95 protein-coding genes and 1 pseudogene (1 of these 96 only partly in view) are annotated in these 114,477 nt (G+C 64.7%); 41 read left to right on the top strand and 55 right to left on the bottom strand.

The window, feature by feature from the left end:
- The 3 genes in view from AC07ZH_RS09075 to AC07ZH_RS09065 are tightly spaced (at most 43 nt apart) and all read left to right on the top strand, a layout consistent with a single transcriptional unit that may run on beyond the window.
- Positions 1-193, top strand: partial view of a Rossmann-like domain-containing protein gene (locus tag AC07ZH_RS09075; protein ID WP_495199453.1) — the end only. 683 nt of this gene lie to the left of the window's left edge; 193 of the gene's 876 nt are visible here — the last part of the coding sequence; its start codon lies beyond the left edge, outside the window; it ends in the stop codon at positions 191-193.
- On the top strand, positions 190-1,062 hold the full coding sequence (modD, locus tag AC07ZH_RS09070; RefSeq protein WP_495199452.1) for a ModD protein: 873 nt from the start codon (positions 190-192) through the stop codon (positions 1,060-1,062). The genes AC07ZH_RS09075 and modD overlap by 4 nt, the downstream gene beginning before the upstream one ends.
- Before the next feature lie 43 nt (positions 1,063-1,105).
- Entirely contained in the window at positions 1,106-1,921 is an 816-nt protein-coding gene (locus tag AC07ZH_RS09065) for a TOBE domain-containing protein (RefSeq protein ID WP_495199451.1), read from the top strand.
- Between the two features lie 27 nt (positions 1,922-1,948).
- Here the strand turns inward: AC07ZH_RS09065 and AC07ZH_RS09060 are convergent, their stop codons facing one another.
- The 5 genes from AC07ZH_RS09060 to AC07ZH_RS09040 form a co-directional block, all read right to left on the bottom strand.
- On the bottom strand, positions 1,949-2,812 hold the full coding sequence (locus AC07ZH_RS09060) for an isocitrate lyase/PEP mutase family protein (protein ID WP_495199450.1): 864 nt from the start codon (positions 2,810-2,812) through the stop codon (positions 1,949-1,951).
- A gap of 377 nt (positions 2,813-3,189) precedes the next feature.
- Complete coding sequence (prpF, locus tag AC07ZH_RS09055) at positions 3,190-4,422, bottom strand: 2-methylaconitate cis-trans isomerase PrpF (protein WP_495199449.1); 1,233 nt, start codon at positions 4,420-4,422, stop codon at positions 3,190-3,192.
- A 288-nt stretch (positions 4,423-4,710) separates the two neighbouring features.
- Entirely contained in the window at positions 4,711-7,323 is a 2,613-nt protein-coding gene (acnD, locus tag AC07ZH_RS09050; protein WP_495199448.1) for a Fe/S-dependent 2-methylisocitrate dehydratase AcnD, read from the bottom strand.
- Between the two features lie 25 nt (positions 7,324-7,348).
- Entirely contained in the window at positions 7,349-8,506 is a 1,158-nt protein-coding gene (prpC, locus tag AC07ZH_RS09045) for a bifunctional 2-methylcitrate synthase/citrate synthase (protein WP_495199447.1), read from the bottom strand.
- On the bottom strand, positions 8,503-8,634 hold the full coding sequence (locus AC07ZH_RS09040) for a hypothetical protein (protein ID WP_495199446.1): 132 nt from the start codon (positions 8,632-8,634) through the stop codon (positions 8,503-8,505). Before AC07ZH_RS09040 ends, prpC begins: the two co-directional genes overlap by 4 nt.
- 107 nt (positions 8,635-8,741) lie before the next feature.
- Here AC07ZH_RS09040 and AC07ZH_RS09035 point away from each other — a divergent pair, with 107 nt between their 5' ends.
- Positions 8,742-10,223 carry a short-chain fatty acyl-CoA regulator family protein gene (locus AC07ZH_RS09035; RefSeq protein ID WP_495199445.1) on the top strand — a complete coding sequence of 494 codons (1,482 nt, stop codon included), beginning with the start codon at positions 8,742-8,744 and terminating at the stop codon, positions 10,221-10,223.
- 36 nt (positions 10,224-10,259) lie between these two features.
- Here AC07ZH_RS09035 and metE read toward each other — a convergent pair whose 3' ends face one another.
- Positions 10,260-12,581: a 5-methyltetrahydropteroyltriglutamate--homocysteine S-methyltransferase gene (gene metE / locus AC07ZH_RS09030; RefSeq protein WP_495199444.1), complete on the bottom strand. Its 2,322-nt coding sequence runs from the start codon at positions 12,579-12,581 to the stop codon at positions 10,260-10,262.
- A 71-nt stretch (positions 12,582-12,652) separates the two neighbouring features.
- Here metE and AC07ZH_RS09025 point away from each other — a divergent pair, with 71 nt between their 5' ends.
- The 4 genes from AC07ZH_RS09025 (at position 12,653) to AC07ZH_RS09010 (ending at position 16,075) form a co-directional block, all read left to right on the top strand.
- A complete protein-coding gene (locus tag AC07ZH_RS09025; RefSeq protein WP_495199443.1) occupies positions 12,653-13,579 on the top strand; it encodes a LysR family transcriptional regulator in 927 nt (308 codons plus the stop codon).
- A 369-nt stretch (positions 13,580-13,948) separates the two neighbouring features.
- On the top strand, positions 13,949-14,389 hold the full coding sequence (locus AC07ZH_RS09020) for an Rrf2 family transcriptional regulator (protein ID WP_495199442.1): 441 nt from the start codon (positions 13,949-13,951) through the stop codon (positions 14,387-14,389).
- Positions 14,386-15,387 carry an alpha/beta fold hydrolase gene (locus AC07ZH_RS09015; RefSeq protein WP_495199441.1) on the top strand — a complete coding sequence of 334 codons (1,002 nt, stop codon included), beginning with the start codon at positions 14,386-14,388 and terminating at the stop codon, positions 15,385-15,387. Before AC07ZH_RS09020 ends, AC07ZH_RS09015 begins: the two co-directional genes overlap by 4 nt.
- Positions 15,388-15,403: 16 nt before the next feature.
- Positions 15,404-16,075 carry a class I SAM-dependent methyltransferase gene (locus AC07ZH_RS09010; protein ID WP_119108481.1) on the top strand — a complete coding sequence of 224 codons (672 nt, stop codon included), beginning with the start codon at positions 15,404-15,406 and terminating at the stop codon, positions 16,073-16,075.
- Between the two features lie 211 nt (positions 16,076-16,286).
- On the opposite strand, the gene AC07ZH_RS09005 is transcribed toward AC07ZH_RS09010, so the two are convergent.
- The 9 genes from AC07ZH_RS09005 to AC07ZH_RS08965 form a co-directional block, all read right to left on the bottom strand.
- Positions 16,287-16,694 carry a hypothetical protein gene (locus AC07ZH_RS09005; protein WP_495199440.1) on the bottom strand — a complete coding sequence of 136 codons (408 nt, stop codon included), beginning with the start codon at positions 16,692-16,694 and terminating at the stop codon, positions 16,287-16,289.
- 13 nt (positions 16,695-16,707) lie between these two features.
- Positions 16,708-16,929, bottom strand: a complete 222-nt coding sequence (locus tag AC07ZH_RS09000; protein WP_119108480.1) for a hypothetical protein — start codon at positions 16,927-16,929, stop codon at positions 16,708-16,710.
- Between the two features lie 160 nt (positions 16,930-17,089).
- Positions 17,090-18,577, bottom strand: a complete 1,488-nt coding sequence (rng, locus tag AC07ZH_RS08995; RefSeq protein ID WP_495199467.1) for a ribonuclease G — start codon at positions 18,575-18,577, stop codon at positions 17,090-17,092.
- Between the two features lie 121 nt (positions 18,578-18,698).
- Positions 18,699-19,313, bottom strand: coding sequence for a Maf family protein (locus AC07ZH_RS08990; protein ID WP_495199439.1), 615 nt, complete (start codon positions 19,311-19,313; stop codon positions 18,699-18,701).
- 109 nt (positions 19,314-19,422) lie between these two features.
- Positions 19,423-19,890, bottom strand: a complete 468-nt coding sequence (gene rlmH / locus AC07ZH_RS08985) for a 23S rRNA (pseudouridine(1915)-N(3))-methyltransferase RlmH (protein WP_495199438.1) — start codon at positions 19,888-19,890, stop codon at positions 19,423-19,425.
- A 17-nt stretch (positions 19,891-19,907) separates the two neighbouring features.
- Positions 19,908-20,813, bottom strand: coding sequence for a ribosome silencing factor (gene rsfS / locus AC07ZH_RS08980; RefSeq protein ID WP_495199437.1), 906 nt, complete (start codon positions 20,811-20,813; stop codon positions 19,908-19,910).
- A gap of 189 nt (positions 20,814-21,002) precedes the next feature.
- Positions 21,003-21,950, bottom strand: a complete 948-nt coding sequence (gene hemF / locus AC07ZH_RS08975) for an oxygen-dependent coproporphyrinogen oxidase (RefSeq protein ID WP_495199436.1) — start codon at positions 21,948-21,950, stop codon at positions 21,003-21,005.
- On the bottom strand, positions 21,947-23,230 hold the full coding sequence (purD, locus tag AC07ZH_RS08970; protein ID WP_495199435.1) for a phosphoribosylamine--glycine ligase: 1,284 nt from the start codon (positions 23,228-23,230) through the stop codon (positions 21,947-21,949). The genes hemF and purD overlap by 4 nt, the downstream gene beginning before the upstream one ends.
- Positions 23,231-23,246: 16 nt before the next feature.
- Positions 23,247-23,966: a YebC/PmpR family DNA-binding transcriptional regulator gene (locus tag AC07ZH_RS08965; protein WP_495199434.1), complete on the bottom strand. Its 720-nt coding sequence runs from the start codon at positions 23,964-23,966 to the stop codon at positions 23,247-23,249.
- Positions 23,967-24,029: 63 nt separating this feature from the next.
- On the opposite strand from AC07ZH_RS08965, the gene AC07ZH_RS08960 reads away from it, so the two are divergent.
- From AC07ZH_RS08960 to upp, 3 genes are all read left to right on the top strand, one after another.
- Complete coding sequence (locus tag AC07ZH_RS08960) at positions 24,030-25,541, top strand: helicase HerA-like domain-containing protein (RefSeq protein WP_495199433.1); 1,512 nt, start codon at positions 24,030-24,032, stop codon at positions 25,539-25,541.
- A gap of 117 nt (positions 25,542-25,658) precedes the next feature.
- A complete protein-coding gene (locus AC07ZH_RS08955) occupies positions 25,659-26,636 on the top strand; it encodes a threo-3-hydroxy-L-aspartate ammonia-lyase (RefSeq protein WP_495199432.1) in 978 nt (325 codons plus the stop codon).
- Between the two features lie 26 nt (positions 26,637-26,662).
- A complete protein-coding gene (gene upp / locus AC07ZH_RS08950) occupies positions 26,663-27,292 on the top strand; it encodes a uracil phosphoribosyltransferase (protein WP_495199431.1) in 630 nt (209 codons plus the stop codon).
- Positions 27,293-27,319: 27 nt separating this feature from the next.
- Here upp and AC07ZH_RS08945 read toward each other — a convergent pair whose 3' ends face one another.
- From AC07ZH_RS08945 to AC07ZH_RS08890, 12 genes and pseudogenes are all read right to left on the bottom strand, one after another.
- Positions 27,320-28,816 (bottom strand): type I restriction-modification system subunit M, encoded by a 1,497-nt coding sequence (locus tag AC07ZH_RS08945; RefSeq protein WP_495199430.1) that lies wholly within the window; start codon positions 28,814-28,816, stop codon positions 27,320-27,322.
- The gene (locus AC07ZH_RS08940; RefSeq protein ID WP_495199429.1) at positions 28,813-29,667 is read right to left on the bottom strand and encodes a nucleotidyl transferase AbiEii/AbiGii toxin family protein; all 855 of its coding nucleotides are present in this window, start codon (positions 29,665-29,667) and stop codon (positions 28,813-28,815) included. The genes AC07ZH_RS08945 and AC07ZH_RS08940 overlap by 4 nt, the downstream gene beginning before the upstream one ends.
- Positions 29,630-30,652 carry a type IV toxin-antitoxin system AbiEi family antitoxin gene (locus AC07ZH_RS08935; protein WP_495199428.1) on the bottom strand — a complete coding sequence of 341 codons (1,023 nt, stop codon included), beginning with the start codon at positions 30,650-30,652 and terminating at the stop codon, positions 29,630-29,632. Before AC07ZH_RS08935 ends, AC07ZH_RS08940 begins: the two co-directional genes overlap by 38 nt.
- 256 nt (positions 30,653-30,908) lie before the next feature.
- Positions 30,909-31,781: a GIY-YIG nuclease family protein gene (locus AC07ZH_RS08930; protein WP_495199427.1), complete on the bottom strand. Its 873-nt coding sequence runs from the start codon at positions 31,779-31,781 to the stop codon at positions 30,909-30,911.
- 12 nt (positions 31,782-31,793) lie between these two features.
- The gene (locus AC07ZH_RS08925) at positions 31,794-32,516 is read right to left on the bottom strand and encodes an HNH endonuclease (protein ID WP_495199426.1); all 723 of its coding nucleotides are present in this window, start codon (positions 32,514-32,516) and stop codon (positions 31,794-31,796) included.
- Positions 32,513-33,124 carry a DUF262 domain-containing protein gene (locus AC07ZH_RS08920; RefSeq protein ID WP_495199425.1) on the bottom strand — a complete coding sequence of 204 codons (612 nt, stop codon included), beginning with the start codon at positions 33,122-33,124 and terminating at the stop codon, positions 32,513-32,515. The genes AC07ZH_RS08925 and AC07ZH_RS08920 overlap by 4 nt, the downstream gene beginning before the upstream one ends.
- Before the next feature lie 13 nt (positions 33,125-33,137).
- Positions 33,138-34,469, bottom strand: a complete 1,332-nt coding sequence (locus AC07ZH_RS08915) for a restriction endonuclease subunit S (RefSeq protein ID WP_495199424.1) — start codon at positions 34,467-34,469, stop codon at positions 33,138-33,140.
- A 2-nt stretch (positions 34,470-34,471) separates the two neighbouring features.
- Complete coding sequence (locus AC07ZH_RS08910) at positions 34,472-37,258, bottom strand: type I restriction endonuclease subunit R (protein ID WP_495199423.1); 2,787 nt, start codon at positions 37,256-37,258, stop codon at positions 34,472-34,474.
- 156 nt (positions 37,259-37,414) lie between these two features.
- A complete protein-coding gene (locus AC07ZH_RS08905) occupies positions 37,415-38,227 on the bottom strand; it encodes a crotonase/enoyl-CoA hydratase family protein (protein ID WP_495199422.1) in 813 nt (270 codons plus the stop codon).
- Between the two features lie 83 nt (positions 38,228-38,310).
- Positions 38,311-39,870 (bottom strand): bifunctional aminoglycoside phosphotransferase/ATP-binding protein, encoded by a 1,560-nt coding sequence (locus tag AC07ZH_RS08900; RefSeq protein WP_495199421.1) that lies wholly within the window; start codon positions 39,868-39,870, stop codon positions 38,311-38,313.
- A gap of 172 nt (positions 39,871-40,042) precedes the next feature.
- Positions 40,043-40,423 carry a nuclear transport factor 2 family protein gene (locus AC07ZH_RS08895; RefSeq protein WP_495199466.1) on the bottom strand — a complete coding sequence of 127 codons (381 nt, stop codon included), beginning with the start codon at positions 40,421-40,423 and terminating at the stop codon, positions 40,043-40,045.
- 105 nt (positions 40,424-40,528) lie between these two features.
- Positions 40,529-42,538, bottom strand: a pseudogene (locus AC07ZH_RS08890) (oxidoreductase); the annotation flags it as partial.
- A 129-nt stretch (positions 42,539-42,667) separates the two neighbouring features.
- On the opposite strand from AC07ZH_RS08890, the gene AC07ZH_RS08885 reads away from it, so the two are divergent.
- Complete coding sequence (locus AC07ZH_RS08885) at positions 42,668-43,213, top strand: PadR family transcriptional regulator (protein WP_119107392.1); 546 nt, start codon at positions 42,668-42,670, stop codon at positions 43,211-43,213.
- Positions 43,214-43,318: 105 nt separating this feature from the next.
- Here AC07ZH_RS08885 and AC07ZH_RS08880 read toward each other — a convergent pair whose 3' ends face one another.
- The 3 genes from AC07ZH_RS08880 to hyi all read right to left on the bottom strand — a co-directional run bounded on the left by AC07ZH_RS08880 (position 43,319) and on the right by hyi (position 47,402).
- The gene (locus tag AC07ZH_RS08880) at positions 43,319-45,040 is read right to left on the bottom strand and encodes a cytochrome D1 domain-containing protein (protein ID WP_495199420.1); all 1,722 of its coding nucleotides are present in this window, start codon (positions 45,038-45,040) and stop codon (positions 43,319-43,321) included.
- A gap of 252 nt (positions 45,041-45,292) precedes the next feature.
- The gene (locus AC07ZH_RS08875) at positions 45,293-46,597 is read right to left on the bottom strand and encodes a glycerate kinase type-2 family protein (RefSeq protein WP_495199419.1); all 1,305 of its coding nucleotides are present in this window, start codon (positions 46,595-46,597) and stop codon (positions 45,293-45,295) included.
- Positions 46,598-46,610: 13 nt separating this feature from the next.
- Positions 46,611-47,402, bottom strand: a complete 792-nt coding sequence (hyi, locus tag AC07ZH_RS08870; RefSeq protein ID WP_495199418.1) for a hydroxypyruvate isomerase — start codon at positions 47,400-47,402, stop codon at positions 46,611-46,613.
- A 247-nt stretch (positions 47,403-47,649) separates the two neighbouring features.
- On the opposite strand from hyi, the gene AC07ZH_RS08865 reads away from it, so the two are divergent.
- Entirely contained in the window at positions 47,650-49,884 is a 2,235-nt protein-coding gene (locus tag AC07ZH_RS08865; protein ID WP_495199417.1) for a TonB-dependent hemoglobin/transferrin/lactoferrin family receptor, read from the top strand.
- A 213-nt stretch (positions 49,885-50,097) separates the two neighbouring features.
- Positions 50,098-51,417 carry an HD-GYP domain-containing protein gene (locus AC07ZH_RS08860; protein ID WP_495199416.1) on the top strand — a complete coding sequence of 440 codons (1,320 nt, stop codon included), beginning with the start codon at positions 50,098-50,100 and terminating at the stop codon, positions 51,415-51,417.
- Positions 51,418-51,428: 11 nt separating this feature from the next.
- Here the strand turns inward: AC07ZH_RS08860 and AC07ZH_RS08855 are convergent, their stop codons facing one another.
- From AC07ZH_RS08855 to AC07ZH_RS08835, 5 genes are read right to left on the bottom strand one after another with little or no spacing between them, the layout of a single operon-like run.
- Positions 51,429-52,706: a hypothetical protein gene (locus tag AC07ZH_RS08855; protein ID WP_495199415.1), complete on the bottom strand. Its 1,278-nt coding sequence runs from the start codon at positions 52,704-52,706 to the stop codon at positions 51,429-51,431.
- Positions 52,706-53,452 carry an amidohydrolase family protein gene (locus tag AC07ZH_RS08850; RefSeq protein ID WP_119107385.1) on the bottom strand — a complete coding sequence of 249 codons (747 nt, stop codon included), beginning with the start codon at positions 53,450-53,452 and terminating at the stop codon, positions 52,706-52,708. The genes AC07ZH_RS08855 and AC07ZH_RS08850 overlap by 1 nt, the downstream gene beginning before the upstream one ends.
- Positions 53,453-53,460: 8 nt before the next feature.
- Positions 53,461-54,030, bottom strand: a complete 570-nt coding sequence (locus tag AC07ZH_RS08845) for a hypothetical protein (protein WP_495199414.1) — start codon at positions 54,028-54,030, stop codon at positions 53,461-53,463.
- A complete protein-coding gene (locus AC07ZH_RS08840) occupies positions 54,027-54,311 on the bottom strand; it encodes a DnaJ domain-containing protein (protein ID WP_119107383.1) in 285 nt (94 codons plus the stop codon). Before AC07ZH_RS08840 ends, AC07ZH_RS08845 begins: the two co-directional genes overlap by 4 nt.
- A 17-nt stretch (positions 54,312-54,328) precedes the next feature.
- On the bottom strand, positions 54,329-55,039 hold the full coding sequence (locus tag AC07ZH_RS08835) for a YebC/PmpR family DNA-binding transcriptional regulator (protein ID WP_119108475.1): 711 nt from the start codon (positions 55,037-55,039) through the stop codon (positions 54,329-54,331).
- A gap of 454 nt (positions 55,040-55,493) precedes the next feature.
- Between AC07ZH_RS08835 and AC07ZH_RS08830 the strand changes: the two genes are divergently transcribed.
- From AC07ZH_RS08830 to AC07ZH_RS08820, 3 genes are all read left to right on the top strand, one after another.
- Positions 55,494-56,723 (top strand): nucleoside recognition domain-containing protein, encoded by a 1,230-nt coding sequence (locus tag AC07ZH_RS08830; RefSeq protein WP_495199413.1) that lies wholly within the window; start codon positions 55,494-55,496, stop codon positions 56,721-56,723.
- Between the two features lie 357 nt (positions 56,724-57,080).
- A complete protein-coding gene (locus tag AC07ZH_RS08825) occupies positions 57,081-58,772 on the top strand; it encodes a methyl-accepting chemotaxis protein (RefSeq protein WP_495199412.1) in 1,692 nt (563 codons plus the stop codon).
- A 23-nt stretch (positions 58,773-58,795) separates the two neighbouring features.
- Complete coding sequence (locus AC07ZH_RS08820) at positions 58,796-60,142, top strand: ABC transporter substrate-binding protein (RefSeq protein ID WP_495199411.1); 1,347 nt, start codon at positions 58,796-58,798, stop codon at positions 60,140-60,142.
- Between the two features lie 39 nt (positions 60,143-60,181).
- On the opposite strand, the gene AC07ZH_RS08815 is transcribed toward AC07ZH_RS08820, so the two are convergent.
- Together AC07ZH_RS08815 and sbcB are read right to left on the bottom strand one after the other, a co-directional pair.
- Positions 60,182-61,498 (bottom strand): protein kinase domain-containing protein, encoded by a 1,317-nt coding sequence (locus AC07ZH_RS08815; protein WP_495199410.1) that lies wholly within the window; start codon positions 61,496-61,498, stop codon positions 60,182-60,184.
- Between the two features lie 2 nt (positions 61,499-61,500).
- Positions 61,501-62,952, bottom strand: a complete 1,452-nt coding sequence (sbcB, locus tag AC07ZH_RS08810) for an exodeoxyribonuclease I (RefSeq protein WP_495199409.1) — start codon at positions 62,950-62,952, stop codon at positions 61,501-61,503.
- A 12-nt stretch (positions 62,953-62,964) separates the two neighbouring features.
- Here sbcB and AC07ZH_RS08805 point away from each other — a divergent pair, with 12 nt between their 5' ends.
- Together AC07ZH_RS08805 and AC07ZH_RS08800 are read left to right on the top strand one after the other, a co-directional pair.
- Complete coding sequence (locus tag AC07ZH_RS08805) at positions 62,965-63,228, top strand: hypothetical protein (RefSeq protein ID WP_495199408.1); 264 nt, start codon at positions 62,965-62,967, stop codon at positions 63,226-63,228.
- 268 nt (positions 63,229-63,496) lie between these two features.
- A complete protein-coding gene (locus AC07ZH_RS08800; protein WP_119107377.1) occupies positions 63,497-64,207 on the top strand; it encodes a VIT1/CCC1 transporter family protein in 711 nt (236 codons plus the stop codon).
- 616 nt (positions 64,208-64,823) lie between these two features.
- On the opposite strand, the gene clpA is transcribed toward AC07ZH_RS08800, so the two are convergent.
- The 3 genes from clpA to dnaE form a co-directional block, all read right to left on the bottom strand.
- The gene (clpA, locus tag AC07ZH_RS08795; protein WP_119107376.1) at positions 64,824-67,172 is read right to left on the bottom strand and encodes an ATP-dependent Clp protease ATP-binding subunit ClpA; all 2,349 of its coding nucleotides are present in this window, start codon (positions 67,170-67,172) and stop codon (positions 64,824-64,826) included.
- A gap of 57 nt (positions 67,173-67,229) precedes the next feature.
- Entirely contained in the window at positions 67,230-67,598 is a 369-nt protein-coding gene (gene clpS / locus AC07ZH_RS08790) for an ATP-dependent Clp protease adapter ClpS (RefSeq protein ID WP_119107375.1), read from the bottom strand.
- Positions 67,599-67,699: 101 nt separating this feature from the next.
- On the bottom strand, positions 67,700-71,197 hold the full coding sequence (dnaE, locus tag AC07ZH_RS08785; protein WP_495199407.1) for a DNA polymerase III subunit alpha: 3,498 nt from the start codon (positions 71,195-71,197) through the stop codon (positions 67,700-67,702).
- 138 nt (positions 71,198-71,335) lie between these two features.
- Here dnaE and AC07ZH_RS08780 point away from each other — a divergent pair, with 138 nt between their 5' ends.
- Complete coding sequence (locus tag AC07ZH_RS08780) at positions 71,336-72,136, top strand: outer membrane protein assembly factor BamD (protein WP_119107373.1); 801 nt, start codon at positions 71,336-71,338, stop codon at positions 72,134-72,136.
- On the opposite strand, the gene yoaA is transcribed toward AC07ZH_RS08780, so the two are convergent.
- Positions 72,099-74,216, bottom strand: a complete 2,118-nt coding sequence (yoaA, locus tag AC07ZH_RS08775) for a DNA repair helicase YoaA (RefSeq protein WP_495199406.1) — start codon at positions 74,214-74,216, stop codon at positions 72,099-72,101. The genes AC07ZH_RS08780 and yoaA overlap by 38 nt on opposite strands.
- A 105-nt stretch (positions 74,217-74,321) precedes the next feature.
- Between yoaA and AC07ZH_RS08770 the strand changes: the two genes are divergently transcribed.
- Positions 74,322-75,122, top strand: a complete 801-nt coding sequence (locus AC07ZH_RS08770) for a PP2C family protein-serine/threonine phosphatase (RefSeq protein ID WP_119107372.1) — start codon at positions 74,322-74,324, stop codon at positions 75,120-75,122.
- Positions 75,123-75,167: 45 nt separating this feature from the next.
- Here the strand turns inward: AC07ZH_RS08770 and AC07ZH_RS08765 are convergent, their stop codons facing one another.
- The 5 genes from AC07ZH_RS08765 to AC07ZH_RS08745 all read right to left on the bottom strand — a co-directional run bounded on the left by AC07ZH_RS08765 (position 75,168) and on the right by AC07ZH_RS08745 (position 82,664).
- On the bottom strand, positions 75,168-75,764 hold the full coding sequence (locus tag AC07ZH_RS08765; protein ID WP_495199405.1) for a hypothetical protein: 597 nt from the start codon (positions 75,762-75,764) through the stop codon (positions 75,168-75,170).
- Entirely contained in the window at positions 75,764-76,867 is a 1,104-nt protein-coding gene (gene zapE, locus AC07ZH_RS08760) for a cell division protein ZapE (RefSeq protein ID WP_495199465.1), read from the bottom strand. The genes AC07ZH_RS08765 and zapE overlap by 1 nt, the downstream gene beginning before the upstream one ends.
- A gap of 81 nt (positions 76,868-76,948) precedes the next feature.
- Entirely contained in the window at positions 76,949-78,376 is a 1,428-nt protein-coding gene (lpdA, locus tag AC07ZH_RS08755; RefSeq protein WP_495199404.1) for a dihydrolipoyl dehydrogenase, read from the bottom strand.
- An 85-nt stretch (positions 78,377-78,461) separates the two neighbouring features.
- On the bottom strand, positions 78,462-79,736 hold the full coding sequence (gene odhB, locus AC07ZH_RS08750) for a 2-oxoglutarate dehydrogenase complex dihydrolipoyllysine-residue succinyltransferase (RefSeq protein ID WP_495199403.1): 1,275 nt from the start codon (positions 79,734-79,736) through the stop codon (positions 78,462-78,464).
- 51 nt (positions 79,737-79,787) lie between these two features.
- On the bottom strand, positions 79,788-82,664 hold the full coding sequence (locus AC07ZH_RS08745; RefSeq protein ID WP_495199402.1) for a 2-oxoglutarate dehydrogenase E1 component: 2,877 nt from the start codon (positions 82,662-82,664) through the stop codon (positions 79,788-79,790).
- Positions 82,665-82,899: 235 nt separating this feature from the next.
- On the opposite strand from AC07ZH_RS08745, the gene AC07ZH_RS08740 reads away from it, so the two are divergent.
- The 4 genes from AC07ZH_RS08740 (at position 82,900) to AC07ZH_RS08725 (ending at position 86,351) form a co-directional block, all read left to right on the top strand.
- On the top strand, positions 82,900-83,949 hold the full coding sequence (locus AC07ZH_RS08740) for an AI-2E family transporter (RefSeq protein WP_119108471.1): 1,050 nt from the start codon (positions 82,900-82,902) through the stop codon (positions 83,947-83,949).
- Between the two features lie 112 nt (positions 83,950-84,061).
- Positions 84,062-84,640 (top strand): chromate transporter, encoded by a 579-nt coding sequence (locus tag AC07ZH_RS08735; RefSeq protein WP_495199401.1) that lies wholly within the window; start codon positions 84,062-84,064, stop codon positions 84,638-84,640.
- Complete coding sequence (locus AC07ZH_RS08730) at positions 84,637-85,239, top strand: chromate transporter (RefSeq protein WP_119107365.1); 603 nt, start codon at positions 84,637-84,639, stop codon at positions 85,237-85,239. Before AC07ZH_RS08735 ends, AC07ZH_RS08730 begins: the two co-directional genes overlap by 4 nt.
- 203 nt (positions 85,240-85,442) lie before the next feature.
- Entirely contained in the window at positions 85,443-86,351 is a 909-nt protein-coding gene (locus AC07ZH_RS08725) for a diguanylate cyclase domain-containing protein (RefSeq protein WP_495199400.1), read from the top strand.
- Between the two features lie 163 nt (positions 86,352-86,514).
- On the opposite strand, the gene AC07ZH_RS08720 is transcribed toward AC07ZH_RS08725, so the two are convergent.
- From AC07ZH_RS08720 to AC07ZH_RS08700, 5 genes are all read right to left on the bottom strand, one after another.
- Positions 86,515-90,876, bottom strand: a complete 4,362-nt coding sequence (locus tag AC07ZH_RS08720) for a PAS domain S-box protein (RefSeq protein WP_495199399.1) — start codon at positions 90,874-90,876, stop codon at positions 86,515-86,517.
- Positions 90,877-91,067: 191 nt separating this feature from the next.
- The gene (locus AC07ZH_RS08715) at positions 91,068-91,514 is read right to left on the bottom strand and encodes a PaaI family thioesterase (protein ID WP_495199398.1); all 447 of its coding nucleotides are present in this window, start codon (positions 91,512-91,514) and stop codon (positions 91,068-91,070) included.
- A 206-nt stretch (positions 91,515-91,720) separates the two neighbouring features.
- Positions 91,721-92,113: a glutaredoxin family protein gene (locus AC07ZH_RS08710; protein ID WP_495199397.1), complete on the bottom strand. Its 393-nt coding sequence runs from the start codon at positions 92,111-92,113 to the stop codon at positions 91,721-91,723.
- Positions 92,114-92,212: 99 nt separating this feature from the next.
- Positions 92,213-92,959 (bottom strand): 23S rRNA (guanosine(2251)-2'-O)-methyltransferase RlmB, encoded by a 747-nt coding sequence (rlmB, locus tag AC07ZH_RS08705; protein WP_495199396.1) that lies wholly within the window; start codon positions 92,957-92,959, stop codon positions 92,213-92,215.
- A gap of 84 nt (positions 92,960-93,043) precedes the next feature.
- On the bottom strand, positions 93,044-93,736 hold the full coding sequence (locus AC07ZH_RS08700; RefSeq protein ID WP_119107360.1) for an ABC transporter ATP-binding protein: 693 nt from the start codon (positions 93,734-93,736) through the stop codon (positions 93,044-93,046).
- Positions 93,737-93,763: 27 nt separating this feature from the next.
- Between AC07ZH_RS08700 and AC07ZH_RS08695 the strand changes: the two genes are divergently transcribed.
- Positions 93,764-94,408 (top strand): arylesterase, encoded by a 645-nt coding sequence (locus tag AC07ZH_RS08695; RefSeq protein WP_119107359.1) that lies wholly within the window; start codon positions 93,764-93,766, stop codon positions 94,406-94,408.
- Between the two features lie 230 nt (positions 94,409-94,638).
- On the opposite strand, the gene AC07ZH_RS08690 is transcribed toward AC07ZH_RS08695, so the two are convergent.
- The 3 genes from AC07ZH_RS08690 to AC07ZH_RS08680 form a co-directional block, all read right to left on the bottom strand.
- A complete protein-coding gene (locus AC07ZH_RS08690; protein ID WP_495199395.1) occupies positions 94,639-95,436 on the bottom strand; it encodes a DUF2189 domain-containing protein in 798 nt (265 codons plus the stop codon).
- Between the two features lie 178 nt (positions 95,437-95,614).
- On the bottom strand, positions 95,615-96,862 hold the full coding sequence (locus AC07ZH_RS08685; protein ID WP_495199394.1) for a PLP-dependent transferase: 1,248 nt from the start codon (positions 96,860-96,862) through the stop codon (positions 95,615-95,617).
- 36 nt (positions 96,863-96,898) lie between these two features.
- On the bottom strand, positions 96,899-97,414 hold the full coding sequence (locus AC07ZH_RS08680; protein WP_495199393.1) for a BON domain-containing protein: 516 nt from the start codon (positions 97,412-97,414) through the stop codon (positions 96,899-96,901).
- A gap of 209 nt (positions 97,415-97,623) precedes the next feature.
- Between AC07ZH_RS08680 and AC07ZH_RS08675 the strand changes: the two genes are divergently transcribed.
- The 6 genes from AC07ZH_RS08675 (at position 97,624) to AC07ZH_RS08650 (ending at position 103,441) form a co-directional block, all read left to right on the top strand.
- Entirely contained in the window at positions 97,624-98,397 is a 774-nt protein-coding gene (locus tag AC07ZH_RS08675) for a GGDEF domain-containing protein (RefSeq protein ID WP_119107355.1), read from the top strand.
- Between the two features lie 183 nt (positions 98,398-98,580).
- Positions 98,581-99,420, top strand: a complete 840-nt coding sequence (locus tag AC07ZH_RS08670; protein ID WP_495199392.1) for a MinD/ParA family protein — start codon at positions 98,581-98,583, stop codon at positions 99,418-99,420.
- A 112-nt stretch (positions 99,421-99,532) separates the two neighbouring features.
- Positions 99,533-100,636: an NAD(P)/FAD-dependent oxidoreductase gene (locus AC07ZH_RS08665; RefSeq protein WP_245960441.1), complete on the top strand. Its 1,104-nt coding sequence runs from the start codon at positions 99,533-99,535 to the stop codon at positions 100,634-100,636.
- 61 nt (positions 100,637-100,697) lie between these two features.
- On the top strand, positions 100,698-101,648 hold the full coding sequence (gene gluQRS, locus AC07ZH_RS08660; protein WP_495199391.1) for a tRNA glutamyl-Q(34) synthetase GluQRS: 951 nt from the start codon (positions 100,698-100,700) through the stop codon (positions 101,646-101,648).
- A complete protein-coding gene (gene trmB, locus AC07ZH_RS08655) occupies positions 101,645-102,367 on the top strand; it encodes a tRNA (guanosine(46)-N7)-methyltransferase TrmB (protein ID WP_495199390.1) in 723 nt (240 codons plus the stop codon). Before gluQRS ends, trmB begins: the two co-directional genes overlap by 4 nt.
- Before the next feature lie 24 nt (positions 102,368-102,391).
- Positions 102,392-103,441, top strand: a complete 1,050-nt coding sequence (locus AC07ZH_RS08650) for a GGDEF domain-containing protein (protein ID WP_495199464.1) — start codon at positions 102,392-102,394, stop codon at positions 103,439-103,441.
- Positions 103,442-103,558: 117 nt separating this feature from the next.
- Here the strand turns inward: AC07ZH_RS08650 and alaS are convergent, their stop codons facing one another.
- A complete protein-coding gene (alaS, locus tag AC07ZH_RS08645; RefSeq protein WP_495199389.1) occupies positions 103,559-106,180 on the bottom strand; it encodes an alanine--tRNA ligase in 2,622 nt (873 codons plus the stop codon).
- Positions 106,181-106,436: 256 nt separating this feature from the next.
- Here alaS and AC07ZH_RS08640 point away from each other — a divergent pair, with 256 nt between their 5' ends.
- The 9 genes from AC07ZH_RS08640 to AC07ZH_RS08600 all read left to right on the top strand — a co-directional run.
- Positions 106,437-107,351 carry a dihydrodipicolinate synthase family protein gene (locus AC07ZH_RS08640; RefSeq protein WP_495199388.1) on the top strand — a complete coding sequence of 305 codons (915 nt, stop codon included), beginning with the start codon at positions 106,437-106,439 and terminating at the stop codon, positions 107,349-107,351.
- A 117-nt stretch (positions 107,352-107,468) separates the two neighbouring features.
- A complete protein-coding gene (locus tag AC07ZH_RS08635) occupies positions 107,469-108,596 on the top strand; it encodes a branched-chain amino acid ABC transporter substrate-binding protein (protein ID WP_119107349.1) in 1,128 nt (375 codons plus the stop codon).
- A gap of 93 nt (positions 108,597-108,689) precedes the next feature.
- Positions 108,690-109,622 (top strand): 4-hydroxyproline epimerase, encoded by a 933-nt coding sequence (locus AC07ZH_RS08630; protein WP_495199387.1) that lies wholly within the window; start codon positions 108,690-108,692, stop codon positions 109,620-109,622.
- 7 nt (positions 109,623-109,629) lie between these two features.
- Complete coding sequence (locus tag AC07ZH_RS08625) at positions 109,630-110,748, top strand: NAD(P)/FAD-dependent oxidoreductase (protein WP_495199386.1); 1,119 nt, start codon at positions 109,630-109,632, stop codon at positions 110,746-110,748.
- Entirely contained in the window at positions 110,745-111,026 is a 282-nt protein-coding gene (locus AC07ZH_RS08620) for a 2Fe-2S iron-sulfur cluster-binding protein (RefSeq protein ID WP_495199385.1), read from the top strand. The genes AC07ZH_RS08625 and AC07ZH_RS08620 overlap by 4 nt, the downstream gene beginning before the upstream one ends.
- The gene (locus AC07ZH_RS08615) at positions 111,023-112,333 is read left to right on the top strand and encodes an FAD-dependent oxidoreductase (RefSeq protein WP_495199384.1); all 1,311 of its coding nucleotides are present in this window, start codon (positions 111,023-111,025) and stop codon (positions 112,331-112,333) included. Before AC07ZH_RS08620 ends, AC07ZH_RS08615 begins: the two co-directional genes overlap by 4 nt.
- Positions 112,330-113,391: an Ldh family oxidoreductase gene (locus AC07ZH_RS08610; RefSeq protein ID WP_495199383.1), complete on the top strand. Its 1,062-nt coding sequence runs from the start codon at positions 112,330-112,332 to the stop codon at positions 113,389-113,391. The genes AC07ZH_RS08615 and AC07ZH_RS08610 overlap by 4 nt, the downstream gene beginning before the upstream one ends.
- On the top strand, positions 113,388-114,068 hold the full coding sequence (locus AC07ZH_RS08605; protein ID WP_495199382.1) for a GntR family transcriptional regulator: 681 nt from the start codon (positions 113,388-113,390) through the stop codon (positions 114,066-114,068). The genes AC07ZH_RS08610 and AC07ZH_RS08605 overlap by 4 nt, the downstream gene beginning before the upstream one ends.
- Positions 114,069-114,250: 182 nt before the next feature.
- On the top strand, positions 114,251-114,477 hold a 227-nt coding region (locus AC07ZH_RS08600; RefSeq protein ID WP_495199381.1), incomplete at its 3' end, for an aldehyde dehydrogenase family protein.

The following is a 114,477-nucleotide window of genomic DNA, read 5'->3' as shown; positions in this document are numbered from 1 at the left end:
CGTGCAGGCCGCCGTGGTGGGCCCCACAGCCACCCTGTGGCCAGGGCCATTCGCCCGCCGGGGCGCCACGGTGGTGGGCGGCACACGCGTGCAAGGCGCCGATGCCCTGCTGGATCTGTTGTCCGAAGGTGGCTCGGGCTACCACTTCTTTGGCAAATCGGTGGAACGCGTCTGCCTGTGCGTGAACCCATGACCACTGTGCCGGCCGCCCTGCCTTCCGTCTTTTTCGACCACGCCACCATCGACGCCTGGATTGCGGAGGATGCGCCGCTGCTCGACCTCACCACGCACCTGCTGGCCATTGGCGGGCACCCTGCGCGCATGGTCTTTATCGTGCGCGGCGATACGGTGGCCGCCTGCACCGAAGAAGCTGCGCGTCTGGTGCAACACTGCGGCGGACAAGTACAAAGCTGCGTGGCCAGTGGGTCGCGTGTGGCGCCTGGCACGGCGCTGCTGGTGGCTACGGGCGAGGCCGCTGGCCTGCTGCGCGCGTGGAAGGTGGCGCAGAACCTGCTCGAATATGCCTGTGGCGTGGCTGGCGCCACCGCGCGCATGGTGCAGGCGGTGCAGGCCATCGCCCCCGACGTGGCGGTGCTGACCACGCGCAAGCACGCGCCGGGCCTGCGGCGCATTGCGCTCAAGGCCACGCTCAGTGGCGGCGCTTTTCCGCACCGGCTGGGCGTGGGCGAGTCGGTGCTGGTGTTCCCACAGCACCGGGCCCTGCTGGGTGACTGGGCGGCTGTGCAGGCGCGGCTGGCGGCCGCAGCTCCGGCACTGACCGAAAAGCAATGCGTGATTGAAGTCGCTTCATTGGAAGAAGCTTTTGCCGCCATCCGAGCTGGCGCTGACGTGCTGCAATTCGACAAGGCCACCCCAGAGCAGTTGCGCGCATGGTGCCCGCAGCTGCGCGGGCAGCACCCAAACGTCGGGCTGCTGGCCGCCGGTGGCGTGACCGGGCACAACGCCGCCGCCTACGCCGCCAGCGGCGTCAATGCACTGGTCACCAGCAGCCTGCACCATGCGCCTCCGGCGGACGTGGGTCTGCGGGTCGAGCCGCTCTAGGCGACCTACACTGGCGCTTTATCCTGACCCTTTGCGAGCCACCATGACGCCTTCACCCGACAAACGCATTGAACTTGGCGGTTCCGTCTGGATGACAGTGGGCGGCGAAAACCTGGGCGGCAAAGGGCGCATTGCGCTGCTCGCACTTATCGCCGAGCGCGGCTCCATCACCCACGCGGCCAAGGCCATGCAGATGAGCTACAAGGCCGCGTGGGATGCCATCGACGCCATGAACAACCTGGCCGGCGAGCCCCTGGTGGAGCGGCTCGCAGGTGGCAAGGGCGGCGGCGGCACGGTACTCACGCGCCGTGGCGTGCAGTTGGTTGAAAACTTCCAGCTGATCGAGAACGCACACCGCCGCTTCATCGCACAGCTGAGCGAGCAGGCCGAAGGCATCGCAGACGATTTTTTATTGATTCGGAGCATCAGCATGAAAACCAGTGCACGCAACCATTTCAGCGGGCCCGTCAGCCGCGTCCAGCGCGGCGCCGTCAACGACGAAATCGAAATTCAGGCCGCAGGCGGCCACAAGATCGTCGCGATCGTCACGCACGAAAGCGCCGAGAGCCTGGCGCTGGAAGTGGGCGCGCAGGCCTTTGCGCTGATCAAGGCATCTTCCATCGTCATCGTCACCGACGCTGGCGAAGCCCAATTTTCCGCGCGCAACCGGCTCACGGGCAGCATCTCGCGGCTGGTGCCGGGCGCCGTCAACACCGAGGTGGTGATCGATCTGCCTGGTGGCGGCGCGGTGGCAGCCATCATCACCAACGAGAGCGCCACATCGCTGGCGCTGGCTGTGGGCGGCGAAGCCACCGCCATTTTCAAAGCGTCCAGCGTGATCATCGGGGCACCTGCCTGAGGCGGGCAGCAACCCACCTCCCTATCCTCAAACCGCGTAGCGCTTCTCCAGCGCATCCAGCGCCGGCTTTCCCACCAGCCGCTGGCGCTCGGCAAACGGCGCCACCAAGCCGGAGTCTTCGCGCACCGAGCGCTCATCGCGCAGGACGGTGAGTGCTTTTTGCATGCCCATCACGGCGCCCTGCAGCGCGGCGTTGGCGTAGAGCACGATGCCGTAGCCCATCTGCGCAAGTTCCTCGGCACCAACGATGGGTGTCTTGCCGCCAATCACCATGTTCATGAGTTGCGGCTTGCCAAGGCGCTGCGGCAGCGTGCGAATGTGCTCGGCCGTGGTGACGGCCTCGACAAACAGAATGTCCGCCCCCGCCTCGCTGAACTTCTGTGCGCGCTCGATGGCGGCCTCGAACCCCTGCACCGCGCAGGCGTCGGTGCGCGCCAGAATCAGCAGGTTGCTGTCATGGCGCGCATCCACCGCCGCCTTGATTTTGGCCACGGCCTCTTCGGTCGAAATCACCTCCTTGCCGGCAAAGTGCCCGCAGCGCTTGGGCGCCACCTGGTCTTCGAACTGGATGCAGTCGGCCCCGGCGCGCTCGAGCACGCGCACGGTGTGGCGCACGTTCAGCGCGTTGCCAAAGCCGGTGTCGGCGTCGACGATCAGCGGCAGACTGACGGCATCGCGAATGCGCGCCGTGTGCTCGGCAATTTCATGCAGGCCCATGAAGCCCTGGTCCGGCAGGCCGAACCACATGTTGGTGACACCGGCGCCGGTCACATAGATCGCCTCGAAACCCAGGTCTTCAATCACTCGGGCCGAGAGTGCGTTGAATGCGCCGGGCACCAGCATGCCCCGGCGTGCGTTGACAAGGGCCTTGAGTTGTTGTTTGGTGTTCATGTCATTTCCTTAAGAAAAATGGGCTCTAGGGAGCCTCTGCACGAATCGCGTGGCAAGTGGGCGCTGCGGCCCGGGATGAGCTGCAAGGCGCAAACCGCAGCGATAGCCGTAGCTATCGCGAGGATTTGCAACGCTGCAGATCGCCCGAGGTCGCAGATGCACACGGCGCGACGATTCGTGCAAAGGCTCCCTAGCGCTTACTGGATATGCGCTGATAGCTATCAAATATGAATGTTTGAGCAGGTGGGTGAACTGCTGGTCGCCACAGGCGCCCGGCGGGATCTGCGCCGCATGCCGTCCGCTGATTCGAGCGATCTGCCCGTGCTGTGCAGGCGAGCGAAACGCCACTTGCTCTGTGGGGGCTGTTGGGTTTTTCGTTAAACCTCCACCACATTCCCTGGTACCCGCACCCAACCCTCCATCAAAATGCGCGCGCTGCGGCTCATCAGCGCCTTGGTGACTTGCCACTGGCCGCCCGCCTGTGCGGCTTCGGCGCCCACGCGCAGCGTGCCCGAGGGATGGCCGAAACGCACGGACTGGCGTGGTACGCCATCCTTACCGCCCTCACCGCCAGCCGCCAGGTTGACCAGCGTGCCGGGGATGGCGGCAGCCACGCCAATGGCGACCGCGGCGGTGCCCATCATGGCGTGGTGCAGTTGGCCCATGGAGAGGGCACGCACCAGCAGGTCGATGTCGCCGGCCTTGACGGGTTTGCCGCTGGACGCCGTGTAGTCGGCCGGCGGGGCGACAAAAGCAACCTTGGGCGTGTGCTGGCGCGTGGCGGCTTCGCCCAGGTTTTCGATCAGCCCCATGCGCAGGGCGCCCTGCGCGCGGATGGCTTCGAACCGGGCGAGCGCTTGCGGGTCGGTGTTGATGGCAGCTTGCAGCTCGGTGCCGGTGTAGCCCAGGTCGTGGGCGTTCAGGAAAATGGTGGGGATGCCGGCGTTGATGAGCGTGGCGGGGAAGCGGCCCACGCCGGGCACATCAAGCACGTCCACCAATGCGCCCGTCGGGAACATCGCGCCGCAGCCCTCGCCGCCGCCCTCACAGCCTCCCTCGTCCGCCGGGTCCATGAATTCCAGCGCCACTTCAGCGGCCGGGAAAGTGACGCCATCGAGCGCAAAGTCGCCCGTCTCCTGTACCTGGCCCTCGGTCATCGGCACGTGGGCAACGATGGTTTTGCCGATGTTGGCTTGCCAGATGCGAACGGTGGTCACGCCGTTTTTCGCAATGCGCGCGGCATCAATCAGCCCCATGTGGATGGCGCAGGGGCCGACGGCGGCGGAGAGGTTGCCGCAGTTGCCGCTCCAGTCCACAAAGGGTTTGTCAATGGCGACCTGGCCAAACAGGTAATCCACATCGTGGTCGGCGCGGGTGCTCTTGCTGAGGATGACGGCCTTGCTGGTGCTGGACGAGGCGTTGCCGAGGCCGTCGATCTGCTTGCCATACGGGTCGGGGCTGCCGAGCACGCGCAGCAGCAGGGCATCGCGCGCCGGGCCGGGTTGCTGGGCGGGCTCCGGCAGGTCTTGCAGGCGAAAGAACACGCCCTTGCTGGTGCCGCCGCGCAGATAGGTGGCGGGGATTTTGATTTGGGGGGCGAAGGGGGTCATGGGCGAGAGCTTTGGGCAGGCGAAGAGGTGTTGTATTGATTTGATAGCTGCTTGCGCTTATGGGATAAGCGCTAGAGGCCGATTTGACTCAATTTCATGTCTGGGCACTTTGCGGGCAGAGGCTGGGCCGGGATGTCGCGGTCAATGAGGCTGCGTGCCATGGTCCGGGATTGGGGTCAGAACACGAGTTTCGCTGCGCGAAATCGTGGTCTGACCCCAATGCCTGCGCCGCATGTGCTGCCAATCCCTGGGCACAGGGCAGCAGTGGGCCAGGCAGCACCGTTTGGCTCATGGCTTCCGCGCCAGAAAGTCTTGCGCAAAGCGCTGCAGCACGCCGCCCGCTTCGTACACCGAGACTTCATCGGCCGTATCCAGGCGGCAGGTCATGGGCACGTGCAGCATGTCGCCATTCTTGCGCGTGACGACCAGCGTGACCTGCGCTCCGGGCTGCAACTTGCCCTGCACGGCGTAGGTTTCGGTGCCATCCAGCGCCAGCGTGAGGCGCGTGGTGCCAGGCAGGAATTCCAGCGGCAGCACGCCCATGCCGATCAGGTTGGTGCGGTGGATGCGCTCGAAGCTCTCGGCCGCAATGGCTTCGACGCCCGCCAGCCGAACGCCCTTGGCGGCCCAGTCGCGCGACGACCCTTGGCCGTAGTCGGCGCCGGCCACGATGATGAGCGGCTGGCGGCGCTCCAGGTAGGTTTCGATGGCCTCCCACATGCGCATGACCTGGCCTTCGGGCTCGACGCGGGCCAGCGAACCGGCCTGCACGTGGCCCTCCTTGTCGCGCACCATTTCGTTTTTCAGCGTGGGGTTGGCGAAGGTGGCGCGCATGGCGGTGAGGTGGTCGCCGCGGTGCGTGGCGTAGGAATTGAAGTCTTCCTCGGGCAAGCCCATGGCGTGCAGGTATTCGCCCGCAGCGCTGCTGCGCAAAATGGCGTTCGAGGGCGACAGGTGGTCGGTGGTGATGTTGTCGGGCAGGAGGGCCAGCGGCCGCATGTTGGCCAGCGTGCGCGGGTTCGCGGCCAGTGCGCCAATGCCCTCGGTGTCCCAGTACGGCGGGCAGCGAATGTAGGTGGACTGCGGGCGCCAGGCGTATTGCGGGCTTACGGTTTCGCCGTTGTCCTTGCGGATGGCAAACATGGGTTCGTACACGGCACGGAACATGTCGGGCTTGACCGCACTGCGCACGATGGCGTCGATTTCTGCGTCGCTGGGCCAGATGTCTTGCAGGCGAATCTCTTGCCCATTCACCACGCCGAGCACATCCTTCTCGATGTCAAAGCGCACCGTGCCCGCCAGCGCATAGGCCACCACCAAGGGCGGCGACGCCAGGAAGGCTTGCTTGGCATAGGGGTGAATGCGGCCGTCGAAATTGCGGTTGCCTGAGAGCACGGCGGCGGTGAACAGCTTGCGGTCCACGATCTCCTGCTGAATCTGGGGGTCCAGCGCGCCGCTCATGCCGTTGCAGGTGGTGCAGGCAAAGCCGACGATGCCAAAGCCGAGCTGCTCCAGTTCGGTGAGCAAGCCCGCTTCCTGCAAATACAGCTCCACGGTCTTGGAGCCGGGCGCCAGCGACGATTTCACCCAGGGCTGGCGCACCAGGCCCAGGCGGTTGGCGTTGCGTGCCAGCAGGCCGGCGGCGATCACATTGCGCGGGTTCGAGGTGTTGGTGCACGAGGTGATGGCCGCGATGATCACCGCGCCATCGGGCAGGGTGCCCTCGCCTGCTTCGGGCATGGCCCACGCGCCGGCAATGCCCTTGGCCGCCAGGTCGGCCGTGGCCACGCGGGCATGCGGGTTCGACGGGCCGGCCAGGTTGCGCACCACGGCCGACACATCAAAGCGCAGCACGCGCTCGTACACGGCGGCCTTCAAACTGTCAGCCCACAAGCCTGCGGCCTTGGCGTAGGTCTCCACCAACTGCACCTGCTCGGCGCTGCGGCCGGTGAGCGTGAGGTAGGCCAGCGTTTGCGCGTCGATGGCAAACAGCGCGGCCGTGGCACCGTATTCGGGCGCCATGTTGGAGATGGTGGCGCGGTCGCCAATGGTCAGGCCCGGCACGCCTTCGCCGTAGAACTCCAGGTAGGCGCCCACCACTTTGGATTGGCGCAAAAACTCGGTCAGCGCCAGCACCACGTCGGTGGCCGTGATGCCGGGTTGTCGCGTACCGGTCAGCTCGACGCCAATGATTTCAGGCAGCCGCATCATCGACGGGCGCCCGAGCATCACGTTCTCGGCTTCCAGCCCGCCCACGCCCACGGCAATGACGCCCAGCGCGTCCACATGCGGGGTGTGCGAGTCGGTGCCTACGCAGGTGTCTGGATAAGCCAGGCCATCGACCGCATGCACCACGGGGGACATTTTTTCCAGGTTGATCTGGTGCATGATCCCGTTCCCCGCGGGGATGACCTGCATGTTGGCAAAGGCTTTCTTCGTCCACTCGATGAAGTGAAAGCGGTCGACGTTCCGGCGGTCTTCGATGTCGCGGTTCTTCTCAAACGCATCGGGGTCGAACCCGCCGCACTCCACGGCCAGCGAGTGGTCGACGATGAGCTGCACCGGCACCACCGGGTTCACCTGCGCCGGGTCGCCGCCCTCCTTCGCAATGGCGTCGCGCAGGCCCGCCAAATCCACCAGCGCCGTTTGGCCCAGGATGTCGTGGCAGACCACGCGCGTGGGGTACCAGGGGAAGTCGCGCTCACGCTTGCGCTCGATCAGTTGCTTGAGGCTGTCGGTGACGGTGGCGGGGTCGGCCTTGCGCACGATGTTTTCGGCGTGCACGCGCGAGGTGTAGGGCAACTGCGCCCAGGCGCCGCTCTGGAGGGCGTCCACGGCTGTGCGTGCGTCGAAGTACTGCAAGGCCGTGCCAGGCAGCGGTTGTTGATGGGGTCTTGTCATGGGGCTGGCTCGTTCTGTGGGTGGCTCACACGCGTTCGGCAATCGGTACGAAGCACTGGTCTTCGGGGCCGGTGTAGTGGGCGCTGGGGCGGATGATCTTGTTGTCCACACGCTGCTCGATCACGTGCGCCGCCCAGCCGCTGGTGCGTGCAATGACGAACAGCGGCGTGAACATGGCGGTGGGCACGCCCATCATGTGGTAGCTCACGGCGCTGAACCAGTCGAGGTTGGGGAACATGGCTTTCACCTCCCACATCACGGTCTCGAGCCGCTCGGCAATATCGAACATCTTGGTGGAACCCGCTGCTTCCGAGAGCGATTTGGCGACGCCCTTGATGACGACGTTGCGCGGGTCGCTGACGGTATAGACCGGGTGGCCAAAGCCGATGACCACTTCCTTGGCCTCGACGCGGCGGCGGATGTCGGCCTCGGCTTCGTCGGCATGGTCGTACCGCTTCTGGGTTTCGAACGCCACCTCGTTGGCGCCGCCATGCTTGGGGCCGCGCAGGGCGCCAATGGCGCCGGCGATGGACGAGTACATGTCGCTGCCGGTGCCGGCAATGACCCGGGCGGTGAAGGTGCTGGCGTTGAATTCGTGCTCGGCGTACAGGTTCAGCGAGGTGTGCATGGCACGCACCCAGGCATCGGGCGGCGTGCGGCCGTGCAGCAGGTGCAAAAAGTGCCCGCCAATCGAGTCGTCGTCTGTCTCCACGGCAATGCGCTTGCCCTGCGTGCTCCAGTGGTACCAGTACAGCAGCATGGAGCCAAGCGAGGCCATCAGCCGGTCGGCAATGTCGCGCGCGCCGGGCAGGTTGTGGTCGTCCTTCTCGGGCAGCACGCAGCCCAGCGTGGACACGCCCGTGCGCATCACATCCATTGGGTGGGCGCTGGCAGGCAGATGTTCCAGCGCGTGCTTCACGCTGGCAGGCAAGCCGCGCATGGATTGGAGCTTGGCCTTGTACGCCCGCAGCTCCGCGGCGGTGGGCAACTTGCCGTGCACCAGCAAGTGGGCGATTTCTTCAAACTCGCAGGTCTCGGCCATATCGAGAATGTCGTAGCCCCGGTAGTGCAGGTCATTGCCGGTGCGGCCCACGGTGCACAAGGCGGTGTTGCCGGCCGTCACGCCCGAGAGGGCAACGGACTTCTTGGGCTTGAAGCCCGCGGGTTGGCTGAGATCGGTCATGCGGTTTCCTTGAAAAGATAAGCGGCGGGAATCGAAATGACCGGCCCACCCAACAGGGTTCTGCTCGCGTTGGCATGTTCGCGGAAGACAACTTTTGTCGCTTGCAAAGCGTTTGCAGGATTGGTCATAATTCGCAATGTACGCAAGACTAATCGCCCATGAAATCACTGAATTGGCGATGTTTTGCGAATGAATTCTGCGATTTTGCAAATTTTGCGAATACCGAAAGGCGACAATGGCAAAGACGTTCATGGGGGTGCGATTGCGCAGCCTGCGCGCCGAGCGCGGCATGTCACAGGTGGCGTTCGCGCATGCACTGGGCCTGTCGCCCAGCTACCTCAACCAGATCGAGCAGGACCAGCGGCCGCTCACCGTGGCGGTGCTGCTCAAGATCCACCGCACGCTGGGGGTGGACATCCAGCAGTTCTCGGAAGACGAGGTGGCGCGGCTGGTGGCGCAGCTGCGCGATGCGCTGGCCGACAACCCGGCGCAAGAGGCCATCGACCTGCCCGACCTTCAGGAGCTGGCCAGCAAACTGCCCAAGGTAGGCCGCGCCATCCTGGCACTGCACCGGCGCCAGATGGAAGCCATTCAACGCATGGAAGCCCTGTCGCTGGAACTAGGCGATGGCCGCGATGCCATGACCAGCGTGCGGTCCACCTCATTCGAGGCGGTGCAGGACTTTTTCTTTGTCTACCGCAATTACTTCCACGGGCTCGACACCGCAGCCGAAGCGCTGGCGCAGGAGGCACAGGCCTCTGGCCAAACGCTTGGCAACTGGCTCACGCAGCGCCTGCTGACCCGGCACGGCGTGCGCGTGGTGCCGTCGGACGGCGAGCAGACAGGGCAGCAGCGCCGCTTTGACCCGCACAGCGGCGTGCTGTACCTCTCGCCCACGCTCAAAGCCGGACAGCAAGCGTTTCAGCTGGCGACGCAGCTCGCCCTGCTCGACATGGACGCCGCCATACAGGCCCTGGTCGACGAAGCGGCCTTCGACAACCCCGCGGCCCAGATGCTGGCGCGCATCGGCCTGGCGAACTACGTGGCGGGCGCCCTGCTGCTGCCCTATACGAAGTTTCTTCAGGCCGCAGAAAGTTTGCGCTACGACATCGACCAGCTGGCACAGCAGTTCGGCGTGGGGTTCGAGACGGTGTGCCACCGCCTGAGCACGCTGCAACGCCCGGGCGCACCAGGGGTGCCGTTTTTCTTCATGCGTTTGGACCGGTCGGGCAACATCTCCAAGCGCCAGTCGGCGACACACTTCCACTTTTCCAAGACCGGCGGCACCTGCCCGCTGTGGAACGTGTACGAGGCGTTCTCACAACCGGGACGCGTGCTGCCGCAACTGGCCAGCATGCCCGACGGCCGGGCCTACCTCTGGATCGCCCGCAGCGTCTCGCATGGCGCGCGCGGCTATGGCTCGCCACGCAAGACGTTTTCGCTTGCCCTGGGCTGCGACATCCAGTACGCGCCGCGCCTCGTGTACTCCAAAGGCCTGGACCTGAAGGACCCCAACGCGGCCACGCCTATCGGCATGGGCTGCAAGGTCTGCGAGCGCACCGCCTGCCCGCAGCGGGCCTTTCCGTTCGTCGGCCAGCCCCTGCGGGTGAACGAGAACGAGAGCTGGTTTTCCCCGTATTCGGTAGAGCAGGCACCGCCGCCTGCCCCCATGGCCCCGCCCCCTGCGCCCACGGGCGTGCACCGCATACGGCGCTGACCCGGCCGCTTGGCCCTTTGAACAAGCTCTTAGCTCTTACCCTGCCGCGAGCTCTTCCCGCAGCACCTTGGCCGCACCCACCATGCTCGCCAGCGCCGCGCGCGTCTCGGGCCAGCCGCGCGTTTTGAGGCCGCAGTCGGGGTTGATCCACAGGTTCTCGCGCGGCACCACCGCCACGGCTTTGCGCATCAGGCGAAGGATTTCGTCCTGCGTGGGCACGCGCGGTGAATGGATGTCGTACACGCCTGGGCCAATCTCGTTCGGGTACTGAAAATCGCCAAAACCGCGCAGCAGCTCCATGTCGGAGCGGCTGGTTTCAATGGTGATCACGTCGGCATCCATGGCGGCGATCTCGGGCAGGATGTCGTTGAACTCCGAGTAGCACATGTGGGTGTGGATTTGCGTGTCGTCCGCCACGCCCGAGGCGCTGATGCGAAACGCCCGCGTGGCCTGCGCCAGGTAGGGCTTCCAGCCGGCGCGGCGCAGGGGCAGGCCTTCGCGGATGGCGGGCTCGTCGATTTGCACGATGCCGATGCCGGCGCGCTCCAGGTCGACCACTTCGTCGCGAATCGCCCAGGCAATTTGCTCGGTGGTGACGCTGCGCGGCTGGTCGTCGCGCACAAAAGACCATTGCAGCAGGGTGATGGGGCCGGTCAGCATGCCTTTGACGGGCTTGGTGGTCAGGCTCTGGGCGAAGGCGGTCCAGGCCACTGTCATGGCGCGGGGGCGGGCCACGTCGCCGTAGATCACCGGAGGTTTGACGCAGCGCGAGCCGTACGACTGCACCCAGCCGTTTTGCGTGAAGGCAAAGCCGTCGAGCTGCTCGCCAAAGTATTCGACCATGTCGTTGCGCTCGGCTTCGCCGTGCACCAGGACATCAATGCCGAGGGCTTCCTGCTCGCGCACCGCCAGGGTGATTTCTTCTTCCATCTTCTGGCGGTAATCCGCCTCGCCCAGCGCGCCGCGCTTGAAGGCGGCGCGGGCGGCGCGAATGGCCGGCGTCTGCGGGAACGAACCGATGGTGGTGGTGGGCAGCGGCGGCAGCGCAAAACGTGCCCGCTGCTGGCGCTGGCGCTGGACAAAGGTTGATGCACGCCGCTCGTCGCCATCGGTGGCGCGCGCCAGGCGCAGGCGCACATCGGCACGGTGTACGCGGGGGCTGGCACGCCGCGCAGCGATGGCTCTGCGGCTGACGTTGAGCTCCCCGGCGACGGACGCCGTGCCGTTGTCCAGCGCAGCGCGCAGCAGGCGCAATTCACCGAGTTTTTCCATGGCAAAGGCCATCCAGGACTGGATCTCGGCGTCCAATGTTTGCTCGGCTTCCAGACTGAACGGCACATGCAACAGGCTGCACGAGGGGGCCAGCCAGAGCTCGCCCCGGTGCTTGTCGGCCACGGGGCGCAGGCACTTCAGCGCGGCATCGACGTCGGTGCGCCAGATGTTGCGGCCATCGACGATACCCACCGACAGCACCTTGTGTGCAGGCAGCCAGTCGGCCACGCCGACCAGTTCGTGCGGGGCGCGCACGGCATCCACATGCAGGCCGGCCACGGGGAGCTGGCAGGCCAGGCGCAGGTTGTCTTCCAGCGGTGAGAAGTAGGTGGCCAGCAGGATGTGCGGCGCCGAGCGGGCCAGTTGCCAATAGCTGCGCTCAAAGGCGTTGCGCCAGTCGGCGGGCAGGTCGAGGCCCAGGATGGGCTCGTCCACCTGCACCCAGGTGACGCCCTGCTGCTTGAGCCGGGTGAGGATGTGTTCGTACACGGGCAGCAAGGCGTCGAGCAGTGAGAGGCGGTCCAGCCCGGCCTGCTTCTCTTTGCCGAGGTACAAGAAACTCAGCGGCCCGAGCAGCACCGCCTTGACAGGGTGGCCCAGCGCCTGGGCCTCGGCCACTTCGTCAAACAAGCGGGTAGACGCCAGCTTGAATTCCGTGGTGCTTGAGAATTCGGGCACCAGGTAGTGGTAGTTGGTGTCGAACCACTTGGTCATTTCCAGCGCAAAACCTTGGGCGTGGCTCGCGCAGCAGCCACTGTGCTGCGCCTTACCCGTCACGCCGCGCGCCATTGAAAAATAGCGCGACAGCTCCGACTCGGTCCCGGCAAAGCCAAAACGCGTGGGCTCGCAGCCCAGCAGTTGAATATGGTTGGCCACATGGTCGTAGTAGGCGAAATCGCCCACGGTGACGAAGGCAAGGCCGGCATCGCGCTGGGCTTGCCAGTGCGCCTGGCGCAAGGTGGCGCCGACCTCCTCCAGCGCGGCTTCGCCGATCTCGCCGCGCCAGTGTTTTTCAAGGGCGAATTTGAGTTCGCGGTGGGCGCCCATGCGGGGGAATCCAAGGGTATGTGTGCGAAGTGTTTTCATAACCACGATGGTCGAACTTCTGCGTTTATTATTCAAACGAAAAATATCCAAGATCAACTTGAATCAATTTCATGACGCAATCGATTCTTGAAATCCGCCACCTGCGCACCCTCGCTGCCCTGCGCGATACCGGCAGCCTGGTGCGCGCTGCGCAATTGCTGCACCTGACGCAATCGGCCCTGTCGCACCAGATCAAGCAGCTGGAGGCGCATTTCGGCGGCGCGCTGTTCGAGCGCAAATCGGTGCCGCCGCAGTTCAGTGCCATTGGCCTGCGCCTGCTCACACTCGCCGACACCCTGCTGCCGCAAGTGCAAGAGGCCGAGCGCGATGTCGCCCGCCTGGGCCAGGCAGGGGCCGGGCAACTGCGCATCGTGGTCGAGTGCCACACCTGCTTTGACTGGCTGATGCCGGCGATGGACGCGTTTCGCACCGGCTGGCCCGAGATCGAGCTGGACATCGTCTCGGGCTTTCACCCCGACCCGATTGCCTTGCTGCTGCAAGACCGCGCCGAGGTCGCCATCGTCTCGGAGCCCGACCCCGACGAGGCGGTGGATTTCCACCCACTGTTCAGCTTTGAGATTCTGGCGCTGCTGGCCAACCACCACCCGCTGGCCGACAAGGCGCGCCTGGCCGCCGAAGACTTTGCCGACCAGACACTCATCACCTACCCGGTGCCCGACGACATGCTCGACATCCTGCGCCAGGTGCTCACCCCCGCTGGCGTGGCGCCCGCACACCGCCGTACCACTGAGCTGACGGTTGCCATGCTGCAACTGGTGGCCAGCGGCCGCGGCATCGCCACCCTGCCCCGCTGGGCCGTGCAGGGCTACCTCGACCGCCACTACATTGCCGCGCGCCCCGTCGGCCCGGCAGGCTTGACCGGGCGCCTCTACATGGCCAGCACCGCCACCACCAGCGCCCGCCCGTGGATGGCCGACTTCGTGCAGACGACACGCGAGACCTGCTTCAAGAACTTTCCGGGGATAGCGCTGCTGTAGCCGCGAGCGGCGCAGGCTTGGGGTCGAAGGACGATTTCCCGCAGGGAAACGCGTGCTTCAACCCCAATGCCGAGCGGTTAGGCACGGCCTTGGTGCGCTGCCTGCATCGTGGGGAAGGGCCGGCCATCACAGCGGTCGGCGTAGGTGCGTCAATATTTGGGTAAATAGGCCTACAACGCTTATCCCATAAGCGCTAGAAGCTATCTATTTGATAGTATTGATAAGCTGATTTTGCAGATTTGCATCCACTGTAACCCGGCACGCGCAACCCAACTGCACCAGCAGACCTGTACCACCGCAGAGCCAAACGACGATCCGCCCAGCGTGGGGTTGGTGCCGCCCTCGAAATCATGTGACAATTGAAATCACATGAAAAGAAACGAACGGCTTTCTATCGCCCTGCACGCCTTGCTGCACTTGGCACTCAAGCCGGAGGCCTCAATGACCTCTGCCGAAATGTCGGCCTGCATCGGCTCCGACCCCGCCGTCATCCGCCGCACACTGGCCGGCTTGCGTGAGGCTGGCATTCTGCAAACGCGCAAGGGCCACGGCGGCGGCTGGCAACTGGCCAGACCCTTGGCGGACCTGAATCTCAAGCAGGTCCAGGACGCTATCGGTGCGCGGATATTCCCGGCGCCCACACGCACCGAGAGCCCCGGTTGCCTCGTCGAGCAAGCAGTGGAAGCAGCACTGGACGGCGCCTTGGCCCAAGCGGCCGCTTTTCTGGATGCGCGGCTGGAGGGCATCGACCTGCAAACCATCGCCGCCGACGTGGCGCGCAAACACGCACACACGAAAGCCCCCTCATGACACCCACCCGACACCAAACCGTCGCGATTGGCGACGGGCTCACGCTGCACGTGGCCGAACAGGGCCAGGGCCCCGCCGTATTGCTGTGCCACGGTTTTCCTGAAACCAGCCATGCCTGGCGCCACCAACTGCCGGCTCTGGCAGCGGCGGGCTACCGCGCCATTGCGCCAGACCTGCGGGGTTACGGCAGCAGCAGCGCACCCACAGACCAGGAGCAGTATTCGATCCTGCACCTGGTCGGCGACCTTGTCGCCCTGCTGGACACGTTGGCGCTCGACCGTGCAGTCATCGTCGGAAGCGACTGGGGTGCCACCATCGCATGGCACGCAACCTTGTTGCGCCCAGACCGGTTTTGCGCCGTGGCGGCGCTGGGTGTGCCCATGATGGGGCGCCCACCACGCCCGCCCAGCCAGCTGTTTCCACAGAATGCCGAGGCGCTGTTCTATACCCTCTACTTCCAGCAGCCCGGCGTGGCGGAACAAGAGTTGGAACGCGACGTGGCGACCACCCTGCGCAAGCTGCTGTTCGCCGCGTCCGGTGACGCCGGCCCGCGCCTTCCGGGCAACCACACACCCAACCCATTTGGCATGGTCTCACGTGCGCAAGGCCTGCTCGCGCCGTTGAACACTCCGGCACAACTGCCGGCATGGCTTGAAGAAGAAGACCTTGCAGCCTTCGTGCGCGCTTTCTCCACAAGCGGGTTCCAGGGTGGGCTGAATTACTACCGCAATCTGGACCGCAACCGGGAGCTGATGGCAATGTTCAGCGGCCTGAAGGTGCAGGTGCCTGCCCTTTTCATGGTGGGTGAACGCGATGCCGGGCTGGCCATGCCGGGCATGCGGGACATCATCGCTGCCATGCCAGCCCTGGTGCCGCACCTCACGCGCAGCGCGATCATCGAACGCGCCGGTCACTGGCTTGCACAAGAGCGCCCACAGGAGGTGAACGCCTTGCTGATCGACTTTCTCAACCAACTGGCAGGCAACGGCACTGCATGAGGTAAGCACCATGGCCATGAACCCTTTTGACGACCCGCAGGCCGTTGCCACTTATGCAGAGCAGCCACCCAAACTGGTCCCCGGATTCGCGGACCTGCAGCGCATGTGCATGCTGCTCATGGCCGAAAGGGCGCCGCAGGACGCTCGCGTCCTGGTGCTGGGCGCTGGGGGCGGCCTGGAGCTCGATCTGTTTGCGCGCACGCACGCGCGTTGGCAGTTCGACGGTGTCGACCCCTCTGCAGAAATGCTGCGCCTGGCCCGAAACCGGGTGCAAGCGCACATCTCCCGCGTACGCCTGCACCATGGCTATATCTACGATGCGCCCTCCGGCCCTTTTGATACAGCCTGCAGTTTGTTGACGCTGCATTTCATTGCCCGCGAGGAACGTCTGCGTACGCTTATGGAGGTCCGGCACCGCATGCGCGCGGGCGCACCCTTCGTAGCAGCACACTTCAGCTTCCCGCAAGAGGCCTCGAAACGCGAGCGATGGCTCTCGCGCAACAAGGCATTCGCCATCGCGTCGGGCATCGCACCCGACAATGCCGAGCGCGCCCGTGCCGGCATCGGTTCACAGCTCCCCATTCTTTCTCCAGAAGAGGATGAATCACTGCTACGGGACTCCGGATTCACGGATGTCGAGCTGTTCTATGCCGCCTTTGGGTTCCGCGGTTGGGTGGCGAGCGCGTGATGAATGTCCAATTTCCAAGGAGCGGCCTGCTGTTCAGCTTCACAAACCTGGTGCTACTCGTGACAGATAGATGGCTGCAAGCAGCGCGAGAGATATGCACTAAATAGGCCTCTAGCGCTTATCCCATAATCGTTAGTAGCTATTTATTTAATAGCTAAAACTTCTGGACAAACACGGCCATGGCGGGCGCTACAACGCGAAACCGCTTCCGTCACACCATCAATCCGCGAAGCGAGCCGCATACCGAGAGCAACTGCGGCGCATCCATTCGGCCGATGATGTTGCGCGCGACAGACCCGATGATCTGCTGCGCACCCATGAGCCCGACGCTGGCCGACTGCTCAATCAGGAATCCCGCCTTGGCCTTTTTCAGCGGCACCAGAAAATAGCCGTCGAAGCCACTCTTCATCAAGTCAAGCACGATATCCGCAAGAGCACCACGGTGGGCGGTGGGGTCGGGCGCACTCTCGATCAACGCCAAGACCGCAAGCGTTTTATGGCGCAGCTCCACGGAATGGAAGAAGCGCAGAAACGGCTTGGCTGGCGCTGCGCGGCGTGTCGACGGTCGGACGACGCTCTTCGCTGGGGGGGAAACCTTGGCTTTTGAGGACGCGGCCATGGGGTCTTGGCGCTCAGCCTTTCTTGCCGCCCATGACCAGCAAGAGCCCACCGACCACGATGGCCCCTATGCCAGCCCACATAGGCACATTGACCGTCTGCTTCTCCTTGGCGGAGATCTCGAGCGTGCCAATCTTGACCACCGTGGTGTCCTTCGTATAGCTGAAGCCCCCATAGGCCAGCCCGAGAATTCCGGCAATGACCAGGGCAATGCCTACCGCTTTGATTGGGTTCATGGGGTCGGACTCCTGCATTTGGCACCCATGCCCCGCCGTCGGCGACGATGAAGCGGGTGCCATTGCGCCTATTGAAACACGAACCCGGTAAACCGAGACAAACGCTGGCGACTCCCGCCATGGGTCGATGGCAGCGGATACGGCCGCCTGGCGCCCGCGCTCAGAGCAGCACGATGTCGTACTGCTCCTGGCCCATGGCGGCCTCGGTTTGCAGCGAAATGGGTTTGCCGATGAAGTCCGACAGGCCGGCCAGGTGGGCGCTTTCCTCGTCAAGGAACAGCTCGACCACCGCAGCCGAAGCAATCACGCGGAACTCGCGCGGGTTGAACTGGCGGGCTTCGCGCAGGATTTCGCGCAGGATGTCGTAGCACACGCTGCGCGCGGTTTTGACGCTGCCTTTGCCCTGGCAGGCAGCGCAGGGCTCGCACAGCATGTGGGCGAGTGATTCGCGCGTGCGCTTGCGCGTCATCTCGACCAGGCCCAGGTTCGAAAACCCCCCGGCCATGGTTTTCACGCGGTCGCGCGCCAGGTGCTTGCGAAACTCGGCCAGCACGGCACTCTGGTGCTCTTCGCGCAGCATGTCGATGAAATCGACAATGACGATGCCGCCCAGGTTGCGCAGACGCAATTGGCGGGCGATGGCGCCGGCGGCCTCCAGGTTGGTCTTGAAGATGGTGTCATCGAAGTTGCGCGCGCCCACGTAGCCGCCGGTGTTCACGTCCACCGTGGTCAGCGCCTCGGTCTGGTCGATGATGAGGTAGCCGCCCGATTTGAGGTCCACGCGCCGCCCCAGCGCACGGGCGATTTCCTCGTCAATTGCATACAGGTCGAAAACCGGGCGCTCGCCCTTGTAGTGCTGCAGCTTGGCGGCTGCGGCCGGCATGAACTCCAGGCCAAAGGCGCGCAGACGCTGGAACTGTTCCAGCGAATCGATGCGAATGCTTTGCGTGTGCTCGCCCACCAGGTCGCGCAGCACACGCTGCAGCAAATCGAGGTCCTGGTGCAAAAGCGAGAGCGGCGGTTGGCGCAGCGCGGCATCCTTGATGCGCGCCCAGGTCTTGCGCAGGTAGGCGATGTCGTCGGCCAACTCGGCGTCGGTGGCGTCTTCGCCGTTGGTGCGCAGGATGAAGCCGCCCCCGCCGCCCGAGGCCTTGTCGCCCACCAGGGCCTGCAGGCGCACGCGCAGCGATTCGCGTTCGCCCACGGGTATTTTTTGCGAGACACCCACATGCTCGTCCTGTGGCAAAAACACCAGCAGCCGCCCAGCCACGCTGATCTGTGTCGAGAGGCGCGCGCCCTTGCTGCCGATCGGGTCCTTGATGACCTGCACCATCAGCGCCTGGCCTTCGAACACCTGCTTTTCAATCGGCACCTGCGGCTCGCTCTTGCGCGCCAGCGCACCGGCGTCGCCGTCCGGATGGCGCTGCCAGACATCGGCCACATGCAGAAACGCGGCGCGCTCGAGCCCAATGTCGATGAACGCCGACTGCATGCCCGGCAGCACGCGCGAGACTTTGCCCAGGTAGACGTTACCGACCAGGCCGCGCTCGAGCGTGCGCTCGACATGCAGCTCCTGCACCGCGCCGTGCTCGACCACGGCCACGCGCGTCTCCTGGGGCGACCAGTTGATCAGGATGTCTTGTTGCATGGTGGTGGGGCTCATTCATTCCTTTTCTAAATCAAACAATGACTTTGTCGGCTTCACTTGGCCAGTAAGCTTGTACTGTTTGCGCGTCGCCTTCGCGTACTCGATTGATTGAGAAACCGAATCAGACAGCAAAACCGGCGGCGCGCAGCAGTTGCGCAGTTTCAAACAAAGGCAGCCCCATGATGCCCGAATAGCTGCCGCGCAGCACAGGAATGAAGGCGCCGGCCCGCCCTTGCACCGCATAAGCCCCAGCCTTGCCCAGCGGCTCGCCAGTGGCGACATAAGCGGCGATCTGTTCAGGCGCCAACGCGGCAAACTGCACCGTGGACACCGACACCGCTGCCAGCCGCTTGGCGCCCACCTGCAGCGCCACGGCGGTGAGCACGCGGTGGCTGCGGCCGGCCAGCTCGCCCAGCATGCGCGCCGCATCTTGTGCATCTTCGGGCTTGCCATACATGCGCCGGCCCAGCGCCACCGTGGTGTCCGAGCACAGGATGGGCGCGGCGGGCAGGCCCCGGCGGGCGTGGCGCTGCACTGCCGCATCGAGCTTGAGGCCGGTGACACGTTCCACATAGGCTTTGGGCGCTTCACCGGGCCGCTGCAGCTCGATGGCTTCAGCGTCCTCAAAGGTGTCGCCCTCGGCGTTGGGCAGCAGCAAGGTGTGGCGCACGCCCAACTGATCCAGCAACTGGCTGCGGCGCGGACTCTGCGAGGCAAGGTAGAGAAAGTCTGGCATAAGCTTTTATGGGTCAAATTGGCCTCCAGCGCTTACCCCACTTGCGCTAGCAGCTATTGATTGAATAGTATTTTGCACCGCCCTGCACGGCCGGGCGGCGTCGCTTGCCCTATTCCCGATGGTAGGGGTGGCCGGCGTTGACCGACCAGGCGCGGTAGAGCTGCTCGATCAGCAGGACCCGCACCATGGCGTGCGGCAGCGTCAGGTCCGACAGACGAATGCGCTCGTGCGCCGCCTGGCGAAACGCCGGCTCCAGTCCGTCGGGCCCGCCAATGACCAGCGCCACGTCGTTGCCGCTCAGTTGCCAGCCAGTCAGCCGCTCGGCCAGGGCCTTGGTGGTGAGGCTGGTGCCGCGTTCATCGAGCACCACCACGCGCGTGCCTTTGGGAATGGCCGCCGCGATGCGCTCGCGCTCGGCGGCAACGAGCGTCTCCAGCGTCTTGGAGCCGCGCGGCTCGGTCTTGACCGCCTTGAGTTCGACCTTGAGCTCGGGTGGAAAGCGCTTGGCGTAGTCGTCGTAGGCGCTGCTGGCCCAATCGGGCACGCGCTGGCCGACGGCCACGATCAGCAGGCGCATGCTTCAGGCCTTGCGTGTTACGCCTTGCGGCTGGGGCTCTTGCGTGCGGGGGCTTTGGCAGCGGGCGACTTCCGGGCGGCTGGCGCTGGGGCCGGTGCGGCCTTGGCGGCAGGGCTGGCGCGCTTGGCGGGGGCTGCCTTTTTCACCGGTGCGGCGCTCTTGGCAGGCGCTGCCTTTTTGGCGGGAGCGCCGGCGCTGCGGGGCTTGACCACCAGTTTCTGAATAGTCGCTGTCTTGGCGGCTGGCGCCTTGCCGGCTGTTTTGGCGGCGGCCTTGGGCGCTGCTTTTGGGGCGGCCTTCAGAGCCACTTGCGGAGCCGCCTTCGCCGGCGCCTTGGCAGCAGCCCTGGCCGGCGCAGCGGACCGCGAAGCGGCTTTGCGGGCCGGTGCCTTGGCGGCGGGCGCTGCGGTGGGAGCGCTGGCGCCCTTGCGCGGCGCCGCCTTCTTGGCGGGTGCGGCAGCTTCTGTCGCCGCCGCTGCCTTGGCGGCGCGGCGCGCGGCCGTCTTCACGGGCACCTTGGCTTCTGGCGCCACGGGCTTGGCGGCGCCCAGCTTGAGGCGCACGGGCATCTCGCCCCACAGCTCTTCCAACCGGTAGTACTGGCGAATGCCGGGCTGCATGATGTGCGCCACGGCGGCGCCGCAGTCCACGATGATCCATTCGCCGTTTTCTTCACCTTCGGTGCGCGGCTTGGGGAAACCGGCTTCCTTCACCGCATCGCGCACGCTGGCGGCCAGTGCCTTGGTTTGGCGATTCGACGTGCCGGACGCCACGATGACGCGCTCGAACAGCGGCGAGAGGTGCTCGGTATTGAACACCTGAATGTCCTGAGCCTTCACGTCTTCGAGGCCATCCACAATGGCGCGCTGGAGTTTCGCAACGTCTTTCTTGGCGGCGGATTCGGAGGTTTTGGAAGTGGTCATCAGGTGGTGTGAAAGGTGAGCAGGGTGAAGGCAATATAGCGCGGGCATTCGAGGGCGGCCAGCATCTCCGGCATCGTCCGCGCGCCACCGCACAAAAAATCAAATAAAAATTGGCTCTACCGCTTGCATGGCAAGCGTTATAAGCTATTCAAATTATAGCTATGCTGTGTTGCAGCGAAGCCCGTCGACTCAGACCCAATCGCGCGGCACAAGGAAATGCTCGGTCAAATTCGCCTCGGGCGAGCCCGCTTCGGGCGTGCGCTGGTAGGCCCAACTGGCCAGCGGCGGCATGGACAGCAGGATGGATTCGGTGCGCCCGCCCGACTGCAAACCAAAGTGCGTGCCGCGGTCCCACACCAGGTTGAACTCGACATAGCGGCCACGCCGATAGAGCTGGAAATCGCGCTCGCGCTCGCCGTAGGGCGTGGCAAAGCGGCGCTGCACGATGGGCAGGTAGGCCGGCAAAAAGGCATCGCCCACGGCCTGCGTCATGGCCATGCTCTGCTCCTGGCCGAGTTCGGAAAAATCGTCAAAGAACACGCCGCCGACGCCGCGCTGCTCGCCGCGGTGCTTGAGGCAGAAGTAGTCGTCGCACCAGCGCTTGAAGCGCGGGTACTTGTCGCCCCCAAACGGGGCCAGCGCCTGTTGGCAGGTGCGGTGGAAATGCACCGCGTCTTCGTCAAACCCGTAGTAAGGCGTCAGGTCCATGCCGCCGCCAAACCAGCACACCGGCGTCGTTCCGGGGTGGCCCGCCGCGATCATGCGCACGTTCATGTGCACCGTTGGCACGTAGGGGTTGCGCGGGTGGAACACCAGCGACACACCCATGGCTTCGAATGGCGCACCCGCCAGTTCGGGCCGGTGCTGGGTGGCGGATGGCGGCAGGCGCGGCCCGCGCACATGCGAGAAGCCACAGCCGGCGCGCTCGAAGATGCGCCCGCCTTCGATGATCTTGGTGATGCCTTCGCCCTGCAGCAGCTCGCCCTCGCCTTTTTTCCAGGGGTCCACCACGGCTTTGGCGCCGCCCTCGCCTTCATCCTCCATGGCTTGCAGCGCGCCCATAATGCGGGTCTGCAGACCCAGAAGGTAGTCGCGCATGCCGGTCGCGCCAGCGCTGCGCTCAAAGATATTGCTCATGGATTCTTGATGGCGCGGTGGCCGATGTCGCGCCGGTACTGGGCGCCGTCAAAGTGGATGCCGCGCGCCACGTCGTAGGCCCGCTGCTGGGCCTGGCGCACGTTGTCGCCCAGGGCCGTCACACACAGCACGCGCCCGCCGCTGGTGCGCACCACGCCATCCTCCAGGACGGTGCCGGCATGGAACACCATGGCATCGTCCCGCTCCTGCGGCAGGCCGTTGATGGCGTCGCCCTTGCGCGGCGCCTCGGGGTAACCGTGGGCGGCCATCACCACGCCCAGCGCGGTGCGACGGTCCCATTGCAGTTCGATCTGGTCGAGCTTGCCGTCGATGGCGGCGGCGAGCACGTCGAGCAAGTCGCTCTTGAGCCGCATCAGAATCGGCTGGGTCTCGGGGTCGCCCATGCGGCAGTTGAATTCCAGCGTCTTGGGGTGGCCCTGGGCATCGATCATCAGGCCGGCATACAGGAAGCCAGTGTAGGGAATGCCGTCCTTTTCCATGCCCCGAATGGTGGGCAGGATGATCTCCCGCATGGCGCGGGCGTGCACATCGGCCGTGACTATCGGAGCAGGCGAATAGGCCCCCATGCCGCCGGTGTTGGGGCCGGCGTCCCCATCCTGTAGGCGCTTGTGGTCCTGGCTGGTGGCCAGTGCCGCGACGTTCTTGCCGTCGCACAGCACGATGAAGCTGGCTTCCTCGCCGGCCAAAAATTCCTCGATCACCACGCGTGCGCCACCTTCGTTGTGCACCGCGCCGTATTTGTTGTCCACCAGCATGAAATCCACGGCGTCGTGCGCTTCCTGCAGGCTCATGGCCACCACCACGCCCTTGCCCGCCGCCAGGCCATCGGCCTTGATGACGATGGGCGCGCCCAGACGCTCGACAAAGGCGTGGGCCTTGGCCGGCTCGGTGAAGGTGTCGTAGTCGGCGGTGGGAATGCCGTGGCGGCGCATGAAAGCCTTGGAGAAGGCCTTGGAACTCTCGAGTTGCGCAGCGGCCTTCGTTGGCCCGAAGATGCGCAGGCCGTGGGCGCGGAATTCATCCACCACACCGGCCGCCAGCGGCGCCTCCGGGCCCACCACGGTCAGGCCGATCTTGTTGGCCTGCGCCCACTCGCGCAGCGCACGCACGTCGGTAATGGGAAGGTTGTGCAGATCGGGCGAGAGCGCCGTGCCGCCGTTGCCCGGCGCCACATAGACGCGCGTGGCCTTGGGCGACCGGGCCAGCTTCCAGGCGATGGCGTGTTCGCGGCCACCGCCGCCAATCACAAGTACGTTCATGTCGAAAGGCTCGGGTTCACAGGGCCGCGTTGTGAAAGACTTCCTGCACGTCGTCGAGGTCTTCGAGCACGTCCAGGAGTTTTTGCATGCGCTCGGCGTCGTCGCCGGCCAGCTCGATGGTCACGTCCGGGCGCATGGTGACGCCCGCTTCGGCAGGCTCGAGCCCGGCGGCCTGCAAGGCGTTCTTCACGGCCTCGAACTCGGTCGGTGCGGTCAGCACCTCAATGGCGCCGTCTTCGTCGGTGATCACGTCGTCGGCACCGGCGTCCAGCGCCACCTCCATCACCTTGTCTTCGTCGGTGCCCGGCGCGAACACCAGTTGCCCGACGTTCTTGAACTGAAAAGCCACCGAACCTGCCGTCCCCATGTTGCCGCCGTACTTGCTGAAGGCGTGGCGCACCTCGGCCACGGTGCGCACATGGTTGTCGGTCATGGTGTCCACGATGATGGCCGCACCGCCAATGCCGTAGCCTTCGTAGCGGATTTCCTCGTAGTTCATGCCTTCGAGCGTGCCCGAGGCCTTCTCGATGTTGTACTTGATGCGGTCGGCCGGCATGTTGGCCGCCTTGGCCTTGTCCACCGCCAGGCGCAGGCGCGGGTTGCTCGACAGATCACCGCCACCGGCGCGCGCCGCCACCGTGATTTCACGGATGATGCGCGTCCAAATCTTGCCGCGTTTTTCGTCCTGGCGCCCCTTGCGGTGCTGAATGTTCGCCCACTTGCTGTGTCCGGCCACGGATGTTCCTTGATGTCGATACTGAATTAAGCTATCCCTTGATTCTACTTTTCACCCCAAGCCATGGCTGACCCCCTGCTGATTGCGAAAAACGGCGCTACCGAGTGCTTTCTCTTGCCAGGCCTGGCCAACCGGCACGGCTTGATCACCGGCGCCACCGGCACCGGCAAAACCGTCACGCTGCAAAAGCTGGCGGAACAGTTCTCGGCCATTGGCGTGCCGGTGTTCATGGCCGACGTCAAAGGCGACCTGACCGGCATCAGCCAGCAAGGCAGCGTACCCGACAAGATCGCCGCGGTGCTCAAGGACCGCGGTTTGGCGCTGCCCGAACCGGTTGCCTGCCCCACCACGCTGTGGGACGTGTTTGGCGAACAAGGCCACCCAGTGCGCGCCACCATCACCGACATGGGGCCGCTGCTGCTCGGGCGCATGCTCGATTTGAACGAGACCCAGCTGGGCGTATTGAACCTGGTGTTCAAGGTGGCCGACGACAACGGCCTGCTGCTGCTGGACCTGAAAGACCTTCGCGCCATGCTCAGCTACGTGGGCGACAACGCCAAGCAGTTCACCACCGAGTACGGCAACGTGAGCGCGGCCAGCATTGGCGCCATCCAGCGCGGGCTGCTGCAGATCGAAAGCCAGGGCGGCGACAAGTTCTTTGGCGAGCCCATGCTGAACATCAACGACCTGCTGCAGACCGTGGGAAGCCGGGGCGTCATCAACATTCTGGCCGCCGACAAGCTGATGAATGCCCCGCGCCTGTACGCGACCTTTCTGCTGTGGATGCTGTCCGAACTGTTCGAGCAACTGCCTGAAATAGGCGACCCCGAGAAACCCAAGCTGGTGTTCTTCTTCGACGAAGCGCATTTGCTGTTCGACGAAGCGCCCAAGGTGCTGATCGAGCGCATCGAACTCGTCGTGCGCCTGGTGCGCAGCAAGGGCGTGGGCGTGTACTTTGCCACGCAGAACCCGCTCGACATTCCCGACAGCGTGCTGGCGCAGCTCGGCAACCGCGTGCAGCATGCGCTGCGCGCTTTCACGCCGCGCGACCAGAAGGCCGTGAAGGCCACGGCCACCACCATGCGCCAGAAACCCGGACTGGACATTGAAGCGGCCATCACCGAGCTGGCCGTGGGCGAGGCGCTGGTGAGCCTGCTCGACGCCAAGGGCCGCCCGAGCGTGACCGAACGCGTCTTTGTGCTGCTGCCCGGCAGCCAATTGGGGCCCATCACGGCGCAGCAGCGCCAGGCGCTCATTGGCCAGTCGCTGGTGGCAGGCGTGTACGAAAAAATGGTGGACCGCGAATCGGCCTACGAAAAACTCAAGGCACGCACAGCCGATGTGGCGCAGCAGGCGCCCGGCCCGAGCCCCGGCGCTGCGCCTGTCCAGGGTGGCGGCGGCTTGCTCGGTGGACTCAACGACGTGCTGTTTGGCACTACCGGCCCGCGTGGCGGCAAGCACGACGGCCTGGCGCAAACCATGGCCAAATCGGCCGTGCGCACCATGGGCACCAGCCTGGGGCGCGAGATTCTGCGCGGTGTGCTGGGCAGCGTGTTTGGCGGGCGAAAAGGCTGAGCGCACGCCTGGCATGTCACTATTATTTGTGTAGCTATCACCGCAGACTGAACAAGCGCTGGAGGCATTTTTCATGCATATTTCATCGCCCCGCCACGCCACAACCCGGAGCGCAGCATGAGCTGGCCCGAGCTGACATTGCCCACGGCGCAAGACGTGCACGCCGCCGCCGGGCGCCTGCGCGGCGTCGCCCACCACACGCCGGTACTGCGCTCAAGTGCGGCCGACAAGATGCTCGGCGCCCAAGTGTTCTTCAAATGCGAAAACCTGCAGCGCACCGGCGCTTTCAAGTTTCGCGGCGCCTACAACGCCTTGGCACAGTTCACACCGGAGCAGCGCGAGCGCGGCGTGCTCACCTTCTCGGCGGGCAACCATGCGCAGGCCATTGCGCTGGCGGCCCGCATGCTGGACATGCCCGCGCTGGTGGTCATGCCCAACGACGCCCTGAGCTCCAAGATAGCGGCCACCCGCGCCTACGGCGCCCAGGTCGTCACCTACGACCCGCTGACCGAAGACCGCGAGGCGATCAGCCACAAGCTCTCGCAAGAGCGCGGCATGACGCTGGTGCCGCCATCAGACCATTTCGACGTGGTTGCCGGCCAGGGCACGGCTGCGCTGGAACTGGTCGAAGAGGTGCCACGGCTCGACGCCCTGTTTGTCGGCGTGGGCGGTGGCGGCCTGCTGGCCGGCAGCCTCCTCGCCACCAAGGCAGCCCTGCCCCTGTGCCGTGTGTACGGTGTGGAGCCCGAGGTGGCCAACGACGGCCAACAATCGCTCGCCGCCGGCCAGATCGTGGAAATCGCGCTCCCGCGCAGCACCATTGCCGACGGCGCGCGCGCCACGTCGCTCGCCCCGCTGGCCTTTGACATCATCCAGCAGGGCGCCGAGGGCATCGTCACCGCCAGCGACCTGCAACTGATGCAGTCCCTGCGTTTTTTTGCCGAGCGCATGAAGCTCGTCGTCGAGCCTACCGGCGCACTGGCGCTGGCCGGCGCGCTGCACGGCGGCTGCGACCTGCACGGGGCACGCGTGGGCATCATCATCAGCGGCGGCAATGTCGACCTGCCGCGCTACGCCCGCTTTCTTGCCGACTGAATTCATCCATTTACCAATTCCCCTTCATGAGCAACGTCCACCTCATCGACCACCCCCTGGTGCAACACAAGCTGACCCTGATGCGCCGCAAAGACGCCAGTACCAACAGCTTTCGCCGCCTCTTGGGCGAACTCAGCACGCTGATGGCCTACGAAGTCACGCGCGACATGCCGCTGCAGGACATTGAAATCGAAACCCCGCTGGAGACCATGACCGGCAAGGTCATCGACGGCAAGAAGCTGGTGCTGGTGTCCATCCTGCGCGCCGGCAACGGCTTTCTCGACGGCATGCTCAACGTGGTGCCCGGCGCGCGCGTGGGCCACATCGGCCTGTACCGCGACCCAGCCACGCTGCAGCCGGTGGAGTACTACTTCAAGATGCCGTCCGAGATGGACGAGCGCGACATCATCGTCGTCGACCCCATGCTGGCCACGGGCAACTCGGCTTCGGCCGCCATTGACCGGCTGAAGAAGCTCAACCCCCGCTCCATCAAGTTCGTCTGCCTCCTGGCCGCGCCCGAAGGCATCGCCACGCTGCAGAAGGCGCACCCCGACGTGCCCATCTACACCGCAGCCATCGACCGCGAGCTGAACCACCACGGCTACATCCTGCCGGGGCTGGGCGATGCGGGGGACCGGATTTTTGGGACGAAGTAGGCTTCACTGTTTCATCCAGCGGCCGCATCACTCTTCAACGACCTCCCCCAGATCGCTGGCAATCAGCTTGAATTGCGCCAGCGCCGCTTGCAGGTCTTCCACGATCTCCAGGGCGATCACACCCGGTGCGGGCAGGTTGTCGCTGTCGGCCAGGCTTTCATCTTTCAGCCAGAAGATGTCGAGGCTGGTCTTGTCGCGTGCTACCAGTTCGTCATAGCTGTAGGCGCGCCAGCGGCCATCGGGGTTCTCGGTTGACCAGGTGGCTTGGCGCTGACGGCGGTTGCCCGCTTGGTACAGCTCCACAAACTCGTTCAAGTCGTCGCGGCGCAGCGGATTGGTCTTGAGCGTGAAATGCTTGTTGGTGCGCAAGTCGTAGATCCATAGCTGCTTGGTCCACGGTGTTTCACTGGCGCCCTTCTTTTCGAAAAACAGCACATTGGCCTTCACACCCTGGGCGTAGAACAGGCCGGTTGGCAGGCGCAGCAGCGTGTGCACATCGCACTCGTGCAGCAGCTTTTTGCGAATGGTCTCGCCCGCGCCGCCTTCAAACAGCACGTTGTCGGGCAGCACCACGGCGGCGCGGCCATGGGTAGCCAGCAGGGTCTTGATGTGCTGCACAAAGTTGAGCTGCTTGTTGCTGGTGGTGGCCCAGAAGTCGTCGCGCTCGATGGTGTCTTTTTCGGTGCTGGTGCGGCCGTCTTCGCCCACGATGACGGTGCTGCTCTTCTTGCCAAAGGGCGGGTTGGCCAGCACCACCTCGTAACGCTCGCCGGGGTCGGCCGCCAGCGCATCGCCCACCACGACCGGCACCGACTTTTCGGAGCCAATGCCGTGCAGCAGCATGTTCATGGCGCATACGCGGGCCGTGCCGTGCACCAGCTCGTAGCCGGTGAAGGCTTTCTCTTTCAGGTGCTTGAGCTGGTCGCGCGTCAGGCTCTTGTTGTGGGCGGTGATGTAGTTGTGCGCGGTGAATAGAAAGCCACCTGTGCCACAGGCCGGGTCGCATAAGCGCTCTGCTGGAAGCGGCGCAACGCAGTCCACCATGGCCTGGATCAGTGCGCGTGGCGTGAAGTACTGGCCTGCACCGCTCTTGGTGTCTTGCGCGTTTTTCTCCAGCAGGCCCTCATACGCATCGCCTTTCACGTCGGCGCCCAGAATCGTCCAGGTCTCAGCGCCGATCAAATCCACGATCACGCGGCGCAGCTTGGCCGGGTCTTGAAACTTGTTTTGCGCCTTGCCGAAGATCAGGCCCAGCGTGCCCTTCTCCTGGCCCAGTTTTTCCAGCAGGTGGCGGTAGTGGTCGAACAACTCGTCGCCATCCCGGGCCAATAGAGTTGGCCAGGCATAGGCGGCGGGCACGATGCTGGGCTGGTTGTACGGCGGCTGCGAGCGCTCGTCGGCCATCTTGAGGAACAGCAGGTAGGTGAGCTGCTCCACATAGTCGCCATAGCTCATGCCGTCGTCGCGCAGCACGTTGCAGTAGTTCCAGAGCTTCTGGACGAGGGAATTGGTCGTGGTGTTCATGGTGCCGGTGTTTCGTTCATGCCTCTGAGCAGAGCCTGCAATTGCATGACGGCCTGCTCCGGGCTTCTGGGGTTCATTTGCCCGGGCAAGATGCCGGGCTGTTCGGTACGCGCCTGTTGCGCGATGATGGCGCGCACGCGCTCCAGGGCCTTGGTGTCGAGCTGTTCTGCAATATCGCAGCCCAGCATGCGCGCACCCGCCAGAAGATAGTCAAAGCCGTCCTCCTGCGTCCATGGCAAAAACTCGCCCCACAACCTCGCCTCGTGCCCTGTGTCAAGGTAGTGGTTCAAGATCAGTTGAAAGTCCTGCGCATCCTTGCCCGGCGAGCGGTGATGCCGGTCTTGCCAGCAGACGATCTTGAGCCAGGCCAGGGCGGGCAACGACACCACAGCAGCCTGCACACCGTGTGGCAAAGCCACGTTGGCTGCAGTCGCCAGTGCCTCGCGAAAGCCGAACACGTCCATCACCACGTCCCCTGTGGGCGGCCATGCAATCTGCCGCTGCCCGGTCTCGATGGCGCCAAAAGGAACCAGGTCTATCGGCAGACCGTCGCCATGGCGCAATCGGTGTGGCAAGCCATGCACCTGCTCAAACCGCCCGGTGTGAACCAGTTGGTTGCGCAACCGCTCAAAAGTGGCCCAGTCGTTGACGGCCAGCGCAAAGTCCACATCCGTCGTTTGGCGCTGCACAGGCACCCTGCATGCATGGTGCAGGTGCAGGTCGCGCGCGAAGGCACCGGTGATCAGCAGGGCAATGCCCAGCGGGGCCGCCACCGCCTGCACATCGGCCACCACACGGGCATGCAGGCCGAGTTCAGCCCTGTCCGAAAGTGCCAGCAAGGTATTGCTCATACAGAACATGGGCGGTTTCAATGCAGCGGCCGTCCCCCGTGGCCAGCAAATCGGCGTACACCAGAACCGTGGGCACCACGTCGGGCCGTGGCCCGGCGGGCAACTGGCCCCAAAAAGGCTTGCGCCATTCCAGCGTGCGCTCGGTCTGACCATTGGCCCTGGTCATGCGCTGCCTGGCCATCAATGGGGTTGGGAAGCGCTGGGCATAGATGGTCAAGACACCGGGGCGCAGGTAGTTGGTCAGCAGGTTGGCGGCCGGCTCGCCGCCCCACAACGCCTCGGCCGGGTCCAGCGGCCATGCGGCCCAGGTGTCGAACACGGGCGTCACATACACCCCTTGCAAGGTCTTGGCACGCAGGCGGCGGGCATAGGCCTGGGCCCAGGCATCCAGCACACGGCGCGTGGCATCCAGCCGGCGGCGTTTGCCCAGCACCAGCAAGTGCCCCAACTGCTGCAAGTCCTGCAGCACTGCGGGCACCCCACCCAGGGCTACACCCGCCGCGGCAGCAATGGCCCGGTGGGGCGCGTCGGCCAGCGCGGGGTCGCACAGCAAGGCAAACAGAATTTTCAAACCCGCAGGCGTATCCGCCCGGCCTGCAGCGGCAGGCACGGGTTTGGTCGCAGGCTTGCGGCCGGTGATGAACACCAGCGGCGCGGGCAGCCAGGCATTGCCCACGGCGTCGGCAAACGGCTGCCCTTGTGCCCGCAAGTCATCGGCCACGGGCGGCGTGACGTATTTAGCCGCCAGCACCGTGGGGTTGCCGCCCACGGCGGCCTGCTGGCGCGCCTGCATCAGCGCAGCCCCCATGGTGGCGCGCGCCAGGTGGGGCGCCGGCACCACCGTGTAGTCTGCCCATGGTTCCGTGGACCCCAGGCGCAGGGTGTATTCGCCCCCTGGCGCGGGCAGGGCGTGGGCCGGCACGCCCAGGGTGACCAAAGCCTGAGCCACGCGCTCGGCCAAATCAGTGGGTTGATCTGCTTTCATTGTGGTGTTCAATTTTTATGAACATTGCTGTATTTTGAACGAATAAGACCGTTGGCGCAAATTTTCATGTTGTTCAATTTTAATGAACAAAGTATTTTATTGAACAAAATTCCCTTGCCGCCCTTGTTCAAGCCGCTTCTTCGCCATGCAGCTCGCCCCATGCAAGGCCATCAGCACCGACATAGAAATTTGACCAAATCGGCCTCTAGCGCTTATTCACCAAACGCTAGCAGCTATCAAAATAGTAGTTATAGATTTACTGTGCCGCCTCTGCCTCTTGCAACTCTTTCAGCGTGCGCCCATCCGCCGCCTTCCACTCAATGCGCCCATTGGCGCTGCGGCCCAGCACCACGGCGGCGGCAGTGCTGGGGGAGCTAAAGCTGTAGTCCTGCGTGAACTGGTAGAGCCCACCCTGCAAGCCCAGCACGCCGTTGCTGATCAGTTCCTGGCGCAGGTCGAACATGCCGCGCACGTGCAGCGCCATGCTTGGCGCTGAGTCCACCACCGCCTGCGAACCCGCCCGCACCACAAAACCCTGGCTGGCCTCGTAGCCTGTGGCCTGCACGCCCTTGCCTTTGCAGGTGAGCACCGGGCCAGCCTTGGCGGCGGGGGCCTTGGGCGCCTGCTCAAACGCATGCACACCCAGCACCGGCAGCATGCCCAGCATGTGGCCCAAAAAGACTTCCATGTCGGCACGGTCGGCCTCACTCAGGGACGGCTCGGCGGGCTGGTTGGCATTGTCCAGCGGCACGCGTTTGGCGGCGCGGGCCAGGGCGATGAGGCGCGACTCCAGAAACTGCACATGCGCCTTGTTGAGCTGCCCGCCCGTGGTGGTGAAGCCAATGGCGTGGGTCCAGAAGTCCTTCTCCGCATAGTGCCGCTCCAGCCGGGGGCGGATGGGGTCGCCCTCGCCCACGTAGAGCATGTCGCCCTCGCCATCGGGGCGCGGCCCCAGCAGCAGGTAGACGCCGGTCTGCGCCAGCTCGGGCCGCGCCTTGACCTGCGGCAGCAGCGCACGCGGGAACATCAGCGCCTTGCCGATCCAGTTGGATTTTTCGACGATGCGCAGACCATCGGGGTCGCCATCGGCTACGAAGATGCGGAGGGAGAAAGGTTGACTGACGATCATATTGACGCTCGGCTACTTCGAAGCACGCCTAGCCGTGCGCCGATTGCCTTTTGATGAGTTGCACGACGCACAAGCCAGAGCAGCATTCTCCAATTCCGACCGTCCCCCGCGCGAATGTGGGTCGACATGATCGACACTGAAATTTCCCCAAGAGAGTTTGACGCCGCACTCCTTACATTTTTTATCTGCGGATGAGCTCCAAAGCAGGCGTCTTTGTTCCGGCGTAAAGCCGCGCTGCGCGTCGCGTGAAGCGAACACGGAACCAATAATGCCGCGCAGCAACTTTTCGCGGTGGCGCCGCTGACTGATGTCATCGGTCATTTGTGAGACCGTCATCAGGTAATCCCGATAGGTCTCTTGGCCTTCGACTGCACCCAACACTTTGCGCTGTTGCTCGCGCACCTTGTCCACCTCGACACCAAACGCTTTCAACAAGTCCCACGCCATCGCATTGCGATGCTTGTCAATGAGAATCGCACCTTCGGCTTGCAGCTTGCCAACCAAAACCACAAGCGAATAGAAATCAACGATTTGCTTGAACCGTGTAGTCGCCAAGTCAGGGAACATCTTGGCAACAAGACTGATGGTTGCAAACGCTGCGGCGGTGCTCTTCTTGAGCTGAGCAACTGGCATGGCTTTGGCCGCCATCACCCGGTCTACCGCTGTCTTCTTATTGAGTACATCTCCTTGATGCAGGCTCAAAATGACTTCTGCGCAAAACTCAACATGCTTCATTCGTGACTTCTGTGCATCATTGAAAACGCCCAGCGCATCGAACTTGATTCAAGTTTGTTGGCTAAGGACGAGGCCGCCTGCAGTAAATCCGACCCGGAATATTTAGCGTTGCGCTTTTCCTGCGGCGTGAGTGGCTTACCGGTGGAGTTGATTCGAACAAACAACTCCACTATGTCACCAAGCTCACCACTGACTTCAATCACAGGGACGCGGTAGCTCTCCAACTGTGGACGGATAAGTGTCATATGCGACTTATTGCGTTTGAGCGAAGCCGCGCTGATTTGCTGCACGCCATCTAGGCCTGGCATTGCCGCCTTGACAGCGAATGCGCCGCGCATTGCTCCCATGAACCGGAGAATGCTCTCCAACCTTTGCTTGCCATCGATCACGTCATAGCAAAGTCGACCTGCCTCATTGCGCTGATAAAGAAAGATGGCTGGAATCGGGAATCCCCGCAGCAAACTCTCAATCAACAAGTGCCGGTCTCGATCCTTCCAGACAGACTTTCTTTGAAAGGTTGGCGACAAATTGAGGACACCCTTATCGTGTCGATTGACCAGGTCGGCGATAGTTAGTTGTTCGTGACGGATTTGCAGTTCGCTACTCATGAGTAAATGACTTTCAGATTCGTGCAATGGAACCAAGGGGTTGTGAGAACGCTTTGGTCAGCGTCGCTTGCCGCAACGCCTGCGCACGTTGCAGGTTGGCGTCGACCTCGGTTTCGACTTCGCGGATGATGGACAGGTGGCGGTCGACTTCGGCGACGATTCGGGTTTGTTCTGCTGACGGCGGCAAAGACACCAGGGTGTCATTCAAGATGGTCTGATTGACGAATGGCTGGCCAGACCCAGCGGCAACGGAATTCAGGTTCGCAGTCAAGAAAACGATTTCCAAATATCGGAGATCGCAACTCGCAGGAACCTCAGTTGCATAGATCGCGTTGTCCGTAATCCATGCACTCCGCGTGACCAAGTGGACGTTTCCACAGCCGGCACCAACTCGGCCAATTACTAAGGTCGGATATGAAATGTTGCTTTCGGTATGCCAACCGTTTACGCCATTGCCACCATAGACAGGCACCTCGCCACCTCTCAGATTCTTGACCGGCAGATTGACGCCACTAGACCACCGGAATAGCTGGCCACCAGCCGCGTATGACCAACCATGAGGCAATGTGGATAGGCCCTCCAAAGAAACGGGAGAAGGCTCTTTGTATTTCCCCTTGCCAGTCCACTTCGCCCGCCGTTTCTCAAGAATCCGCTGCAATAGCTGTTCGCCGGTCTCGTAGGCGCGGCCTTCGCGGCGGGCCAGGGTGGCTTCGGTTTCTACGAGGCGGCCTTCGACGGCGGCTTTGAGGACGGAGGCTCTGTAGCGCTTGAGGTTGGCTTTGACGCGCTGGAGGTTGGCGACGGCTTCGTCGAGGCGGGAGAACTGTTTTTCGAGTTCGGCGACGATTTCGCGCTGCTCGTCCATTGGCGGCAATGGCAGCGGAATATCTTGGATCGTCCGCGACGAAAGATGCTTGACCGTGATGGATGATGTTGCGTCATTGATGGCCTTCAGGTAGCCCGGCAAGACGTAATCGAGGAACCGTGGCAAGTAAAGGGCCTCATCGACGGTGATCTTGCAAACCCGCTGATTGAGCAGCGAGCGCGGACCGCGCCAGCGTGCGCAGTTGAAGTCGCCATCCATGCCAACGAGCAGGTCTCCGGCGTTCACGACATAGCGCTCGTCATAGTCGCCGGAGTAGAAGGTTTCGGAAACCGCGCTACCAACGTCGCGGATGCGAATGAGCGGCATCCCACCTTCTCGGGTGAAAAGTTCGGCCTTGAAGGCGTAGCCGTTCAGCACATGCCCAACATTACCGAGGCGCACGCGCTGCCAATGCAGTTTGATGGCGAGGAGCGAATTCCCACTGGCAACGATGTCATCTAAAGAAACTGTAAGTGCCATAACTACGCCGCCAACTCCCGATTCAGCTCCTCAATCACCTTGGGCAGTTCCGCGCCAAAGAGCTGGTGCACTTTGCCCAGGCCGCCTTGGGCGTTGAAGGGGGCCAATTCAAAGTCGTCTATTTCAATGCCAAGGTTGGCGGCGATGTGGTCGCGGATCATTTCTAGCCAGTGTTGTTGTTCTTGGGTGAACGGGTTGGTGTCTGTCTGCTGGTGCTGGGCCAGCCAGGCTTTGAAGTTGGCCTGCACGCGCTCGGGGTAGGGCACCAGCTCATTGGTCTGCTGCATGGCAAAGCGCACCAGGCTGACCAGGTCGGTGAGCAGGCGGCGCTGCGTGGCGCCTTTGACCTTGTCTTTGCGCAGCGTGGCGTAGGCCTGCCACAGGGCGCCCTCGTCAATGTTGAGCGGCGGGGCGTGCAGGGCTTCGGCCAAGGCTTGCACATCTTCAAACTTAAGCGGCGCACGCGTGGGGCGGCTGTACAAAATTTGCAGGGCGGTGATTTCGTCTTTGTGCTGTTTGATGAAGTCTTCAAAGCTTTGCACCAATGCGGTAGCGCGGTCGCTGCCTTCGCTAAAGCCCGCGTGCAGCAGGCTGTCTTGGGTGACCACGTCGATCACCAGGTCTGCCTTTTGCTTCATTTTTAGTAGCTGCTCGCGCAGGGCGGGTGAGGCAAAGGGCTTGGTTGCGTCCCTCAACCGCTGGTCCGCTTCGGCGGGTGGCATGTCCTGGGTGGCGTCTATGTTCAGGGCTTCCACAATGCCGCGCGCCAGGTCGCGCAGGGTTTTGCCACCGCTCAACTCCACCACCTTGGCGCGGTCGGCGTCGCTGGCGTCTTTGTCCAGCCGGGCCAGGCGGGCGGCGATGCTGCTCAGCACGTCGTCTTCCACATTGCCCAGGCTCACGGCTTGCAGCAGCTTGTCCAGGGGCACGCTCTTCTTGGCATCCATGGGGCGGCTGTCGGTTTTGTCGCGCTCGCACACGCCCACACAATCGACGATGACGAAGTGGTCTTTCTTGATGTGTTCGCCGGGGTTCACTGCCGCCAAATCGGTGGGGTTGCACACGCGCACGCCACGGCCTTTCATCTGCTCGAAGAAGCTGCGGCTTTTGACCGAGCGCATGAAGACGACGATTTCCACCGGCTTGATGTCGGTGCCGGTGGCGATCATGTCCACGGTGACGGCCACGCGGGGGTAGTAGCCGGTGCGGAAGTCTTTGATGAGTTGCTCGGGGCTGGTGCCGCCACCCTGGGCGCTGCGGTAGGTGATCTTTTGCGCAAACTCGTTGCCGCGGCCAAACTCTTCGCGCAATATCTCCACAATCTTTTCGGCGTGGTTATCGTCTTTGGCAAAGATGAGGGTCTTGGGCAGCTCGGTGCGGGCGGGGAACATGTCGGCCTGCCAGCGGTCGCGCAGGGTACGGACCACGGTGCGGATCTGGTCGGGCGTTTGCACGGCGCGGTCCAGCTCTTCGGGCTGGTATTCAAAGTCGTCGTCCAGCTGCCAGGCGGTCTTGCGTCGGGTGGCTTTGTCTTGCGTTTCCAGCCAGAAGCCTTTGTCCACCTTGGCGCCCTGCTCGCTCACCTCGGTCTTGATGCGGTAGACGTCGTAGTTGACGTTCACGCCGTCGGCCACGGCCTGGGCGTGGCCGTATTCCATGACCAGGTTTTGGTTAAAGAAGCCAAAGGTCTGCTTGTTGGGCGTGGCGGTCAGGCCAATCAAATACGCGTCAAAGTACTCCAGCACCTGGCGCCACAGGTTGTAGATGCTGCGGTGGGCCTCGTCCGTCACCACAATGTCAAAGCTCTCGATGGGGATGGCCGGGTTGTAGCCAATGGGCTCGGGGTCTTTGAACAGGTTTTCTACTGCGGAGGTGCTTTCTTCGTCGGCTTCTGGAGCCAGCTCGCGCCCTTTGAGCATGCTGAACATGCGCTGGATGGTGCAGATGACTACGCGGGCGCTGGTGTCGAGCTGGTTGCTTTGCAGATGCTGGACGATGTATTCCTCGCCAAACTTGTAGTTGTTGTAGGGAGAAGCGTAGGCGTCAAACTCTTTTTTGGCCTGGCGGGCCAGGTTGCCACGGTCCACCAGAAACAGAACCCGGCGTGCGCCGCCGAACTTGATGAGGCGGTAGATGAAGCCGATGCTGGTAAACGTTTTGCCGCTGCCGGTGGCCATCTGGATCAGGGCCTTGGGCTTGTTGGCGGCGAGGCTTTTTTCCAGATTGGTGATGGCGCTGATTTGGGCGGGCCACAGGGCATAGTGCGCGCCGCCGCTGCCCCATTCGGTGACGAGCGGGGGCATGGCGCGCATGCGGGCCAAAAAGGTGCCGGGCGATTCACTGACCGATGGCCCGTCAGCGGCAGGCGGAATGAGCGTCAGCCACTGCGCCAGCAGCTCGGGGCGGAAGAAGGCGAACACGCTGCGGGCGCGCGGCTCGGGGTCCAGCCCGTTGGTGAAGTGGGTTTCCACGCCGGTGCTTTCCCACACAAAGGGCAGCGGGCGGCGCCAGGCGGGCAACGCTGTGGGCAGGCCCTGGGCGTAGCGGCCGCTTTGCAGCTCCACGCCGGTGAGCGTGGCGCCCTCTTTCTTGGCCTCGATCACGCCGCAGGCCTTGCCGTTCACGTAGAGCAGGTAGTCGGCAAACCCAAAGCCGGTGTTGAGAGGGAATTCGCGGATGGCGACGCCAAGGGCCGCATGGATGTTCGCATCGGCGACGCCGCAGACGTGCCAGCCCGCTGACAGCAAGAGTGCGTCTATCGTTTCCCGGGCTTTGGCCTCTGGCGTCATGCGGAATCTCCCTGCGAGGGATTCTAGGCATGCGGGTTGGTCTGCCCAAAGCCCTTGACATACATGCACCCATTCGGCGCGTCATCGAACCGAACAGGGCAGGATTCAGGTGCCGCCTTGGCGGGTGCCTGGCCCGGCACCCGCTGCGTCAAAGCGTCAATCTTTGAAGCTGGGCGCCTGCTTGCTCATGCTGGCCGTCATTGCAGCGGTCAAATCGCTGCTCATCAACATGGCCGCGTTCCAGGTGGCGATGTAGTTCAGGCTGTCGGCCACCGAGTGGTCGCGGGCGTAGGTGATCATTTCCTTGGTGCCGCGAATCGACAGGGGCGACTTGGCGGCAATGGTGGCGGCAAGCTCGTGCACGCCGGCGTACAGCGCCTCGCGGCTTTCGAACACCCGGTTCACCAGCCCGATTTCTTTGGCCTCGGCCGCGTCGAACTTGCGGCCGGTGTAGGCCAGTTCGCGGGTGATGCCCTCACCCACCAGCTTGGGCAGGCGCTGCAGCGTGCCGACGTCGGCGGTCATGCCGATGTCGATTTCCTTGATGGTGAAATACGCGTCGCTGCTGGCGTAGCGCATGTCGGCGCAGGTGACGAGGTCAATGCCACCGCCAATGCAGGCGCCGTGGATGGCGGCGAGCACGGGTTTGCGGCAGCGCTCCAGGCTGGTGAGGGTGTCCTGCATGTCGAGGATGACGCGGCGCAGGGCTTCCCGCTTGCGGCCTTCGCAGTCGCCCTGCACCTGCACAGCGGTGCCCATCATCATTTGCAGGTCGATGCCGGCGGTGAACAACTTGCCCTCGCCTTGCAGCACGGCGACGCGGGCTTCGGGGGTTTTATCGACCCACGCAAAGGCACGGCGGATGTCCTGCCACATGGCGGCGTTCATGGCGTTGGCCTTGTCCGGGCGGTTCAGGCGCACGGTGGCAATGTGGTCTTGCAGCGAGACGGCGAGGGTTTCAAATTGCATGGGTGGCTCCATTTTTTAGGTGTTTTTGGCCTCTAGCGCTTATCTGGCAAGCGTTAGCAGCTATTAATTAAGTAGTAATTCGATCAGACTTTCGTGCCCGTCGCGGCGGCTCGCCATTGGCGTTCGAGGTCTGCTGCGCTCCACGGGGCATCGGTGTTCACGGTCAGTGTCAGCGCCTGCTCTTGCTCCGTCAGCGGTTCGGCTGTGCGCTGCTGCGCTGCCAGTACGGCCAGGCCGGCCTCGGACGGGTCGCCTCCTGCCGCAAGGCGACTTTGCACACGCGCTTGCAGTTGTTGCTCGCCGGCACGGCAGTGCAACACGGTGAAGGGCACGCCCAGTGCCTGCGCCACGGCGTGCATGTGGGCGCGATCGCTCTGGCGCAGGAAGGCGGCATCGACGATCACAGGGTAGCCGGCCTGCAGCACCGCGCGGGCCTGCTCGGCCAAATGCTCGAAGGTGCGCTGCGAGGCCTCGGGCGTGTAGATGTCGGCGCCGCGCGCAGCCGAGTCGGCCAGTGGCGCCAGGCCATGCAGGCGCTTGCGCTCCACGTCCGAGCGCAGGCGCACGGCGCCGGCCTGGGCCAACAGGGCAGCGGCGACGGTGGATTTGCCCGAACCCGACAGGCCATAGGTGATGAGCAAGCGCGGCTGCATGGGCTGGGCCAGCGCCTCGGCGCAGGCCAGGTAGTCAGGCCCATACGCCTGTGCCCCACCCTGCTCGGTGCGCAGCCGCGCCGCCAGGGCGCGCACCAGGGCACGGTAGATTTCGTAGGGGCGCAGCACAGCCAGTGCAGCGTAGTCGCCAGTTTCGCTCAGGTAGGCATCGAGAAAGCGCCAGGCCAGATCGGAGCGGCCATGGGCATGCAGGTCCATGGTGAGGAACGCGGCATCCGCCAGGGTGTCGATCCAGCGCAGGGCCGGACTGAACTCGATGCAGTCGAAGGCGGTGAGCACGCCCTCCAGCCGCACCAGGTTGCCCAGGTGCAGGTCGCCATGGCCCTCGCGCACATGGCCGCCCGCCTGGCGCTGTGCCCACCACCCTTCCAGCCCGGCAAACACCGGGCGCAGCGCCTGCAGCCGGGGCGCATCGGCACCGTCCAGCAGCGTTGCCAGGGTGTTGAACACATCGCCAATGGCCTGCTGCACCTGGGCGGCGCTGCCCCACGCACTGCCGGCAGCCGCCACCGGACAGGCCGCATGAAAGTGCGCAAGCTGCCTGGCAAAACGCTCCAGCTCGGCCGCGTGCAACGCGCCACTGCGCACCAGGGCATCGGCCTCGCTGCCGCTGGGGAAGCGGCGCATGTGCACCACCCAGTCGATGGCGCCGTCTGCCGCTTCGTTCGGCGTGCCCAGGCGCGGCGCCTGCACGCTGCCCAGCACGGGCAGCACCTCCAGGTACAGCGATGGCGCCAGCCGCCGGTTCAGGCGCAGCTCTTCTTCACAAAAGTGGCGGCGCGCGGCCACGCTGCTGAAATCGACAAAGGGCAGCCGCACCGGCCGCTTGAGCTTGTAGGCATGGCCGGGCGTGAGGAGGATGTGCGAGATATGGGTTTGCACATGCTCCACGGGCGCGCCATCGCGCTGCTGCAGCATCGGCACCAGATTTTTCAGCAAAGCGGCATCGGTCTGGTTTTCAATAGTCAAATCGGCTCCAAACACTTTCCAGACAAGCGCTGACAGCTATCAAAACGATGGGCATAGTAAAAACAAGGCTTGCACAGGCGCATCCAGTACCACAAGCACCCGTGGCGCAAGCATGCACCAGCCGGCTGCAAGACTCCATCCAGCTTGTTGGTGCCGCCTGCTCCCAAATCCTTCAAGCCTTGGCGCCTTTCATGGCCGCCAGGTAGGGGGCCAGGCGCTTGGCCATCTCGTCGCCCAGGGCTTGCAGTCCGCTCATGGGGCGCACCATGACTTCAAAGTCAACGATCTTGCCGTCGTCGTCGAACGCGATCATGTCGATGCCCTTGAGCTCCTTGCCATTGACCTTGGCGCTGAACTCCAGCACCACGCTCTTGCCGTCGGCGCTGGCCAGCTCGCGGTGGTAGCTGAAGTCTTCAAACACCTTGACCACGGTGCCCAGGATGAGCTGCACCGCCTGCGCACTGGGGTACGGCGTGTGTGCCATGGGCGAGCGAAAAACCGCCTTGGGGTGCAGGATGGAGGGCAGTTCGGCCAGGTTGGCGCCCGCCACCATGTCGTGCCACTTGGCAAGGCTTGTCGCCACGCTGGGCGCCAGCATCTGCGCAAAACCCTTGGCCGGCGGGGCGTCTTCCTTCTTCGCCATGGGGTCCAGGCGCAGCGCCAGTTCGGTGCCCTGCTTGATGGCGCGCTTGGCGTCGAGTTCGACGGCCTTGTCGGCGCCGCCAATCAGGTGCACGGTGCAGCCACCGGCTTCGAGCTCGGCCTGCAGCGCGCGCTGCGGGTCTTGGCCAGCGCAGAGGATGACGTTGTCCACCGCCAACACACTGTCTTTGCCGTCCACGGTGATGTGCAGGCCGGCATCGTCCACCTTGCGGTACTGCACGCCGGGAATCATTTCCACCTGGCGGTTCTTGAGCGAGGTGCGGTGAATCCACCCAGTGGTTTTGCCCAGGCCTTCGCCGACCTTGCTGCTCTTGCGCTGCAGCAGGTAAATCTTGCGGGGGATCTCGCCCAGGTGGGCTGCCTGCAAGCCACCCCGGTTGGCGCCCGTGGTGTCCACGCCCCATTCGGCGAAGAACTTCGGCTTGCTCAGGCTGGGGCTGACGCCCTCGTGCAGCAGGTATTCGGACACGTCAAAGCCAATGCCGCCGGCGCCGATCACCGCCACCGTCTTTCCCACGGGCTTCTTGTCCCGCAGCACGTCGAGGTAGCCCAGCACCTTGGGGTGGTTGACACCCTCAATCTCGGGCACGCGCGGCACGATGCCAGTGGCCAGCACCACCTGCTTGAAGCCGTCCGCCACCAGCTCTTGCGCCGCCACCTTGCGGCCCAGTTGGAGCTTGACGCCCGTCAGCTCGATCTGCTTGCCGAAGTAGCGCAGGGTCTCGTAGAACTCTTCCTTGCCCGGCACCTGCTTGGCGATGTTGAACTGGCCGCCGATTTCTGCTGCCGCATCGAACAGCGTCACATCCAGCCCCCGGCGCGCGGCTTCGGTGGCAAACGCCAAACCTGCAGGGCCGGCGCCGACTACAGCCACACGCTCCTTCTTGCTGAGCGGCTGCATCACCAAAATCGTCTCGTGGCAGGCGCGCGGGTTCACGAGGCACGAGGTGATCTTTCCGGCAAAGGTGTGGTCCAAACAGGCCTGGTTGCAGCCAATGCAGGTGTTGATCTGGTCCGACAGGCCAGCCGCCGCCTTGTTGACGAACTCCGGGTCGGCCAGGAAGGGCCGCGCCATGCTCACCATGTCGGCCATGCCGTCGGCCAGAATCTGCTCGGCCACCTCGGGCGTGTTGATGCGGTTGGTGGCGACCAGCGGAATGCCCACCTTGCCCTTGAGCTGCTGCGTGACCCAGGCAAAGGCGCCGCGCGGCACCTTGGTGGCAATAGTGGGAATGCGCGCCTCGTGCCAGCCAATGCCGGTGTTGAGGATGGTGACGCCTGCCGCCTCCAGCGCCTGCGCCAGTTCAATGACTTCTTCCTTGGTCGAGCCGCCTTCCACCAGATCGAGCATGGACAGGCGGAAGATGAGGATGAAATTCGCCCCCACCCGAGCGCGCGTGCGCCGCACGATCTCCAGCGGAAAGCGGATGCGGTTGGCGTAGGAGCCGCCCCAGGCGTCGTCACGCTGGTTGGTCTGCGCGGCGATGAATTCGTTGATGAGGTAGCCCTCAGAGCCCATGATTTCGACGCCGTCGTAGCCAGCGCTTTGCGCCAGCGCCGCACATTGGACGTAGTCTTCGATGGTCTGCTCCACTTCTTCGCTGGTCAGCGCGTGCGGGCGAAAGGGGCTGATCGGTGCCTTGAGCGCGCTGGGCGCCACGAGTTCGGGGTGGTAGGCATAGCGGCCGAAGTGCAGGATCTGCATGCAGATCTTGCCCCCAGCCTCGTGCACCGCCTGCGTCACCACCTTGTGCTTGTCCGCCTCGGCCTGCGTGGTCATCGCGGCGCCGCCGGGCATGGGGCGGGCGCGGTCGTTGGGGGCAATGCCGCCGGTCACGATCAGGCCGACACCGCCGCGCGCACGCTCGGCATAAAAGGCGGCCATGCGGGCAAAACCGTCCTTGGCTTCTTCCAGGCCTACGTGCATGGAGCCCATGAGCACACGGTTTTTGAGAGTGGTAAAGCCCAGGTCAAGCGGGGCGAGCATGTGGGGGTAGGCAGTCATCGCGGGGTCTTTCCGTGGGGTTGTTCCGAAAACCGGCCGACTATGCAACCAGTTGCACAAAAGTGTACGGTCGTTCGATTATTTATGCAACCAGGTGCATAGTTTTGATGCGGTGGCTACACTCGCCCCATGTCGCTGGCCCATGCTGTTCTCACCTCGCTGCTGGAGAAAAATTCCTCCGGCTACGACCTCGCGCGGCGCTTCGACAAGTCCATCGGCTACTTCTGGCACGCCACGCACCAGCAGATCTACCGCGAACTGGCGCGCATGGAAGCAGCAGGCTGGATCGCCAGCAGCATTCCGGCGGATGCCGGCAAAACGCGCAAAAAGGAATACCGGGTGCTTCCCGCAGGCCGCGGCGAGCTGGCGCGCTGGGCAGAACAGCCTTCTGCGCCCATGGATCTGCGCGAGGAATTCATGGTCAAGCTGCGCGCCGATGCGGTGCTGTCTGAAGTGGACTTGCGCCCCGAGTTGGCGCGGCACCTGGCACTGCACCGCGAGAAGCTGGCGCACTACCAGGCGATCGAAGCGCGGGACTTCGCACCAGGCCGCACCTTGTCGCGCCATGCCACGATTCAGCACATGATTCTGAAGAAAGGCATCCTGTACGAGCAAGGGTCCATTGCATGGACGCGCGAGATGCTGGCCGTTCTGACCCGTCTGGCAGCACCATAGAACCGAACCAACAGCACACAGGCAAAAGGCCGCCGATCCCTTGCAGGATCGGCGGCCTTTCTCTTTTTATGCGCGGGCTTCAGGCCCGCATGACCAGCAGGGCGATCAGTACACGTCGTGCTGCGTGTTGTTCACGTTGAAGTGGCCGGTCGGCGTGATCAGGCGTGGGTCCTTGATGACGGCCTTGAGCTTGAGCGTCTTGTCGTCAACAACCACGATGGCGCTTTCCTTGTTCTTGGCACTCCAGACCGAGAACCAGACCTCGTCGCCTGCCTTGTTGAACTCAGGCTGCACCACGCGCTTGGCGCCGTCGTCCTTGATGTCGGCCCACTCAGCGATCGGCAGCACGGTGTAGCCCTTCTCAAGGTTGTCAATGTCGTACACCGCGACCGACTGCGACAGCTTGGGATCGGGGTTCAGAGGCGTGTCGGAGTACAAGTGCTTGGACTTGGGATGGCTCTTGATGAAGAGCGCACCGCCGCCCTGGCCCTTGAGGGTCTCCACGACCTTGAAGGCGTATTGCTTGTGCTTGACCGGGTCGGTGCCAATGAGGGAGATGAATTCATCTCCCAGATCGCCGGTAGACCACACAGGACCAAACTTCGGGTGGATGAAGTTGGCACCACGACCAGGGTGAGGCGTCTTGCCCACATCAACGATGGCTGCCAGCTTGTCATCTTTCAGGTCAATCACCGAAATCTTGTTGCTGTTGTTGGCCGCCACCATGAAGTAGCGCTTGGTCGAGTCGAGGCCGCCGTCGTGCAGGAACGGCGCGGAACCGATTTCAATCGTCTTGAGCGCATTCAGGTCGGAGTAATCCACCATCAGCGTCTTGCCGGTTTCCTTGACGTTCACGATGAACTCGGGCTTGAAGTGGCTGGCCACGATGGAGGCCACGCGCGGCTCGGGGTGGTATTCCTGCGTGCCGACGACCATGCCCCGGGTGGAGACGATCTTGAGGGGCTCAAGCGTATCGCCGTTCATGATGACGAATTGCGGTGGCCAGTAGGTGCCCGAAATGACGTACTTGTCCTCATAGCCCTTGAACTTGCTGCTCTCGACCGAACGCGCTTCGAGGCCGGTGCGAACCTCTGCCACCGTGTCGGGGTGCTCCATCCACAGGTCGATCATGTTGACCTTGGCATCACGCCCAGTCACGAACAGGTAGCGGCCCGAAGCCGACATGCGCGAGATATGCACCGCATAGCCGGTCTTGATGACGCTGATGATTTGCTTGGAGTCGCCATCGATCAACGCGATCTGACCCGCATCGCGCAGCGTGGTCGAGAAGATGTTGGTGATGTTGTAGTTGTTCATCTTCTTCTTCGGACGCTGGTCCGGAGGAACGATGACCTTCCAGGTTGCCTTCATGGCCGCCATACCGAATTCCGGAGGAATCGGAGGGTCCTGCTGAACGTAGCGGGCCATCATGTCCACTTCCGCCGCGGTCAAGTCGCCAGAGGTGCCCCAGTTGGGCATGCCGGCAGGTGAGCCATAGGTGATGAACACCTTGAGGTAGTCCGTCCCCTTGCCGATGGTGATGTCGGGTGTCAGCGGCTTGCCGGTGGCACCCTTGCGCAGCACGCCGTGGCAGCCAGCGCAACGCTCAAAGTAGATCTGACGGGCGCGGTCGAACTCGGCCTGCGTCATCTTGGGCGCTTTGGGGTTCGTGCTTTGGTACATCGGCTCGTCGACCAATGGCGATGAACCGGCTTGGTAATTCACCTCAGGCGCAGTAACGCCCTGCTTGTGATCTTGGGCCGTGGCGGCCACTGCCAGCGTCGAAAGTGCCAGGGCCACGAGGCGCGCCAGCTTGCGGGTTGTCATGAAGAGGCTCCTTGTTTGCCACAGCCCATGCCGACTCCCTCTCTATGGGACACCCGCTGAAGGCTGCGACAGATGGATTGCAGCGGGATGAATTCATATTCCTACAGACAGTAGGGACAATGATTGATTCATCTCAAATAGCGAAATGAAATGACTATTTAACAACGGGTAAATACCTAGGAACTTTCACTGAGGTCTGGTAGGTGCGACCCATCCGCGCAGCGGGCAGACCTTCGGTTGCAGGGGCAGCGATCAGCCCTCGACCATCAGCGCCCGAAAATCGTTGACGTTGGTACGCGTTGGCCCGGTCACCAGGGCATCGCCCAGCGCGCCAAAAAAGCCATGGCCATCGTTGTTGGCCAGGCTCGCGCGCGGGTTGATTCCAAGCGCCCAGGCGCGTGCAAGCGTATCGGGTGCGAGCCAGGCGCCGGCGATTTCCTCCTGCCCATCAACACCGTCGGTGTCAGCCGCCAGGCCGTGAATGCGCGCATGGCCTGCCAGCGCCAGGGCACATGCCAGCAGGCATTCCACATTGCGGCCACCACGCCCATTGCCGCGCACGGTCACCGTGCTCTCACCGCCCGACAGCAGCACGCAGGGCCCGGCCACCGGCTGACCGCGATCGGCCACCTGGCGCGCAATGCCGGCGAGCAGCGTACCCATGTCGCGCGCCTCACCTTCCAGGGCATCGCCGAGGATGTAGGCGGGGTAACCGGCGTCCCGCGCCACCTGCGCCGCGGCTTCCAGGGCCTGCTGCGGCGCGGCGACGAGGTGGCACGTAGCGCGTGCAAGCCGTGGGTCGCCCGGTTTGACCGATTCACCGGCACCGGTTTCCAGCAGCGCACGCGCACCAGCGGGCAGACCAATGCCGTAGCGCTGAAGAATATCCAGCGCGTCGGCGCAGTGCGTCGGGTCGGCCACGGTGGGGCCGGAGGCAATGTCCATGGGGTCGTCGCCCGGCACGTCGGAGATGAGCAGCGTGCGCACCCGCGCGGGGTGGCAGGCAGCCGCCAGGCGCCCCCCTTTGATGGCCGAGAGGTGGCGGCGCACACAGTTCATCTCGCGGATGGTGGCGCCCGATTGCAGCAGCGCGCGCGACAGCGCCTGCTTGTCGGCCAGCGTCACACCGGGCAGCGGCAGTGGCAGCAGCGACGAGCCACCGCCCGAAATCAGGCACAGCACGAAATCGTCCTCGCGCAGGCCCTCGCACAGCGCCAGCATGCGCCGCGCGGCCTGCTCACCCGCGGCATCGGGCACCGGGTGCGCCGCCTCGACAATTTCAATGCGCTCGCAAGGCACGGCGTAGCCATAGCGCGTAACCACCAGGCCCGAGAGCGGCCCCGCCCAGTGCTGCTCGACCGCCTGCGCCATGGCGGCAGACGCTTTTCCCGCGCCGATCACCACCAGGCGACCCGCCACTTCAGAGGCCGCAGGCAGATGGGGCGGCACACACAGCGAGGGCTGGGCGGACGCCACCGCCGCATCGAACATGCGCCGCAGCAGTTCGCGCGGTGCCATCGGGGAAAGGCCCGCAGGCGCAGCAGCTTGGGTTTTCATCGTCTGTCTCTCTCTACGCCAGGCAACCGGGCGCGAGCCGTTCGCGCCACTCCAAACCTTGGGTCGTGCTGCGCTGCGGCCGGTATTCACACCCCACCCAGCCCTGGTAGCCCAGGCGGTCAATTTGCGCCAGCACGAAGGCGTAGTTGATCTCGCCCGTACCAGGCTCGTGGCGCCCTGGGGTGTCGGCAATCTGGATGTGGCCGATGCGCCCCAGGTGCTCGGTGAGCGTCGCTGTGAGCTCGCCCTCCATGCGCTGCGCGTGGTAGATGTCGTATTGCAGCATCAGGTTGTCGGCGCCCACTTCGTCCATCAGCGCCAGCGCTTGCGCGGTCCGGCACAGCCAGTAGCCGGGAAAATCGAAGGTGTTGATGGGCTCCACCAGCAGGCGAAGGCCCGCGCTGTGCAATTCCCGCGCCGCCCAGCCAAGGTTTGCCACCAAGGTGCGATGCACCAATGGCGCTGCCACCGCTTCGGGCGCAATGCCTGCCATGCAGTGCAGTTGGCGTGCGCCAAGCGCTAACGCATAGTCGATGGCAAGGCCAACCCCAGCGCGAAACTCCGCCACGCGGTCCGGGTGGCAGGCAATGCCCCGCTCTCCCGCCCCCCAGTCGCCGGGCGGCAGGTTGTGCAGCACCAGTTCCAGCCCATGCGCATCCAGGCGTGCCCTGATTTCAGCCGCCGGCCAATCGTAGGGAAACAGAAATTCGACCCCACGAAAGCCGGCCCTGGCAGCCGCCTCAAAACGGTCGAGGAACGGCAGCTCCGTAAACAGCAGGCTGAGGTTGGCGGCAAATCGGGGCATGCCACGTATTGTGGGCCCGGTGCCACGGCGACGGTTTCGCTAGTGTCGTGAGGCAGCTGCTCGCCGGCTGGCAAAGGACGAACATGACTCAAGTCAAGGATTCGGTAAAGCTGCCCTCTCATACTCATTGCAACCACCCAACGGCAAGACCCCTGTGAAAACTCTCGTTTCTGCCCGCCCTGCTCTTTCTCCTTCGGTTCGCACCGATTCAAAATTTTCGCTTCGCCTGCCGGTGGTACTGACCTGCGTGACCTGTGCATCCCTCGGCAGCGCCTGGGCACAAAGCGCAGCAGCCGACACCAGCGCGCGCGCCCTGCCGGAAGTGGTGGTCAGCGGCTCGCGCCAGGAGCAGGCCAGCGACGACCTGCCGGTATCCATCGACGTGATCGGCGCGCAGGAGATCAGCAACCGCCAAAGCACCGATTTGCGCGATGCCGTGCGCGATCTGCCCAACGTGTCGGTACAGACCGCGCCCACGCGCCTCTCGGTGACCGGCTCCACTGCCAGCGCACTGCGTGATGGCAACACGGGGCTCAACATCCGCGGTCTGGGCGGCAACCGGGTGCTGATGCTGGTCGATGGCATTCGCATTCCGCGCAGCTACGCCTTTCGCACCACCACCTTCGACCGCGAATACCTGTCGCTGGAACTGCTCAAGCGCGTGGAAGTCGTGCGCGGCCCGGCGTCTGCCCTGTACGGCTCGGACGGCATGGCCGGCATGGCCAACTTCATCACCTACGGGCCTGAGGATTTTCTGAAGAACGCCGATGGCACGGCCAAGCGGATTGGCGGGCGCGTCTCCGCCGGCTGGAGCGGCGACGACAACGGCCACACCGTGGCCGGCACCGTCGCGGGTCGCGCCAGCGACAGCCTGGACTGGCTGCTCACCGCCAGCACACACGGGGCGCATGCGCTCGACACCCACGGCACCAATTTTGAACCCAACGTGAACCGCACCGCTGCCAACCCAGAGCAGGACCACGGCAACGCGCTGCTGGGCAAGATCGTGCTGCGCCCCACGGCGGGCCAAAAGCACACCTTCACGCTGGAGCATGTGGAAAAAAGCGCGGACATCACCTTGCTCTCCAGCCGCACGCCACTGCCACTCACGGGCACGCCAAGCCAGATTGCCGGCGCGATCGTGGATGAATCCGCGAACCGCGACATGCAGCGCGACCGCTTCACTTGGGACGCACGCTTTGATCTGAACGCGCCCTGGGCCGACCATGTCCAGACCGTGATTGCCGCACAGCGCGCAGACTCGCGCCAGGTGGGCACCAGCGTGCGCAATGCGCTGCCGCTGCGCATCCGCGACACCCGCTACGGCGAGCGCACCTGGCAAGCGGGCCTGCAAGCCGACAAGCTGCTGAAAAGCGGCAACTGGGGGCACCGCCTCACCTACGGCTACGACTATGTGCAAAGCGACATCAACAACCTGTACACCGGCCTGAACCCGGCGCCGCCCGAGAAGTTTCCCCTCAAACGCTTCCCCGACACGCGCGAAACCACGCATGCGCTGTACCTGCAGGACGAATCGGTACGGGGCGACTGGAGCCTGACGCCCGGCCTGCGCCTGGACCACTTTGCGCTCGACGTGACCAGCCAAACGGGGTTTTACCCACCAGCGTCCGAGCCCGGTAAATCGCTCAGCGGCACGGCACTCTCCCCCAAGTTCGGCCTGCTGTACCGCGCCACGCCCGTCTGGACGGTGTACGGCCAGTACGCCGCAGGCTTTCGCGCTCCCGACGCCGGCCAGGTCAACGGTTATTTCGAGAACATGGCAGAGCAGGTGGTGCTCATTCCCAACGCCGACCTCAAGCCCGAGCACAGCCGTGGCGTGGAACTGGGCGCGCGGGCGCGCTTTGACGCCCTGCACGTCGACTTTGCTGCGTTCTCCAGCAATTACCGCAACCTCATCGTGGACCGCGTGCAAATGGGCGGCAGCGGCACCGCGACCGACCCGCGCATTTTCCAGACCATCAACATTGACCAGGCGCGCATCCATGGCTTCGAGCTCAAGGGCGCGATGGATTGGGGCCGGGTCGGCCTGCTGGGCGGCACGCGCCTCTCCACTCCGTTCAGCTACGGCCAGGCACGCGGCCGCAATACCGACACTGGCGCGCCGCTCAACTCGGTCGAGCCGGCACAACTCGCTCTGGGCCTGCAGCTTGACACGGCGCCCTGGACCCTGCGCTTCGATCTGCGCCACCACGCCGCCAAGAACGCTTCGGACATCGACAGTTCCGCCGCCGTCAAGGCGCCAGCGACGCAGTTCACCATTCCCGCCGCCACCACGCTCGACGTCGCCCTGCAGTGGCGTTTGCGCAAGGACATGCGCCTGAACCTTGCCGTGCGCAACCTGACGGACCGCAAATACTGGCTGTGGTCCGATGTGCAGGGGCTGGCGGCCAACGCGACCACCAACGACGCCTACACCCAACCGGGCCGCAGCGGGTTTGTGTCGCTGGTGGTTGATTTTTAAGCCGAAAATATCTAATAAAAATAGCTTCTAGCGCTTATTGGATATGCGCTGGCAGCTATCAAAAATTAAGTTTTTATAGGTCTTCGAAATACACTTTGCCTCCCTGCGGTTGTCGCATGCAGCAAAATTTGACACAAAGCATTCAGGACACGCAGACCGCTACGTACATTCGGTTCCACAGCACTGTTCATTGACCCATCGCGAACCCCATCCATGACCGACGAGACACTCGATGCCAGCGCCCCGCTGCACGACAGCGCGCACTATTTGCATGCGGTCACGGAACTGGCTGAAACCCGGCCCGTGGTGGCGCAGGCAGCCATCTACAGCGAAAGCGGCGTCAAACTGGTGGCCGAGGGCATGCGCATCGACTGTCGGCTGTACGAGCGATTGGTACAGCACACTTTGCGCGAGCCCGTAGACACCCATCTGTGGGTGGAGGGGGCACTGACCACCGCATCGCTGAGCGCTGCGGCACGCGAGATGCTTGCAAGCTCCGTCCTGCCCTATAAGCTGGCGCAAACCCTGCGCTCGCCGGAAAGCCTTCTTGCCCCTCTGGCATCCATGCCACTGCCTTCCTCTGTTGCTTTCAAGCTGACTTTGATGCGGGAGCAGCGCCCCGCCTTGTGGAAGCACAGCGTGGAAATGATGCTGATCGCCCTGTATCTGGCGCTTCGCTCGGACACAAGCGCGCGCGATTGCGTCGCACTCTGCGCGGCAGCACTGATGCACGACGCCGGCATGCTGCATCTGGATCCTGCGTGGGAAGATCCGCAACACAAGCCGGTCGGTGCCGACCGCAAACACTTGGTCGTGCACCCCATCACGTCCATGCTGATGGTGCGCCAGGCCCAGGTGTACCCCCGTTCGGTCGAGGTGGCCATCCTCGAACACCACGAAAGAATGGACGGTTCGGGCTACCCGCGCGGCATTCCTGGTGCGCAGATCTCGGCCTTGGGGCGCATATTGCTGCTGGCTGAGGTGGCTGCCGCCATTTATGAAAAATACGAAGAAATGCCGGCGCTGCAACTGGCGCTGGTGCTGCGCTTGAACCACCGGAAGTTTCCTGCCGGGCTCAGCGCGTATTTGCTTCCCTTGCTCGATGAAGAACGCGCACGCGACTCAGCCCTCATGCCGCTTGGTGCGAATGCGGCTCGCCAACTTGAAATTCTGGCAGACGCATTTTCAGAATGGGACCGCCTGAAAGCGTCCTTGGTGCGCAGCGAGCAACTGACCAGCGCAAAGCAGGCGCTGGCTCAGCCGTTGGCCTTTATTGAAATGCGGCTTGGGGCCCTGCACAAAGTGCTGCTGGAGTCGGGGACCCACCCCACACAACAAATCGCGTTGATCGCACAACTCGACGGCGATGCCGCTGGGATGGCGGAAGTCGCGTTTGTGGGAAAAGAAGCCCTTTGGCAACTGCAAAGCATTGTCAATGCCTGCCAGCGGCGTTGGCCAGCCGCCCATGCCGCCAGTCCACCCGAGGACCACGCTGCACAAGCCTGGTGCCAATGGGTCTTGAGTCGCCTCTGAGCCAGATCGAATCACCCCCCCACGTGGCACTCGCGCCGCAACAGCGCCAGCGCGTCTCCGAGGCCGTAGTCGTGGTCATCTTGCAGCGTGCCGCGCGACTCACCGACAAAGCTGCGCCATAGCGCCAGATAGTCGGCGCGGTGCACTTCTGGAGCATGCTCGGCGATGAAGGTTTCGGCCAGCTCGGGCGCCCAGCCCTTGGTGCGGAGCTTTCGCACCAAGGCCTTGGCGGCTTTTTCGGGCAGCAGGGTTTTCTTCGGCACGCCAACGGCCAGACAGAGGAACAGCGTGAGCAGCGCAGCCTCATCGTTCTCGCCCTGCGTGGCGCGTTCCCAGGTCTTGCTGGCAGCAGCAGGCGGCGGCTCGTCCTCGCCCAGTGGTTCGGCCGCGCGCAGGTACTCGTCCACCTCGCCCAGCGGGTCTTCGAGCAGAAAGTAGCGGCTCCGCAGCGCGCTCATGGGGCGCAGCAGCGTGCCCAAGGGGCGGGCCGGGTCGAGCAGCTTGCCCAGATCGGCCAGCACCGCAGGTTTTTGTGCGTCCACCACCGCATGCAAGGCCGATGGCAAACCTTTGGGCGATGGCAGGGCCGCCGCACCGCCAAGCGCCTTCCCAGCCACGCGGCGTGTGGTCAGCAATTTTCGGAACCCTGCGACGCTGGGCCATTCGGCACCGCGGTAGCCCAGGGCCTGCAGGACCAACGCCGTGCGAATCACGCCTTCGGCATCGCCGTCTTCCAGAACGTCGTCGTCCAGCGCATAGCGCTCGGCCAGCCACAGCGCGGCCTGCACGGCCTCGCCAATGCGGCTGCGCCGCTCCAGCTCTTCGCGGTACTGCGCATAGCTGCGCAGCGACCACAGCGCCAGCAGCGAGACCTGCGCTTCGTCCTGGCCCTGCATGCCAAAGTGGCTGCTTTCGGGCAGGGCGATCAACTGGCGCAGCAAATCCGTGCCGGCCTTGGAGCGCGACAGCAGCGAATGGTCCGCCAGCAGGCGCGCGGCCTGGGCCAGGTCGCCGCCGGTGGCGTCCTGCAGGTGCAGGCTGATGAAGTTAACCATGCGCTCGCGTGCGCGCTCCAGTTCGGGGCGCAGGAACTCGCTGCCGAAGTAGCGCGCGATCTGCACCATGCCCCTGGGCGCCTCGGTGTGCATGGCAGCCAGGCGCTCGGCGCCCACGATGCCGTGCTGCACGCCATAGACCAGCGCTTTTTCGAAGAGCGGCCGCGCATCGTGCAGCGCCATGGCCTGCGCCTGTACCTGCGCCGACGCACCGGCCTTGCTGCTGCCGGACATCAGATGGCCGATTCTTCGTCGGAGGCGCGCGCTGCCGGGGTCGCCTTGCCGCGGTCGGTGGCGCTGGTCTCGAACTTGCCGTCGTCCTCAACATCCTCTGCCTCGTCGCCCTCACCCAGGTCGTGGGCGCGGGCCTTGGCGCGCAGCACCAGAAGCATTTCAATGAACAGGTCGCGGCATTCGTAGCGCAGCAGCCAGGCCATCTGCATCCAGTCCTGGTCGGCCACTTCGTCAAGCTCGACGCGTGGGCGCACATAGCCCGAAGCCAGCAGCTCATCGTCGCTCAGCATCAGGCCGTAGTCTTCGGTGGCGTCAAAGCTGCCGGTACGGGCAAAGGATTCGACGCGGCTCCACTTCTCGGTGAAGTAGTTGGCGAGTGCCTCGGCGCCGCCCTCCAAGTCGCCAATGGCGTTCAAAAACTCCAGCGGGTCGGCGCCGTCGCGGAACACCACGGCGTTGACCATGTTGCGCAGATGCTGGTGCGTGAGGTCTTTGTACTGCTTCTCCAGCACCATGGCGCGGGCAAACTGCTCGGGTGTCACCAGCAGGTTCACCACCGAGGCCTTGGAGCTGTCGTACTCGCGCATGACGGCCAGCACATCCTTGGGCGCCAGTTGGTCAAGTACGACCATCAAGGCACGGTCGCCTTCTTCGTCGGCCAGCTCGGCCAGCGCGCCTTCCGCGCCAACGATGTCGCCTGCAGCGATCAGGCTGGTGGTTTTTTCTATCAGTGCAAGATGGTTCATGGGTGTGGCTATTCCTTGCGCTCGAAGCCCTGCTCGGCCAGCCAGTCGGCGCCGGCCTCGTCGAGCGAGCGCTCGTCCCGCGGGCCGTGCGCGTCGTCGGTGCTCAGGCCAGCGGCGTCGTCGTCATCGTCGTGGTCGCGGCGGTCTTCGTCCTCATCGGCTTCCTTCGGTGGGGCATCGGCCGAGGCAAAACCGTGTGCGTGCAGGAATTCCAGGCAGGCGGCCACGGTCATGAAGGCCGGGCCACCGGGTTCGGCCAGCACCTTGAACGCCACCGGCTCGGCCCAGGGTTCGAGTGCGACGGAGCCGGCCAGTTCCGGCCACGCGGGCAGCGCCTCGGGCTGCAGCGTCAGCAGGCGCTGCATGGCGGCCGGCTTGGCAAAGCGAAAGCCGCGGTGGAAGACCACGGCCACCATCTCGGGGCTGTAGCTCAGCATTTGCACCAGAAAGCCGATTTCGCTGCGTTTGGCGGCCAGGCGTTTCTTGAGCACATCCTTGCCCTCGGAATCCGAGGTCAGATCGTCCAGCTCGGCCTCGTAGGCCGAGCGCAGGTCGGAAAAGTAGCGCGATAGCTTCATGGCAACTCCATTCGTTTCACGTAGGCCTGCCAGATTTCGCTGGCAGTTGCCAGCGGATCGTCGAGCAGGTTGCGGCGGCGGTTGTCGTCGTACTGCTGGCGCCGCTCGGCGTCGGACAGAACATCGTAGGCTTGTTGCACCGCACGAAAACGCGCAGCGGCGTCGCTCGCCGCGTTGCGGTCAGGGTGATAGTAGGACGCCTTCTGCCGAAACGCCCGCTTGATGTCGGCCAGAGTGGCCGTGGCCGGCAGGCCCAGGGTGCTGTAGTGGTCTTCGCTCATTCCATGTGGCAGCTAGCTCAGCCCAGCGCGGCGTACACGTTCTGCACGTCGTCGTTGGCGTCGATGGCGGCCAGGAAGGCTTCGACTTCCTCCAGCGCCTCGGCGCTCAGGCTGGCCGGGTCCACCGGGTTCTTGGGGCGGTAGCCCAGCTTGGCGGAGAGCACCGTAAACCCATGCTCAGGCAGCGCGCGGCTCACGGCGTCGAGGTCGGTGGGCTCGGTCCAGAACAGGGTTTGGCCCTCTTCCTCGCCGGGCTCCAGGTCCTGCGCGCCGGCTTCGATGGCGGCCATTTCGGCATCGGCGCCCGCGCTTGCGGGCTCGGCCTCGATCATGCCGACGTGGTCAAAATCCCAGGCGACCGAGCCCGAGGTGCCCAACTGCCCCTTGCGAAACAGCACGCGCATTTCGGGCGCGGTGCGTTTGACGTTGTCGGTCAGGCATTCGACCATCACCGCCACCTGGTGCGGGGCGAAGCCCTCATACACCACATGCTCGAAGCTGGCGGCGTCGCTGCCGATGCCAGCACCTTTCTTGATGGCGCGCTCCAGCGTGTCCTTGGGCATGGAGACCTTGCGGGCCTGCTCCAGCACCAGCCGCAGCTTGGAGTTGCCAGCCGGGTCGGCGCCGCCGCGCGCGGCGACCATGATTTCCTTGGCGAGCTTGCCAAACAGTTTTCCGCGGGCGTCAGCGGCCTGCGCCTTGCCCTTTGCTTTCCATTGCGCACCCATGCGAGTTCCTTGATGGTGCCCGCTGGTGCAGTGCTTCATGCTGGATGGCACAAATAAAAAGGATGGATTTTTGGTCCTGGCGAGGCGCAAACCGCAGCGATACCCGTAGGTATCGCGAGGATTTGCAACGCGGCCAGGGCCGAAAAGACGCCTTTTTATGTGCCATATAGCGTGAAACACTGCACCACCCCCCCAACGGCTGAGGGAAAGTCCGGGCGAAAGAGGGCAAGGTTACCACCGCCGCCGCACGCACAATGGCGGCTTCTTTCCTCTCCCTGCGCGGCTGTGGGAGCCTGTCGGACTTGGAGCACCGAAAGCGAAAAACGGCCCCAGCGAGGACAGTTTGCGCCGGGTTTGCAGCCCCATAGCAGGCCTATGGGGCAAGAAACCGGTGGAAAATGGACCGCTGCGGCCGTTTTGTAGCCGGTGATTCCAAGTGCGACAGGCTCCGAACATGCTCAACACCCTCTGGCTGGGTTTTTTCGTCACCTCTGCCCTCGCCGCGCTGGTGCAGTGGCTGGCCGGCGGCAACGCCCAGGTGTTTGCTGCCATGGTCGAGGCCTTGTTTGCCATGGCCAAGCTCTCGGTCGAAGTGATGCTGCTGCTGTTTGGCACGCTCACGCTGTGGCTGGGTTTTTTGCGCATTGCCGAGCGCGCCGGCCTGGTCGAAACCCTGGCGCGCTGGCTCTCGCCACTGTTTGCCAAACTGATGCCCGGCGTGCCGCGCGGCCACCCGGCCTTGGGCCTGATGACGCTCAACTTCGCCGCCAACGCGCTCGGGCTGGACAACGCCGCCACACCCATTGGCCTCAAGGCCATGCATTCGCTGCAAAGCCTGAACCCCGAGCCCGAGACCGCCACCAACGCACAAATCCTGTTCCTGGTGCTCAACGCCTCGTCGCTCACGCTGCTGCCCGTCACCATCTTCATGTACCGCCTGCAGCAAGGCGCACCCGACCCGACGCTGGTGTTCGTGCCGATTCTGCTGGCGACCTCGGCCTCCACCCTGGTTGGGCTGCTGAGCGTGGCCGTGGTGCAGCGCCTGCCCATCTGGAGCCCGGTGGTGCTCGCCTACCTGCTGCCGCTGGCGCTGGGCATCGCCGCGCTGGTGGCCTTTCTTTCCACGCTGGGCGCCACCGCGCTGGCACACCTCTCGTCGCTCGCGGGCAACCTGACGCTGTTCGGCCTGGTCCTGCTCTTCGTGCTTCTCGGCGCCTGGCGGCGCGTGCCGGTGTACGAGGCGTTTGTGGAGGGTGCGCGCGAGGGCTTCGACGTGGCCCGCAACCTGCTGCCCTATTTGGTCGCCATGCTCTGCGCCGTGGGCGTGCTGCGCGCATCCGGCGCGCTGGGCTATGTGCTCGATGGCATCCGCTGGCTGGTCGAAGGCGCGGGCTGGGACACGCGTTTTGTCGATGCGCTGCCGACCGCCTTGGTCAAACCGTTCTCAGGCAGCGCCGCGCGCGCCATGCTGATCGAGACCATGCAGGCCAAGGGCGTGGACAGCTTCCCTGCGCTGGTGGCGGCCACGGTGCAGGGCAGCACGGAAACCACCTTCTATGTGCTGGCGGTGTACTTTGGCGCGGTGGGCATTCAGCGGGTGCGGCACGCGGTGCCTTGCGCCCTGCTGGCGGAGTTGGCGGGGGTGCTAGCGGCGATCGGGGTGTGCTATTGGTTTTTTGGGTGAAGTTTCAGCTCGAATTTCGCTCTAGCGCTTATCCCATAAGCGCTGAATGCTATTAATTTTTATAGAAACACGTGCTGCTAGCCTTGTTGTTCGAGTGCTCGCCCGGCAACTTCTAGCGCAGCAAAGCGCACGAGATGGCAGTCAAGGCATCGGACCCATCGGCCCCGTACGGACGGTGACCTTGCCACGCCTTGACCAGCAGACCCATGCCCCATGGCCGCCCACGCGGCTCAGGGTAAATCCCATACGGCTGCAGGCACGGGCCAAATTACATTAATTAATGTAATTACTCGGCATGCAAAAACCTTGCTTGCTGCACCCAACACCGTCGGCGCGTCCCTTGCCCCGACCTGCCCCATGTCCACCCTTCCCTACACATCAGCAGACCCGCATACCCAGGCCTCCCGGCGCTCGATTGGCGCCATGCTCACGGCAGCGCTCATGGCCCTGGCGCTGGTGTTTGCGGCCTCGGCGGCCAGCTCCTTGACCGCGCTGGTCAAGAGCAACGCCTCGTTTGACCTGGTTGCCCGTGAAATTTCGGTGCTGCAAGACCTCTCTGAATCGGTCGACAACACACGCAATTCGCGGGTGTGGATGGTGCAGGCCTCGGTGTACAGCTCGTACGGCATGTTCAAGGAAGCCGAGCAGGCCTTGCACACGGCACAGGCCAAGTTGGCCGACTCACGCAAGGCGTTTGAGCGCTACCAGAAGGCCCCCAAAAGCGCTGCCGAAGCGCCGATGGCCAAGGCAGCCGAGGCCCGGTACACCGTCTTTCTGGCCGAGGGGCTGGAGCCGCTGGTGGTGGCCCTGCAGAAAGGCAACCCGCAAAACTACATCAACACACTGCGCAACAAGACCCCCGCGCTGGATGCCGAGTTTGAAAAGGCGGTGGATGCGGTGCTGGCGTACCGCAACGAGCAGGCCAGCCACCTGCAGGCCAGTATTCAGGCCGACTTCACGCGCAGCCTGACCCGGCTGTGGGTGCTGACCGCCCTGTTTGCCGCTGCCTGCCTGGCCGTGTGGGGTGGCGCGCGGCGCTGGCTGGTGCAACCGCTGCGCAGCATGGCGGGCGAGATCGAGACCGTGGCCGCGAACGATCTTTCGGCCTCCACGGCAACGCTGCAGCGTTTTGCACCGCGCGAGATTGCACAGGTCCAGGCCACGGTAGAGCGCATGCGCCAGCAACTGAGCAGCACCGTCGGGGCGATCCGCCAGTCGGCACACACCGTGCAGGCAGCCAGCCATGCAATTGCGACGGGCAACGGCCACCTGTCCGGGCGCACCGAACAACAGGGCGAGCACCTGCAGCGCACGTCCGATGCCATCCACCACATGGCACAAAGCCTGAGCGAGACGGCAAGTGCCGTGGCCCGCGTCGCCAGCGTGGCCCAAAGTGCCGCCACCGTGGCCACCGAAGGCGGCAGCAAGGTGGACCAGGCACGCGGGGCCATGGACGCGATCCAGGCCTCAAGCCGCAAGATTGGCGAGATCACCACCGTCATTGACGGCATTGCCTTCCAGACCAACATCCTGGCGCTCAACGCAGCCGTGGAAGCCGCCCGCGCGGGCGAGCACGGCCGCGGCTTTGCCGTCGTCGCCAGTGAGGTGCGCACGCTGGCCCAGCGAAGCGCCAGCGCGGCCAAGGAGATCAAGCACCTGATCGACGATTCGATGGTCTGCGTCAACCGGGGTGTCGCCCATGTGCACGGCGCAGGGACCACCATGTGCGATGTGCTGGAGCAAGTCAATGCCGCGGCCGCCCTGGCGGCAGACATTCGTCTGGCCATGGACCAACAGGCCCTGGACGCAGACCACGCGCGTGCCACGCTGACCCAGCTGAACGAGATGACGCAGCAAAACATGCATCTCGTGGAGCAAAGCGCGCAGGCGGCGCACAGCCTGGACCAGCAAGCCGATGCGCTGGCGCACGCAGTGGACTCCTTCCGCCTGCCAGGCGATGCGGCGGTGCAAATCGCGCCGCCATCGCCAGCACCACACCGCGCAGCCCCTTCACACGCCCTGCCCGGCATCCGTTTTCAACCCCGCTGACGAACCGCCAGGAGGCGCGCACCATGTCCCCCACCTCTCGCCAGCCTGCCCCGCGCCCCCTGATGCTGTCGGGGCCATTCCGCGTCAAAAGCCTGCTGGCGGCGGCGCTGCTGTTCACCACCGCCCTCACGCCAGCGGCAGCCGCCGAGGTGGAGTTGCTGCACTGGTGGACCTCCGGGGGCGAGGCCCGGGCCGTGGAATCGCTGCGCGCGACCCTGGCCACACAAGGCCTCACGCTCAAGACTCCCACGGTGGCCGGCGACGCCGACGCCCTGGCCAAGATCCTGAGCGAGCGCATCGCCGCGCACCGTGCGCCCGATGCGGTGCAGATGAAAGCCGCTGACCTGGCCCAATGGGGCGACCAGGGGGCGCTGGCATCGCTGAATGCATTGGCGAAATCGGACCACTGGGATTACCAAATTCCGCGCCAGATTGCCGAACAGGTGAAGTACAAGGACACCTATGTCGCCGTGCCGGTCAACGTGCACCGGGTGAACTGGCTGTACATCAACCGCCACCTGCTGGCACAAGCGCAGGGGCGCGCGCCGCAGAGCTGGCCACAGTTCTTTCAGCTGGCCGAGCGCCTGCAGCAAGCCGGCATCACCCCGCTGGCCCACGGCAACCAACCCTGGCAGAACCTGACGCTGTTCGAGACCGTGGTGCTGGGCACGGGCGGCGCAGATTTTTACCGGCACGCCCTGGTGCAGGGCGACCCCGCCGCCATTGGAGGCGCCACGATGGAGCGCGCCATGCAAACCTTTGTCGCACTCAAACCCCTGACTGTGCCTGCCAAGGCCTCTGACGCTGCCTCCAGCCAGGATTGGAACGCCGCTACGGCGCAGGTCATTGCAGGCAAGGCGGCCATGCAGGTCATGGGCGATTGGGCCAAGGGTGAATTCCTGGCCGCGAAACAGGTGCCCGATCGCGATTTTTTGTGCGCCTCCACGCCAGGCGGCGCCACCGTCTACGACTATGTGGTCGACAGCCTGGCCGTCTTTCGCCAAGGGACCAACCCCGAGGCCACCGCCGAGCAAAATGCCCTGGCCCATGCGGTGACCAGCCTGGATTTCCAGCGCAACTTCAACCTGGCCAAGGGCTCCATTCCCGTCACCCCCGGGGTGGACATGGCGCCCTTTGATGCCTGCGCCAAAGAGTCGAGCGCCTACTTTCTGGCGGCGCGCCTGGCCAACACGCTGGTGCCATCGGTGGCCCACCGCATGGCGCTGCCAGAGCCGATGCACAAGGCTCTGGAGTCGCTCATCGACCGGCTGTGGAACGACGCCGCTTACCGCCCAGCGCAGGCCCAGCACGACTGGGCGGCGGCAGCACACACAGCGGGTGCAGCGATTTCAAAATTTACACAAAAATAGCCTCTAGCGCTTACCTCATAAGCGTTAGCAGCTATCAATTCAGGAATCATCCGGCGGCGCCGCCACCAAATCCCATTCCGCCACCTGCTCGTTGGTGGCCACTAGGCGCCCCACCAGCAGCTTGATAAACGCCTTGTCGAAACACGATTGCAGCGCCTCGGACGCGCCGCGCAGCGCGGGGTTGCGCACTTTGAGCACCAGCACCTCGCTCTCGGCCACGGCGGTGGCGGTGCGCAGGGGGGATTCGGGGCGCAGGTAGGTCATTTCGCCGAAGGTGACGCCGGCATCCAGCGTGCAGAGCTGCCAGCCCTGGCGGCGAATGCCGACCTGGCCTTCGATGAGGATGCAAAACGAATCGCCGGGCGCGCCCTCGGTCATGAGGGCCGTTCCGCGTGGCGCGCGGCGCCAGCTGCCCAGGCGCATCAGCTCCCAGAGCGCAACGTCGTGAAAGCCGGCAAAGAACGGCAGCGTACGCAGACAGGTGAAACGCTCGGTTTCGGTGTCCTGCGACTTCTGGCGGGGCAAAGCACGCGAGAGCGCGCCCAAGGCGTCTGACCAGTCGGCCCAGCGCGGGAAGCGATCCTGCGGTGCCTTGGCGAGCGCCTGCAGCACGAAGGCATCCACCTCGGGCGGCAAGGACGCGCGCAGCAGGCCTGGGGCGGTCGGCTCGTCGTGGCCGATGCGGTACATCGTGGCGAAATCGGTTTCACCGTCAAAAGGCCGCCGGCCAGTGAGCAGCTCGTACAGCACGACGCCGAGCGAGAACATGTCGCTGTGGTGCGTGAGCGATTCCTCCCGCACCTGTTCGGGCGACATGTACGACGGCGAGCCGACCAGGCCGGCGAGCTGCGTGGCGTCGCTGCGGGTGGAGAGCGCGGCGCCGAAATCGACCAGCTTCACGTCGCCACCCTGCTCCAGCAGGATATTGGCCGGCTTGATGTCGCGGTGCACCAGGCCCTGGCGCTCGGCGTATGCGAGGGCGTGGCCACACTTGAAGGCGATGTCGAGCACCTGCGCCAACGGCAGCAGCGCATCAGGGCGGGCGTGGTGCGAGAGCGGCTGCCCATCGACGTATTCAAACACCAGGTACGGCGGCTCGGCCTCTTCGTCGGCGTCGAGCAGGCGCACGATGTTGGGGTGGCGCAGTTGCGCGGCCAGCGCGGCTTCCTGGCGCAGTTGGCGCCGGTGGCGCGCGGCCTGCGCCGGTTCGGCCAGCAGGTGCGCGTGCATTTGTTTCACCGCCACCTTGCGACCGCGCAGGCCGTCGAGCCCCAGGTACACCACGCCACTGGCGCCCCGGCCCAGCTCGCGCTCGATGCGGTATTTGCCGATGGTGGCGGGGACGGCATTGGCCATGGCTATTGCTCCGGCACCACGGTTTCGGCCCAGTCGTACAGCGCGCCCAGAATCTCTTCGGCGCGCTCATCGGCCGTCTCGGAGAGCGCGTCGATGCGCTCGAACAGCGCCTGCGCAGTCAGCGCCCCGCCCTGCCCATGCAGCAGGCAATCGGTGCGGTGCTGCAGCCAGCGGGCCTGCTCCTCAGGCGTGAGGGTGGACGCGAAATTGCGCGCGCGGTAGCGAAACAGCAGTTCGGTGAGGCGGGCGTCGTCAAAGCCGGTGCGCGCGCTGGCCAGTTGCGTGCCGGTCATGGCGCGCAGCTCGTCGAGCCGGCGCCGGTCGCCATTGCCGACAAAACCGCCGTACAAATCCTGCTCCACGTCCGGCGCCGGGCCCTCGGCCTTGGGCCGCTGGTACACCGCCGCCCAAATGGCGCTCATGTCGGGCAGCAAACGCGCGCGCGCCGCGTGCGCCGCAATCTGCCCCAAATCGATGCCCCAGCGCGCCGCCAGTTCGGGCGTGAGCGTGTTGACGTTGCCCACCACCATGGGCGACTTGTTCAGGTGCACGCCCTTGACCGGCAGGCGCTTGACGCCTTCAGGCAGGTCGGCATTGCGCGTGAACAGCCGCAGGCGCAGCTCTTCCACGCTTTGTGTCGCCAGCTCGGACGGGTCGTGCGCCAAGTCCCAGGCCAGGAGTTCGTTCTTGTTGGTCGGGTGCGTGGCGAGCGGGAACATCACCGCCAGACACCCACGTTCGGCGGGGAACATGCCCGAGACATGCAGGAAGGGCCGCGCGTTCTGCACATCGGTCGGCAGGCGCAGCTCGGCCGCCACGCGCTCTTTTTTGTGCAGGCCGAGGGCAAAGTCAAACAGCTTGGCGTTGTGCTGGCGCAAGAGCCGCGCCAGGGCAATGGTGGCGCGCACGTCCGAGAGCGCGTCGTGCGCTGCCTCGTGCAGCAGGCCGTTGGCCTTGGCCAAGTCGCCCAATTTGAAGCTGGGCGAGCCGTCTTCCTTCTTGGGCCACACGATCAGCCCATCGGGCCGCAGCGCATAGGCCAGGCGCACCACGTCGAGCAGATCCCAGCGGCCGCACTGGTTCTGCCACTCGCGGCCATAGGGGTCGATGAGGTTGCGCCAGAACATGTGGCGCGTGACCTCGTCGTCAAAGCGAATCGTGTTGTAGCCCACGCCAATGGTGCCCGGCTGGGCCATGGCCTCGTGGATGCGCGCGGCAAATTCGCGCTCGCTCACGCCGCGCTCGAAGGCGATCTGCGGCGTGATGCCGGTGATCAAACAGGCCTCGGGTTCGGGCAAATAGTCGTTGGGCGGCTGGCAGTACAGCATCAGCGGCTCACCGATCTCGTTCAGGTCGGCGTCGGTGCGGATGGCGGCAAACTGCGCCGGCCGGTCGCGGCGCGGGTCGGAGCCGAAGGTTTCGTAGTCGTGCCAGAGGAAGGTGTGGGAAAGCATGGCGGGCGGTGCGTGTCATCGAGAACAGGAACGCTGGGATGGTATCCGCCAGCGATCGGTCGGGCGCTCTCGGTCGATGTGAACCGCTGCGTCAACTCCGAGCAGACGGCGCCTGATTTCGTGCGCGAGGTGCCTGCCGATGACAACCCCACGGTGGTGGCGCTCAAGGCGACCAACGGCGAGACGTTCCGGGCGATGTGGAAATTGCTGAGTGGCAAGCGCAATCGGTCGCTTCAGCTGATCAGCCTGGTGATCAAAACCAGTGCTGCGAAATGAAAGCCCCACACCCCTTGGCCCATCAACGTCCGAGACGGGTCCGAGCTGATCGCCCGGTGGCCAATGCTGTGTGAGGCCGTTCCAATTTTATGCGGGAGTAGCGCATGCCGCAAATCATCGAGTTGACCAACCGCAGCGGCCTTGACTACCCAAGAAAGAGGCGCCGTTTTGGCGCCTTTCCTTCTTTCTTGATCTCAACGCCCCTCAGGCTTGACGGATGGACGCTGCGGCCCCTACCCTGCCAGGCTCCGCCACCCCAAAGCACACCATGACCTCTGCCACCCGCCGCCTGCACCTTGAACGCCACCGGGGCGAGCGCATTGGCTGGCTGCGCGCCGCCGTGCTGGGCGCCAACGACGGCATCGTCTCCACCGCCAGCCTGGTGGTGGGCGTGGCGGCCGCGCAGGCCAGCCCGTCTGCCATCGTCATGACGGCGGTGGCGGGCCTGGTGGCCGGTGCCATGTCGATGGCGGCGGGCGAATACGTGTCGGTGCACTCGCAGGCCGACACCGAAAAAGCCGACCTCGACCGCGAACGGCGCGAGCTGGCGGCCGACCCGCAGGCTGAAGAGCGCGAGCTGGCCACCATCTACGAAGGCCGGGGCCTCGCCCCCGGGCTGGCGCAGCAGGTGGCCCAGCAGCTCATGGCGCACGATGCGCTGGGCGCGCACGCGCGCGACGAACTCGAAGTCTCGCAGACCCTGGCCGCCCGCCCGGTGCAGGCCGCGCTCACCTCCGCCGCCAGCTTTGCCGTCGGCGCCGCTTTGCCCCTGCTGGTGGCGGTCGTTGCGCCCGCAGGCAGCCTGCTGGCCTGGGTGCCGGGAACCGCGCTGGTTTTTCTGGCCCTGCTCGGCGCCCTGGCCGCGCGCACCGGCGGCGCCGGCCTATTGGTAGGCGCCTGGCGCGTGACGTTCTGGGGTGCGCTGGCCATGGCCATCACCGCGGGCGTGGGGGCGCTGTTCGGGGCGCCGGTGGGGTGATGGCGACGCGATCAAAAGGCGGGCCCAGACGCCCGATGGGTGACATGCCTGGGTCGAATCGCACTTCTTAGACAGATCCTTCAACAGATTGCGGTAACGCTTGGCGGTCACGTCCAGATCGGCCTTGCTGGAGCCCGAAAATGCTCACCCCCGCCACGCGGCCGCGCCTTCCACCGCTACCGCCTGCGCGCGGCCCAGGGCTTCCAGCGTTTGCAGCAGCGTGGGCAAGCCCTTCTTCCAGGGGCCACGGCCTTTGAAGTGGGCTTCCAGCGCGGGCGGTGTGAGCGGTGTGAGCGGTGCGGGGCTGCGGGCCAGGGCTTCGGCTACGGCGCGGACCTGCTCGGGGAGGGTGGCTGGCCAGGGGTGTTGCCGTGATTTAGAAGACTCTGTTTTTGATAGCGGTTTTTCAGTATCAAAATCGGCCTCTAGCGCTCATTGCTCATGCGCTAGCAGCTCCTGTTTTTGAGTTATTTTTTCCGGATTCTGAAACTCAGGTCGCGGCCAGCGCGCACGGCCCTGTCCGGGATTGGGGTTGGATCGCGATTTCGCTGCGCCTGCCAACAACAAAGGCCAGCAAGTCGCCCTGCTGGCCTTTGTTAGGGAGCGCTGCGCTCGCTCAGTCTGCCGTGGCCTCTTCCGGCTCCGCTGGCTCGGACTTGGTGGCGCGCTCCTTCTTGGGCAGCGGCTGGATGTCCAGCTTGACCTCGGACGTTTCCACGCCCTGCTCGTCGGTTTTGGTCTCGACGTCCACCGTCAGGCGACCACCGTCCTGCAGGCGGCCAAACAGGAGTTCGTCGGCCAGGGCGCGGCGAATGGTGTCCTGGATGAGGCGCTGCATCGGCCGCGCGCCCATCAGCGGGTCGAACCCCTTCTTGGCCAGGTGCTTGCGCAGGTTGTCGGTGAAGGTGACCTCGACCTTTTTCTCGGCGAGCTGAGTTTCGAGCTGCAGCAAGAACTTGTCGACCACGCGCAGGATGACGTTTTCATCAAGCGCCTTGAAGCTGACGATGGCGTCCAGGCGGTTGCGGAACTCGGGCGTGAACAAGCGCTTGATGTCGACCATCTCGTCGCCCGCCTGCCGGGCGTTGTTGAAGCCGATGGTGGCCTTGTTCATGGTCTCGGCGCCCGCGTTCGTTGTCATGATGATGATGACGTTGCGGAAGTCGGCCTTGCGCCCGTTGTTGTCCGTCAGGCTCCCGTGGTCCATCACCTGCAGCAGCACGTTGAAGATGTCGGGGTGCGCCTTTTCGATTTCGTCGAGCAGCAGCACGCAGTGCGGCTTCTTGGTGATGGCCTCGGTCAACAGCCCGCCCTGGTCAAAGCCCACGTAGCCCGGAGGCGCGCCGATGAGGCGGCTGACGGCGTGGCGCTCCATGTACTCCGACATGTCGAAGCGGATCAGCTCGATGCCCATGATGTAGGCCAGTTGCTTGGCCGCTTCGGTCTTGCCGACGCCCGTGGGGCCGCTGAACAGGAAGGCGCCAATGGGCTTGTCGCCCTTGCCCAGGCCGGAGCGCGCCATCTTGACGGCGGACGCCAGCACATCGAGCGCCTTGTCTTGCCCGAAGACCACGCTTTTGAGGTCGCGTTCGAGCACCTGCAGCTTGCCACGGTCGTCGTTGGAGACGTTGGCCGGGGGAATGCGGGCAATTTTGGCCACGATCTCTTCGATCTCGGTCTTGCCAATGGTCTTCTTGCGCTTGGAGGGCACCAGGATGCGCTGCGCGGCACCGGCCTCGTCGATCACGTCGATGGCCTTGTCGGGCAGGTGGCGGTCGTTGATGTACTTGGCGCTCAGTTCGGCAGCAGCCTGCAATGCGGCGGCGGCGTACTTGACGCTGTGGTGCTCTTCAAAGCGGCTCTTGAGGCCCTTGAGAATGTCGACGGTTTCCTGCACCGTCGGTTCCACCACATCGACCTTCTGGAAGCGCCGCGACAGGGCCGCGTCCTTTTCGAAGATACCGCGGTATTCGGCGAAGGTGGTGGCGCCAATGCACTTGAGCGCGCCGTTCGAGAGCGCTGGTTTGAGCAGGTTGGACGCATCCAGGGTGCCGCCCGAGGCCGCGCCCGCGCCGATCAGCGTGTGGATCTCGTCGATGAACAGGATGGCGTTGGGCTTGTCCTTGAGCGACTTGAGCACGCCCTTCAAGCGCTGCTCGAAGTCGCCACGGTACTTGGTGCCCGCCAGCAGCGCGCCCATATCGAGCGAATAGACGATGCCTTCGCTCAGAATCTCGGGCACGTCGCCCTGGGTGATACGCCAGGCCAGGCCCTCGGCAATCGCCGTCTTGCCCACGCCCGCCTCGCCGACGAGCAGCGGGTTGTTCTTGCGGCGGCGGCACAGGATCTGGATGGTGCGCTCGACTTCGTAGTGGCGGCCGATCAGTGGGTCGATCTTGCCTTCCTTGGCGAGCTGGTTCAGGTTCACCGTGAATTGCTCCAGCGGCGAGGCCTTTTCGCTCTTCTCGCTGCTGCCTTCTTCGGCTTCGGCAGCGCCTTCCCCGCTCTTGGGCACCTCAGGCGGCTCACCCTTCTTGATGCCATGGGCAATGAAGTTGACGACGTCGAGCCGCGTCACACCCTGCTGGTGCAGGTAGTACACGGCGTGCGAGTCTTTCTCGCCAAAAATGGCGACGAGCACGTTGGCGCCGTTGACTTCCTTCTTGCCATTGCCGGTGGACTGCACGTGCATGATGGCGCGTTGAATCACGCGCTGGAAACCGAGCGTGGGCTGGGTGTCGACTTCATCGGTTCCCGCGACCTGCGGGGTGTTGTCTTTGATGAAATTAGCCAGCGATGCGCGCAGATCGTCAATATTGGCCGAGCATGCGCGCAGCACCTCGGCGGCGCTGGGGTTATCGAGCAACGCGAGCAACAAATGCTCGACGGTGATGAATTCATGGCGTTGCTGCCGGGCCTCGACAAAGGCCATGTGCAAGCTGACTTCCAGTTCTTGGGCAATCATGTGAACTCCTTTGTGCTTGCAGAAAAAGAATAAGCGGTATTTGGGGTGACCGAATGGTTATTCAACCGGTTCACTAATGCATTGAAGCGGATGGCCCGCGCTGTGCGCCGCATCGAGCACCTGATCGACCTTGGTGGCTGCCACGTCGCGCGAATACACGCCGCAGACGCCTTTGCCGTCGAGGTGAATCTTGAGCATGATCTGCGTGGCCGTTTCGCGGTCTTTGCTAAAGAACTCCTGCAGCACCACAATGACAAATTCCATCGGGGTGAAATCGTCGTTGAGCATCAGCACCCGGTACATCTGCGGCGGCTGGGTCTTTTGCGGGCGCCGTTCGAGCACGACCGAGTCGCCGTCGTCCGGCCTGGGCCGGGTGACGCGGGGCGTGCGCGGGGGTGCTGGAGGTTGGGTTGCCATGAAATTCATTCTAGCGAGGGTGCAAACAGCCTGCTGGTGGAAAAGGCATGCCTTCGCACGCCAGGGAAAGTAACTGAGTGCGCCCAGGGGCTTTTCAAGCCCGAAGGCCCTCATTCGTAGACCACTACGGCGCGCCCAAGTTCAGCCTCGGTTGACCAGGCCGCGAGCGCCGCATCACTGGGGTACATGCGGTGGGCATCGCCCAATTGCAACTCGGCACTGGCGGCGCCTTCTGCACTGCAGCAGCGCAGGCCCAGGCGCACACGCAGGCCGTGCACCAGGTCGCCATGCTCGGTGGATTCCTTGCGCGCTGCGTACTCCTGCAACAGCCGCGCCACTTGCGGGGGCTTGTCGCCCACGTCCACGCGCAGGTATTTGCCAAAACGGCAACGCGCCTGGGCCAGATCGCCGGCCTGCTGGACGACGAAGCGCGCCTCGAATCCGTTGCGCCCCGGCTGCAAGCGGCCGGTGGCAATCAAGAGTTCATCGTCCTTGAACAGCTCGCGGTGCTGCTGCACCAGCGCGTCGCTCGCCGTGGCCTCGACCCGGCCAACGCCGTCTTCCAGCACGAAGATCGCCTGGCGGCCGCGCTGGCCGTTGATGACGCGAAAGTCGCTGACGATGCCAGCCACGGTCTGCGGCTCGCGGCTGTCCTTGAGCTCGTCAATGCCGCTGCGCACAAAGCGGCGCACTTCCCGTGCCACCTCGTCAAACAAATGGCCGGAGAGGTAGAAACCCAGCGCCGTTTTCTCATACGTGAGTTGCTCGCGCACGCCCCAGGGCGTTACCGCGACCAAATCTGGCTCTTGGGTGCTAGAGCCATGGGCGTCGCCGTCGTCCATGTCGAACAAGCCACCCTGGTGCTCATTGGCCTGCGCCGCTGCGGAGAAATCGAACGCCCGGTCGATAGACGCACTGAGCGCCGCGCGGTTGCGCTCCAGCGCATCGAAGGCACCGGCCTTGATGAGCGCGTCCACCGTGCGCTTGTTGAGGCGCGTGCGGTCGACGCGCAGGCAAAAGTCGAACAGGCTGGTAAATGGCCCTGAACGGCTGCCGTGGGCGCCCTCTCCGCGCCCCTCGCGCGCCGCGACAATGGCCTCGATAGCCTGCTGCCCAGTACCTTTCACCGCACCCAGGCCATAGCGAACGACGGTGTCGGATACAGGTTCGAAGCGGTAACGGCCGCGGTTCACGTCTGGCGGCTCGAAGGAGAGGCCAAAGTTCTTGCGCGCGTCCTCGAACAGCACCTTGAGCTTGTCGGTGTCGTCCATTTCCACGGTCATATTGGCGCAGAAGAACTCGGCGGTGTAGTGCACCTTGAGCCAGCCGGTGTGGTAGGCCAGCAGCGAGTAAGCGGCGGCGTGCGACTTGTTGAAGCCGTAACCGGCAAACTTCTCCATCAGGTCGAAAACTTCGTCGGCCTTTTCGATGGAGAGGCCATTCTTGGCCGCGCCCTCACGGAAGATGCCGCGGTGCTGCGCCATCTCCTCGGCCTTTTTCTTGCCCATAGCGCGGCGCAGCAGATCGGCGCCGCCCAGGCTGTAGCCGCCCAGAATCTGCGCGGTCTGCATCACCTGCTCCTGGTAGACCATGATGCCGTAGGTCTCCGACAGCATTTCTTCTACCAGCGGGTGCGGGTATTCGACCGGCTCGCGCCCGTGCTTGCGCGCGACGAAGCTGGGGATCAGGTCCATAGGCCCCGGCCGGTACAAGGCGTTAAGGGCAATCAGGTCTTCGAGCCGCGTCGGCTTGGCCTCCTTGAGCATGCCCTGCATGCCACGGCTTTCAAACTGGAAGACAGCTTCGGTCTTGCCCTGCTGGAACAAGCGGTACGTGGGCGCATCGTCCAAGGGAATGTTCTCAAAGGCAAAGTCCTGCTGGCCCTTGTGCCGGCGCATGATGAATTCGCGCGCAATTTCCAGGATGGTGAGCGTGGCCAGGCCCAGAAAGTCGAACTTGACGAGACCGACGGCCTCGACGTCGTCCTTGTCGTACTGGCTCACGGCGGACTCGCTGCCCGGCTGCTGATAGAGCGGGCAAAAATCGGTCAGCTTGCCCGGCGCAATCAGCACGCCGCCCGCGTGCATGCCGACGTTGCGCGTCATGCCCTCCAGCTTTTGCGCCAGCGCCAGCAAGGTTTTCACCTCGTCTTCGCGGGCCAGGCGCTCGGCCAGAATGGGCTCGGCCTCGATGGCCCCGGCAATGGTGATGTGCTGGCCTGGCTTGTTGGGAATGAGCTTGCTGATGCCGTCGCAAAAGGTGTAGCTCATGTCGAGCACGCGGCCCACATCGCGGATGGCGGCGCGGGCGGCCATGGTGCCGAAGGTGGCGATCTGGCTGACCGCGTCCTTCCCGTATTTTTCCTTGACATAGTCAATGACGCGGTCGCGGTTGGCCTGGCAGAAGTCGATGTCGAAGTCTGGCATCGACACCCGCTCGGGGTTCAGAAAGCGCTCGAACAGCAGCTTGTATTCCAGCGGGTCCAGGTCGGTGATCTTGAGCGCGTACGCCACCAGCGAGCCGGCGCCCGAGCCGCGCCCCGGGCCCACGGGGCAGCCGTTTTTCTTGGCCCAGTTGATGAAGTCACCAACGATCAGGAAGTAACCCGGAAACCCCATCTTGAGGATAGTTTTGAGCTCGAACTCAAGGCGCTCGACATAGCGAGGCCGCTGGCGCTCGCGCTCTTGCGCATCCGGGTACAAGTGCGCCAGGCGCTGCTCCAGGCCCTCGAAGGACGAAATTCGAAAGAATTCATCAATCGGGATGCCGCCTGGGGTGGGGAAATCGGGCAGTTGGGGCTTGCCCAGCACCAGCGAGAGGTTGCAGCGCTTGGCGATTTCCACCGTATTGGTCAGCGCGCTGGGCAGGTCGGCAAACAGCGCCTGCATTTCAGCAGCCGTCTTGAAATACTGCTCGCGCGTGAAGCGCCGCACGCGCCGGGCATTGCCGAGGATTTCACCCTCGGCAATGCAGACACGCGCCTCATGCGCCTCGTAATCGTCGGGGCTGGCGAACTGCACCGGGTGCGTCGCCACCAGCGGCAGTTCGAGCCGTGCGGCAAGGCGTGCTGCGGCAACCACGTGCACTTCGTCGTCGGCCCGGCTGGCGCGCTGGACTTCCAGGTAAAAACGGTGGGGAAATACGCGTGCCAGGCGCAGCGCGCAATCGGCGGCGGCTGTCTCATCACCCCGCACCAGCGCCGCACCCACTGGACCAGCCTGCGCGCCCGAGAGCGCAATCAGCCCTTCGCCCAGTTCCTCCAGCCACTCCCAACGCGCCAGCGCCTGGGTTTTGGAGGCGCTGCGCGTCCAGGCGCGCGCCAGGATTTCCGACAGGTTCAGGTACCCCTGCGTGCCCTGCACCAGCAGCACCAGACGCGACGGCGCGGCGCCGTCGAGACCCTCCAATGGCAGCTCGGCGCCCAGCAAAGGCTTGACCCCCTTGGCACGTGCTGCCTTGTAAAACTTGACGGCGCCAAAGAGGTTGCTCAGGTCGGTAATGGCAAGCGCCGGCTGTTGATCGGCCGCTGCGCTGGCCACAGCCTCGTCGATTCGGTTGGTTCCATCGACGACGGAAAACTCGGTGTGCAGGCGCAAATGAACAAACATCCCGTCATTGTAGAAAGCCGCTTGCAGCCCAATGCCGGCCCGCTCGTATCGGGCCGCTAGAATGCTTTTTTTGCCGACAGGGCGCTGGCCACTGCCACTGCCCTGCCCCAACCTCTGCTCCTCAGAAAGCCATTCGCCATGCTGCGTGCGCCCCGTGCCCTCCTTCCTGCCCTGCTGGCTGCCGCCGCGCTCGTGGCGGGCTGTGCGAGCAGTGTCGAAGACAAGACGGCCAACTGGTCGACCGAAAAGATTGCCGCCGAGGCACGCGACGAGATGAACGGTGGCAGCTACGACAAGGCCGTGCCCCTGCTGGAAAAGCTCGAAGGCCGTGCCGCTGGCACACCCCAAGCCCAGCAGGCCCAGCTCGACAAGGCCTACGCCCAGTACAAAGGCCAGGAAAAAGCGCAGGCCCTGGCGACACTGGAGCGCTTCATCAAGTTGCACCCTGCCAGCCCAGCGCTCGATTACGCGCTCTACCTCAAAGGTCTGATCAACTTTAACGACGACCTGGGAATGTTCTCCTGGCTGTCGCGGCAAGACCTCTCAGAGCGCGACCAAAAGGCGGCCAAGGATTCGTTCGAAACCTTCCGCGAGCTGACCACGCGCTTTCCCAACTCGCGCTACGCGCAGGACGCGCGCCAGCGCATGACGTACATCGTCAACTCGCTCGCCCAATACGAGGTGCATGTGGCGCGCTACTACTACGACCGAGGCGCCTATGTGGCCGCCATCGCACGCGCACAGCGCGCAGTGGCCGACTACGATGCGGTGCCGGCAACCGAAGAGGCGCTCTACATCCTGGTCAAGTCGTACGATGCCCTGGGTTTGACCCAGTTGCGCGACGACGCGCGACGCGTGCTGGACAAGAACTATCCCAACAGCACCTTCATCGCCAACGGTTTCAAGGGGGCGTCGAAACCGTGGTGGGTGTTGTGGTGAGCTCGGCCAGCGCCTCGTCAAACGCCTGAGCGTCCAGCAGGCGGCGCATGGGCGGCAGGGCACGCAGCAATCGCTTGCCGTAGCCCCTATCGGTGAGGCGCCGGTCGCACACGACCAGGATGCCGCGATCGGTTTCGCTGCGAATCAAACGCCCTGCGCCTTGCTTGAGCGCAACAGCGGCCTCAGGCACCGCATAGTGGGCAAACGCGCTGCGGCCGAGCGCCTCCATGCGCTGTCCGCGGGCCCGCGCCAGCGGATCGCCTGGCGGGGGAAAGGGCAGCTTGTCGATCACCACCAGTTGCAAAGTGTCGCCGGGAACATCAAAACCCTCCCAGAAGCTGGCAGAGGCCACCAGCACGCAGCCGCCCTGCCCCCGTGAGCTGCCGGAGCGAAAACGCTCCATCAACCAGCGCTTGGGCGATTCACCCTGCACCAGGACCTCCACACCCGCTTGGGCAGGCAAGCCCTCACGCAGCCCGGCGCCAATCGCACGCAAGGCGCGCAGGCTGGTGGTCAGTACCAGAGTGCGCCCGCCCAGGCGCTGCACGGCGGGGGCCAGCCATACGGCCAGAGCGCTGCTGTGCGCTTCGTCGCCCGGTGCCGGCAAATGCTGCGGCACATAGAGCGCAGCCTGCGCCGCGTAGTCAAACGGGCTTGCGACGCGCAGCACACGGGCGTTTTGCAGGCCACAAGGCTCGGTGAACCACGACAGGCGCTCATCGTCACCCAGGGTGGCGGAGGTGAAAATCCAGGTGCGCGGCGTCGGAATGCTCTCGGGTGCGTTGGCGGGCGCGTCTTGGGCTTGCGGGTCGGGCAGCCCCATCAGGCGCGAGCGCAGGGCCTGCGCCACGTCGTGCGGCGATTCCATCAGGCGCAGCTCGCTGGCCGAGATTTCCAGCCAGCGCACGTGATCGCCAGCAGCCGGCGCCGCAAAGCGCCGTGCCAAACCGAGCAAGTCCTCGGCGCGCTCCAGCAAGCGGTCAAGCTCGGGCACGTAAGCCGATGCGTGCGCCAGTGCAGCCGAAATGCTTTCGAGCTGCGGCAGGAGACGGTCAAACACTTGTGTCCAGGCACTTGCCTCGAACCCTTGCGGCGCCCCGTCTTCCCACGCCCGACGTCCTGGAGCGCCATCGCCGCCGGGCAGCACACGCATGCTGCGCGCCGCAGTATCGAGTGCGGCGGCAAGTGCATGCCAATCGGCCAGGCCGAGCGCCGATTGGCGGCCCGTGGCCAACAATTCGCGCGCGAAATCCTGCAGACGCGCACTGCCCAGCTGCGCACCCAGGAACTGCACGCCGATGTCGTTGAGCTGGTGCGCTTCGTCCACCACCACCACACGCACGCTCGGCAGCAACGGCGCAATATCCGACTCGCGCACCGCCATGTCGGCAAATAGCAGGTGGTGATTGACCACCACCACGTCGGCTGCAAGGGCATTGCGGCGCGCCAGGTTGACATGGCAGTCCCGCGCGTAGGCGCAGGCCGCGCCGAGGCAGTTGTCGCGCGTGGAGGTCACCAGCGTGGCGATACTGCTGCGCTCGTCGAGGTGCGGCAGCTCCGCCAAGTCACCGGTTTGCGTGGCCTGCGCCCATTGCTCCACTTCGCCCAGGCTGCATGCCAAGGCGTCGTCCATTGCCTGCTGGCGCGCGCTGACCAGTCGGTGCCAGCACAGGTAGCTCGAACGGCCCTTGAGCAGCGCCGTGCGCTTGGGCAGGCCAAGCGCCTGCAGCACACGCGGCAGATCGCGGCCATAGAGCTGATCCTGCAAGGCTTTGGTCGCGGTGGAGAGCAGCACACGCTCGCCGCTGAGCAAGGCGGGCACCAGGTAGGCATAGGTCTTGCCCACCCCGGTGCCGGCCTCGACCACCAGTGCGCCGCCCTGCGCGATGGCGCTGGCGACGGCGAGCGCCATTTCGGTCTGGCCGGCGCGCAAGAGAAAGCCCGTGTGGGCTCGCGCCAAAACACCCACTTCGGAAAACGCATCGGCCACCTCCTGCTCCCATTCGGACAGCGCAGATGTGGCTGCTGATGCCGTCGGCGAGGGGGGATTGGGTGGCAAGGACGAAGCTTGAGTGGACATGCAGGCGCCGCAGGCATGGCGAAAATCCCACACGGCGCCAGATAATACAGGCGCGGCTGCACCACAAGCGGTGCAGCGCACCCACACTGCGCGACAATCCCCCGCATGGCCAAAGCGTTTCGCCTCATTGCCTCGACTGGCATCCACAAGGGTGACCGCGACTACCAGCAAGACCAGGTGCTGCTGCTGGCGCATCCGCGCTTCAATGGCTGCGTGCTGGCCGTGCTGGCCGATGGCATGGGAGGCCGCAGCGGCGGACGCAAAGCCTCCGACCAGGTCATGATGTCGGCGCAGCAGCTGTTCGACCGCTACGCACCGGATTCAGACGATGCGGCCGCCATGCTGGCCAACATGGTGCAGGAAGCACACATCGTCATCCGGCTGACCGCCATTACGGCGGAGCAGGAACCGCACAGCACGATTGCCGCCTTCCTGATCAACCCGCGGGGCGACTGCCATTGGGTACACGCGGGGGATTCCCGTATCTACCATTTCCGTGGCGGACTGCTCGTCAAGCGCACCAGCGATCACTCCTACGTGCAGGCGCTGGTCGATCGTGGCGAGATCACGGAAGCCGAAGCAAACGTGCACCCGCACTCCAACATTCTGGTGGGCTGCCTGGGCACCGAAAGCGATCCACCGCTGACCACGCATTTCATCCCGCAGTTGCAACCGGGCGACGTGTTGCTCGCCTGCAGCGACGGGGTCTGGCACTATTTTTCCCCGTCCGAGCTGGCCTCGGTGGTGGAATCGCTCTCGCCACGCGAAGCAACGGAGTTTTTGATCGACAAGGCGCGCATGCGTGCACGCGGTGGCGGCGACAACCTCTCGCTCGCCATCGTCAAGGTGGAAGCGCTGGCCGACCAACCACCGCCACCGCTCAAGGCGTTTCCCATCCAAACCTGAGCGTTCGCTGGTGAAGGCCTGCCAAGCCTTCCTCGCAAGACAGCTTCAGGGCGGATCTGGCAGCAGCGCAGCCTGCGGGTGGCCGCTTGCCTCGCGCTGTGCCTGGTGGCGCCGCAGGGCCTGTGCACGCTCGGCTGCGGCGCTTTGCTTGTCGAGCAGGCGCTGGCGGGCCTGCGCCGCATCCTGGGCGCGCCGCGCACGCGCTTGCTCGGCGTTGCCAACAGATGCACTCTGGTTCGCCGGGCTGCGGTGTGCGCTGGGCGCCGGCGGATTGGGGCGGTGCGTCCGGGGGCCAGTGGGTGCTGGGTGCGCGCCACCAAGAGCCGCTTTTTCTGCTGCGGCGGCCTGTTTGTCCTGCAATTCCTGGCGGTGCGCATCAGTGCGCTCGCGCCGGGCTGCATCCTTCAGGTCGTTTTCCCGCTGTTGCACTGCTGCCCGCTCGCTGCGCGCCTGCTGACGGGCGCTGCGCAGGCAGCCATTGACAGCGAACTTCTGGTAGCACGCTGCCTCCGCTGCCGCCAGGCGCTTGTCAATGGCGCTGCGTTCCTGTTTCAGCTGCGCCTCGTCGGTCTCTTTGGCCGAAACAGCGCCCGCCACCACCAGCAGACTGCACAGCACGAGGAAAAGCTTGTTGTGGCGCATTAGGTCAAACCTGTGTCCACATCGCGCCGCTCCAGCGCAAGGAACTCCTTGGACTGCATCTCGTTGAGGCGCGAGACGGTACGGGGAAATTCATGCACCAGCGGCCCTTCCGTATACAGCGCCTCGGGCGGCACGGCGGCCGACAGGATGAGCTTGACGCGCCGGTCGTACAGCACGTCGATCAGCCAGGTGAAGCGCCGAGCGGGCGACGCCATGCTGACGGGCATGTGCGGCACGTCGGAGAGCAGGACCGTGTGGAACTGCGTGGCGATCTCCAGGTAGTCGTTCTGCGAGCGCGGGCCGCCGCACAGCGTCCTGAAGTCGAACCAGACCACTCCGCCCGCCTTGCGCCGCGCCACGATTTCGCGCGATTCGATGTGCAGCACCGGGTCTTCGTCGCGCACCTCGGCGAGCCGGTCAAACGCGGCCGACATGGCGGCATCGGCCTGGGGGCCGAGCGGCGTGTGGTAGAGCTGCACTTGCTCCATGGTGCGGCCCCGGTAGTCGGTGCCGTTGTCCACATTGATGACTTCGAGCCGGTCGTTCAGCAAGGCGATCGCCGGCAGGATGCGGTCGCGGTGCAGGCCGTTGGGGTAGAGCTCATCGGGCTTGAAATTCGACGTGGTGACGAAACCGACGCCATTGGCAAACATCGCCGCCAGCAAGCGGTGCAGGATCATCGCGTCGGTGATGTCCGCCACATGGAATTCGTCAAAGCAGATAAGCTTGTAGCGCTTGGCAATGCGCGCGCCCAGCACATCGAGCGGGTCGGCCGTGCCCTGCAGGCTGGCAAGTTCGCGGTGCACTTCGCGCATGAATTCATGAAAGTGCAGGCGCACCTTGCGCTTGAGCGGCACGGCGTTGAAGAAGCAGTCCATCAGGAAGCTTTTGCCGCGCCCCACCCCACCGTACATGTACACGCCGCGCGGGATGTCCGGGTGGTTGACGAGTTTTTTCAGCGCACTGGAACGCTTGGCTTTGTATTGGGCCCAATCGTCCGCGCAACGCTGCAGGGCCGCGACCGCGCGCTCCTGCGCCGGATCGCTCTGGTAGCCCTTGCTCGCCAATTCGGCGCGGTAGGCCGTGACTACAGAATCAGACAGACAACGCCTTTGTTACTAAATTTATAGCTGCCAGCGCTTATCCAGTAAGCGCTAGCGCCCTATTTCACTACAAATTTCAAGTTAGAAATTCAGCGTGCGCTTGTCCACTGCCAGGGCCGCTTCCTTCACGGATTCGGAGAGCGAGGGGTGCGCATGGCAGATGCGGGCGATGTCTTCGCTGCTGGCCTTGAACTCCATGGCGACCACGGCTTCGGCAATCAGTTCGCTGGCCATCGGGCCGACGATGTGCACGCCCAGAATTTCATCGGTCACCGCATCGGCCAGGAACTTGACCATGCCGGTTGTGTCGCCCAGGGCGCGCGCGCGGCCGTTGGCCAGGAACGGGAAGGTGCCGGCCTTGTACTTGACGCTGTCTGCTTTGAGCTGCTGCTCGGTGCGGCCCACCCAGGCGATCTCGGGGCTGGTGTAGATGACCCAGGGAATGGTGTTGAAGTTGACGTGGCCATGCTGGCCCGCCATGCGTTCGGCCACGGCCACGCCCTCTTCCTCGGCCTTGTGTGCCAGCATGGGACCGCGGACCACGTCGCCCACGGCCCAGACACCGGGCAGGTTGGTCTTGCAATCGGCATCGACCACGATCTCGCCACGGTCGCCCAGTTGCAGGCCCACGGCCTCGGCGTTCAGGCCGATGGTGTTGGGCACGCGGCCGATGGAGACGATGAGCTTGTCCACGTCCAGCGTCTGGGCCTCGCCCTTGGCGCTGGTGTAGGCGATGCTGACGCCCTTCTTGCCAGATTTCACCTCGCCGATCTTCACGCCCAGCTCGACCTTGAGACCTTGCTTGTCGAACGCTTTTTTGGCCTCTTTGGCAATTTGCTCATCCACCGCGCCCAGAAAGGTCGGCAGGCCTTCGAGGATGGTCACGTCGGCGCCCAGGCGGCGCCAGACCGAACCCATTTCCAGGCCAATGACGCCCGAACCAATCACGCCAAGCTTCTTGGGAACGGCACCGATGCGCAGCGCGCCGTCGTTCGACAGGATGCGCTCTTCGTCAAACTCTGCGCCGGGCAAGGCACGGGCGTTGGACCCCGTGGCGACGATGACCTGCTTGGCCGTCAGCGTCTCTTCGGTGCTGCCGGCCACTTTGATCTCGTAGCCGCCATCGACCGCCTTGACGAATGAGCCGCGACCATGGAAAAAGCTGACCTTGTTCTTCTTGAACAGGTACAGGATGCCATCGTTGTTCTGCTTGACCACCGCATCCTTGCGGCCGACCATTTTCGCCACGTCCATCTTCACGCCGGTGGCCGTGATGCCGTGCTCGGCAAAGTGCTTGTTGGCGTGTTCGAAATGCTCGGACGACTGCAGCAGCGCCTTGGAGGGAATGCAGCCCACGTTGGTGCAAGTGCCACCGGGTGCAGGGCCGCCCACGCCGTTCTTCCACTCGTCGATGCAGGCCACGTTGAAGCCGAGTTGCGCCGCGCGAATGGCGCCAATGTAGCCGCCGGGGCCACCGCCGATGACGATGACGTCGAATTGTTTGCTCATAAGAAACCTCGTTCAATAGGGTAAAAAACCCACCGGGCGCAGCGCCTCCAAGGCACGGCGCGGGTGGGCTGGCCACGCACAGCGGCTAGATGTCAAAGAGAAGGCGCGACGGGTCTTCCAGCGCGTCCTTCATCGCCACCAGACCGAGCACGGCTTCGCGGCCGTCGATGATGCGGTGGTCGTAAGACAGGGCCAGGTAGTTCATCGGGCGGATGACGATCTGCCCGTTCTCCACCACCGCGCGGTCCTTGGTGGCGTGCACGCCCAGGATGGCCGATTGCGGCGGGTTGATGATGGGCGTCGAGAGCATGGAGCCAAAGGTGCCGCCATTGCTGATCGAGAAGGTGCCGCCAGTCATCTCTTCGATGCCCAGCTTGCCGTCCTTGGCCTTCTGGCCGAACTCGGCGATCTTCTTCTCGATGTCGGCAAAGCTCATCTGGTCGGCGTTGCGCAAAATCGGCACCACCAGGCCGCGCGGGCTGCCCACGGCAATACCGATGTCGAAATAGCCGTGGTACACCACATCGTTGCCGTCGATGCTGGCATTGATGACCGGGTACTTCTTGAGCGCGTGCACCGCCGCTTTGACGAAGAAGCTCATGAAGCCAATCTTGACGCCGTGCTCCTTGGTGAACGCGTCCTGGAACTTCTTGCGCATCTCCATCACGGGGGCCATGTTCACTTCGTTGAACGTGGTCAGGATGGCATTCGTCGCTTGCGACTGCAGCAGGCGCTCGGCAATGCGCGCGCGCAGGCGGCTCATGGGCACGCGCTGCTCCGGGCGCTCACCCAGGTTCGTCTTGCTGGCGGGCGCCGCCACCTGCGGCAGGGACTTGGTCGGCGCCCCCGTTGGGATACTGCTCGGCGCAACGGCGGCTGCGGCCTTCGCTGTGCCGGAGGCCAGGGCGCCCAGCACGTCGCCCTTGGTGACGCGGCCGTCGCGGCCGGTGCCGGCGACGCTGGCCGTCGACAGGTTGTTCTCGGCCAGCAGCTTGGCCGCCGCAGGCATGGCAACGTCGCCCTTGCCGGAGCCGGCAGTGGCGGTGGCCGACGCCGCAGCGACGGGTGCTGCCGCGGCAGCCGGTGCTGACGCCGCTGGCGCTGACGCCCCTGCGACCGCTGCCGTGTCGATGCGGGCAATCAGCTGCTCGGCCGCCACGGTGGCGCCGTCGCCTTGCACGATCTCGGTCAGCACACCTGCTGCGGGAGCGGGCACTTCCAAGACCACTTTGTCGGTTTCGACTTCGATCAGGATTTCATCGATGGCGACGGCCTCGCCGACCTTCTTCTTCCAGGCGAGCAGCGTGGCTTCCGCCACGGACTCGGACAGCTGCGGGACTTTGACTTCTACGATAGCCATATCAATCTTTCGGGAAATTTTGGGGGTTTGTGGGGGAGTCGGATCGCTGACTTACTTGGTCAGCACAAACCCCTTGAGCTTGCCGAATGCACCGTCCACCAGGGACTTTTGCTGCTCCTGGTGCAGGTGCGAATAGCCCACCGCTGGCGAAGCCGAGGCGGCGCGGCCCGAGTAACCAAGCTTCTGGCCATCGACCATGTTTTCGTGGATGTAGTGCTGCACAAAGAACCAGGCACCCTGGTTTTGCGGCTCGTCCTGGCACCACACGATCTCGGTCGCTTTGGGGAAGCGCTTGAGCTCGGCGGCAAACGCCTTGTGCGGGAACGGGTAGAGCTGCTCGACGCGCACGATGGCAACGTCCAAGCTTTCCATCTCGGTGCGGCGCTTGACCAGGTCGTAGTACACCTTGCCCGAGCAGGCGATGACGCGCTTGACCTTGGCGGCGTTCTTCACCACGTCCTGGTTCTGTTCCGGTATCACCGTCTGGAAGGCGCCCTTGGTGAACTCGGACAGCGGCGAGGCCGCGTCCTTGTTCCGCAGGAGCGACTTGGGCGTCATGATGATCAGGGGCTTGCGGAGGTTGCGCACCATCTGGCGGCGCAGCACGTGGAAGATCTGGCTGGCCGTCGTCGGCTGCACCACCTGCATGTTGGTGTCGGCCGACAGCTGCATGAAGCGCTCCAGGCGCGCCGAGCTGTGCTCCGGCCCCTGGCCTTCGTAGCCGTGCGGCAGCATCAGCGTGATGCCGTTGACGCGGCCCCATTTCACTTCGCCCGAGGCAATGAACTGGTCGATGACCACCTGCGCGCCGTTGGCGAAGTCGCCAAACTGCGCTTCCCAGATGACCAGGGTATTCGGGTCGTTCGACGCATAGCCGTATTCAAAGGCCAGCACGGCCTCTTCCGACAGGATGGAGTCGATGACGGTGAACGGCGCCTGGTTCTCGGCCACGTTCTGCAGCGGGGTATAGCTGCCCACGTCCCACTTTTCGCGCTTCTGGTCGTGAATCACGGCGTGGCGGTGGGTAAACGTGCCGCGGCCGCAATCTTCGCCCGACAGGCGAACCGGGTAACCACTGGCGACCAGCGAGGCAAAGGCCATGTGCTCGCCCATGCCCCAATCCACCGGGTGCTCGCCCCGACCCATGGCGGCGCGGTCGTCGTACACCTTCTTCACCAATTGGTGCGGCGTGACGGACTCTGGAATGGTGGTGATGCGCTCGGCCAGGCGCTTCCACTCCGTGAGCGGGATGGCCGTGTCGCCCGCGTCGGTCCACTTGTTCCCCAGGAAGGGGCTCCAATCGACGGCGTACTTGCTCTTGAAGTTGGTCAGCACACGCTCGGCCGTGTGGCGGCCGGCGTCCATGGCGGCGCGGTAGTCGCGCGCCATTTCGTCGCCCAGGCCTTCACCAAGCCCCTGCGCGGCAAGGCGGTCTGCATAGAGCTTTCTCGTGCCGGGGTGCTGGCCGATTTTCTTGTACATCAGCGGCTGGGTCAGGCTGGGCGTGTCCTGCTCGTTGTGGCCGAGCTTGCGGAAGCAGATGATGTCGACCACCACATCCTTGCGGAACTCCATGCGGAACTGCAGGGCCAGTTGCATGGCGAGCGCCACGGCTTCCGGATCGTCGCCGTTCACGTGCAGCACGGGCGACTCGATCATCTTGACCACGTCGGTGCAGTACAGCGTGGAGCGGCTGTCGCGCGGGTCGCTGGTGGTAAAGCCGATCTGGTTGTTGATGACGATGTGCACCGTACCGCCGGTGGTGTAACCGCGCGTTTGTGCCAGTGCCAGCGTTTCCTGGATCACGCCCTGGCCGGCAAAGGCGGCATCGCCATGCACCAACACGGGCAGGACCTGCTTGCCGTGCGGGTCATCGCGCCGGTCCATGCGGGCGCGCACCGAACCTTCGACCACCGGGTTGACGATTTCCAGGTGCGAGGGGTTGAACGCCAGCGAGAGGTGCACCGGACCGCCGCGCGTGCTCACGTCGGAGCTAAAGCCCTGGTGGTACTTGACGTCGCCCGACGGCAGATCTTCCGGAGCCGTGTGATCGAACTCGGCGAACAGGTCCTTGGGCATCTTGCCCAGGGTGTTGACCAGCACGTTCAGACGACCACGGTGCGCCATGCCGATGACGATTTCCTGCACGCCCGTCTCACCGGCAACCTGGATCAATTCGTCCATGGCGACGATGAAGCTCTCACCGCCTTCGAGCGAGAAACGCTTCTGCCCCACATATTTGGTGTGCAGGAAGCGCTCCAGGCCTTCGGCAGCCGTGAGACGCTCAAGAATGTGCTTTTTCTGCTCGGCGTTGAACGCCGGCTTGCTGCGGATGCTTTCGAGCTTTTGCTGCCACCAGCGCTTCTGGTTCTGGTCAGTGGCATACATGTACTCGGCACCGATGGTGCCGCAGTAGGTTTCGCGCAGCGCATTGATAAGCTCGCGCAGCGGCATGCTTTCCTTGCCGAAAAACGTGTTGCTGGCGTCGAAAACCGTTTCCTGGTCGGCATCCTTGAACTCGTAGAACGCTGGCTCGAGTTCAGGAATTTCAGGGCGCTCGGTGCGCTTGAGCGGGTCGAGGTCGGCCCAGCGCTGCCCCACGTTGCGGTACGCGGCAATGAGCTGCTGCACGGCCGTGCGCTTGCGGCCCATGTCTGCATCCGTGCTGGCGACCACCACCTTGGTGCCACCCTGCTTGGCACGCTCGGCAAACGCGTTGACCACGGGCAGGTGCGGCACATCGCGGGCATCGCTGCCGTCCGCAGCGGGCACATGCTGGAGGGCGTCGAAGTAATCGCGCCAGTTGTCGGGGACGCTGCCTGGGTTGGCGAGGTAGTTTTCGTACATCTCCTCGACATACGGCGCGTTCCCGCCAAAGAGGTAGGTGTTGCCTTGGTAGGCTTGGTAAACGGACGGCGTCTCGTTCATATTCCGCGGGCCTTTCGCTTTCTCCAGAAAGCATTAGGTGGTTTAAGAAACCTTCCGCGACACGGCTGAACCGATTGGCGGATGCGACTGTGGCTGGGGAAGGGCCTTGGTACGGGCGGTATTGTGCCACCGATAGGCTTTCAGCGCGCTTGCGGACGCTCTCGCGTACATTCTTGGCCTGGCCCGCCCGTGCAACCCATCCCGACTGCACCGTTACAGTCCCACCATGAGCCTCATGACGCATTCCAAGCTGCAGGACCGCACTTTTTTGCTGCTCCTGATCCTCGTCTCCATCGCCTTTCTGGCGATCTTGTGGCCCTATTACGAAGCCGTGTTCTGGGGCGTCGCGCTGGCAATTTTGTTTGCACCGCTGCACCGCAAGCTGCTCGCGCGCATGCCTGGCAGGCACAATCTGGCGGCCCTCTCCACGCTGATCCTGTGCCTGGTATTGGTCATTTTGCCAATGACCCTGCTGACGATTTCGCTGGTGCAAGAAGCCACGTACCTGTATGAGCGCACGCGCTCCGGGCAACTGAACTTCGGCACCTACTTCCAGCAGGTCATGGCAGCACTGCCCAGTTGGGCCGTTGGCTGGCTGGACCGCATGGAGTTGACCAACATTCCGTCTTTGCAGAACAAGCTGTCTTCAGTATCCGTGCAAGCCAGCCAGCTGATCGCAACGCGTGCGTTCAACATCGGCCAGAACACCTTGCAGTTCGTCGTCAGCCTCGGTGTCATGCTGTACCTGCTGTTTTTTCTGCTGCGCGATGGCCGCACCCTGGCCGCGCGCATCAGAAGCGCGGTTCCGCTCGACGAGGGGCACAAGACACGGCTCAGCAGCAAATTCACCACCGTGATTCGCGCTACGCTCAAAGGCAACCTCATGGTAGCGGCCACGCAAGGCCTGCTGGGCGGCCTGATTTTCTGGGTGTTGGGGTTGCAGGGACCGATTTTGTGGGGCGTGCTGATGGCGTTTTTGTCCCTGCTGCCGGCCATTGGCGCAGGACTCATCTGGGGACCGGTAGCCATCTACTTTTTTGCCACCGGTGCTGTATGGCAGGCGGTGGTGTTGGCTGTATTTGGCATCGCCGTCATCGGCATGGTGGACAACGTGCTGCGCCCGATTCTGGTCGGGCGCGATACCAAAATGCCCGACTATGTGATTCTCATTTCAACCCTGGGCGGCATGACCCTGCTGGGCCTCAACGGCTTCGTCATCGGGCCCGTGATTGCCGCGCTCTTCATGGCCTGCTGGGACCTGTTTGCACCAGGAGACGGTTTGTAGGCGCGAGGCTACGTTCGCCCTTGACATCCGCCCTCGCGCTTGAATACCCCAAAATGTATAGCTGCTCACGTAAGACAGATAAGCGCTAGAGGCCATTTTTACTTGATTTCTGATGCCCACAACATCTCAGCCCCCGGCTTCCCGCCCGGAAAATCCCCGTGCCTTGTTTCTCGCCTTTACCACCCTGGCACTGCAGGGCTTTGGCGGCGTGCTGGCCGTGGTGCAGCGCGAACTGGTCGAGCGCCGGCACTGGCTGACGAACGAGGAATTCATTGAGGACTGGGCCGTCGCCCAGGTCATGCCAGGGCCCAACGTGGTGAACCTCGCCGTGATGATGGGCGACCGCTACTTCGGGCTGCGCGGCGCACTGGCGGCACTTGCCGGAATGCTGGCGTTGCCTACGGTGCTGCTGCTCGTCGTTGCCACCGTGTATGCACGGTTTTCTGACCACCCCGCCATGGCGGGAGCCCTGCGCGGCATGGGCGCCGTGGCGGCGGGGCTGATTGGTGGCATGGCCATCAAGCTGGGCGCCGCGCTGCGCCAGCACCCACTGGGCTGGCGCACGGCCTACGCGCTGGCCTTGATCACGGCCCTGGCCATCGCTGGCTTGCGCATTCCCCTTCCCTGGGTGCTGCTGGTCGTGGGCGGCGCAGCCTGCGTGCTCAGCTGGCACAGGCTGGGCCGGCCATGACGGCAATGGCGCTGGACTGGCCAAGCTGGCTGCATCTGTTTGGCTACTACCTCGCGCTGTCGCTGATGGCGGTGGGCGGTGCCATCAGCACAGCGCCTGACATGCACCGCATCCTGGTGGCTGAGCACGGCTGGATCAGCGACCCGCAGTTTGGCGCCAGCATTGCGCTTGCGCAGGCCGCCCCAGGTCCCAACGTGCTGTTCATCGCCCTGCTGGGCTGGAATGTGGGACTCAACGCTGCAGCGCAGGCGGGCAGCGGCCCGGCAGCGACCTGGGCCTGGGCGCTGATGGGCGCAGTGGTCTGCATGGCGGGCATCATGCTGCCGAGCACCACCTTGACCTTGCTGGCCACGCGCTGGGCCCAACGCAATCGCGAGCGCCGCAGCGTGCGGGCCTTTCGGCTGGGCATGGCGCCCATTGTGGTCGGGCTGGTCTGCGCCACCACCTGGGTGCTGGGGCGCGCGAACGGCGTGGCTGCCACCGACTGGCCGCTGTGGCTGCTGAGCGGGGTCTGCGGCCTGCTGGTCTGGCGCACCCAACTGCACCTGTTGTGGCTGCTGGCCGCGGGCGCCGTGCTGGGGGCAATGGGCTGGGTGTAGCGCCTGGCGTTTCGCGCCGGCAACTGGGGGCTGACTGCCTGGTGGCTTATGGTCAAAATCGCCCACGGGCACTCCCTGCCTTGATCCAGCGCAGCCAGAGACCGATTTCTGGCACCAGTTCCTCTGAAACACCCTATGCTTTTCGGCGGCAAATACGTTCTGTAACCGTTTTTGCCGTCCGTCAACGCAACATGGGTCCGCTGATGCAAGCACAGGCAACCATTCTGGTGGTGGACGACTCCCCCGAGAACCTGCAGGTGATCTCTGCCGTGCTCAAGCAGGATTACAAGGTCAAGGTGGCCATCAATGGCGAACGCGCCCTGGCACTGGCCTCTGCGGCGGAACCGCCCGACTTGATTTTGCTGGACGTGATGATGCCCGGCATGGATGGCTACGAGGTCTGCGCCCGGCTCAAGCAGAACCCTGCCACGGCGGGGATTCCCGTGCTGTTCGTATCGTCCCGCGACGACGAGGAAGATGAAGCCCGCGGCCTGTCGCTGGGCGCGATCGACTACATCGTCAAGCCCATACGCCCTTCCATCGTGCAGGCCCGGGTGCGCAACCACATCGAACTCAAGCGCAGCCGCGACCTGCTGGAGCGCCTGACCACGCAAGACCACCTCACCGGCATCAGCAACCGGCGCCGCTTTGACGACCGTTTGCATCTGGAGTGGCAGCGCGCAGCGCGCGCGCAGACACCGATGTCGCTCATCGCCATCGACATCGACCATTTCAAGGCCTACAACGACCACTACGGCCACCCCGGAGGCGACCAGTGCCTGATCCAGGTCGCCCAAGCGCTGGCGGCCTGCGTGACGCGGCCCACCGACCTGGTGGCACGCTGCGGCGGCGAAGAGTTTGCCTGCCTGCTGCCCTCCACCGACAGCTGCGGCGCCAGCCGCCTGACCGAGCAGATGCGCGCCGCCATTGAGGCGCTGTGCCTGGAGCACGCCCAGTCGCCCACGCACGGCCATGTCACCATCAGCCTGGGCGTGACCACGGCCATACCCCAGACGGACGAGCCCGCACAGGCCCTGGTGGACATGGCGGACGCCGCCCTGTACGAGGCCAAAAGCGCGGGACGCAACCGCTTCGTGGCACGCATTCGCTAAGGCGATGCTGAATAAGTCACCGCGATGACGCGCGCCGTCCATCGGGATGGGAGGCAAGGCACAAACCGCCGTCATCGCCGCAGCTATGGCGAGGATCTGCAACGCCGCAGACCGCCCGAGGGACGGATGCGCGGCGCGTGAGGGACTCGTTCATGGCCCTAACTCACTGCGCCAGGGCGGTCTCCTGCAGCAAGGCCAGCGCGGCCTCAAAATCAAAGCCCTCGATCGCCACAGCGATCGCTTGGTGCGCCTGCGGGCAAGCCGCCTGCAGCAGCCCGGCCTGCGCGGCCACCCAATCGAGCGAGCTGGAATCTCCCGCTGCCAACAGTTCCTGCAATCCATCCACGAACGCACGCACCTGCTGTGGGTCTGCAGGTGCGGCGGCAGGCGCGGCGGGCACGGCGGTTGGCACCACCAGGGCGTCCAGGCCTTCAAGAACCGGGGCCAGTTCAGCAGCCAGCGTATCCAGCAAGGTGTCGATGCGCGGGGCCGCATCGCCCTGTCTGCAGGCGCCTTCCAGCGCTGCGGCTGCCGCCTGCACGCCCCGCGCGCCAATGCTGCCCGCCACCGATTTGAGGGTATGGGCCAGCCGCTCCGGGGCACTCGCATCGCCAGACCCTTGCGCGGCCCGAAAGGACAGCACAAATGCGCCCTGGCCCGCGTGGAATTTGCCCAGCAGCGAGCGGTACAGCCCCTCGTTGTGCATCGTGGTTGCCAGTCCGGCCCGGGTGTCGATGCCCGGCAGTTGCGGCAGGCCCGATGCGGCAGGTGGCGGCAACGGTCCCTGCACCGGCACCGCTGGTGCAGTAGCGCCCGGCACAGCGCAGCGCGCCCCTACCCAGCGGGCGATGGTGCGGAACATGCTGCCCACATCCAGCGGCTTGGCGATGTAGTCGTTCATGCCCGTGGCCAGAGCGCGTTGGCGGTCGCCGGCCATCGCGTTGGCCGTCATGGCAATCACGGGGAGATGGCGCAGCGCCGGATGGGCACGAATTCGCCGCGTGGCCTCATAGCCGTCCATCACCGGCATTTGGCAATCCATCAGCACGCAGTCAAAACACGCATCACGCTCAAGCAAATCCAGCGCCTCCTGGCCGTTGGTGGCCAGCACGGCCTGCATGCCGGCATGGCGCAGCAGCTCCAGCGCCAGCTCCTGGTTCAGCTCGTTGTCTTCCACCAGCAGCAAGCGGGCGCCGGCCAACTGGTGCATGGCGGCCCGGGCATCCTGGCCCATCAGGCCTGATTCGTGCTCGACCAGCCCGATATGGTCCAGCGTGCGGCCAATCGCGTCCAGCAACTGGTTGGCCATGACCGGTTTGGTCAGCACCGAGCGCAGTGCGACACCGCAGCGCTCGGCTTCGCCCAGAGCCTCTTCACGACCATAGGCGGTGACCATGATGGTGGCAGGCACCTGAAGGAGCGCATGCTCATGCAGCCGCCGCAGGGTTTCGATGCCATCCATCTGCGGCATCTTCCAGTCGATCAGCACCAGGTTGTAGGGCTGGTGCTGCTGCTCGGCGCTGGCCACGGCGGCAAGGGCAGCCGCGCCATCCATCGCCGTATCCACCTGCAGGCCCAGGCTGAGGGCAATGCTGGCCGTGATCTCGCGGGCGCAGGCGTTGTCGTCCACCACAAGAACCCGCATGGCCTGGAGTGCTTCGCGGCCCAGGCGGGGTGCCGTCGTGGCGATGTCCTGGAGACCAAACCGCGCGGTGAAATGGAATTCAGAGCCCTGCCCCGACGTGCTGACCACCCAGATGCGTCCGCCCATCTGCTCGGCCAAATTGCGGGAGATGGCCAGGCCCAAACCTGTACCGCCGTAGCGGCGCGTGGTGGAGCTGTCGGCCTGGCTGAAGGGCTGGAACAGCTTGGCGCATTGTTCCGGCGTCATGCCAATGCCGGTGTCGCGCACCCGGAAATACAGCTCGATCCCCTGCGCGTCCTCAGCCGTTTTTTCAATGGAGATCACCACCTCACCGCATTCGGTGAACTTGACAGCGTTGTTGCCCAGGTTGACCAGAATCTGCCCCAGGCGCAGCGGGTCGCCCACCAGGCCCGCCGGAATGTCCGGGGCCACGTGGAAGAGCAACTCCAGCCCCTTGTCTTCGGTCTTGAGGCCAATCAGGTTGGCGAGATGGTCCATCACCTCATCGAGCTGAAACCCGGTCTGCTCAATCACCATCTTGCCCGCCTCGATCTTGGAAAAATCGAGCACATCGTTGATCAGGCCCAGCAAGCCCACCGCCGAGCGGTGCGCCTTCTCCACATAGTTGCGCTGGCGGTCGTCCAGCGGCGTTTGCAGCGCCAGATGCGACATCCCGATGATGGCGTTCATGGGGGTGCGGATTTCATGGCTCATGTTGGCCAGAAAATCGCTTTTCGCTCGGGTGGCTTCTTCGGCCACGCGGCGCGCCTCGGCCATGGCACGTTCAGCCGCCTTGCGCTCGGCGATGTCCTCGAATACCCAGATGGTCACCTTGCGGTGGCCAGAGGAATGGATGGCCCGCCCCGACACCTGGGCCACGAACGTGCCCCCATCTTTGCGCGCGAACTCCCATTCCTTATTCACGTCCCGGCCCGCACCAAGCAAAGGCCCCACCAGAGCGCCGAATTCGGCATATTTTTCGGCAGAGTGGTGAATGATGCTGCCCGGCTGACCGATCAGATCCTTTGCCTCGTAGCCGAGGTATTCCCCCATGCGCTGGTTGACCCGCAGGATCACCCCATCGGCGGTGTAAATGATGCCGTTCGGGGCATTGTCGAAGATCGTTTGCTGCTCATCGAGCAGCTTGCGGTTGTTGGCCTCGCTGTCGCGCAGGCTGGCCTCGGCCATTTTCTGGTCGGTGATGTCCTGGTTGATACCGACCAGGCGGCGCGGCCGGCCGTCTGGGCCACGCAGGGCGGCGTCGCCGGTGTCCTGAATCCAGCGCCACTGCCCGGAGTGGGTGCGCATGCGAAAGGTGGCCTGGTGCTCCTGCACCTTGTTGTCCAGAAAAAGCTGCAAGCGTTGCTGTACTTCCGGCAAATCATCGGGGTGGATCAGGTCTTGCCAGCACGACAGGTGGTCGGGGTAGCGGGCCAGCAGGCTCTCTTTCTCGTAGCCCAGCATTTCGGCCCAGATGTCGTTCACCGTCACGTCGCTGATACGCCCCTGGGCATCGATGCTGCAGTCGTACAGGCCCAGGTGGGCACCGCGCAAGGCGAGGTTCAGGCGCTCCTCGCTGCGCGCGATGCGCTGCTCCACGATCTGGCGCTCGGTGATGTCGTAGAGCCACGAGATGAGGTAGCGCCCATCCGAAAAATCCAGCAACATCGACGACAGCAGCACGGTGATGGGTGTGCCATCGGTGCGCACCAGTTCGGCTTGGTAGGCCTTCACGCTGCCGTCCCGGCGCAGCTGCTCCATGAAGGTGTCGCGGTCCGCCGGGTTGCGCCAGGAGCGGTAGGTGTTGTACGACGGCACATCCTCAGCAGGCACCCCCATCATGGCGGCATGCTGGCGGTTGGCAAACACCAGCCGCCCTTCCTGCGTGCCAATCACCACGCCCACGGGGCTGTTCTCCAGAATGCGCAGCAGGCGGCCCTCGTTGTCCTGGCGCTCAAGTTCAAGCTTCTTGCGCTCGGTGATGTCTTCGTAGATCCACACGGCGGAGCGCTCGTGGCCGGGAATGTTGATGCCCTGGCCCGAGACCATGGCCAAGAAAGAAGTGCCGTCGCTGCGGCGAAACTCCCACTCGGTACGGACCTCTTTCCCGGCACTGAGCAGCGGCGCCGCCATGGCGGCAAAGGCCTGGTAGTTCTCTTCACTGGAGAAAAGCGTGCGCGCCACCGGCTGACCCAGCACATCGCCGCGCGCAATGCCTAAGTTTTCGCACAGACGCTTGTTCACCCGCAGCACGATGCCATCGGCCGAATAGCAAATCCCGTTGGGGGTGTTCTCGAAGATCACCTGCTGCTCCTGCAGCAGCTTGGCGATCTCGGCCTGCTGGCGGTCAATCTCCTGCCGGGCGCGGCGCTTTTCCGAAACATCGTCCACCGTGAAACGCAGCAAAATGCGCCCGCCACAGTCAAAGGCCATGAGATTGACCTCGGCATCGAAAATCTCGCCATTGGCCCGGCGCGCACGCCAGAGGAAATTGGCAATGCCGTGCTCGAAGATGGTGCGTGTGATCTCCTCTCCCGCAGACTGCGTGTCGGTGCCGTCGTACTGGATGGGCGCCGAGAAATCCAGCGGCATCTTGCCCAGCACCTCGTCGCGCGAGGAAAAACCGTAGATGCGCACCGCTGCCAGGTTGCAATCGACGATGCCGATGGCCGGGTCGATGATGACGATGGGCACCGGAGAATCCTGATAAACGCGCTTGTTGTACGCCGCGCTGCGCACCAAGGTAGCGCGCGCCTCTTGGAGCGCGTTTTCGCTGCTCTGCAGCGCCGCCGTCAGGGCCCGGTTCTCCCGCTCCAGCGCTTCGATGTCCTGTCGCAGTGCAGACTGCGCCCCTGCCCCTGCCCCTGGTTCTTGCTCCATGGCCTCTCCTGTTGCATGCAGCAGGAAAGGTGCCCAAACGGCCCAAACCTCGCCACCGGTCAACAGCCAGTATCGACAGCCACCATGGGTGGCGTCAACGCGGTGCGCGCTTGCGGCGGACTGGATACCGGGTCTGTTTGAGCCAGCGCAAGAGACGGCAACTTGCAGCAAGCAGGACCGATCATCAGCTCTCAGGGTTTCACCGACTCCAGGGTGAACTCCGGCCCGATCTTGAACACCCCGCTGACCCGCGCGCAGGGCACGCCATCGGCGCGCACCAGGCCCTGTGCAAACACCAGCGAACGCGTGGCGCGCAGCAGCTCGGCTTCGCCCTCCACCCAGCAGCCAAGCGGCGCCGGAGCCAGGTAATCGATCTGCAGGCTGATGGTGGGCAGAAAGCGCATGCCCACCGTGCTGTCCTTGCGGTGCACCGAGAGCGGCAGCAGCATGTCGCAAAAGCTCGCCATCATGCCGCCGTGCAGGTTGTTCATGGGGTTGACGTGGCGGCGCTCCACCCGAAAGCCGAACTTCACCACGTCGCCCTGGTGCAGCAAATAGAGCGGCCCGTTGCTGTCCATGAACGGGCCGCCCGCCTCGATGGGGCTGAACCCCGCCGGAATCTGTACTTCAGCGCTCACCGGGCCTCCCTCTCGATGTCTTTCTGAAAATCGGCCGGGCCTGCGCGTTGGCACCATGCATCGGTTCGCCAGAAAACCGACAAAAGTCTTCGGTCATCTGCGCTGGCGCTGAAGGCTGGCCGGTCATTCGGAAAGTGTCGGTGAAGGCGCTTGTCAGCGGCTGTCTCCGAGGTGCCATCGCCCTGCCCAAGCGGCCTCCACGAAGCTCAAGCGGGGGCAAAGCGGCTGCGCAGGTAGGCGATGATTTTTTCGGAATCGTAGAGCCAGCGGCTGGAACCCGCAGCATCGGTGATCTTGAGGCAAGGCACCTTGGTCTGGCCGCCGCCCTGGAGAAGCTCGGTTCGGGCCGGGCCGGCGTGCTGCGCATCCACCTTGGTGATGTCAAGCGACAAGCGCCGCATCTCCTGGCGGGTCTTGATACAGAAAGGACAGGTCTTGTACTGGTAGAGCGCCAGCCCACGGCACGCGGCATCCACCGACGCCTGCTCGGCGCTTGTGCGCACGACGCCTTGCGGCCGCGTGAGCGCTTCCTTGAGCAGCATGACGGGGCCCAGCAGGACGCGCAAGGTTCTAAAAAAATAACGGACAACAGATTTCATCGTGGGATTTCAGTGGATGGCCGGTACCCTGGACGAGCAGCGGCAGGACAGGGAAGTCATCGGGACTGGGGCAGCCGCAGCGCCCCCAGGCGATGGCGGTCAGGACCGCTGGCGCAGCGCCTCGTACAGACAGACACCGCTTGCCACCGAAACGTTCAAACTCTCTACCGCGCCGCGCATGGGAATGCTCACCAGCTCGTCGCACGTCTTGCGCGTGAGCTGGCGCATGCCTTCGCCCTCGGCGCCGAGCACCAGCGCCACGGGGCCTTTGAGGTCCGCCTGGTAGAGCGTGCGCGGCGCATCGTCGCTGGTGCCAATGATCCAGATGTTGCGCTCCTTGAGCTCGCCCAGCGTGCGCGCCAGGTTGGTGACCATGAAGTACGGCATGGTCTCGGCGGCGCCGCTGGCCACCTTGGCCACCGTGGCGTTGATGCCGGCGGCATGGTCCTTGGGGGCGATCACCGCGTGGGCGCCGGCGCCATCGGCCACGCGCAGGCAGGCTCCCAGGTTGTGCGGGTCGGTCACGCCGTCGAGCACCAGCAGCAAGGGGTTGACCGTGCCCTTGGCCTCCAGGTCTTCGAGCAGTTCGTCGAGCGATGTGATCTGCGCCAGAGGCTGCACGCGCGCGGCCACGCCCTGGTGGCCGTGGCTGCCGGCCAGCTTGGCGATGCGCAGGCTGTCGGCTTCGATCAGGCGGGCCCCCGCCTCGCGCGCCCGGTCGAGAAACTGGCGCATGCGGGCATCGCGCCGCGTGGCCTCGTAATAAATTTCGACAATGGATTGCGGCGCCGTCTTGAGGCGCACACCGACGGCGTGAAAGCCGAAGAGAACTTTGGGGCTGGACATGGGGAGATTATCCGGGCGGCGGATAAACTACATTTTTCATAGCTGCAAGCGCTTACCCCATAAGCGCTAGAGGCCAAAAAGACTTTAAGTTTTTACCACTGCTCCGGCTTCAATGGTGATGCTGGTGTCACAGCGCTCGGCAATGCCGCGGTCGTGGGTGACCAGCACCAGCGTCGTCCCCTGCTCGCGGTTGAGGCGGAACATCAGTTCCATGATGGTCTCGCCGGTGGCGAAGTCGAGGCTGCCGGTGGGCTCATCGGCCAGCAGCACCGAGGGCTGCACGACAAAGGCGCGCGCCAGCGCCACCCGCTGCTGCTCGCCGCCCGAGAGCACCTTGGGATAGTGGTTCAACCGCTGCGCCAGGCCCACGTGCGCCAGCATCTCCTGCGCCGCACGGCGGGCACCCGGCCGGTTGGCCAGTTCCAGCGGCAGCATGACATTCTCCAGCGCCGTGAGGTTGGCCATGAGCTGGAAGCTCTGGAACACGAAGCCCACCTGCCGGGCGCGCAGCGCGGCGCGCTCGTCTTCGTCCAGGGCAAACAGATCCTGCCCGGCCAGGCGCACCGTTCCGCTGGTGGGCGTATCGAGCCCGGCGATGAGGGACAGCAGTGTGCTCTTGCCCGAGCCCGAGGCCCCGACGATGGCCACGGTGGCACGCGGTGCCACGGTGAAATCGATGTCGCGCAGGATCTGCAGCGTGCCGGTGGAGTCGGTCACCGACTTGCACAGCTTCTCCACGGCAATAATGGGTGTGGAGAGTGCGGAGGGTTCAGACATGAAAGGCCCCGGGTTTTGAATTGCAGCATGCATCGACGCGACTTTATCTCGGCTGCGCTCGCAAGCGCCGCTGCGGGGCTTTGGCTGCCCGCACACGCCGCAGCCGGCGTTCAGGCACGCACTGTGCTGGTGGTGGGCGATTCGCTCAGCGCCGAATACGGCATTGCCCGCGGCAGCGGCTGGGTCGCACTGCTGGAAGCGCGCCTGGCGAAGGGGAAAACCCCCTGGAAAGTGGTGAACGCCAGCATCAGCGGCGACACCACGGCAGGCGGGCGCTCGCGCATGGCCGCACTGCTGCGCCAGCACCAACCGACCGTCGTGGTGATTGAACTCGGAGGGAACGACGCTTTGCGCGGCCTGCCGCTACAGAGCACCGCGGACAACCTGCGCGCCATGGTGCAAGCCGCCAAGGCGAGCGGAGCCCGCGTGCTGTTGCTGGGCATGCAGGTACCGCCGAACTATGGGCAAAGCTATGCGCGCAAGTTCGCTGACGTGTTCGTGGACGTTTCGCGCGAGCAGCAGACGGCGCTGGTGCCGTTCCTGCTCAAGGGCATTGCCGACGGGCCCGATGCCAGCAGCCAGTTCCAGGCCGACCGCATCCACCCGCGCGCAGAGGCGCACCCCCGCATGCTGGAGAACGTCTGGCCAACGCTGGAGCCACTGCTGCGTTAGGAAGCTGTGGGGTTCTGGCTGTCGGCTGGCGCTGGCGCATCTCCATGGGAGTACGGCGCATCTGCGCCACCCTGCCGCGCTCCCGTGGCCTTAGCACGCAATTTGTCTTCCTTTTTCTTCTTTTTTGCAAGCTCGCGCTGGCGCTTCTCGTATCCGTAGTTGGGTGTTGCCAATGTGTGTGCCTCTTAAATGAACGGCCACTGTAACAGGCGGCCTGCATGCCCCTACTTTCACGCCGGGGTAGGCAGCCGCGCAACGGCTGCACGGTACGCGTGCCAGCTGGCATGGCCGAGCAGCGGCCCCACCAGAACAAGGCCTGCGCCCCAAGCCATCAGGGAGAGCACCACCAGCGCGGTGATCAGAAAGCCCCACCAGAGCATGACGCCGGGGTTTTCCACGACCACACGGATACTGGTGATGGCAGCGTTGAGCGCGTCAATGTCCCGATCCAGAACCATGGGGATAGACACCACGCTGGTAGCAAACACCAGAGCAGCGAATGCCCCACCCACCGCGGTGTACACAGCGACAAACGTCCAGTTCTGTGGATTGAAAACTGCCTGCACGACACCCGTGGTCGAGGGCATGCCGGTATTGAAAAATACAGCAAACACCACCAGCGAAGCGCGCCCCCACAGCAGTTCCAGCACGATCAGCACCAACACCAGCATGCCCATGCTGCCCAGATGCCGGTCCCAGCAGGTCAGCGAATGCGACAGGCCGACCGCAAGACCCGCCTCACGCCGGCGGCTGGTGTCGTACAGGCCCATCGCCATGAACGGCCCCACCAGCAGGCAGCCGCTGGCAAGCGACATGGCGTACTCCGGCCGCGTGCGAAACACCCAGCCCAGCAGCAGCGCCATGAGCCAGAAGCAGATGCCGTAGAACGCTGCAATGCCAGGCGCCGCCCACAGGTCGCGGCCAGCGGCACGCAGCCAGCGCAACGGATCGGAAAAATGCAAGGGCTGGAGGACGACAACAGGCGCCGCGACTTCGGACGGCGCGGCAGGCAAAGGAGCAGGAGGCATCAGGCGGGGGGGTCGAAACCCACGAGGCCAAGCGCCTGCGGATTCAAAACCACAAATTAAGTAGGGAATTTGCATCCTCCTGCAAAACCGGCGCCAAGGCATCGTGGAAAACACTGCCCCTTGCCACTCCCCTCTGCCCACTCCCTCCTGCTACCACCCCCCGCAAGAGCCAGTCTGGCTAGCGGTCCAGCGTCTGCAGCGCCTGCGCGAGGTCGGCGCGCAAGTCGGCCACATCTTCCAGCCCCACGGAAAAGCGCACCACCGTTCCCGCAGCAAGGTGCGCTGGCGCACGCTTGCGCATGCTCGCGATGTCGTAGGGCACCACCAGGCTGATCGGGCCGCCCCAGCTGTACCCCAGCTTGAACAAGCGCAAGGCATCGCAAAACGCATCCACCTGCGCCTGGCTGTAGCGCGCATCCAGCACCACACTGAAAATACCCGCCGCAGCGCCCTCGCCAGCATGGGCGGCACCGCACAGCGATTGCCAATGGGCATGGCCGGGCGAACCTGCCAGCGCGGGGTGGAGCACCTGCGCGATCGCCGGCTGTTCTGCCAGCCACCGCGCCAACGTGCGCGCCGCCTTGTCGTGCGCCCGGTAACGCAGGCCCATGCTGGGGAGTGCTCGCAAAATGGTTTCTACGTCGTTGGCGCCCACCCCCAGGCCCAGGTGCATGTGCGCCAATTTGAGCCTGAGATGCACAGCCGGCTCGCGCGTCACAATGCTGCCCATGAGCACGTCGCCACCGCCGCTGGGGTATTTGGTCAACGCGTGCGCGCTGACATCCACCGCCAGAGCGCCGCTGGCATCCCGCAGCAAATCGAAAGGCGAAAACGCCAGGCCCGCACCCCAGGTGTTGTCGAGCGCGGTGAGCACGCCACGCTCCCGGCACAGGCGCACCAGGCCCACGAGATCAGGAAACTCCAGCGTGACCGAGCCCGGCGCTTCCAGCCAGACCAGCCGTGTGGTCGGCCCGATGCGCTGCGCCAAGTCGGCCAAATCCATGGGGTCGTACACCGCATGGCGCACGCCAAACTGGGCCAGCAAGGACTCGGTCAGCGCGCGATTGGGGCCGTAGGCGTTGTCGGGCAACAGGACCTCGTCCCCTGTGCGCAGCAGCGCGAGCGACACCGTGCTGATCGCCGCCAATCCGCTCGGAACGAGCAGGCACTGCGCACCACCTTCCAAGGCGCACAAGCGCTCTTCCAGAAGAAAGGTTGTCGGTGTACCGTGCAATCCGTAGGTGTAGCCGCTCTTGTCCTTCCACTCGCGCGCGCGCATGGCGGCGACGTTCGGAAAAATGACGGTGGAGGCTTTGTGCACCGCCGGCTGCGGCGCCACAAAGCCGCCGGGCGGCTGGTAGGCGTGGTGAATGAGCCGGGTGTCGAGCGCCGATTCTGGTGTGTCGGGGAAGGCGGTAGGGTTCATGCGCGCATCCTAGCGCGCACTGCATGGCAGCGCCGCTCAGCTTTTGCCAACCACCAATTCGTTGTCAACCGATTTGACGCCTTCGACACTCTGGGCCAAGGTGCTCGCCCGGTCCTTGGCGGCCTGGCTGGGCGCCGGACCGCTCAAGCGAACCGCGCCGCCCTTGGTGTCCACGTCGATCTTGATGGCGCTCAGTTCCGAATCCTTGGCCAGTGCGGCGGAAACTTTCGCCGTAATAGAGGCGTCCTCGGCCAAGGCGCCTGCCGAGTGAGCGGCATCTTTCATCGCGTCACCGGCCTGGTTGGCAGCACTTTCAACCTTGCTGGCGCCTTGCTCCAGCTTGTTTTCGGTGGCTTTGAGCGCCTGGTCGGCCTTGGCCTTGGCGTCCTCGGAGGCTTGATCGGCCTTTTGCACGGCTGAGTCAAGCTTCTGCCCCACGGTAGGGGACTCTTGCGCCTTGTCGCATGCCGCCAGCCCGAAAGAGAATGCGGTGACAGCAATGATGGCGGAAAGACGTGCCAGCACACTGGAAGAGGGAGTATTTTTCGTCATGGGGATGTCCTCAATGCCTACAGATGCTGCGTACTGTAGGCACGCTGGCGACACGGCCGCGTCAGCGACGGCCCAATGCGCTGTAGGACCAGGCCGCAGCAAGGCCTTCCAGTGGCGCGCTTTCGCTGCACCGCCGGCTGGCGCAAAGAAGCGGCCCTTGCAGCAGATCGCCCACGTTACACTTCGGACCAGCCCCTTCCCTATCTTCCGTGTCCGATACTGCGCCCCCCTCCCTCGTTGACCTGCGCGCATTGCGTTTGGATACGGCCTTGGCGTTGATCGGGCAAGGCACCGACCAGCCAGCGCCTCTGCCGCATGCGGCCGCAAGCCCGACCGCTTACCTTCAGACGGTGGTCGACTCCTTGTGCGAGCTCTCCTTGCGCGACCCTCTCTCCGGCCTGGCCAACCGCCGCCACTTCCACGCGGCACTCGAGCGCGAGGTGGACCGCGTGGCCCGCTCCGGGGAAGCGGCCTTGCTGATGATGCTCGACATCGACCATTTCAAGCGCGTCAACGACACCTATGGCCATGTGGCGGGCGACCGGGTATTGCAAGTGGTCGCGCGTACATTGGCCAGTTGCGTCCGCCCGATGGACACCTTGGCGCGCTACGGCGGCGAGGAATTTGCCATTGTGCTGCCCGCCTGCCAGGCGGAATTTGGCCGTGCCGTCGCCGAACGCATTCGCCGGGTCGTGGCGGCCACACCCATCAAACTGGGCCCCAACACGACTTTGCATGTCACGCTGAGCATTGGCGGCGCCTTTGCGCTGCAATGGATACGCTCCACCACCGGCCTGTGGACGAATCGGGCAGATTCTCAGCTCTACCGCGCCAAATCCGAAGGCCGCAACCGCGTCTGCATTGAAGAACAACCCAGCAGTACCGTCAGCGCAGAAGAAAAAAACCTGCTGTTCGCGCCGCTCTACACTCCTTCTGGATGGGGGGAGTTGCCCCCGATGAACTCCAGCGACAGCGCCTACTGAAATGACAGACACCCCCCTGAGCGGCCTCGCCACTTCAACCTTCTCCCGCATCGCTGCGCGCGGCGGGAAGGGTGGCGCCGCCGGTGCAGCAGGGCGGCCCGTGCGCGGCGGCCCTGGGCCAGGTTGCAGCAGATTGCCATGCTCCTGCAAGCGCACGCCACAATCGATCACTGAAAGCTCACGATGAGCGAAGCGCCATCCTCCCCTTCGTCTGCCCCAGGCCCGGCGCCCGGCGCCAACAGCACGCCGGGTGCGCGCATCATTGCGATCACCAGCGGCAAGGGCGGCGTTGGCAAGACCTTTGTCTCCGCCAATCTGGCGGCGGCGCTCACCCGCCGCGGCCAGCGCGTGCTGGTACTGGACGCCGACCTGGGCCTGGCGAACCTTGACGTGGTGCTCAACCTCTACCCCAAGATCACGCTGCACGACGTGTTCACCGGCAAAGCCAACCTGGACGACGCAGTCATCACCGCCCCAGGGGGCTTTTCGGTGCTGCTGGCGGGCTCCGGCATGGTCGAGTATTCGCGTCTCACCCCCGAGGTGCGCAACCAGTTTCTGAGTGTCATCCAGACGCTCGCGCCGCGCTACGACGTGATCCTGCTCGACACCGGCGCCGGCATTTCCGACGTGGTGCTGTTTTCCGTGTCGCTGGCATCCGAAGTGCTGATCGTGGCCACGCCTGAGCCGACCTCCCTCACCGACGCCTACGCTGCCATCAAGGTGCTGGCGATGCAGCAAAAGCGCCAGCATGTGCGCCTCATCGTCAACCAGGCGGCCCGCCCCGGCGATGGCCGTGCCATTGCCAGCCAGTTGCAGCAGGTGCTGGACCGCTTCGTCACCACCGAATCGGGCAAGCCCATGCGGCTGATGCACTTGAGCGACATTCCGGTGGACCCCAGTGTGCGCGAGGCCGTCATGCGGCGCCAGTTGCTGCTGCTGCAAATGCCGGGCTGCCCCGCGGCGCTGGCCATCTCGCAACTGGCAGGCAAGGTCGAAGAAGCGCTGCTGCACCGCGCGCCATAGTGCGCTTCTGTGCGCCGAACCTACACCACGCACAGGCTCTACGCAAGCATTGCATTCAGCGCCTCTGCGCTGCGTTAGAGTGGCTTTACCCCATACCGCACCAAGGAACCGCATGCGCACCCAATCTACTTCCGCATCTCGCCCCAAACGCAGCGCCCACCCAACAGCACCGGCAACAGCTCCGCGCCATTTTGCAATCGTGGGTGCCGGGATGGCAGGCGTGGTCTGCGCTCGCACGCTGGTGCAAGCTGGCCATGAGGTGTCGCTGTTTGAAAAAGCGGCCCGTCCCGGCGGACGCATGGCCAGCTTGCAAACACCGTTTGGCAGTTTTGATGCCGGCGCGCAATACTTTACCGTGCGTGATGCGCGGTTCGAAGAGGTGTTGGCCACCGTACCCCAGGTATGCCGCCCCTGGGGTGCCAACGCCATCCGGGTGCTCGACGCCGCAGGCCGCGTGGCGGCAGCCAGCCTGCCGGTGTCAGAGCCGCACTGGGTGGCCTGCCCCGGCATGGAAGACCTGGTGACCGCCTGGGCGCAGCCACTGGTGCAGGCCGGACGTCTGCACACCGAGCAACGCGTCAACAGCATCGAGCACGACCGCGTACAGGCGCGCGGCTGGCAAGTGCGCACCAGCACGAGCGACGGTGGAGCGCAGGTGTTCGCTGGTTTTGACGCCGTGCTGCTGGCCCAGCCAGCCGAGCACGCCGCCGCCTTGCTGCGCGCCAGCAACCTCGATGCCGGCCTGGCCGCCGCGGTGGCCGACGTGCGCACCGCCCCTTGCTGGACTTTGATGCTCGCCTACCCCCAGGCCGTGCGCCCGGGGCTCACCACGCTGGGGCCGCAATGGAGCGCCGCGCGCAGCACCCACCACCGCGTGGCCTGGCTGGCGCGCGAATCGTCCAAGCCACGCCGCAGCGAAGTCGAGCGCTGGACGGTGCAGGCCAGCCCCGAATGGTCGCGCGAGCACCTGCACGACGATGAGCAGCGCGTCAAAGGCAAGCTGCTCAAGGCGTTTGCCGAAATCACCGGCATCCACGCCGAACCCGACTACGCCCACGCCGTGTGCTGGGAGCAGGCGCAAACACTGGAGCCGCTCGGTTGCAGCCATGTCTGGAACGCCGCCGAAGCGCTGGGCATGTGCGGCGACTGGTGCCTGGGCCACCGCGTGGAAGACGCGTTTATCTCCGGGCTGGAGCTGGCGCTTGCCGTGGCGTAAAAGAGCGCCGACGAAGTCTGCACGCACGCATCGATCACGAAAACCATTGCCCTCTCTGAGCATGGTCGCCTACGTGGGCCGCTTTGCCCCCTCCCCCACCGGCGTGCTGCACGCAGGTTCCCTGGTAGCGGCGCTGGCCAGCTGGCTTGATGCGCGCGCCGCTGGCGGCCGCTGGCTGGTGCGCATCGAAGACGTGGACACCCCCCGCTGCAGCCCACAAGCGGGTGAGACCCTGTTGCGCCAGCTCGCCGACCTCGGCCTGCAGGCCGACGAGGCGCCGCGGTGGCAGTCGCAGGACACCGCCGCCTACCAACAAGCGCTCGACGCGCTGGTGCGCTCGGGCCTGGCCTACCCTTGCGCTTGTTCGCGCGCCGACATTGCTGCGGCGCACGCGGCGGCGGGTCGCATCCCGACGCGCCACCACCCCCTGCCCTACCCCGGTACATGCCGCACCGGCCTGCAGGGCCGTGCACCGCGCGCCTGGCGCTTTGCCTGTGAAAAATATTGGTCAAAATGGCAGTTAACGCAATGTGGACAAGCGCGAACAGCTAGTTTTTCAATAGCAAACAACCTGCTGACATGGACCGACCGCCGCCTGGGCTTGCAAACGCAGAACGTGCCCACCGAGGTGGGCGACTTCGTCCTCCAGCGCGCCGACGGCCTGTGGGCCTACCAGCTCGCCGTGGTGGTGGACGACGCCGCCCAGGGCATCACCCATGTGGTGCGCGGCGAAGACCTGGCCGACAACACGCCGCGCCAGATGCTGCTGCAGGCGGCGCTCGGCCTCCCCACCCCGCGCTATCTGCACACGCCGCTGGTGCGCGGTGCCGACGGCGAGAAACTCTCCAAGCAACATGGCGCGCCACCGCTGGACACCTCTGCACCGCTGAAAGCGCTGCAACGCGCAGCGGAAACCTTGGACTTGCCCCCTGTTCCAACGCAAACCCGCGTCGCGGATGCACTGGCACACTGGGTGATGGCCTGGCGCGCTCTCTACAATCCCACCCCGTGACACCACACGTTCCAGATACTGCAATCGTCGGCGCTCCGCCTGGCGTTGCCTATCCCAAAACCATCAAGAGCTTTGTGCGCCGTGCTGGCCGCACCACAGCGGCGCAGGCGCGGGCCTTTGAGAGCCTGGGCCCGCAACTGCTGGTGCCCTACCGGGAATCAACGCTGGAGCCAGCCGCCGTGTTTGGGCGCAGCGCCCCGCTCATCCTGGAGATCGGCTTTGGCATGGGCGAGGCCACGGCCCACATTGCCAGCGTGCGGCCGCAAGACAACTTCCTTTGCTGCGAAGTGCACGAGGCCGGTGTGGGGGCCCTGCTCAAGCGCATTGCCGAGCAGGGGCAGACCAATATCCGCATCGTCCAGCACGACGCCGTCGAGGTGCTGGAGCACATGGTCGCGCCCGGCAGCCTGGCCGGCGTGCACATTTTCTTTCCCGACCCCTGGCACAAGAAAAAGCACCACAAACGCCGCCTCATCCAGCCCGCTTTGGTGGCGCGGCTGGCCTCGCGTCTGGCGCCTGGCGGCTATTTGCACTGCGCCACCGACTGGCAGCCTTATGCCGAGCAAATGCTGCAAGTGCTCTCTGCCGAGCCGCTGCTGACCAACACCGCACCAGGCTACGCGCCGCAACCGGCCTATCGGCCGCTCACCAAGTTCGAGAACCGCGGCCTGAAATTGGGGCATGGGGTGTGGGATTTGGTATTTTTGCGCCACGCCTGACGCAAAGGAGCTCTTGCCTTGACCATTTCCCCGATCCTGCAAAACCTGGTGGAAATGACCGGGCACCGCGACCACTTGCGGCTCGAAGTTTCGGTGCTGTCCACGCTGCAAGAGTTGGCTGGAATTCTGGACGTGCGCGCGCTGGAGGTGTTTTCCTGCAATGACGCACTGCACGTGCGCCCGCGCACCTGGCTGGAGAACGGGCGCTGGTTGTCGGCCACCATGGACGCTGCACACGACCCGCACCGGGTGCCACTCAGTGAACTGCCCGCGCTGCAAGAGTGCATTGCCCGGCATGAGGGCAGCGCGCAATCGACCCTGGGCAAGGGGCGCTACCGGCTGTGGCTCCCGGTCTGGGCGCAGGACAAGGTGACGAGCTGCCTTGAAATCACCCAGTCGCGCCCGTTCTCGGCGCAAAAGCTCCATGTCATTACCGGCATCCTTCAGGTCTACCAAAATTACCAAAGCCTGCTCGACTACAGCGAGCGCGACGCGCTGACCGGCTTGCTCAACCGCAAGACTTTTGATGAGCAGTTTGCCCGGCAAGCCGGTAGTGCGCCGTCCGAGACGCGGCCCCATCTGCGCCCCGATGGCACCATGGACCCCCGCGCGAGTCCAACGGCAGGCACCCAGCATTGGCTGGCGGTGGTGGACATCGATCACTTCAAATTGGTCAACGACCGCTTTGGCCACTTGTACGGCGACGAGGTGCTGATCCTGGTGGCCAACATTCTGCGCAACTCTTTTCGCAGCCACGACCGCATTTTCCGCTTCGGTGGCGAAGAGTTCGTGGTGCTGCTGCGCTCGACCACGCTGGAGACAGCGCACCGCGTCTTCAATCGCTTTCGCACCTCGGTGGAGTCGTACCCGTTCCCCCAGGTAGGCCGGATCACGGTGAGCCTGGGCTTCGTGTCCACCGACACCGGTGCCCCCGTGGAAATATTGGGCAAGGCCGACCAGGCGCTGTACTACGCCAAGGAAAACGGCCGCAACCGCGTGTGCTACTACGACGACCTGATCAGCGGCGGCCAACTGACGGCCAAGGTGAGCAACGAAGACGTCGAGCTTTTCTAAGCTGATTTTTAGGGTTTTTGGCCCTCAGCGCTTATCCATGCTGCGTCAAGCGCTATATTTTAAATAGCGCCTTCCAACACCGCCCGTGGCCGGCGGCCAAGCCGGCGCCACGCCGTTTTACAGGCGCGCCTCGACCCAGCCCGCCACCGATGCCAGGGCGGCAGGCACGCCCGCCGCATCCGTACCGCCCGCCATGGCCATGTCGGGCTTGCCGCCGCCTTTGCCGCCGACTTGGCTGGCGACAAAGTTCACCAGCTCGCCGGCTTTGACGCGGCCCATCGCGTCCGGCGTCACGCCAGCGGCGATCTGCACCTTGCCGCCCTCGACGGCTGCGAGCACGATGGCGGCCGTCTTCAGCTTGTCCTTGAGCTTGTCCATGGTGTCGCGCAGCGTCTTCGCGTCGGCGCCGGGCAGTACGGCCGCCAGCACCTTGAGGCCCTTGACCTCCACCGCCTGGCCGAGCAATTCGTCGCCCTGGCTGGAAGCGAGCTTGCCCTTGAGCGCGGCGACTTCCTTTTCCAGCGCGCGCGCATGCTCCAGCGCCTGGCCGATGCGGCCGGTGAGTTCGGCCACGGGCGACTTCAGCACGCCGGCGGCCTGGTTCACGGTGTCTTCCAGGGTTTGCAGATACGCCAGCGCGTTGCTGCCCGTCACCGCCTCGATGCGGCGCACGCCAGCGGCGACACCGCTCTCGCCCACCACCTTGAACAGGCCGATGTCGCCGGTGCGCTGCACGTGGGTGCCGCCGCACAGTTCGCGGCTGCTGCCGATGTCGAGCACACGCACCGTTTCGCCGTATTTTTCGCCAAACAGCATGGTGGCGCCGGTCTTCTGCGCCGATTCAATGTCCATCACCCGCGCCTGCGTCGCCTGGTTGGCCAGAATTTCCTGGTTCACGCGCTGCTCGATGTCGCGGATCTGCGCGGGCGTCACAGGCGCGTTGTGCGCAAAGTCGAAGCGCGTGCGCTCGGCGTTGACCAGGCTGCCCTTTTGCTGCACATGGCCACCCAGCACTTCGCGCAGCGCCTTGTGCATGAGGTGGGTGACCGAGTGGTTGCGCATGGTGGCGGCGCGCACTTGCGCGTTCACCTGCGCCTGCACGCTGTCGCCGACGTTCAGGCTGCCTTCGGCGAGCGTGCCGTGGTGGCCAAAAACGTCGGCGCGGATCTTCTGCGTATCGTCCACCGCAAAGCGGGCCGAACCGCTGGTGAGCACCCCCTGGTCGCCCACCTGGCCGCCGCTCTCGGCATAGAAAGGCGTGCTGTTCAACACCACCACGCCATTCTGACCCGTTTTTAGGGCCGCAGCGCTTGTCCCATCTACGTAGATAGCTACGATTTTTGCAGTTTCCGAAAGCTGCTCATATCCGGTGAACTGGTTCACCTCGCCGGCATAGTCGAGCGCCTTGTCCATCTTGAACTTGCCGGCGGCGCGGGCCTGGGCTTTTTGCTTGTCCATGGCGGCGTGAAAGCCGGCCTCGTCCACCGTGAGGCCGCGCTCGCGGCACACATCGGCAGAGAGGTCGAGCGGAAAGCCATAGGTGTCGTGCAGCTTGAAAGCCACGTCGCCCGGCAATTGCTGCACCCCGCCCTGCAAGGCCGCATCCAGGATGTCCATGCCCGTGGCCAGCGTTTCAAAGAAGCGCTCTTCCTCGGCCTTGAGCACCTCGGTGATGCGAGCCTCCTGCTCGCGCAGCTTGGGGTAGGCGTCGCCCATCAGAATTGCCAGGTCGGCCACCAGCTTGTGGAAGAACGGCGTCTTCTTGCCCAGCTTGTAGCCGTGGCGGATGGCGCGGCGGACGATGCGCCGCTGCACGTAGCCGCGCCCTTCGCTGCCGGGAATGACGCCGTCGGCCACCAGGAAAGCCGTGGCGCGGATGTGGTCGGCAATGACCTTGAGCGAGGGGTTGGCGAGGTCGCCGCAACCCGTCTCGCGCGCGGCAGCCTTGATCAGCGCGTCGAACAGGTCGATTTCGTAGTTGCTGTGCACATGCTGCAGGATCGCGGCCAGGCGCTCCAGGCCCATGCCGGTGTCCACACAAGGCGCGGGCAGCGGCGTGACCGAGCCGTCTTCGGCCATGTCGAACTGCATGAACACGTTGTTCCAGATTTCGATGAATCGGTCGCCGTCTTCGTCCGGGCTGCCCGGAGGGCCACCGGGGATGTGGTCGCCGTGGTCGTAGAAGATTTCGCTGCAGGGGCCGCAGGGGCCGGTGTCGGCCATCATCCAGAAGTTGTCAGACTTGTAGCGCCCGCCCTTGTTGTCGCCAATCCGGATGACGCGCTCGGGCGGCAGGCCGATCTCCTTGGTCCAGATGTCGTAGGCCTCGTCGTCCTCCTGGTACACCGTGGCCAGCAGGCGCTCGGGCGGCAGCTGGTACACCTCGGTCAGCAACTCCCAGGCCCATTTCAGCGATTCCCGCTTGAAGTAGTCGCCAAAGCTCCAGTTGCCGAGCATCTCGAAGAAAGTGTGGTGGCGCGCGGTGTAGCCCACGTTCTCCAGGTCGTTGTGCTTGCCGCCAGCGCGCAGGCAGGCCTGGACCGATACCGCCCGTTTGTAGGGCCGGCTGTCGGTGCCCAGGAACACATCCTTGAACTGCACCATGCCCGAATTGGTGAACATCAGCGTCGGGTCGTTGCCGGGCACCAGCGAGCTGGAAGGCACGATGGTGTGGCCCTTGGACACAAAAAAATCCAGAAAGCTCTTGCGAATGTCGGCAACGGAAGCGGGGCGTGTCATGGGGTGGTTCTCGGCGGAAGGATCAAGGGGGCGACGCGCGCTGCGCGCAGGCGAGACAACCCGTAATTTTAAAGCGATGCCAGGCGATGCCGGCTTTTCGGTCTGTCACGGTGGGCGACGGCACACACGGCCACCATCCAGGGAAAACCCTTGTATGCATTTTGATATCTTTCTAATATATTTGCTGCATACGTGATTTCCTCCTGCGCACGCAAGCGCCGTTTTCCTCCCCAAATTCTTCAGTCCCGGAGTCCTCATGAGCAATCCCCGCTGGCAAGGCATCTTCCCCGCCGTCACCACCAAGTTCCACGCCGACGAGAGCATTGATGCGCAAGGCACGGCCCGCCACATCGATTTCCAGATCCGCAATGGCATCCATGGCCTCGTCACCTGCGGCTCGCTGGGCGAGTTCAGCACGCTGACGCTGGAAGAAAAGCTCGAAGTCACGCGCATTGCCATAGAAACTTCCAAGGGCCGTATCCCCGTGCTGGCCAATGTGTCGGAAACCTCCACCCGCGAAGCTCTGCGTTTTGTCCAGGGCGCCAATGCTCTGGGTGTAGACGGTTACATGGTCATGCCCTCGGTCATCTACGTGGCCGATGCGCGCGAAGCCATCGCCAACGTCCGAGCCATCGCCGAGGCGGCCAAGAAGCCCGTCATGGTCTACAACAACCCCATCGCTTACCGCGTCGACCTCAAACCCGAGCACTTCGCCGAGCTGGCCGATTGCGAATGGGTCGTGGCCATCAAGGAAAGCTGTGGCGACATTCGCCGCATCACCGACCTGCGTCTGGCGCTGGGCGACCGCTTCCAGCTGTTCCTGGGCGTGGACGACCTGGCCTTTGAAGGTCTGGCGCTGGGCTGTGACGGCTTGCTGGCAGGCGTGGGCTGCACTTTCCCCCGTGAAACCGTGGCCTTGTACGAGCTGATGAAGGCCGGCCAGTACGGCGAAGCCCTCAAGCTCTACCAGTGGATGACACCGCTGTTGCACCTGGACGTATCCGCCAAGCTGGTGCAAAACCTCAAGCTGATTGACCTTCTGGCGGGCACGGGCACTGAGCACATGCGCCTTCCCCGCATGCCCCTGGTGGGCGAGGAGCGTGCATTCATCGAACGCATCGTGAAAAGAGCGCTGGAGACGCGCCCGGCCAAGTACCAGTCCATCGCCTGAAGCTCGGCGGGGTGATCAGCGCTTCACCAGTAAAAGCATTTCTAATGAAAGCTCTAAAAATGAATGCTGACCGAATACTGTCTGTATCCTGAAAGATTCTCAACGAAAGGATTTCCGATGAAATTTGCCATTTCCAGTACCGCGGTCCTCGTCGCCCTCGCCTTCGCCGGCCCGGCCCAAGCGCAGACCCAGGTCGTCACCATCGGCCACAGCGGTCCGCTCTCTGGCGCCAACGCCTTTGCTGGCAAGGACAACGAGAACGGCGTGCGCATGGCGGTGGAAGAACTCAACGCCAAGAAGATCAAGGTCGGCGGCAAGACCCTTGAGTTCAAACTCGACTCCGAAGACGACCAGTGCGACGCGCGCTCGGGCGTCAGCGTGGCACAGAAGTTCGTCGACGATGGCGTGAAATTCGTCATGGGCCCCTACTGCTCCGGCGTGGCCATTCCGGCATCGCGTGTCTACAGCCAGGGCGGCACCATGGTGTCCACCGTGGGCACCAACCCCAAGGTGACCGACAACGGCTACAAGAACCTGTTCCGCATCATCGCCAGCGACACGCAGATCGGCTCGAACATGGCCACCTACGCCGCCAACGTGATGAAGGTGAAGAACGTCGCCGTCATCGACGACCGCACGGCCTTTGGCCAGGGCGTTGCCGACGAATTCTCCAAGGAAGCCAAGAAGCTGGGCCTCAATATCGTCGGCCAGGAATTCACCACCGACAAGTCGACCGACTTCCTCGCCATCCTGACCAACCTCAAGGCCAAGCAGCCCGAAGCCATCTTCTTCGGTGGCTACGCTCCGCAGGCAGCCCCCATGGCACGCCAGATGAAGCAGTTGGGCATGAAAGCCAAGCTGCTCGGCGGCGACACGCTGTGCAGCCCGGAAGTGGGCAAGCTCGGCGGCGATGCCGTGAACGACACCGTGTTCTGCGCCCAGGGCGGCACCATGCTGGACAAAATCGACGCTGGCGCAGCCTTCAAGGCCAAGTACAAGGCGCACTTCAAGCGCGATCCTGATGCCTACGCCGCCTCGTACTACGACCAGACCATGCTGATCGGCAACGCCATGGAAAAGGCCGATTCGATTGATCCCCAAAAGGTCGGTGCATACATGTATGCCAACAGCTACAAGGGCGTTGCGGGAACCTACGCGTACGATGCCAAGGGCAATCTGAAGCAGGCCCCCATCACCGTCAGCACCTTCCGCAACGCTGTGCCCGTGCCACTCGCCAGCTATTGAGTACTGTAGAAATTAACGGTCGTCTCCAACCCCGGTGATTTACGGGGTTTCATGGCCTGCACGATCTGCAGGCCATTTTTTTGGATTGTTTCCATGCAACGCATCAAGATCATCGACTCCCATACCGGCGGCGAACCCACGCGGCTGGTGGTGGACGGCTTCCCCGACCTGGGGAATGGCAGCATGGCCGAGCGCCGCGCTCTGCTGGCGGCGCAGCACGACCAGTGGCGCACCGCCACCGTGTTGGAGCCTCGTGGCAACGACGTGATCGTGGGTGCCCTGCTGTGCCCGCCCGTGGATGCGCGCAACGCCGCCGGCGTGGTGTTCTTCAACAACAGCGGCTACTTGGGCATGTGCGGGCACGGCACCATTGGCCTCGTGGCGTCGCTGGCTTATCTGGGCCGCATCCAGCCGGGTGTGCACGGCATCGAGACACCCGTGGGCACGGTGCAGACCACGCTGCACGACGACGGCTCGGTCAGCGTGCGCAACGTGCCGGCCCGCCGCCTGCACCACCATATGACATTGCAAGTGCCGGGCTATGGCCCGGTGACCGGCGACGTGGCCTGGGGCGGCAACTGGTTCTTCCTGGTCACGGCGCACCAGCAGCGCGTGGAGAGCAACAACCTCGCCACGCTCACCGCCTTTGCCCTCGCCGTACAAAAGGCGCTGGAGGTGCAAGGTGTGCGCGGCAGCGACGGTGGCCTGATTGACCACATCGAGCTGTTCGCCGACGACGCGCAGGCCGACAGCCGCAACTTCGTGCTCTGCCCCGGCGGCGCCTACGACCGCTCGCCCTGTGGCACCGGCACCAGCGCCAAGCTTGCCTGCCTGGCGGCGGACGGCAAGCTGCAGCCCGGCCAGGTATGGCGCCAGGCCAGCATCATTGGCAGCCAATTCGAAGCCAGCTATGCCATGGAGGGCGACCAGCTCATCCCCACGCTGCGCGGCCGCGCCTTCATGAGCGCCGAAGCCACGCTGCTGATCGAGCGGGACGACCCGTTTGGCTGGGGCATTCAGCTCTAAAGCCCGCATGACCACTTACGACGTGATCGTCATCGGCGCCGGCATGGTCGGCGCGGCCTGCGCCCATGCCCTGGCCAATGCGGGCCAGCGCGTGCTGGTGCTCGACGCGCGCCTGGGCGGCGCCACCAACGCCGGCATGGGCCACCTGGTGGTGATGGACGACAACCCGGCCGAACTGGCGCTCAGCCAGGCCTCGCTCGCCCAGTGGCACACCTGGGCGCCGCGCATGGCAGCCGAGGCGCCAAGCACTGCTTTCACACAATGCGGCACCCTGTGGGTCGCGGCCGATGCAGAGGAAATGCAAGAGGCCGAGCACAAGCGCGCACGCCTGCAGGCCCATGGCATTGCTTGCGAACTGCTCAGTGCCCGCGAATTGGCCGCACTGGAGCCCGTGCTGCGCCCCGGCCTGCATGGCGCCCTGCGGGTAGGCGGCGACAGCATGGTCTACGCCCCCAACGCTGCCGAATGGCTGCTGGGCCGTGCCGCAACCCCTATCCAGGTCGAGGCACTGCACGCCAGCCGCATTGAAGGCCGCCGTGTGCACTGCAGCGACGGCAGCGTGCGCGACGGCGGCGCCGTGCTGCTGGCCGCTGGCATCCATGCCACGCAGTTTTGCCCCGAGCTGCCCATACGCCCCAAGAAAGGGCACCTGGCGATTACCGACCGGGGCAGCGCCACCGTGCGCCACCAACTGGTGGAGCTGGGCTACGTCAAAAACGCCCACCAGACCGAAGGCACCTCCGTCGCCTTCAACCTGCAGCCCCGCCCCACGGGCCAGTGGCTGCTGGGATCATCGCGCCAGTTCGACACGCTGGAGCCGGCCGTCGACAACGCCGTGCTGGCACGCATGCTGCGGCGCGCTATCGAGTACGTGCCGTCACTGGCCGAGCGCAACGCGATCCGCACCTGGACAGGTTTTCGCGCCGCCACGCCGGACGGTCTGCCCATCATCGGCCGGCACCCAGAGCGCGAGCACCTGTGGCTGGCGGTAGGACACGAAGGCCTGGGCGTGACCACGGCCCCCGCCACGGCCCGTTTGATTGCCTCCAGCATGCTGGGTACGGCGGCGCCCATAGACCCGGCGCCCTACGCAGCCACCCGGTTTGTGCAGGAGTGCGCCGCATGAAAAACACCGCAGCGATGGTCGAAGTGCAGGTGGGTGCGGCGCGTGTGCTTGTGCGCGTGCCCGCAGGCAGCAGCGTGGCCGCCGCCCTCGCGCAGCAACCACCGGGCTGCACGCGCCTGTCCGTCAGCGGCCAGTGGCGCGCACCGCTGTGTGGCATGGGCGTGTGCCACGAATGCCGCGTGCTCATCAACGGCCGCGAGCGCCTGGCCTGCCAGACGGTCTGCGAGGACGGCATGCACATCACCACCAGCGCCTCACAACCCGCAGGTGCAGCATGACCATGACAACACCCACACGCTGCGACCTGCTCATCGTTGGCGCTGGCCCGGCCGGCATGGCGGCGGCGCTGGCGGCGGCGCCGAGCGGTATGCGCATCGCCGTCGTGGACGACAACCCCGCGCCCGGCGGGCAGATCTGGCGCGATGGCCCCGGCGTGCAACTGCCGCCGCTGGCACGCCAGCACCGCCAGGCTTTGGCGCGCCACACCAACATCGAGATCCTGAGCGGCACCCGCGTGGTGGGCCTGGGCGACCGCGCCAGCGCGGACGACGCAGCCGCCCTGATTCTGGAGAACGCCACGCGCGGCTGGACGCAGCACGCCAGCCGCCTGATCCTCTGCACCGGCGCGCGCGAGCTGCTGCTGCCCTTCCCCGGCTGGACGCTGCCCGGCGTCACCGGCGCAGGCGGCCTGCAAGCCCTCATCAAGGCAGGGCTGAACGTGCGCGGCCAGCGCATCGTCGTTGCGGGCACCGGCCCGCTGCTGCTGGCGGCAGCGAACACGGCGCGCAAGGCCGGCGCGCAGGTGCTGCGCGTGGCCGAAATGGCGTCCTGGGGCGCCCTCGCCGCCTTCGCTGCGCAACTGGTTCGCTGGCCTGCCAAGGCCTGGCAGGCACCCACGCTGCTGCACCCCGGCCTGCGCGCCAACGCCCAGGTACTGGAGGCACTGGGCAGCACCCAGGTGGAAGCCGTGCGCCTGCAGCGCGGCAACACCGTGGAGCAGTTGGCGTGCGAGCGCATCGCCTGCGGCTTTGGCCTGGTGCCCAACACGCATCTGGGGCAAATGCTGGGCTGCGCCATCGGTGCGCGCAACGGCCTGCAGGTCGATGCACTGATGCAGACCACGGTACCCGGCATCTACGCCGCCGGTGAATGCACGGGCTTTGGCGGCAGCGAACGTGCGCTGCTGCAAGGCGCCATCGCGGGCCATGCCGCAGCGGGCGAGTCCGCAGCAGCGCAAGCCCTGCAACACCCGCTCGCGCACTGGAATGCGTTTGCCGATGCCCTGCACCGCCACTTTCCGCTGCGCGCCGAGGCCCTCGCTGCCCTGCCCCGGCCCGACACGTTCGTCTGCCGCTGCGAAGACGTGGCACACGGCGCGCTACGGCAGCGCAGCAGCTGGATCGACGCCAAGCTGCACACGCGCTGCGGCATGGGTGCCTGCCAGGGCCGCATTTGCGGGGCGGCCGCGCAAGTGCTGTACGGCTGGACGCCGCAGCCCGCGCGGCACCTGCTTTCCCCCGCACGCATCGCCACACTGGCCGACGCCGGCAGCGAACCCACTCACGAAAGTGTTCCTCAGATATGACCTCTGCGTCCGCCGATTCCCCCGCCATGGTGCAGGTTCCCGAAGCGGAACTGACAGGCATCGTCCAGAGCGCCCTGGCGCGCATGGGCCTGAGTGATGCCCATGTCCAAGCCATCGCCAAGGTCATCGTCTCCGGCCAGCGCGACGCCTGCCAGTCGCACGGCGTGTACCGCCTAATCACCTGTGCCGATGCTGTGCGCGCGGGCAAGGTACGGCTCGATGCAGAGCCCACCGTGCGCGCTACCGGCAGCCCCATCGTCCAGGTGGATGCGCAGTTCGGCTTTTCACCGCTCGCCTTCGAGCGCGGCCTGCCGGCGTTGGTCGAGGCCACGCGCCGCCACGGCCTGGGCGCCCTCGTCATTCGCCATTGCTTTCACTTCTCGGCCCTGTGGCCCGAGATCGAAGCCATTACCGCGCACGGCCTCGCGGCCCTGGCCCTCACGCCCAGCCATGCCTGGGTGGCGCCCGCAGGCGGTAGCCAACCGCTTTTTGGCACCAACCCCATCGCCTTCGGTTGGCCCCGCCCCGGCCCCAATCCCTACGTATTCGACTTTGCCACCAGCGCCATCGCACGCGGCGACCTGGAACTGCATCGCCGGGCTGGCCAGTCGCTGCCCGAAGGCTGCGGCGTGGATGCCGATGGCGAGCCCAGCACCGACCCTGTCGCCGTGGCGCGCGGGGCGATGCTCGCCTTTGGCGGGCACAAGGGATCGGCGCTGTCCACCATGGTGGAGTTGATGGCGGGCGCCCTGATTGGCGACTGGACCAGCCGCGAGTCGCTCACGTTTGACGACGGCGCAGGCGTGGCGCCATGCCACGGGGAACTGGTGCTGGCCTTTGATCCCGCCACTTTTGCAGGTGGCGACAGCGAGGCACAAACGGCGCGCGCGGAACAGCTGCTGGACTCCATCACCGCGCAGGGCGCGCGCCTGCCTTCGCAGCGGCGCTTTGCCGCCCGGGAGGCCAGTGCACGCCAGGGCATAGCAGTCCCGGTTGGGCTGTGGCATGACATCATGGCCTTGGCAGACCTACCATCCGACCAGGGAACACCACGATGAACATCGCCGACATGCCCACATCGATCCCAAGCGCCCTGCTGCCCAAACGGCGTGCCGCCGACGTGGCCTACGACACCATCGAAGCAATGATCTCCACGCTCGCGCTTCAACCCGGCAGCCCGGTGGTGGAAGCCGACATCACCGAACACACCGGCCTGGGCCGCACACCAGTGCGCGAGGCGCTCTTGCGCATGGTGTCTATCGGGCTGATCGTGCAGTTGCCACGCCGAGGGCTACAGGTATCCAACATCGACTTGGCCGACCATCTGGATGTGATCCAGACACGCCGCGCGCTCGAACGCCTGATCGCCTCCTGCGCAGCCCGCCGCGCCACCGCACCCCAGCGCGCTGCCATCCTGCGCTGCGGCGAGGCCATGGTGCAGGCTGCCGAGCGCGGCGACCTGGACGACTACATGCTGGCCGACCACCAGCTCGACATCGTCGTACACCAGGCCAGCCAGAACCATTCCGCCGTGAAGTGCGTGGCCCCGCTCATCGTGCAATGCCGCCGCTTCTGGTACGCCTACCAGCACGAGGGCGATGTGACCGAAGGCGCGCGTGCCCACATGCACCTGGCGCAAGGCATTGCCACCGGGAACGAAGCCCACGCCATGGACGGGGCCAACCAGTTGATGGACTACTTGGAACACTTTGCCCGGCGCATCATTGATCAATGACCGTACACCGCGTTTTCACGCCACAGAAAGCTATATTTTTGATAGCTATCAGCGCTTTCCAGTCAAGCGCTAGAACCAAAATTCATTCAGAACTTCTACCCTCTTGGCAAAGACCGCCTGCGTGACACCCGCCTGCGCTCTTTGTCTTTACCGTTTGCATTTTTCCCCGGAGTGAAACCCCCATGACCTCGCCTCTCGCCACCCTCAAAGACCCAACCCTCCTCAAGACCGACGCCCTCATCAACGGAGAGTGGATCGCCGGCGCCAGCCGCTTCGCCGTCCATGACCCCGCCACCGGCGCCAAGCTCGTGGACGTCGCCAACCTCGGCCCCCAGGATGCCCAAGCCGCCATAGCCGCCGCCAACGCTGCCTGGCCGGCCTGGCGCAGCAAAACCGCCAAGGAGCGCAG

It is taken from the genome of Simplicispira sp. GW247-4R2A, assembly GCF_059424465.1.
This window is presented reverse-complemented; position numbering and strand designations above follow the sequence as displayed.

Excerpts from the sequence above, each read along its gene's own strand:
- modD (WP_495199452.1), top strand. The coding sequence starts at position 190 with ATGACCACTGTGCCGGCCGCCCTGCCTTCCGTCTTTTTCGACCACGCC.
- AC07ZH_RS09065 (WP_495199451.1), top strand. The coding sequence starts at position 1,106 with ATGACGCCTTCACCCGACAAACGCATTGAACTTGGCGGTTCCGTCTGG.
- AC07ZH_RS09060 (WP_495199450.1), bottom strand. The coding sequence starts at position 2,812 with ATGAACACCAAACAACAACTCAAGGCCCTTGTCAACGCACGCCGGGGC.
- prpF (WP_495199449.1), bottom strand. The coding sequence starts at position 4,422 with ATGACCCCCTTCGCCCCCCAAATCAAAATCCCCGCCACCTATCTGCGC.
- acnD (WP_495199448.1), bottom strand. The coding sequence starts at position 7,323 with ATGACAAGACCCCATCAACAACCGCTGCCTGGCACGGCCTTGCAGTAC.
- prpC (WP_495199447.1), bottom strand. The coding sequence starts at position 8,506 with ATGACCGATCTCAGCCAACCCGCGGGCTTCAAGCCCAAGAAGTCCGTT.
- AC07ZH_RS09040 (WP_495199446.1), bottom strand. The coding sequence starts at position 8,634 with ATGACCAATCCTGCAAACGCTTTGCAAGCGACAAAAGTTGTCTTCCGC.
- AC07ZH_RS09035 (WP_495199445.1), top strand. The coding sequence starts at position 8,742 with ATGGCAAAGACGTTCATGGGGGTGCGATTGCGCAGCCTGCGCGCCGAG.
- metE (WP_495199444.1), bottom strand. The coding sequence starts at position 12,581 with ATGAAAACACTTCGCACACATACCCTTGGATTCCCCCGCATGGGCGCC.
- AC07ZH_RS09025 (WP_495199443.1), top strand. The coding sequence starts at position 12,653 with ATGACGCAATCGATTCTTGAAATCCGCCACCTGCGCACCCTCGCTGCC.
- AC07ZH_RS09020 (WP_495199442.1), top strand. The coding sequence starts at position 13,949 with ATGAAAAGAAACGAACGGCTTTCTATCGCCCTGCACGCCTTGCTGCAC.
- AC07ZH_RS09015 (WP_495199441.1), top strand. The coding sequence starts at position 14,386 with ATGACACCCACCCGACACCAAACCGTCGCGATTGGCGACGGGCTCACG.
- AC07ZH_RS09010 (WP_119108481.1), top strand. The coding sequence starts at position 15,404 with ATGAACCCTTTTGACGACCCGCAGGCCGTTGCCACTTATGCAGAGCAG.
- AC07ZH_RS09005 (WP_495199440.1), bottom strand. The coding sequence starts at position 16,694 with ATGGCCGCGTCCTCAAAAGCCAAGGTTTCCCCCCCAGCGAAGAGCGTC.
- AC07ZH_RS09000 (WP_119108480.1), bottom strand. The coding sequence starts at position 16,929 with ATGAACCCAATCAAAGCGGTAGGCATTGCCCTGGTCATTGCCGGAATT.
- rng (WP_495199467.1), bottom strand. The coding sequence starts at position 18,577 with ATGCAACAAGACATCCTGATCAACTGGTCGCCCCAGGAGACGCGCGTG.
- AC07ZH_RS08990 (WP_495199439.1), bottom strand. The coding sequence starts at position 19,313 with ATGCCAGACTTTCTCTACCTTGCCTCGCAGAGTCCGCGCCGCAGCCAG.
- rlmH (WP_495199438.1), bottom strand. The coding sequence starts at position 19,890 with ATGCGCCTGCTGATCGTGGCCGTCGGCCAGCGCGTGCCCGATTGGGCC.
- rsfS (WP_495199437.1), bottom strand. The coding sequence starts at position 20,813 with ATGACCACTTCCAAAACCTCCGAATCCGCCGCCAAGAAAGACGTTGCG.
- hemF (WP_495199436.1), bottom strand. The coding sequence starts at position 21,950 with ATGAGCAATATCTTTGAGCGCAGCGCTGGCGCGACCGGCATGCGCGAC.
- purD (WP_495199435.1), bottom strand. The coding sequence starts at position 23,230 with ATGAACGTACTTGTGATTGGCGGCGGTGGCCGCGAACACGCCATCGCC.
- AC07ZH_RS08960 (WP_495199433.1), top strand. The coding sequence starts at position 24,030 with ATGGCTGACCCCCTGCTGATTGCGAAAAACGGCGCTACCGAGTGCTTT.
- AC07ZH_RS08955 (WP_495199432.1), top strand. The coding sequence starts at position 25,659 with ATGAGCTGGCCCGAGCTGACATTGCCCACGGCGCAAGACGTGCACGCC.
- upp (WP_495199431.1), top strand. The coding sequence starts at position 26,663 with ATGAGCAACGTCCACCTCATCGACCACCCCCTGGTGCAACACAAGCTG.
- AC07ZH_RS08945 (WP_495199430.1), bottom strand. The coding sequence starts at position 28,816 with ATGAACACCACGACCAATTCCCTCGTCCAGAAGCTCTGGAACTACTGC.
- AC07ZH_RS08940 (WP_495199429.1), bottom strand. The coding sequence starts at position 29,667 with ATGAGCAATACCTTGCTGGCACTTTCGGACAGGGCTGAACTCGGCCTG.
- AC07ZH_RS08935 (WP_495199428.1), bottom strand. The coding sequence starts at position 30,652 with ATGAAAGCAGATCAACCCACTGATTTGGCCGAGCGCGTGGCTCAGGCT.
- AC07ZH_RS08930 (WP_495199427.1), bottom strand. The coding sequence starts at position 31,781 with ATGATCGTCAGTCAACCTTTCTCCCTCCGCATCTTCGTAGCCGATGGC.
- AC07ZH_RS08925 (WP_495199426.1), bottom strand. The coding sequence starts at position 32,516 with ATGAAGCATGTTGAGTTTTGCGCAGAAGTCATTTTGAGCCTGCATCAA.
- AC07ZH_RS08920 (WP_495199425.1), bottom strand. The coding sequence starts at position 33,124 with ATGAGTAGCGAACTGCAAATCCGTCACGAACAACTAACTATCGCCGAC.
- AC07ZH_RS08915 (WP_495199424.1), bottom strand. The coding sequence starts at position 34,469 with ATGGCACTTACAGTTTCTTTAGATGACATCGTTGCCAGTGGGAATTCG.
- AC07ZH_RS08910 (WP_495199423.1), bottom strand. The coding sequence starts at position 37,258 with ATGACGCCAGAGGCCAAAGCCCGGGAAACGATAGACGCACTCTTGCTG.
- AC07ZH_RS08905 (WP_495199422.1), bottom strand. The coding sequence starts at position 38,227 with ATGCAATTTGAAACCCTCGCCGTCTCGCTGCAAGACCACATTGCCACC.
- AC07ZH_RS08895 (WP_495199466.1), bottom strand. The coding sequence starts at position 40,423 with ATGGTGGCGGGCGCCAACCTGGCCGAACTGCCCTCCATCCTGCACCCC.
- AC07ZH_RS08885 (WP_119107392.1), top strand. The coding sequence starts at position 42,668 with ATGTCGCTGGCCCATGCTGTTCTCACCTCGCTGCTGGAGAAAAATTCC.
- AC07ZH_RS08880 (WP_495199420.1), bottom strand. The coding sequence starts at position 45,040 with ATGACAACCCGCAAGCTGGCGCGCCTCGTGGCCCTGGCACTTTCGACG.
- AC07ZH_RS08875 (WP_495199419.1), bottom strand. The coding sequence starts at position 46,597 with ATGAAAACCCAAGCTGCTGCGCCTGCGGGCCTTTCCCCGATGGCACCG.
- hyi (WP_495199418.1), bottom strand. The coding sequence starts at position 47,402 with ATGCCCCGATTTGCCGCCAACCTCAGCCTGCTGTTTACGGAGCTGCCG.
- AC07ZH_RS08860 (WP_495199416.1), top strand. The coding sequence starts at position 50,098 with ATGACCGACGAGACACTCGATGCCAGCGCCCCGCTGCACGACAGCGCG.
- AC07ZH_RS08855 (WP_495199415.1), bottom strand. The coding sequence starts at position 52,706 with ATGTCCGGCAGCAGCAAGGCCGGTGCGTCGGCGCAGGTACAGGCGCAG.
- AC07ZH_RS08850 (WP_119107385.1), bottom strand. The coding sequence starts at position 53,452 with ATGAACCATCTTGCACTGATAGAAAAAACCACCAGCCTGATCGCTGCA.
- AC07ZH_RS08845 (WP_495199414.1), bottom strand. The coding sequence starts at position 54,030 with ATGAAGCTATCGCGCTACTTTTCCGACCTGCGCTCGGCCTACGAGGCC.
- AC07ZH_RS08840 (WP_119107383.1), bottom strand. The coding sequence starts at position 54,311 with ATGAGCGAAGACCACTACAGCACCCTGGGCCTGCCGGCCACGGCCACT.
- AC07ZH_RS08835 (WP_119108475.1), bottom strand. The coding sequence starts at position 55,039 with ATGGGTGCGCAATGGAAAGCAAAGGGCAAGGCGCAGGCCGCTGACGCC.
- AC07ZH_RS08830 (WP_495199413.1), top strand. The coding sequence starts at position 55,494 with ATGCTCAACACCCTCTGGCTGGGTTTTTTCGTCACCTCTGCCCTCGCC.
- AC07ZH_RS08825 (WP_495199412.1), top strand. The coding sequence starts at position 57,081 with ATGTCCACCCTTCCCTACACATCAGCAGACCCGCATACCCAGGCCTCC.
- AC07ZH_RS08820 (WP_495199411.1), top strand. The coding sequence starts at position 58,796 with ATGTCCCCCACCTCTCGCCAGCCTGCCCCGCGCCCCCTGATGCTGTCG.
- AC07ZH_RS08815 (WP_495199410.1), bottom strand. The coding sequence starts at position 61,498 with ATGGCCAATGCCGTCCCCGCCACCATCGGCAAATACCGCATCGAGCGC.
- sbcB (WP_495199409.1), bottom strand. The coding sequence starts at position 62,952 with ATGCTTTCCCACACCTTCCTCTGGCACGACTACGAAACCTTCGGCTCC.
- AC07ZH_RS08800 (WP_119107377.1), top strand. The coding sequence starts at position 63,497 with ATGACCTCTGCCACCCGCCGCCTGCACCTTGAACGCCACCGGGGCGAG.
- clpA (WP_119107376.1), bottom strand. The coding sequence starts at position 67,172 with ATGATTGCCCAAGAACTGGAAGTCAGCTTGCACATGGCCTTTGTCGAG.
- clpS (WP_119107375.1), bottom strand. The coding sequence starts at position 67,598 with ATGAATTTCATGGCAACCCAACCTCCAGCACCCCCGCGCACGCCCCGC.
- dnaE (WP_495199407.1), bottom strand. The coding sequence starts at position 71,197 with ATGTTTGTTCATTTGCGCCTGCACACCGAGTTTTCCGTCGTCGATGGA.
- AC07ZH_RS08780 (WP_119107373.1), top strand. The coding sequence starts at position 71,336 with ATGCTGCGTGCGCCCCGTGCCCTCCTTCCTGCCCTGCTGGCTGCCGCC.
- yoaA (WP_495199406.1), bottom strand. The coding sequence starts at position 74,216 with ATGTCCACTCAAGCTTCGTCCTTGCCACCCAATCCCCCCTCGCCGACG.
- AC07ZH_RS08770 (WP_119107372.1), top strand. The coding sequence starts at position 74,322 with ATGGCCAAAGCGTTTCGCCTCATTGCCTCGACTGGCATCCACAAGGGT.
- AC07ZH_RS08765 (WP_495199405.1), bottom strand. The coding sequence starts at position 75,764 with ATGCGCCACAACAAGCTTTTCCTCGTGCTGTGCAGTCTGCTGGTGGTG.
- lpdA (WP_495199404.1), bottom strand. The coding sequence starts at position 78,376 with ATGAGCAAACAATTCGACGTCATCGTCATCGGCGGTGGCCCCGGCGGC.
- odhB (WP_495199403.1), bottom strand. The coding sequence starts at position 79,736 with ATGGCTATCGTAGAAGTCAAAGTCCCGCAGCTGTCCGAGTCCGTGGCG.
- AC07ZH_RS08745 (WP_495199402.1), bottom strand. The coding sequence starts at position 82,664 with ATGAACGAGACGCCGTCCGTTTACCAAGCCTACCAAGGCAACACCTAC.
- AC07ZH_RS08740 (WP_119108471.1), top strand. The coding sequence starts at position 82,900 with ATGACGCATTCCAAGCTGCAGGACCGCACTTTTTTGCTGCTCCTGATC.
- AC07ZH_RS08735 (WP_495199401.1), top strand. The coding sequence starts at position 84,062 with ATGCCCACAACATCTCAGCCCCCGGCTTCCCGCCCGGAAAATCCCCGT.
- AC07ZH_RS08730 (WP_119107365.1), top strand. The coding sequence starts at position 84,637 with ATGACGGCAATGGCGCTGGACTGGCCAAGCTGGCTGCATCTGTTTGGC.
- AC07ZH_RS08725 (WP_495199400.1), top strand. The coding sequence starts at position 85,443 with ATGCAAGCACAGGCAACCATTCTGGTGGTGGACGACTCCCCCGAGAAC.
- AC07ZH_RS08720 (WP_495199399.1), bottom strand. The coding sequence starts at position 90,876 with ATGGAGCAAGAACCAGGGGCAGGGGCAGGGGCGCAGTCTGCACTGCGA.
- AC07ZH_RS08710 (WP_495199397.1), bottom strand. The coding sequence starts at position 92,113 with ATGAAATCTGTTGTCCGTTATTTTTTTAGAACCTTGCGCGTCCTGCTG.
- rlmB (WP_495199396.1), bottom strand. The coding sequence starts at position 92,959 with ATGTCCAGCCCCAAAGTTCTCTTCGGCTTTCACGCCGTCGGTGTGCGC.
- AC07ZH_RS08700 (WP_119107360.1), bottom strand. The coding sequence starts at position 93,736 with ATGTCTGAACCCTCCGCACTCTCCACACCCATTATTGCCGTGGAGAAG.
- AC07ZH_RS08695 (WP_119107359.1), top strand. The coding sequence starts at position 93,764 with ATGCATCGACGCGACTTTATCTCGGCTGCGCTCGCAAGCGCCGCTGCG.
- AC07ZH_RS08690 (WP_495199395.1), bottom strand. The coding sequence starts at position 95,436 with ATGCCTCCTGCTCCTTTGCCTGCCGCGCCGTCCGAAGTCGCGGCGCCT.
- AC07ZH_RS08685 (WP_495199394.1), bottom strand. The coding sequence starts at position 96,862 with ATGAACCCTACCGCCTTCCCCGACACACCAGAATCGGCGCTCGACACC.
- AC07ZH_RS08680 (WP_495199393.1), bottom strand. The coding sequence starts at position 97,414 with ATGACGAAAAATACTCCCTCTTCCAGTGTGCTGGCACGTCTTTCCGCC.
- AC07ZH_RS08670 (WP_495199392.1), top strand. The coding sequence starts at position 98,581 with ATGAGCGAAGCGCCATCCTCCCCTTCGTCTGCCCCAGGCCCGGCGCCC.
- AC07ZH_RS08665 (WP_245960441.1), top strand. The coding sequence starts at position 99,533 with ATGCGCACCCAATCTACTTCCGCATCTCGCCCCAAACGCAGCGCCCAC.
- gluQRS (WP_495199391.1), top strand. The coding sequence starts at position 100,698 with ATGGTCGCCTACGTGGGCCGCTTTGCCCCCTCCCCCACCGGCGTGCTG.
- alaS (WP_495199389.1), bottom strand. The coding sequence starts at position 106,180 with ATGACACGCCCCGCTTCCGTTGCCGACATTCGCAAGAGCTTTCTGGAT.
- AC07ZH_RS08640 (WP_495199388.1), top strand. The coding sequence starts at position 106,437 with ATGAGCAATCCCCGCTGGCAAGGCATCTTCCCCGCCGTCACCACCAAG.
- AC07ZH_RS08635 (WP_119107349.1), top strand. The coding sequence starts at position 107,469 with ATGAAATTTGCCATTTCCAGTACCGCGGTCCTCGTCGCCCTCGCCTTC.
- AC07ZH_RS08630 (WP_495199387.1), top strand. The coding sequence starts at position 108,690 with ATGCAACGCATCAAGATCATCGACTCCCATACCGGCGGCGAACCCACG.
- AC07ZH_RS08625 (WP_495199386.1), top strand. The coding sequence starts at position 109,630 with ATGACCACTTACGACGTGATCGTCATCGGCGCCGGCATGGTCGGCGCG.
- AC07ZH_RS08620 (WP_495199385.1), top strand. The coding sequence starts at position 110,745 with ATGAAAAACACCGCAGCGATGGTCGAAGTGCAGGTGGGTGCGGCGCGT.
- AC07ZH_RS08615 (WP_495199384.1), top strand. The coding sequence starts at position 111,023 with ATGACCATGACAACACCCACACGCTGCGACCTGCTCATCGTTGGCGCT.
- AC07ZH_RS08610 (WP_495199383.1), top strand. The coding sequence starts at position 112,330 with ATGACCTCTGCGTCCGCCGATTCCCCCGCCATGGTGCAGGTTCCCGAA.
- AC07ZH_RS08605 (WP_495199382.1), top strand. The coding sequence starts at position 113,388 with ATGAACATCGCCGACATGCCCACATCGATCCCAAGCGCCCTGCTGCCC.